Annotated in this window: 79 protein-coding genes and 2 pseudogenes (1 of these 81 cut by a window edge); 47 read left to right on the forward strand and 34 right to left on the reverse strand. The window is 66.5% G+C overall.

Annotated features, from left to right (window positions below; all coding sequences use genetic code 11):
• On the forward strand, positions 1–232 hold the 3' end of the coding sequence (locus TX79_RS12875) for an SDR family oxidoreductase (RefSeq protein WP_049927842.1). Its footprint begins 554 nt before the window's first position; the window shows 232 of its 786 coding nt (coding positions 555–786); its start codon lies off the left edge, out of view; the stop codon is at positions 230–232.
• A gap of 409 nt (positions 233–641) precedes the next feature.
• On the opposite strand, the gene ubaA is transcribed toward TX79_RS12875, so the two are convergent.
• Positions 642–1,499 carry an SAMP-activating enzyme E1 gene (ubaA, locus tag TX79_RS12880; protein WP_049927843.1) on the reverse strand — a complete coding sequence of 286 codons (858 nt, stop codon included), beginning with the start codon at positions 1,497–1,499 and terminating at the stop codon, positions 642–644.
• Between the two features lie 157 nt (positions 1,500–1,656).
• Between ubaA and TX79_RS12885 the strand changes: the two genes are divergently transcribed.
• Positions 1,657–3,279: a hypothetical protein gene (locus TX79_RS12885; protein WP_049928393.1), complete on the forward strand. Its 1,623-nt coding sequence runs from the start codon at positions 1,657–1,659 to the stop codon at positions 3,277–3,279.
• A 6-nt stretch (positions 3,280–3,285) separates the two neighbouring features.
• The gene (locus tag TX79_RS12890; protein ID WP_081655565.1) at positions 3,286–4,137 is read left to right on the forward strand and encodes an ABC transporter ATP-binding protein; all 852 of its coding nucleotides are present in this window, start codon (positions 3,286–3,288) and stop codon (positions 4,135–4,137) included.
• A gap of 12 nt (positions 4,138–4,149) precedes the next feature.
• On the opposite strand, the gene TX79_RS12895 is transcribed toward TX79_RS12890, so the two are convergent.
• The 5 genes from TX79_RS12895 to TX79_RS12915 all read right to left on the reverse strand — a co-directional run bounded on the left by TX79_RS12895 (position 4,150) and on the right by TX79_RS12915 (position 8,766).
• Positions 4,150–4,620, reverse strand: a complete 471-nt coding sequence (locus tag TX79_RS12895) for a hypothetical protein (protein WP_049927844.1) — start codon at positions 4,618–4,620, stop codon at positions 4,150–4,152.
• Between the two features lie 314 nt (positions 4,621–4,934).
• Positions 4,935–5,597, reverse strand: a complete 663-nt coding sequence (gene hisH / locus TX79_RS12900; RefSeq protein ID WP_049927845.1) for an imidazole glycerol phosphate synthase subunit HisH — start codon at positions 5,595–5,597, stop codon at positions 4,935–4,937.
• Positions 5,598–5,733: 136 nt separating this feature from the next.
• Entirely contained in the window at positions 5,734–6,543 is an 810-nt protein-coding gene (locus TX79_RS12905; RefSeq protein ID WP_049927846.1) for a class I SAM-dependent methyltransferase, read from the reverse strand.
• Between the two features lie 472 nt (positions 6,544–7,015).
• Positions 7,016–8,020, reverse strand: a complete 1,005-nt coding sequence (locus tag TX79_RS12910) for a TIGR04024 family LLM class F420-dependent oxidoreductase (protein ID WP_049928396.1) — start codon at positions 8,018–8,020, stop codon at positions 7,016–7,018.
• A 107-nt stretch (positions 8,021–8,127) separates the two neighbouring features.
• Positions 8,128–8,766, reverse strand: coding sequence for an NAD(P)-dependent oxidoreductase (locus tag TX79_RS12915; protein WP_049927847.1), 639 nt, complete (start codon positions 8,764–8,766; stop codon positions 8,128–8,130).
• Between the two features lie 165 nt (positions 8,767–8,931).
• Here TX79_RS12915 and TX79_RS12920 point away from each other — a divergent pair, with 165 nt between their 5' ends.
• Complete coding sequence (locus TX79_RS12920) at positions 8,932–9,273, forward strand: winged helix-turn-helix transcriptional regulator (protein ID WP_049927848.1); 342 nt, start codon at positions 8,932–8,934, stop codon at positions 9,271–9,273.
• Positions 9,274–9,297: 24 nt separating this feature from the next.
• Here TX79_RS12920 and TX79_RS12925 read toward each other — a convergent pair whose 3' ends face one another.
• On the reverse strand, positions 9,298–10,074 hold the full coding sequence (locus TX79_RS12925) for an SDR family NAD(P)-dependent oxidoreductase (protein WP_049927849.1): 777 nt from the start codon (positions 10,072–10,074) through the stop codon (positions 9,298–9,300).
• Between the two features lie 195 nt (positions 10,075–10,269).
• Between TX79_RS12925 and TX79_RS12930 the strand changes: the two genes are divergently transcribed.
• From TX79_RS12930 to TX79_RS12950, 5 genes and pseudogenes are all read left to right on the forward strand, one after another.
• Positions 10,270–11,412 (forward strand): acyl-CoA dehydrogenase, encoded by a 1,143-nt coding sequence (locus TX79_RS12930; protein WP_049927850.1) that lies wholly within the window; start codon positions 10,270–10,272, stop codon positions 11,410–11,412.
• A gap of 101 nt (positions 11,413–11,513) precedes the next feature.
• Positions 11,514–12,288: pseudogene (locus TX79_RS12935) on the forward strand (enoyl-CoA hydratase/isomerase family protein).
• Positions 12,289–12,483: 195 nt separating this feature from the next.
• Positions 12,484–13,224, forward strand: a complete 741-nt coding sequence (locus TX79_RS12940; RefSeq protein ID WP_049927851.1) for an HAD family hydrolase — start codon at positions 12,484–12,486, stop codon at positions 13,222–13,224.
• 57 nt (positions 13,225–13,281) lie between these two features.
• A complete protein-coding gene (locus TX79_RS12945) occupies positions 13,282–13,908 on the forward strand; it encodes a TetR/AcrR family transcriptional regulator (RefSeq protein WP_049927852.1) in 627 nt (208 codons plus the stop codon).
• Positions 13,909–14,172: 264 nt separating this feature from the next.
• A complete protein-coding gene (locus TX79_RS12950; RefSeq protein ID WP_049927854.1) occupies positions 14,173–15,234 on the forward strand; it encodes a phosphotransferase family protein in 1,062 nt (353 codons plus the stop codon).
• Between the two features lie 93 nt (positions 15,235–15,327).
• Here TX79_RS12950 and TX79_RS12955 read toward each other — a convergent pair whose 3' ends face one another.
• Together TX79_RS12955 and mntA are read right to left on the reverse strand one after the other, a co-directional pair.
• Entirely contained in the window at positions 15,328–15,603 is a 276-nt protein-coding gene (locus tag TX79_RS12955; RefSeq protein WP_049927855.1) for a HepT-like ribonuclease domain-containing protein, read from the reverse strand.
• 1 nt (position 15,604) lies between these two features.
• On the reverse strand, positions 15,605–16,036 hold the full coding sequence (mntA, locus tag TX79_RS12960; RefSeq protein WP_049927856.1) for a type VII toxin-antitoxin system MntA family adenylyltransferase antitoxin: 432 nt from the start codon (positions 16,034–16,036) through the stop codon (positions 15,605–15,607).
• Between the two features lie 188 nt (positions 16,037–16,224).
• On the opposite strand from mntA, the gene TX79_RS12965 reads away from it, so the two are divergent.
• Together TX79_RS12965 and TX79_RS12970 are read left to right on the forward strand one after the other, a co-directional pair.
• Positions 16,225–18,183 (forward strand): 3-hydroxyacyl-CoA dehydrogenase/enoyl-CoA hydratase family protein, encoded by a 1,959-nt coding sequence (locus tag TX79_RS12965; protein ID WP_049927857.1) that lies wholly within the window; start codon positions 16,225–16,227, stop codon positions 18,181–18,183.
• A gap of 1 nt (position 18,184) precedes the next feature.
• Entirely contained in the window at positions 18,185–18,622 is a 438-nt protein-coding gene (locus tag TX79_RS12970) for a PaaI family thioesterase (RefSeq protein ID WP_049927858.1), read from the forward strand.
• Between the two features lie 10 nt (positions 18,623–18,632).
• Here the strand turns inward: TX79_RS12970 and TX79_RS12975 are convergent, their stop codons facing one another.
• Positions 18,633–19,151 (reverse strand): Lrp/AsnC family transcriptional regulator, encoded by a 519-nt coding sequence (locus TX79_RS12975; RefSeq protein WP_049927859.1) that lies wholly within the window; start codon positions 19,149–19,151, stop codon positions 18,633–18,635.
• Between the two features lie 323 nt (positions 19,152–19,474).
• Here TX79_RS12975 and TX79_RS12980 point away from each other — a divergent pair, with 323 nt between their 5' ends.
• From TX79_RS12980 to TX79_RS19880, 6 genes and pseudogenes are all read left to right on the forward strand, one after another.
• Positions 19,475–20,713: an ABC transporter substrate-binding protein gene (locus TX79_RS12980; RefSeq protein WP_230198576.1), complete on the forward strand. Its 1,239-nt coding sequence runs from the start codon at positions 19,475–19,477 to the stop codon at positions 20,711–20,713.
• A gap of 3 nt (positions 20,714–20,716) precedes the next feature.
• Entirely contained in the window at positions 20,717–21,667 is a 951-nt protein-coding gene (locus TX79_RS12985) for a branched-chain amino acid ABC transporter permease (protein ID WP_049927861.1), read from the forward strand.
• Positions 21,660–22,805 carry a branched-chain amino acid ABC transporter permease gene (locus tag TX79_RS12990; RefSeq protein WP_049927862.1) on the forward strand — a complete coding sequence of 382 codons (1,146 nt, stop codon included), beginning with the start codon at positions 21,660–21,662 and terminating at the stop codon, positions 22,803–22,805. Before TX79_RS12985 ends, TX79_RS12990 begins: the two co-directional genes overlap by 8 nt.
• A complete protein-coding gene (locus TX79_RS12995; protein WP_049927863.1) occupies positions 22,802–23,530 on the forward strand; it encodes an ABC transporter ATP-binding protein in 729 nt (242 codons plus the stop codon). The genes TX79_RS12990 and TX79_RS12995 overlap by 4 nt, the downstream gene beginning before the upstream one ends.
• The gene (locus TX79_RS13000; protein WP_049927864.1) at positions 23,531–24,250 is read left to right on the forward strand and encodes an ABC transporter ATP-binding protein; all 720 of its coding nucleotides are present in this window, start codon (positions 23,531–23,533) and stop codon (positions 24,248–24,250) included.
• Between the two features lie 233 nt (positions 24,251–24,483).
• Positions 24,484–24,633: pseudogene (locus tag TX79_RS19880) on the forward strand (IS6 family transposase); the annotation flags it as partial.
• 699 nt (positions 24,634–25,332) lie between these two features.
• Here TX79_RS19880 and TX79_RS13005 read toward each other — a convergent pair.
• From TX79_RS13005 to TX79_RS13020, 4 genes are all read right to left on the reverse strand, one after another.
• Positions 25,333–25,791, reverse strand: a complete 459-nt coding sequence (locus TX79_RS13005; protein WP_049927865.1) for a MaoC family dehydratase — start codon at positions 25,789–25,791, stop codon at positions 25,333–25,335.
• A gap of 146 nt (positions 25,792–25,937) precedes the next feature.
• A complete protein-coding gene (gene paaK, locus TX79_RS13010) occupies positions 25,938–27,224 on the reverse strand; it encodes a phenylacetate--CoA ligase PaaK (RefSeq protein WP_049927866.1) in 1,287 nt (428 codons plus the stop codon).
• Between the two features lie 228 nt (positions 27,225–27,452).
• On the reverse strand, positions 27,453–28,043 hold the full coding sequence (locus tag TX79_RS13015; RefSeq protein ID WP_049927867.1) for a GNAT family N-acetyltransferase: 591 nt from the start codon (positions 28,041–28,043) through the stop codon (positions 27,453–27,455).
• Positions 28,044–28,136: 93 nt separating this feature from the next.
• Positions 28,137–28,532 carry a universal stress protein gene (locus tag TX79_RS13020; RefSeq protein WP_049927868.1) on the reverse strand — a complete coding sequence of 132 codons (396 nt, stop codon included), beginning with the start codon at positions 28,530–28,532 and terminating at the stop codon, positions 28,137–28,139.
• A 295-nt stretch (positions 28,533–28,827) separates the two neighbouring features.
• Here TX79_RS13020 and TX79_RS13025 point away from each other — a divergent pair, with 295 nt between their 5' ends.
• From TX79_RS13025 to TX79_RS13040, 4 genes are read left to right on the forward strand one after another with little or no spacing between them, the layout of a single operon-like run.
• On the forward strand, positions 28,828–30,090 hold the full coding sequence (locus TX79_RS13025; RefSeq protein ID WP_049927870.1) for an ABC transporter substrate-binding protein: 1,263 nt from the start codon (positions 28,828–28,830) through the stop codon (positions 30,088–30,090).
• A 20-nt stretch (positions 30,091–30,110) separates the two neighbouring features.
• Positions 30,111–32,075, forward strand: coding sequence for an ABC transporter permease (locus TX79_RS13030; protein WP_049928397.1), 1,965 nt, complete (start codon positions 30,111–30,113; stop codon positions 32,073–32,075).
• Positions 32,075–32,875: an ABC transporter ATP-binding protein gene (locus TX79_RS13035; protein ID WP_049927871.1), complete on the forward strand. Its 801-nt coding sequence runs from the start codon at positions 32,075–32,077 to the stop codon at positions 32,873–32,875. Before TX79_RS13030 ends, TX79_RS13035 begins: the two co-directional genes overlap by 1 nt.
• The gene (locus TX79_RS13040) at positions 32,872–33,594 is read left to right on the forward strand and encodes an ABC transporter ATP-binding protein (protein ID WP_049927872.1); all 723 of its coding nucleotides are present in this window, start codon (positions 32,872–32,874) and stop codon (positions 33,592–33,594) included. The genes TX79_RS13035 and TX79_RS13040 overlap by 4 nt, the downstream gene beginning before the upstream one ends.
• A gap of 56 nt (positions 33,595–33,650) precedes the next feature.
• Here TX79_RS13040 and paaI read toward each other — a convergent pair whose 3' ends face one another.
• Both paaI and TX79_RS13050 read right to left on the reverse strand, forming a co-directional pair.
• The gene (paaI, locus tag TX79_RS13045) at positions 33,651–34,043 is read right to left on the reverse strand and encodes a hydroxyphenylacetyl-CoA thioesterase PaaI (protein WP_049927873.1); all 393 of its coding nucleotides are present in this window, start codon (positions 34,041–34,043) and stop codon (positions 33,651–33,653) included.
• Between the two features lie 52 nt (positions 34,044–34,095).
• Positions 34,096–34,734: a helix-turn-helix domain-containing protein gene (locus tag TX79_RS13050; RefSeq protein WP_049927874.1), complete on the reverse strand. Its 639-nt coding sequence runs from the start codon at positions 34,732–34,734 to the stop codon at positions 34,096–34,098.
• A 90-nt stretch (positions 34,735–34,824) separates the two neighbouring features.
• On the opposite strand from TX79_RS13050, the gene paaA reads away from it, so the two are divergent.
• From paaA to TX79_RS13080, 7 genes are all read left to right on the forward strand, one after another.
• Positions 34,825–35,766, forward strand: coding sequence for a 1,2-phenylacetyl-CoA epoxidase subunit PaaA (gene paaA, locus TX79_RS13055; RefSeq protein ID WP_049927875.1), 942 nt, complete (start codon positions 34,825–34,827; stop codon positions 35,764–35,766).
• A gap of 2 nt (positions 35,767–35,768) precedes the next feature.
• Positions 35,769–36,086, forward strand: a complete 318-nt coding sequence (paaB, locus tag TX79_RS13060; RefSeq protein WP_049927876.1) for a 1,2-phenylacetyl-CoA epoxidase subunit PaaB — start codon at positions 35,769–35,771, stop codon at positions 36,084–36,086.
• Positions 36,086–36,985 (forward strand): 1,2-phenylacetyl-CoA epoxidase subunit PaaC, encoded by a 900-nt coding sequence (gene paaC, locus TX79_RS13065; protein ID WP_195892499.1) that lies wholly within the window; start codon positions 36,086–36,088, stop codon positions 36,983–36,985. The genes paaB and paaC overlap by 1 nt, the downstream gene beginning before the upstream one ends.
• A complete protein-coding gene (paaD, locus tag TX79_RS13070) occupies positions 36,982–37,395 on the forward strand; it encodes a 1,2-phenylacetyl-CoA epoxidase subunit PaaD (RefSeq protein ID WP_049927878.1) in 414 nt (137 codons plus the stop codon). The genes paaC and paaD overlap by 4 nt, the downstream gene beginning before the upstream one ends.
• Complete coding sequence (gene paaE / locus TX79_RS19705; protein ID WP_195892500.1) at positions 37,392–37,562, forward strand: 1,2-phenylacetyl-CoA epoxidase subunit PaaE; 171 nt, start codon at positions 37,392–37,394, stop codon at positions 37,560–37,562. The genes paaD and paaE overlap by 4 nt, the downstream gene beginning before the upstream one ends.
• A gap of 68 nt (positions 37,563–37,630) precedes the next feature.
• Positions 37,631–38,914 carry a phenylacetate--CoA ligase PaaK gene (gene paaK / locus TX79_RS13075; protein WP_049927879.1) on the forward strand — a complete coding sequence of 428 codons (1,284 nt, stop codon included), beginning with the start codon at positions 37,631–37,633 and terminating at the stop codon, positions 38,912–38,914.
• 125 nt (positions 38,915–39,039) lie between these two features.
• A complete protein-coding gene (locus TX79_RS13080) occupies positions 39,040–39,426 on the forward strand; it encodes a PaaI family thioesterase (RefSeq protein WP_049927880.1) in 387 nt (128 codons plus the stop codon).
• A gap of 54 nt (positions 39,427–39,480) precedes the next feature.
• Here TX79_RS13080 and TX79_RS13085 read toward each other — a convergent pair whose 3' ends face one another.
• The 3 genes from TX79_RS13085 to TX79_RS13095 form a co-directional block, all read right to left on the reverse strand.
• Positions 39,481–42,090 carry a penicillin acylase family protein gene (locus tag TX79_RS13085; RefSeq protein WP_049927881.1) on the reverse strand — a complete coding sequence of 870 codons (2,610 nt, stop codon included), beginning with the start codon at positions 42,088–42,090 and terminating at the stop codon, positions 39,481–39,483.
• An 80-nt stretch (positions 42,091–42,170) separates the two neighbouring features.
• Positions 42,171–43,178, reverse strand: a complete 1,008-nt coding sequence (locus TX79_RS13090) for an LLM class flavin-dependent oxidoreductase (RefSeq protein ID WP_049927882.1) — start codon at positions 43,176–43,178, stop codon at positions 42,171–42,173.
• A gap of 3 nt (positions 43,179–43,181) precedes the next feature.
• The gene (locus TX79_RS13095; protein WP_049927884.1) at positions 43,182–44,456 is read right to left on the reverse strand and encodes a M24 family metallopeptidase; all 1,275 of its coding nucleotides are present in this window, start codon (positions 44,454–44,456) and stop codon (positions 43,182–43,184) included.
• 102 nt (positions 44,457–44,558) lie between these two features.
• Here TX79_RS13095 and TX79_RS13100 point away from each other — a divergent pair, with 102 nt between their 5' ends.
• Positions 44,559–44,762, forward strand: coding sequence for a hypothetical protein (locus tag TX79_RS13100; protein WP_049927885.1), 204 nt, complete (start codon positions 44,559–44,561; stop codon positions 44,760–44,762).
• Positions 44,763–44,832: 70 nt separating this feature from the next.
• Here the strand turns inward: TX79_RS13100 and TX79_RS13105 are convergent, their stop codons facing one another.
• From TX79_RS13105 to TX79_RS13115, 3 genes are all read right to left on the reverse strand, one after another.
• Positions 44,833–45,801 carry an NAD-dependent epimerase/dehydratase family protein gene (locus TX79_RS13105; RefSeq protein WP_049927886.1) on the reverse strand — a complete coding sequence of 323 codons (969 nt, stop codon included), beginning with the start codon at positions 45,799–45,801 and terminating at the stop codon, positions 44,833–44,835.
• Between the two features lie 64 nt (positions 45,802–45,865).
• Positions 45,866–47,560: a thiamine pyrophosphate-binding protein gene (locus tag TX79_RS13110; RefSeq protein WP_049927887.1), complete on the reverse strand. Its 1,695-nt coding sequence runs from the start codon at positions 47,558–47,560 to the stop codon at positions 45,866–45,868.
• Entirely contained in the window at positions 47,557–47,880 is a 324-nt protein-coding gene (locus tag TX79_RS13115) for an EthD family reductase (protein WP_049927888.1), read from the reverse strand. Before TX79_RS13115 ends, TX79_RS13110 begins: the two co-directional genes overlap by 4 nt.
• Positions 47,881–48,065: 185 nt before the next feature.
• Here TX79_RS13115 and TX79_RS13120 point away from each other — a divergent pair, with 185 nt between their 5' ends.
• From TX79_RS13120 to TX79_RS13135, 4 genes are all read left to right on the forward strand, one after another.
• Positions 48,066–48,542 (forward strand): VOC family protein, encoded by a 477-nt coding sequence (locus TX79_RS13120; protein ID WP_049927889.1) that lies wholly within the window; start codon positions 48,066–48,068, stop codon positions 48,540–48,542.
• Between the two features lie 103 nt (positions 48,543–48,645).
• A complete protein-coding gene (locus TX79_RS13125) occupies positions 48,646–49,362 on the forward strand; it encodes an EthD domain-containing protein (protein ID WP_049927890.1) in 717 nt (238 codons plus the stop codon).
• A 5-nt stretch (positions 49,363–49,367) separates the two neighbouring features.
• Entirely contained in the window at positions 49,368–49,973 is a 606-nt protein-coding gene (locus TX79_RS13130; RefSeq protein ID WP_049927891.1) for an HD domain-containing protein, read from the forward strand.
• A gap of 226 nt (positions 49,974–50,199) precedes the next feature.
• Positions 50,200–50,967, forward strand: a complete 768-nt coding sequence (locus TX79_RS13135) for an IclR family transcriptional regulator (RefSeq protein ID WP_049927892.1) — start codon at positions 50,200–50,202, stop codon at positions 50,965–50,967.
• A 326-nt stretch (positions 50,968–51,293) separates the two neighbouring features.
• Here TX79_RS13135 and TX79_RS13140 read toward each other — a convergent pair whose 3' ends face one another.
• Together TX79_RS13140 and TX79_RS13145 are read right to left on the reverse strand one after the other, a co-directional pair.
• Positions 51,294–52,163 (reverse strand): amidohydrolase family protein, encoded by an 870-nt coding sequence (locus TX79_RS13140; RefSeq protein WP_049927893.1) that lies wholly within the window; start codon positions 52,161–52,163, stop codon positions 51,294–51,296.
• 563 nt (positions 52,164–52,726) lie between these two features.
• Positions 52,727–57,190 (reverse strand): ATP-dependent helicase, encoded by a 4,464-nt coding sequence (locus tag TX79_RS13145; protein WP_049927894.1) that lies wholly within the window; start codon positions 57,188–57,190, stop codon positions 52,727–52,729.
• A 148-nt stretch (positions 57,191–57,338) separates the two neighbouring features.
• Between TX79_RS13145 and TX79_RS13150 the strand changes: the two genes are divergently transcribed.
• The gene (locus TX79_RS13150; RefSeq protein WP_049927895.1) at positions 57,339–58,013 is read left to right on the forward strand and encodes a CPBP family intramembrane glutamic endopeptidase; all 675 of its coding nucleotides are present in this window, start codon (positions 57,339–57,341) and stop codon (positions 58,011–58,013) included.
• Positions 58,014–58,049: 36 nt separating this feature from the next.
• Here the strand turns inward: TX79_RS13150 and TX79_RS13155 are convergent, their stop codons facing one another.
• Genes TX79_RS13155 through TX79_RS13165 form a run of 3 tightly spaced genes read right to left on the reverse strand, consistent with a single transcriptional unit; the run spans position 58,050 to position 61,006 of the window.
• Complete coding sequence (locus tag TX79_RS13155) at positions 58,050–59,123, reverse strand: zinc-dependent alcohol dehydrogenase family protein (protein ID WP_049927896.1); 1,074 nt, start codon at positions 59,121–59,123, stop codon at positions 58,050–58,052.
• A 25-nt stretch (positions 59,124–59,148) separates the two neighbouring features.
• Positions 59,149–60,225 (reverse strand): Brp/Blh family beta-carotene 15,15'-dioxygenase, encoded by a 1,077-nt coding sequence (locus TX79_RS13160; RefSeq protein ID WP_049927897.1) that lies wholly within the window; start codon positions 60,223–60,225, stop codon positions 59,149–59,151.
• Positions 60,215–61,006, reverse strand: a complete 792-nt coding sequence (locus TX79_RS13165) for a lycopene cyclase domain-containing protein (RefSeq protein WP_049928398.1) — start codon at positions 61,004–61,006, stop codon at positions 60,215–60,217. The genes TX79_RS13160 and TX79_RS13165 overlap by 11 nt, the downstream gene beginning before the upstream one ends.
• Positions 61,007–61,163: 157 nt before the next feature.
• Here TX79_RS13165 and TX79_RS13170 point away from each other — a divergent pair, with 157 nt between their 5' ends.
• The 5 genes from TX79_RS13170 (at position 61,164) to TX79_RS13190 (ending at position 68,782) form a co-directional block, all read left to right on the forward strand.
• Positions 61,164–62,831: a methyl-accepting chemotaxis protein gene (locus TX79_RS13170; protein ID WP_049927898.1), complete on the forward strand. Its 1,668-nt coding sequence runs from the start codon at positions 61,164–61,166 to the stop codon at positions 62,829–62,831.
• A complete protein-coding gene (locus tag TX79_RS13175; protein WP_049927899.1) occupies positions 62,828–63,544 on the forward strand; it encodes a bacteriorhodopsin in 717 nt (238 codons plus the stop codon). The genes TX79_RS13170 and TX79_RS13175 overlap by 4 nt, the downstream gene beginning before the upstream one ends.
• Positions 63,545–63,637: 93 nt before the next feature.
• Complete coding sequence (locus tag TX79_RS13180; protein ID WP_049927900.1) at positions 63,638–64,372, forward strand: MBL fold metallo-hydrolase; 735 nt, start codon at positions 63,638–63,640, stop codon at positions 64,370–64,372.
• Positions 64,373–64,568: 196 nt separating this feature from the next.
• Positions 64,569–68,015, forward strand: coding sequence for an MMPL family transporter (locus TX79_RS13185; protein WP_049927901.1), 3,447 nt, complete (start codon positions 64,569–64,571; stop codon positions 68,013–68,015).
• Positions 68,012–68,782: a TrmB family transcriptional regulator gene (locus tag TX79_RS13190; protein WP_049927902.1), complete on the forward strand. Its 771-nt coding sequence runs from the start codon at positions 68,012–68,014 to the stop codon at positions 68,780–68,782. The genes TX79_RS13185 and TX79_RS13190 overlap by 4 nt, the downstream gene beginning before the upstream one ends.
• Positions 68,783–68,818: 36 nt before the next feature.
• Here the strand turns inward: TX79_RS13190 and TX79_RS13195 are convergent, their stop codons facing one another.
• On the reverse strand, positions 68,819–70,276 hold the full coding sequence (locus TX79_RS13195) for a M28 family peptidase (protein WP_049927903.1): 1,458 nt from the start codon (positions 70,274–70,276) through the stop codon (positions 68,819–68,821).
• A gap of 131 nt (positions 70,277–70,407) precedes the next feature.
• On the opposite strand from TX79_RS13195, the gene TX79_RS13200 reads away from it, so the two are divergent.
• From TX79_RS13200 to TX79_RS13230, 7 genes are all read left to right on the forward strand, one after another.
• The gene (locus TX79_RS13200) at positions 70,408–71,256 is read left to right on the forward strand and encodes a hypothetical protein (RefSeq protein ID WP_049927904.1); all 849 of its coding nucleotides are present in this window, start codon (positions 70,408–70,410) and stop codon (positions 71,254–71,256) included.
• Positions 71,257–71,332: 76 nt separating this feature from the next.
• Positions 71,333–73,177 carry an oligoendopeptidase F gene (pepF, locus tag TX79_RS13205; RefSeq protein WP_049927905.1) on the forward strand — a complete coding sequence of 615 codons (1,845 nt, stop codon included), beginning with the start codon at positions 71,333–71,335 and terminating at the stop codon, positions 73,175–73,177.
• A gap of 407 nt (positions 73,178–73,584) precedes the next feature.
• A complete protein-coding gene (locus TX79_RS13210; RefSeq protein ID WP_049927906.1) occupies positions 73,585–74,826 on the forward strand; it encodes a M14 family zinc carboxypeptidase in 1,242 nt (413 codons plus the stop codon).
• Positions 74,827–74,946: 120 nt separating this feature from the next.
• Entirely contained in the window at positions 74,947–76,179 is a 1,233-nt protein-coding gene (gene pan2, locus TX79_RS13215; RefSeq protein ID WP_049927907.1) for a proteasome-activating nucleotidase Pan2, read from the forward strand.
• A gap of 411 nt (positions 76,180–76,590) precedes the next feature.
• The gene (locus TX79_RS13220) at positions 76,591–77,070 is read left to right on the forward strand and encodes a pyruvoyl-dependent arginine decarboxylase (RefSeq protein ID WP_049928399.1); all 480 of its coding nucleotides are present in this window, start codon (positions 76,591–76,593) and stop codon (positions 77,068–77,070) included.
• A 154-nt stretch (positions 77,071–77,224) separates the two neighbouring features.
• Complete coding sequence (locus TX79_RS13225) at positions 77,225–77,617, forward strand: DUF5811 family protein (RefSeq protein WP_049927908.1); 393 nt, start codon at positions 77,225–77,227, stop codon at positions 77,615–77,617.
• 138 nt (positions 77,618–77,755) lie between these two features.
• A complete protein-coding gene (locus tag TX79_RS13230; protein WP_049927909.1) occupies positions 77,756–78,475 on the forward strand; it encodes a hypothetical protein in 720 nt (239 codons plus the stop codon).
• 42 nt (positions 78,476–78,517) lie between these two features.
• Here TX79_RS13230 and TX79_RS13235 read toward each other — a convergent pair whose 3' ends face one another.
• A complete protein-coding gene (locus TX79_RS13235; RefSeq protein ID WP_049927910.1) occupies positions 78,518–78,916 on the reverse strand; it encodes a DUF6276 family protein in 399 nt (132 codons plus the stop codon).
• A 22-nt stretch (positions 78,917–78,938) separates the two neighbouring features.
• On the reverse strand, positions 78,939–79,688 hold the full coding sequence (locus TX79_RS13240) for a V-type ATP synthase subunit D (RefSeq protein ID WP_049927911.1): 750 nt from the start codon (positions 79,686–79,688) through the stop codon (positions 78,939–78,941).
• Positions 79,689–79,831: 143 nt separating this feature from the next.
• Between TX79_RS13240 and TX79_RS13245 the strand changes: the two genes are divergently transcribed.
• Positions 79,832–80,047: a hypothetical protein gene (locus TX79_RS13245; protein ID WP_049927912.1), complete on the forward strand. Its 216-nt coding sequence runs from the start codon at positions 79,832–79,834 to the stop codon at positions 80,045–80,047.
• 37 nt (positions 80,048–80,084) lie between these two features.
• Here TX79_RS13245 and TX79_RS13250 read toward each other — a convergent pair whose 3' ends face one another.
• The 4 genes from TX79_RS13250 to TX79_RS19885 all read right to left on the reverse strand — a co-directional run.
• Positions 80,085–81,098 carry an ABC transporter ATP-binding protein gene (locus TX79_RS13250; protein WP_049927913.1) on the reverse strand — a complete coding sequence of 338 codons (1,014 nt, stop codon included), beginning with the start codon at positions 81,096–81,098 and terminating at the stop codon, positions 80,085–80,087.
• Positions 81,099–81,219: 121 nt separating this feature from the next.
• A complete protein-coding gene (locus TX79_RS13255) occupies positions 81,220–82,173 on the reverse strand; it encodes an ABC transporter permease (protein WP_049927914.1) in 954 nt (317 codons plus the stop codon).
• A 1-nt stretch (position 82,174) separates the two neighbouring features.
• A complete protein-coding gene (locus tag TX79_RS13260) occupies positions 82,175–83,098 on the reverse strand; it encodes an ABC transporter permease (protein ID WP_049927915.1) in 924 nt (307 codons plus the stop codon).
• Between the two features lie 6 nt (positions 83,099–83,104).
• Positions 83,105–83,524 (reverse strand): extracellular solute-binding protein (locus TX79_RS19885; RefSeq protein WP_230198577.1); only part of this gene is annotated, 420 nt, incomplete at its 5' end.

Genomic DNA, 83,524 nt, shown 5'->3' on the forward strand with positions numbered 1-83,524 from the left:
CCCGGGAACGATCGAGACGGGCCGCATCGAGGACCTCGTCGACGCGCGACTCGAGGAGGGGCGCTACGAGAGCCGGGAGGCGGCGCTCGCGGCGCTGACGAGCGAGATTCCGATGAACCGGCTCGGTCACCCCGAGGAGCTGGGGGACGTCGTGGCGGTTCTCGCCAGCGAGCGCGCGAGTTACGTCACCGGCGCGTCGATCCCGGTCGACGGCGGGCAGTTGCGGAGTTGACGGCTGAGAGAGACACCGTGGAATCAGACGCGGGATGTAGAGCGTGGGTTGGAAGATACGTATCGTCCTGCTATCGTGGACTCGAGGAGTGACCACGCTGCTCACGGCTCACTCGCTCACGGCTCACTTCGTTCCCCGATCGCTTACCGAGGGATTCGCTCCGCTCATCCCTCGCGGTCGCCGTTCGCGTTTCCGAGGCACTCACTTCGATCGCGCCTCGCCCTCCCCAACCGATTGCGGTCCTCGCTCCCTCGCGGCGCTCTGCGCCGCAGCGGTCGCTGTGGTCCTCATCCCTCGCGCGGCTTCGTCGGGCAGCCTCGTGGCACTCGGCTACCCGACAGCACGCGCCAGTATTAAAGTGAAGCACGTACGCATCGATACCGGCTCAGTCGCTACTCAGCAGTAGCCCCTAATCGGCCGAGATTTCGCAGGTCCCCTCGTAGGCGACGTCCTCGACGGACTCGATCTCGGGATCGTCGCCGCAGACGGGACAGGCCGGGTTCGGACGCACGTCGACCGTCTCGAAGCTCATCTCCATCGCGTCGTACATCAGGAGTCGCCCCTCGAGCAGGTCGCCGTTCTCGAGCAGGTACTTGACGACCTCGGTGGCCTGGAGACAGCCGACGGTGCCGGGGAGGACGCCGAGCACGCCGGTGGTCGCGCAGTCGGGAACGGTGCCGGGTTCGGGGGCCTCGGGAAAGATACAGCGGTAGCAGGGCGCGTCTCCGTCGTCTGCCACGGTCGCGTCGTCCGAATTTCGGTCGTTCGTGAACGTCGTCACCTGCCCCTCGAAGCGGTAGATCGCGCCGTGGGAGAGCGGCGTCCCCGAGAGCACGCAGTGGTCGTTCAGGAGGTACCGGGTCGCGAAGTTGTCGCTGGCGTCGAGGACGACGTCGTAGCCGTCGACGAGGTCGGCCACGTTCTCCGCGGTGAGCCGGATCTCGTGGGTCTCGACGTCGACGTCCGGGTTGAGCGCGGCCACGTAGTCGGCCGCGCTCTCGACCTTGGGGCGGCCGACGTCGCCGTCCGCGTGGACAATCTGGCGCTGCAGATTCGACCGTTCGACGGCGTCGTCGTCGACGATGCCCAGTCGCCCGACGCCCGCCGCCGCCAGGTACTGGATCGCCGGCGAGCCCAGTCCACCCGCGCCGACGACCAGCACCGACCCCTCGAGCAGCCGCTTTTGCCCCTCGGGACCGATCTCGTCCATGATGACGTGTCTCGAGTAGCGATCGAGCTGGGTCGCGTCGAGGCGCAGGTCGCTCATATCACCTCGTTGGGCCGATACCGAGAAAAGTCCGCGGTTCGGGGCCGTACCCGTTCCGCGACGATACGACAGCCGAACGACAAGATTGTTACCGGCCGCCGACGAACGCGCAGTCGACGAACCGGAATCCGATCGCACCCCTGACGACCGGAACCCAATGGACGGTACGACGATTCGTGACGGCGTCCGGATCGCACGCGTCGAGTGGCGACGCCACCGACGCGAGCGCGGCGGTCGCTGGAGCGACCGCCTGTTCACGATCGCTCTCCTGACTGTCGCCGTCGCGCTCGGGGCCGGCGCGTTCGCGGGCGGCCGCGCCGTCGCCTCGAGGCCGGCGCTGGCGGACGACGTCGGCCTGCTCGCGACCCTCCTCTTCGTCGCGGTGGCGTGGCGCAGCGCGAACGTAACCCACGAGCGATTCGAACGGTTGAACCCGGAGTTCCTGTTGACCACGGTGCCGGCGAGGGCCGCGGCGCTCGGGCTGGCGCTGTTCGTCTTCGCCCGCGTCGCGGTGATGCTGGCGCTCCCGACGCTCGGCGCTGCGATCGGGGCCGGGCTCGGCCTTCGATCGGCCGGCGTGGCGGTGACGGCGCTGCTGGCGATCGCGGGCGTTGCGAGCCTCGCGGTGACCGTCGGCACCCTGGGCCGCCTCGTCGCCCGCCTCGTGGGGATGCGACTCTCTCGCGGACGGGTCCTCCGAGACCTGCTCATCGTGTTCGGGTGGCTCCCGCTGGTCGTCGGCTGGTTTCTCGTCCAGTATGTCGCCCGGGAGACGTCGCTCTCGTTCGCCGGCCTCCTCGCCTTGATCGGCGTCCAGCCCGTGGCCTGGTTCGGCGACCTCGCGCTCGTCGGCGGATCGATCGGTGCTCCCACCAGGGGTGTGGCCGCACTCGCCACGCTGCTCGCGATTCCCGTCCTGGTCGGGGCGACGAGTGCCGTCGTCCGCCGGATCTGGGAGACCGAGCCCGCGAGCTCGAGTCGCCCGTCCGTCTCGCGATCGGTCGTCGGCGACGGCCCGCTGGAGCGCGTCTTCGGCGGTCGGCTCCCCCGCCCCGTCCTCACCGTCGTCCGCGAACGGCTGCTGCTCGAGCGGCGGGTCCCGCGGGGACTGCTGATGACGGGCTACGTGGTGTTGATCCTCGGCGTGGTCCTCATGCCGACGTTCCTGCTGGGCGGCGGTGCGGTCTTCCTGCTCGTCGCGATCGTCCTCGGGATGGCCGCGGGCATCGCGTTCGCTACCGACCCGCTCGCGGTCGAGTACCGGACGCTGCCGATGCTCGTGACGACCGTCGACGGGCGGCAGTTCGTCGGCGGGCTGGTGCTGGCCGCGCTGATCGCCGGCGTTCCGCTGGTCGCGATCGTGATCGTCCCACTGGGGCTGTACGGCTCCGTGGGCATCGCAGCGACGATCGGGGTCGCCCTGGTCGGGATCGCCGTCTGTGCGTGTACCGCCGCCGTGACGGCGGCGATCGACACGAACGTCGATCGCGACGACCTCGTTCCGATGCCGTTTTTCTTCACGAGCATTCCCACCTACGGCGAACCTGGACTGGCGTCGTTCCTGCGGCTGGCCAAGACCTTCGCGATCGTCACGCTCGTCTGTCTCCCCGCGATGGCCGGGAACAGTCCGCTCGTCTACGACCACCCGGCGACGAGCGCCGTCCCGACGGGCGTCGTCCGACTCGGCTCCCTGCTGGCGACGATCCTGCTGGCGACCGCCGTCGCCGCGATCGCGTTCCGGATCGCCGTCGGACGGTTTCGCGCGATAACACTGGACTGACCACCGATGACCGACCGATCACCCACCGAGACGACCGCCGACCGAACCGAGAGCCGATCGACCGGGACCGAATCGACGGACGCCGACTCCCTCGAGAGGGACGCCGACAACCCCCCGGCCGCGAACGATCCCGCGATCGTCGCGCGCGGGCTAACGAAACGGTACGGCTCGACGACGGCCGTCGACGGCCTGGACCTCGAGATCGACGCCGGGACCATCTACGGGTTCCTCGGGCCGAACGGCGCGGGGAAGACGACCACGATCCGGATGCTGGCGTCCCTGACCCCGCCGACCGAGGGAGCGGGTCGCGTCGCCGGCGTCCCGATCACCGACCGCGAGCGCCTCGTCGACCACATCGGCTACCTCCCCGAGTCGCCGCCGATCCACGAGGAACTCACCGCCCGCGAGCAACTCGAGTACCACGGCGGCCTCCGCGGGATGGACCCCGCAGCGATCGACGACCGGATCGACGCCCTGCTCGAGCGGTTCGACCTCGCCGACGACGCCGACGACCGGATCGTCACCTACTCGAAGGGGATGCGTCAGAAGACGGGGCTGATCCAGGCGATCATGCACGACCCCGACGTGGTCTTCCTCGACGAACCGACCGGCGGCCTCGACCCGCGAGCCACGCGGACGGTCCGCGAAGTGCTGACCGAGCTGGCCGACGAGGGCACGACCGTCTTCCTCTCGACGCACGTCCTTCCGGTCGTCGAGCAGGTTGCGACCGAGGTCGGCATCCTCTACGACGGGACGCTCGTCGAATCCGGTCCGCCAGACGAGTTGATCGAGCGACTCGAGCACGGCGCGGACTCGACGCTCGAGGACGTCTTCCTCGAAGTGACGACCGACGAGTGAGCCACGAGAGGGTCAGGCAGGGAACCACAGCATCGCGATCGTCACGAGGAGGACCACGACCATCGTGCCGACGACCGTCACGGCCACCTCCCGCATCGACGGCTCTCGATCGGTCGTCTGCGGGCCGGACCGGAGTCTGAAGCCCCCGGTCGCCGCGAAGGCGAGGCCGGCGACGACGTTCAGCGCGTCCAGCCTTGACACCGAGCCGTCGGCGACGCCGGAGGCCGCCATGTAGACGCCCAAGGCGACGAAGCCCACGGCGTGGAACTGCCACCACTCGAGCGTCCGGCCGGCGACGACGACCCGCTCTCGCAGGCCGGCTAGCAGGAACGCGACCGCGCCGGTCGCGATCGCCGCCGCGCCGACACCTTCCGCCAACGAGAGCGCGGCCGGGTCGACGTCCCCGAGCACGGCCATCGCTACGAGCAACCCGAAAAGCACCACCCCCAGCGCGAGGCTGATCCGCCGTTCGTACTCGGACATACCCCGCACTACGTGTCGGACGGGTAATAAGTGTGGACATACGTAGTCGATCGCGAGGATTCCGCGTAAATCGATCCCTGGCGCGACGAGTCGCGGAATCTCGAGTGGGCGTCGGTATCTGTCGGTGCAGCAGGTGGCGTCGGGCGTCCGCGCAGAGCTACTGTTCCGCGCAGATCTCGACGACGTTCCGCAGACTGCGCAGCCCCGTCTCACGCGCCCACCTTTTTGCCGCTCGGGTCGGCAACGCCGACCGCTCGCGGCAAAAACCCGGACCAAAAAGCACCGCTCACTCCCACTGGTCGTTCGCGGTCCAACTACTGTTCACTACAGATCTCGACGAAGTTCCGCAGAATGCGCAGCCCCGTCTCGCCGCTCTTCTCGGGGTGGAACTGCGTGCCGAAGACGTTGCCGGCGTCGTTGGCGACGATCGACGGGAACTCACGGCCGTAGTCGGTGCTCGCGACCGTCGCGAAGCCGTCGTCGGGAACCGCGTAGTAGGAGTGGACGAAGTAGGCGTACTCCCCGTCGATACCCTCCACGAGCGGGTGGTCGCGCTCGACCTCGAGTTCGTTCCAGCCCATGTGGGGGACCTTCTGGCCCTCGGCGAAGCGGACGTTCGTGCCCGGGATGAGGTCCAGTCCCTCGACGGCCGACTCGCCGTCGGTCGTTCCCTCCTCGCTGTCGGTCAGTAACATCTGCATGCCGAGGCAGATACCGAACAGCGGCTGGTCGCGTTCGGCGACCGCGAGCAGGTCCTCGCGGATGGGGGCGGCGTTCTCGACGCCCTCACGGAACGCGCCGACGCCCGGCAGGACGACGCCGTCGGCCGCGGCGAAGGCGTCCGGATCGTCGGTGATCTCGACGGCCGCGCCGGCCCGCTCGAGCCCGCGGGTGACGCTGCGCAAGTTGCCCAGGCCGTAGTCGACGACGACCACGGACGCCAGCGCCTCCTCGGGCGGTTCAGTGGCGATGCTCATACCGGAACTGGGGAGCCAGCGGGTAAGTGCGTTGCCCTTCGTGCAATCGGCAGCCCGACGGTTCAGTCCCGACGGCGGGCGCTCGAGCGCCGCGCCGACAGCGACGAACGGCGCAGCCGACGGCGCGAAACGGACGTCAGCGCGTCGACTCCGGAAGCCGACCGACGGTGACGAAAAACGGGACCGTCTCGGACCGCCTGTACGCGCGCTCTTCCATCTGATCGACCACGTCACGGCCCATCTCGCGCCACGCGCCCCGGAGGTCGTCGTACTCCGCGGGGTCCATCGACCCGGCGAGCATCGTCTCCCGGTCGTCGGCCAGCCCGGAGCCGACGGCTTTGCGCCGCGCGGCCAGCAGCGCGGCCTCGCTGTAGGGCGGTTCGACCGTCCGCACGTGATCGTACCGTCGCGTCTCGAGCACCTCGAGTCCCGCCGCGTCGAACGCGTCGGCCGCGTCGGCTCCGAGGGCGACGTCCGTGTCGACGCCCTCGAGGTAGGCCTCCCGGGCGCGGCGCTCGAGGCGATCCTCGCTCTCGACGCTCGAGTCGACCTCGACGGCGGCGTTGTTCGGTTCGACCGCGGCCACGAGGTCCCGCGAGACGCGGGCGAACTCAGCGACGGCCTCGCCCGGGTCGGGCAGGTTGATCAACAGCGCCTGACAGACCACCAGATCGAACGCGTCGTCGGCGAACGGCAACGACAGCGCGTCGCCAGCGACGACGGGGACGTGCTCGCGAGCAGCCGCGAGCAGTTCCGGGTCAGCGTCGCAGCCGAGCACCTCGCCCGGCGACTCGGCGTCCAAGACGCGGCTCAACTCGCCGGTCCCACAGCCGACGTCGAGGATTCGCTCGCGATCCCCGAGCGACAGCGGCTCGAGGGCCTCCCGGGAGTCGTCCCACATCCCTTCGCGGGTTCGCTCGAGGTACGATTCGGAGAACGTCCGCACGGCCGACCCTTCGATGGATTCGAGTAAAAACGGGTCGGTTTGGATCGATCCGAACCAGCTACTACCGAATTCCTGCTCAGTGGCAGTGGCGTGCGCTGTCGATCGGCCGAGAGATTGCGAGGCCGATCGACGAAACCGCGCGAGGTCTTCACGAACGGAGTGAGTGAAGTCGTTCGAGACGGCTTCGCCGTCTCGTGATGCGGAAAATCTCCGATTTTTCAGCAGGTTGGAAGACGCTTGCGTCTTCCAGTGGACGAGTGAGGGAGCGGAGCGACCGAACGAGTCGGCTGGGGAGTGCGAGGGATGAGCGGAGCGAATCCCTCGGCTAGCGAACGGTGAACGGAGTGAGACGTGAGCACCGTGGTCACTCCTCGAGTCCACGATAGCAGGACGGTCCCTCAGTTGGTGGGTATCTACTAGTCGCTGGGTTCGAATGGAAGCCGCCCGGCCGACGCTCGACTGTGTTTCGGGGCTACTCGTCGTCGGGTGCCAGCGCGGTCATCGTCTCGCGGATCTGCTCCTCGTTGGCTCCGCGCGGGAAACTGACCCAGACCGCGTCGATGCCGTCGACGGCCTCGTAGCGCTCCATGCTCTCGCGAGCCGTCTCGAGGTCGCCGGCCGCACAGAGCTGATCGAGCAGGTCGTCGCCGATCAACTCGAGGGCGCGTTCCCGGTCGCCCTCCTGCCAGGCCTCGTGGACGTCGACGGCCTCGTCGTAGCCCTGTCGCTCGAGGGCGTCCCGGTAGAAGGTGCCCATGCCGCCGATGTAGAAGGCAGTGTGCTGGCGGGCGAGTTCGCGGGCGCGCTCGGCGTCCTCGAGGACGCAGGCCGTGACGCCGACACGGACCGAGACGTCCTCCGGATCGCGGTCGCCCAGTTCGGCACCGCGTTCGATGTCCTCGAGACGGTCGCGGGCACCGTCGGGAGTGAGCATGATGCCGTGCCAGCCGTCCGCGAACCGGCCGGCGAGTTCGACCGCCTTGGGACCCATGCCGGTGACTTCGATCGGCGGCATCGGTTCCGGCGGCTCACAGCGGAGCCGGAAGCCCGACAGCGAGAAGTTCTCGCCGTCGTACTCGACCTCCTCGCCCGAGAGGACCTGCCGAACGATATCGACGGTCTCGCGGGTTCGCCGGAGAGGATTGCCGTACTCCCGGCCGTGCCAGTTCTCGATCACGATGGGACCGCTCGGGCCGATTCCGAGCCGGAACCGGCCGTCGGAGACCTCCTGGAGGGTGGCGGCGGTCTGACCCAGCAGCGCCGGCGAGCGCGAGTAGGTGTTGACGATGCTCGGCCCGAGGTCGATCGAGTCGGTGTGCTCGGCGATCGAGGTCAGGACGGTCACCGCGTCCCGACCCCAGGTCTCGGGGAGCCAGGCGCAGTCGTAGCCCAGTTCTTCGGCGGTCTGGGCGTAGTCGACCAGCGCGTCGACCGTCGGCTGTGCGGCGACCGGAAGGTGAACCTCTCTGTCAGTCATCACCTCGCAGAAAATACGCCAATCCATTTGGGTGTATGGGAACCGATCGCTCGATCACTCCCGTTTACGCACGCCGCCGTCAGAAAACGGAACGCATCGCCGGATCGTCAGTAGCCGACGCCGAGTCGCGAGTGGATCGCCTCGCCGTCCTCGAGTTCGTCGACGAACGCGATGGCGAAGTCCTCCATCGAGACGTAGCTCTCGCCGTCCTCGTCGACGACGAGTTCGCCCTCGGCGGTCCGGTACTCGCCGGTCCGCTCGCCGGGTTCGATCATGGCGGCCGGCGCGACGTAGCTCCACCGGACGTCCTCCGCCTCGCGGAAGGCCTCGAGCGCGTCGAGGGCCGCGCTGGCGACCGGTTCGAACGCCTCGGGGAAGTCGTCGGTCTCGATGAGCAGCGTGTCCTCGTCGACGTGCAGGCCGCCAGCGCCGCCCGTCCAGACGAGGCGGTCGACGCCGGCCTCCCGCAGGCCCTCGACGACCGCCTCGGCCATCTCCGGGAGGACGTCGGGATCCTCGTCCTTGGAGGGACCCAGCGCCGAGGCGACCGCGTCGTGGCCCGCGGCTAGGTCGGCGACCCCGTCTGCGTCCGTTGCGTCGCCGGCGACCGCCTCGAAGTCGGGGTCGTCGATTCCGTCGACCTCTCCGCTGCGGGAGACGCCGGTCACCGCGTGTCCGCGCTCGAGCAGTTCCGTCGCGATTCGTCGGCCGATTCGTCCGCTCGCACCGAGTAGGAGTACCTTCATGGTGAGATCTATCGTCAGTCGGTCGGCTTCGATACTGGCTTCGACGACCCGTTCGTCAAGGCGGCCGCGCTCTCGCGCACCCGCCCCGAACGACGGTGGTTACATCGTCATACCTGGTGTTGAATCGTGACCGTCATATAGTTCAGCGAACGTCGGCATGACCACGTGACGTCGACGTCATCAGGATCGGATCTGGAGGCGAAGTACGAGGACTGCCCGGTGATCGAGACGCTCGAGGAGGTCGGTTCCCGGTGGCGGCTGACGGTCATCCACGTCCTCCGGGAGGGCGAGTTGCGGTTCAACGAACTCAAGCGCGCGACCGGTGCGAACGCCCAGACCCTCTCGCGCGTCCTCGAGGACCTCGAGGAACACGGCTACGTCGACCGGCGGGTCGAGGAGGAGAGCCCGGTCGCGGTCTACTACTCGCTGACCCGGAAGGGGGAGGAACTGCTCACGGCGTTCGACGAAATCGCCGTATGGGGCGAGAAGTGGATCGACGAGGACTGATCGGAACCGATGCGGCGCGATCGCTTAGACGTCGTGTTCCTCGCTGATCTGGGGGACGCCCTGGACCGTGATGGTCTCGCCGACGAGGTACGAGGCGGCGGGGCTGGCGAGGAACTGGGTGACGTCGGCGATCTCCTCGACGGTCCCGATGCGGCGGGCGACCTCCTCCCGGTCGATGTTGTCCGCGGAGACGCCCATCTGGCTCTCGACGCCCGGCGTGGCGACGAACCCCGGCGCGATGCAGTTGACGCGGACGTCGTCCTCTGCCCACTCGTAGGACAGCGTCGTCGTGAAGTTGATGACCGCGGCCTTGGCCGCGCCGTAGTGGCTCATCAGCGGCGACCCGCGCTGGCCGGCGACGCTGGCGAAGTTGATCACCGAGCCGCCGCCGTCCTTGAGGTGGTCGGCGGCCGCCTGCACGCAGTTGTAGGTACCGTGGAGGTTGATGTCGACGATGGTCTTCCAGCCGTTCTCGGAGATGTCGTCGAACTCGGCCATGAACGACGCGCCGGCGTTGTTGACCAGCACGTCGACGCCACCGAACTGCTCGACGGTCGCCTCGACGAGCGCGTCGACGGCCTCGCGGTCGGTGACGTCACACTCGACCGCCAGCGCCTCGCCGTCGGCGTCGCTGTCGTTGATCTCATCCGCGACGGGGTCGACGTTGTCCTGTTCGCGCGAACAGACCACGACGTCGACGCCGTCCTCGGCGAACCGTTCCGCGATACCGCGTCCGATGCCGCTCGAGGAACCGGTGACGATGGCGACGTCGCCATCGACGCTGAACTGCTCGGTGCTCATACGTCCTCACTCGAGGAGTCGAAGTCGGAAGTTACCATTGTTATGCTACACAGACGTGTTCGAAGCAATTGTTAATAAATATGTGTGGCGACGCGCCGTCGCGAGAAACGCCAGTCAACCGACGAGGAGTGGAAAACTGGCCGACTGCGGGAGGATGGAGGAACACCTATATGCGAAATCGTCCAAGCTAGTCCCATGGATTTCCGTCTCACGGACGAGCAGCGACAGATCACCGAGACCGTCGCGGAGTTCGTCGACGAGGAGGTCGTCCCCGTCGCCGACGAAATCGACGAGACGGACGAGTTCCCACACGACCTGGTCGACGAACTCGCCGAGTTGGGACTGATGGGGATGCCGTTCCCCGAGGAGTACGGTGGGGCCGGCCTCGACTACCACGCGTATCCGGCCGCCTTAGAGGAGATCGCTCGCGGGTCGGGCGGCCTGGGGACGATCGTCGCGGCCCACATCTCACTGGCGGGTAACATGCTCTACGAGTTCGGCGACGAGCGACAGAAGGAACGGTTCCTGACGCCGCTGGCCGAGGGTGAGGACATCGGCGCGTTCGCCCTCTCGGAGGCCGGTGCCGGCAGCGACGTGCCCTCGATGGAGACGACCGCTTCTCGGGACGGCGACGGCTACCGGGTAAACGGCGGCAAACTGTGGATCTCCAACGGGTCGGTCGCGGACACCGTCACCCTGTTCGCGAAGACGGACCCGGACGCCGGGCGGGACGGCATCTCCTCGTTCGTCGTCCGCCCCGAGGAGGACGACGGCTTCATCGTCGAGGGGACGGAGGACAAACTCGGCGACAAGGGCTGTCCGACCGCCGAACTCCGCTTCGACGACCTCTGGCTCCCCGAGGACCGCCTGCTCGGCGAGGAGGGCGACGGCTTCATCCAGGCGCTGAAGACCCTGAACGGCGGTCGCATTACGATCGCCGCCCGATCGATCGGCATCGCGCAGGCCGCCCTCGACGAGGCGCTCCAGTACAGCAAGGACCGCGAGCAGTTCGACCAGCCCATCGCCGAGTTCCAGTCGATCCAGCACAAACTGGCCGACATGGACACGAAGATCCGCGCCGCGCGCCTGCTGATGCACGACGCCGCCGACAGGAAGATGCGCGGCGAGAACTTCGTCAAGGAGGCCGCCCAGGCGAAACTCTACGCCAGCGAGATCTCCCGCGAGGTCGCCAACGAGGGAATCCAGATCCACGGCGGCTACGGCTACACGAAGGACTTCGCCGCCGAGCGCTTCTACCGCGACGCCAAACTCAACGAGATCTACGAGGGCACCAGCGAAGTGCTCCGGAACACCATCGCACAGCAACTGCTGGCCTGATCGCGGACCCGTCTTCTCCGGCGAACAGCCGATCGGCTATCCCTCGTTCTCGAGTTCTCGCCTGACCCAACACCTTTGGTCTCGACGTGGAAGAAGGCCCCATGCCAGGTGATACCGTCTCGCTCGAGTTCGATGGCGACGTCGCGACGCTGACCGTGGATCGACCGGACGCACTGAACGCGTTGAACGTGGAGACGCTCGAGGCGATGGCCGACGCGCTCGGGGAGGCCGAAGCCGAGGACGCCCGCGCGTTGATCCATCACGGGTGCCGGCGACGACGCGTTCATCGCGGGCGCGGACATCGCGTACATGCAGGACCTCTCGGTCGCGGAGGCCCAGGAGTGGGGCACGCTCGGTCACGCGGTCGCCGACGCCCTCGAGTCGTTCCCCGCGCCGACGATCGCGGCGGTCAACGGCTACGCCTTCGGCGGCGGCTGTGAGATGGCGCTGGCCTGCGACCTGCGGATCGCGAGCGAGTCGGCGGTGATCGGCAACACGGAGATCGACCTCGGGATCATTCCGGGCTGGGGCGCGACCCAGCGGCTTCCGCGCCTCGTCGGCGACGAGACGGCCCGGCGGATGATCTACCTCGGCGAGCGACTGGACGCCGAGAGCGCCGCCGAAGCGGGACTCGTCGGCGAGGTGGTCGCCGATGACGACCTCGAGGCCGTCGCATTCGACCTCGCCGAGCGCCTCGCGGCCCAGCCCGCCTTCGCGCTCCGGGCGGCGAAAGCGGCGATCAACCAGGGGCTCGAGGGATCGCAGGCGGCCGCGCTGGAGTACGAGCAACGGGCGTTCGCGGGCTGTTTCGGGACGCCGGACCAGCGCGAGGGAATGACCGCGTTCCTCGAGGATCGCGACCCCGAGTTCGAGTGAGCGTCCGCCGCCGGCCCCGCGGAACGGACCTTTCAAGTAACCTCCACGAGAGATGGGCACCGAGTACGCCGGCCGGACGCCGGACGACGAGACAGCCATGACTGCTCGAGGCACACGGGAGGCGACGGGAGGAATCGCCAGCGATCGACCACAGCGCGTCGCGAAGAGTCGTCGATACGAGCGGGTGAGTCGCCGATGAACGCCGACCGCAGCGACGGAGCCGACGAAGCGGACGCGGACTCGAGCCCGTGGGAGGCCGTCTTCTGGGACATCGGCGGCGTCATCCTCGATCTGGAGTCCGTCCAGTCGGCCCACGCGGCGTTCGTCGCGGACCTCGTCGCCGAGTACGACCTCGAGGTGGACGTCGACGAGGCCGTCGAGACGTGGCGGACCGCGGTCGGGGACTACTTCCGCGAGCGCGACGGCACGGAGTTCCGATCGGCCCGCGAGGGCTACGCGAGGGGCGTCGAAGCCATCGTCGGCGAATCTCTCCCGGAAGAGGCGTGGAAACCGACGTTCGACGAGCACGTCCAGTCGTCGATCCGGCCGATCCCGGGGGCCGTCGAGGCGATCGAGGAACTCGCCGAGCGGGACCTCCACGTCGGCGTGATCAGCGACGTCGACGACGACGCCGGCAGGGAGATGCTCGAGGCCTTCGACGTCCGCGAGGCGTTCGACTCGATCACGACCTCCGAGGAAGTCGGCCGGACGAAACCCGATCCCGCGATCTTCGAGACCGCCCTCGAGAAAGCGGGCGTCGATCCCGGTCGCTCGCTGATGATCGGCGATCGCTACGATCACGACGTGAAGGGGGCCGACGAGATGGGAATGCACGGCGTCGCCTTCGGGGCCGAGGACGGCCCCGCCGTCGGCTACCGGATCGACTCGCCCGAGGAGATCCTTGCCGTCGTCGACGACGAGCGACCGAGTCAGTAAGCGACGACGGCCGCTATCCAAACCCTTTTCCCGCGGTTTTCCGACGGACGAACTAGCATGGGGCTACACGGCGACGGGGAGCCCGCGGACACCGAGGAAGCGATCATGCAGGCGACCTACCGGGCGCTGTGCAACCACGGCTACACGAACCTGACGATGCAGGCGATCGCCGACGAGTTCGACAAGACGAAAGGCGTCCTGCACTACCACTACGACACCAAGGAGGGGCTGCTGGTCGCGTTCCTCGAGTACCTGCTCGACGCGTTCGAGCGGAGCATCGTCGTCGACGAGACGGTCCCGCCGGACGAGCGCCTCGAGGCACTGATCGATCGACTGCTGTTCGGTCCCCCGGAACGGACCGAGGTCGACCAGTGGGAACTCACGACGGCGATGCTCGAGATCCGATCGGAAGCGCCGCACAACGCCGAGTTCCGGCGACAGTGGGAGCGAAACTACGAGACCGTCGAGGCGACGGTGATCGCCATCGTCGAGGACGGCATCGAACAGGGCCTGTTCCGCGACGTCGATCCCGAACACGTCGCGACGCTCGTGTTGACGGCCATCAACGGCGCGCGGATCTACCAGGTAACCCTCCAGCGGGACGACGTGGCCGAGACTGCTCGTGCGAGTCTCGACTCGATCGTCCGCGACTGGCTGGAAGCGCCGGAACGCGACGAGGAGTGAACCGACCGGACGGCACACGCGACGGCATTCGGGGTGAAAGCGGCAGTTCCGACTGCCCAGACCAGTCACCGTCCGACACCGTCGCGACGAGGTCCCGTTTTCCCGGCTCCTGCGGCGCTTTACTCCAACATTGTAAAGATACTGCCAGTTCGAAAATACTTTCGTTAAGCAGCAGCTAGCGATAGCGTACGTGATCATGGCTGCTGTGAACCGGCGTCGAGACGACGATTCGACAGACTCCGTCCGAGCCAACGGGGAACACGCATGAGCGACGACTACTACGACCGTCTCGTCGACGAGGACGCGCTGGCCGCGTACCTCGAGGACGAACTCGGCGAGGCCGACGACTACGACGTGCGCCGTCACGAGGAAGGGCACTCGAACGAGACGCTGTTCGTCACGTGGGGCGACCGCGAACTGGTCGTCCGTCGGCCGCCGCCGGGCGAGACCGCCGACACGGCCCACGACGTCATTCGGGAGTACACCGTGATGAACGCGGTCGCGGACACCGACGTGCCCGTCCCCGACCCCGTTCTCGCGTGTGAGGACCACGACGTCATCGGCAGCGACTTCTACGTGATGGGTCGGCTCGAGGGCGACGTGCTCCGGGAGGCGGAACCCGACCGGTTCGCCGACCCCGCCCACCGCGAACGCATCGGCGAACAACTGGTCGACACGCTCGCGAAGATCCACCGCCTCGACTACGAGGAGATCGGTCTCGGCGAGTTCGGTCGCCCCGAGGGGTACACGCAGCGCCAGGTCGACCGCTGGGGCAAACAGCTGTCGTGGGCCTTCGAGGTCACCGAGGACGAACGGGAGGTGCCGGACCTCCACGAGGTCGGCGACTGGCTCCGGGAGAACGTCCCAGAGGACCACCCGCACACGCTCGTCCACGGCGACTACAAACTCGACAACGTCATGTTCGCGCCCGGGACGCCGCCGGAACTGAACGCCGTCTTCGACTGGGAGATGGCCACGCTCGGCGATCCCCGGGCCGATCTGGGCTGGATGCTCTCCTACTGGCGCGACGCCAAGGACCCCGACCCCGAACTGCCGGAACTCGTGACCCAGTTCATGGAACGCGAGGGGTATCCCACCCGCGTCGAACTCGTCTCCCGCTGGGAGGAGTTGACCGGCCTCGAGTTCGAACGCGAGCGGTTCTACCGCACGCTCGCGGTCTACAAGCTGGCGGGGCTGGGCGAGATGTTCTTCCGCCGGCACCTCGAGGGCAACGCCGACAACCCGCTGTACCCGAAGATGCGGGATCGGGTGCCGGCGTTGGCCGCGCGGGCGAAACGGATCATCGAGGGCGACGAACCGCTGTAGGAGCCGACATCCGGTTCAGGACGACACAGTTCCTTCCGGTTGCGTCACAGTACTCCTTCGCTCTCGAGAAAGTTGTATACGTCGACCAGAAAGTCACGGTAGCGCGAAAGGTCTTGCAGCGCCTCGAAGACGATTTCGTCGTTCCGACTCGGGAACCGAGTACTCGAGGTCGACGAGCAGTATCCGGGCGATATCGAGACACGCCTGCGTCATCGTTTCGAACCGGCGTTCGACGACATCTCGAAGTTCCCGATCGGCGACGTACGCGTCGAAATCGACCGCTTGCTTCGACGACAGAACCGCGAGATACTCCTCGATGTACTCCGCGATATCGACGATCCGGTCGACGCGGATCGACCGATCGGTCATGCTATCCCTCGAGATGGGCGTCGATCCGTTCGAGAACGGCGTCGAACCGATCTCCCGGGGACGCATCGTTTCGTTCGCCGAGTTCGCGCTCGAATCGATCGCGGTGATCCAGCAGGCGATCCGACGAGCCGACGAGGATGATCCCGTTGGTCGTCGCGTCGTACCCGACTCGAGGATCGAGATCGGAAAGAACGGAGAGGTCGATATCGTTTCGCTCGAGCGTCGTCGAGAGGGCGGTGGCCAGGGTGAGTCGAGCCTCGCCGACCTCGTCGACCGATCGGTCGAATTCGACAGCGATGTCGATATCACTGTGTGGATGCGTGTGGCCATCTACGGCGGACCCGAAAAGCACCGCGAGGCGGACGGGCTGGTCCCGAAGAACGCGCTCGACCGCGTCGCGATCGATAGCAGTGGCGTCGGTTCGGCCACTCATAACGACACATTCCCGTTGCGACCGCAAACCTGTTTCGGTGATCCAGGTACCAGCGTACACGGACCGACCATTACCGGCGCTTTCTCACAGCCCGAAACGCCGTACGACCTGAACAACCGAACACAACTCACTTAACATTGCTAATTCGTGTCGGTGGTATTAAGACCATCCTGGTTGTTCACCCGGGTATGTCACTCGACAGCATCGACCGCGTCGCGGTTCTGGGCGCGGGCAACATGGGACACGGGATCACCGAAGTCACCGCCATGGGCGGCTACGAGGTCACGATGCGGGACATCGAGGAGGACCTCGTCGCGGACGGCTACCAGGACATCGAGTGGAGCCTCCGGAAACTCGAGGAGAAAGAGCTAATCGAGGAGTCCGCCGACGACGTCCTCGATCGTATCGAGACGACCACCGACCTCGAGGAGGCCGTCAGGGACGCCGACCTCGTCATCGAGGCCGCGCCCGAGGACCTCGAACTGAAACACGACATCTTCAGCGACCTCGAGGAGTACACGACCGGCGACACGCTGCTGGCGACCAACACCTCGAGTCTGCCGATCACGGACATCGCGGAGGCCGTCGACACGCCCGAGCGCGTGCTCGGCCTGCACTTTTTCAATCCGCCGGTGAAGATGGACCTGGTCGAGGTCATCTACGGCGAGGAAACGGGCGACGAGGCGGCCGAAGCGGGCTACGAGTGGGTCGAATCCGTCGGCAAGACGCCCATCTACGTCCGCAAGGACGTCCGCGGCTTCGTCGTCAACACCATCGTCGGGCCGTTCAACGACGAACCGGCCTGGATGGTCTCGAACGACGAGACGACGATCCGAGAGGCCGACGCGACGATGGTCCACGAGCGGGGGTATCCGATGGGACCGTTCGAACTCTCGGACCTCACCGGCATCGACGTCGGCTACCACGTCCGGAAGGAAGGCGGCCGACCGATCCCGCCGATCACCGAGGAGAAAGTCGAGAACGAGGAGCTCGGCCAGAAGACCGGCAAGGGCTTCTACGACTACGAGGACGGCGACGGTGCCGACTACGGCCCCGACGACGTGGACGACTTCGACTGGCTCCGCGTCGAGGCCCGGATGATCAACCGCGCCGCGTTCCTCGTCGGCGAGGACGTCGCCACGCCCGAGGAGGTCGACACCGGCGTCCAACTGGGGCTGGGCTTCCCCGAGGGGATCTGCCGCCGCGCAGACAAGATCGGCCTCGACGAGGTGCTCGAGAAACTCGAGACCCTCCACGCGGGGACCGGATCCGACCGGTTCGAACCCCACCCGTACCTCGAGCGACTCGTCGAGGAGGGCAAGACCGGCGAGGACGCCGGCGAAGGGTTCTACGAGTACGACGGGGACGACGGCGACCTCGACGCCTACCACAACCTGAACGTCACGCTCGAGGACGAGGTCCTGCAGGTCGAACTCGACCGTCCCTCGCGGATGAACGCCCTCAACGGGGAACTGCTCGAGGAACTCGACGACCTCTTCTCGTCGGTCGACGTCGACGAGGTCCGCTGTGCGACCATCGAAGGGGCCGGCGACCGCGCGTTCTGTGCCGGTGCCGACGTCACCGACTTCTCGAGCGCCGAGCCGACCGACCTGATGGACGTGACGCCGACGTTCGAGACGATCAACGACTTCGATCGACCCGTCGTCGCGAAGATCGACGGCTTCTGTCTCGGCGGCGGTCTCGAACTCGCGCTGGCCTGTGATCTGCGGCTCGCGACCGAGCGCTCGGAGTTCGGCTCCCCGGAGATCAACCTCGGCCTCATCCCCGGTGGCGGCGGGACCCAGCGTCTCGTCCGCGTCCTCGGCGAGACCCGTGCGAAGGAACTGGTCTTCCGCGGCGAGCACATCGACGCCGAGCGCGCCGAGGAGTGGGGCCTGATCAACCGCGCCGTCTCCCGCGAGGAGTTCGACGACCTCGTCGAAGAGTGGGTCGACGACCTCGCCGGCGGCCCGCCGATCGGCCTCAAAGTCGCCAAGAAGGTCATGAACGAGGGCCAGGACGCCAGCATGGAGGCGGCCCTCGCGATGGAGAGCCAGGGCTTCGGCCTGCTCTCGAGCACCGAGGACGTGATGGAGGGCGCGATGGCCTTCGCCGAGGACCGCGAGCCCGAGTTCGAAGGCAAGTGAGATGACCGAAGACGAGGGGTGGCCCGGCTGGCAGTCGTTCGTCCAGCGCCACGGGTATCTCTCGTGGCTCGGAGTAGAGGTCGACCACCTCGAGGACGGACGGGCCGTCCTCGTCGTCGAACGCGATGCGGACTTCGAGAACCCCGTCGGATCGGACGGCTACGATCCGATCCACGGCGGGATCGTCGCGTCGCTGGTGGACACGGCCAGCGCGTTCGCGCTGCGAAGTACGTTCGCACAGCCGGAGGCCGTCGGGCTGACGACGACCGACCTCAACGTCTCGTATCTCCGCCCGGCGACGGGCGACCTCCGGGCCGAAGCCGAGGTGCTGCGGGTCGGCGGTTCGACGGGCGTGACCGACGTCAGCGTCGTCGGTGCGGACGGCGAGGCGGCCGTCGGGCGTACGACCTACCGACTGTTCCGCCCCGAGGGGAGCTAACGCGGCACCATCACTCGTCGGCTTCCTCGCGCAGGTCCTCGTAGATCCGCGGATCGGTGCGGAACTTGAGGACGTTGTGGATCGCGGAGTTGCGCAGGTTCGCGATCACGTCGCCGTGTTCCTTGTAGCAGTCGTGGATCCACCGCGAGACCTGCTGGCGATTGCGAAACATCATAATCGACTTCCACTGGTACTCGCCGTCCGAGAGGAAGAAAAACAGGGTGTGTTTGTCCTGTTCGATGTACTCCATGGCGTCCTGCCAGTTCTCGGCGAAATTCTCCGGGTTGAACTTGAACTCGAACAACGCGAAGATGTAGTAGTCCTCGTTCGGGATGATCGCCTCCCGGAAGACGCCCTCGTCGCGCATCCGGCGGATCGACTCGCTGACCGTCACGTGCGAGACGTCGATTCCGTACTGCGCCTCGAGGACGTCCGTCAGCTCCCGCGAGGAGAGCTGTGGGTCCTTGGACAGTTCACACAGGATCGCGATGTCGCGATCCTTGAAGTCCCAGTTCGGCGGTTCGTCCATACCCGAACATCCAGCCGGTATTACGTGTTCGTTTCGGTCACTCTTCGAGCGCCGAACCGACCCTCCTCGAGACCGAACCCCGTCCCGAGACGGACACCTACCGTCGGTCGAGGACACCCATCGACGTCACGGTCCGCTTGCCCTATCAGCAGCAATGGGGATGACGGACAGATTTAATATGTGTGAAAAATAACCGAGATGTTGAGGCGCGTTAACCAGGAGGATAAATGATGGACAACGATACTAACAGAAGTGGGGATAACTCGATCGAATCGAAGGGTGTCGACCGACGTCGCTTCCTTGCAGTCGCGGGAACGGGAGCGATGGCAACTACCGTCGCGGGCTGTCTCGACCTGAGCGGCGAGGGGGATGACGACGGCGAGATCACCATCGGCGTCCTGGCTCCGCTCGGTCAGGACCAGGGCCTCGGTGCCGAGAACTCCGCCGAGTTGGCCGTCGACGAGGTCAACGAGGACGGCGGCATCGACGGCAGAGACGTGACTCTCGAGGTCGTCGACACGCAGAGCGACCCCGGGACGACACAGAACGAAACCGAGCGCCTGATCGAGGAGAACAACGCGGATCTGCTCGTCGGGACGTTCTCCAGCGAGGCGACCCAGGGTGCGCTCGAGTCGATCGGCGACTACGGCATTCCGTTCATCATTACGGGTTCGGCGTCACCGACACTGACGCGTGACTACGCCGGTGACGATTACGAGCGGTACAAGAGCGTCTTCCGGAACGGCCCGATCAACTCGGACTACCAGGCCGAGGCGATGGGCGACTACGCGGAGTACCTGAACGAACGCCACGGCTGGGAGGAGTTCGCGTTCCTCGCGGACAACGCCTCCTGGACCGAGCCGTTCGCCCAGCAACTACCCGGCATTCTCGAGGACCGCGGCTTCGAGGTCGTCCTCGAGGACCGGCTCCAGCCCGGACTCGACGACTGGAGTTCGGTGATCGGCGAACTACAAAGCACCGATCCCGACGCTCTCTTCCGGTTTTTCGCGCACAACGTCGCGACCGAGCTGCTGGGTGCCTGGCACCAGGAAGAGCTCGATTTCGGCATCGAGGGGATCCACGTCGCCTCGATGACGCCGGACTTCTTCGACGCCATGCAAGGAGCCGCGAGCTTCGAGACGACGTCCCAGTCGGGTGCCGCCGGCGCTGCCCCCATCACCGAGAAGACCCAGGACTTCGTCGAGCGCTACCAGGAGGAGTTCGACAGCCCGGAACTCCCGATGTACATGGGGTTCAACACGTACGACGCGGTCTACGTCTACAAGAACGCCGTCGAGCGCGCCGGCACGACCGACTACGAGAACGATCTCGACGAGATCGTCGACGCGATGCTCGAGACGGACTTCACCGGGACGGCCGGCCAGATCGAGTTCTACGGCGAGGACCACGAGTACCCCCACGACGTCATGGAAGCCCGCGACGAGGACGACCGGATCTCGAACTTCCCGATCACCCAGTGGACCCCCGAGGGCGACATCGAGTGCGTCTATCCCGAGCAGCACCGTACAGCCGATCACCAGGCACCGCCGTGGATGGGATAAGGAATGCTGGATGCACTCCTCACAGTACTGGTCACCGGGGCGATCATCAGCGCCCTGTACGCGCTGATCGCCATCGGATTCACGATGATCTTCGGCGTCGGCGGGGTGTTGAACCTCGCGCACGGTGCCCTGATCATGGCCGGCAGCTACATGTTCTGGTACGTTCAACGCGGGCTCCTCGAGGACGTCCCGCTGAACTCGGTGATCGCCTTCCCGGTGACGATACTCGGTATCGCCGTCGCCTCGTACCTGCTGTACGTGCTGCTCGTCAGGTTCATCGAGGACGACGTCGTGATCACCTTCCTGGCGACGGTCGTCGTGGCGACGGCCTTCACCGAGGCCATGATCTGGGCGGTCGGTCAGAACCCCCAGCGGTTCACGATCATCGCGGAGGATCCGGGATTCGGGCCGCTCACACTGCCCGGAAGCGGCGTTTCGGTGCTCGGAACCTACGTCTCCTACACCGAGATGGCGGCGTTCGCCGCCTCGTGGATCGCGATCGGCCTGCTGTGGTACTACGTGAACAAGACCGACAGCGGCCGATCGATCCTCGCGACGTCGATGAGCGAACGCGGTGCCCGACTCACGGGCGTCGACGTCCGCGCCGTTCAGGCGCGTACGTGGTTCATCGCCGGCGCGCTCGCGGCGGTCGCTGGGGTCTTCCTCATCGGCACCGATACGTACGCGCTGACGCCGTTGATGTGGCTGAATCCGCTGGCGCTGGCGTTCATCATCGTCGTCATCGGCGGCATCGGGTCGATCAAGGGATCGATCCTCGCGGCGTACCTGATCGGCTACCTCGAGACCGTGGTCGTCTACGGGCCCGAGATCGGGCTCCCCGTACTCGACATGCTGGGCTCGAGTTTCCGCGGGATCTTCTCGTTGATCGTGCTCGTGATCGTCCTGCTCGTCCTGCCGGAAGGCATCTACGGGAGGGAGTTCGTCCATGATTGATACGACACGACAGATCGGCGGAACGGCACAACAGGTCATCCGGCGCGCCGGCGGAACCGTACACCGGTCGATCGTCGGCCCGATCGGACGCGGACTCGCTCGCGGACTCACACCGGTCGACCGGGCGTTCGACCCGCTGGCGGGCGCGTTCAATCGACGGTTCGGACCGTACGTGGGCACGTTGACCGGACTTCAGTTGTTCGCGTTGCTCGCGTCGCTGGTCGTCCTGCTCGCCGCGCCCGTGTGGACGCCGTTCCTGATCGGCAACTACATGCGAACGCTCGCGCTGGCGTCCATCTGGGCCATCTTCGCGATGGGCTGGGACATCCAGAGCGGCTACACCGGCTACATCAGCTTCGGTCACTCGGTGCTGTCCGGCGGCGCAGCCTACGCGACCGCACTGTTGATAACCCACGTCGACGCGGGACTGAGCCTGTGGGTGACGATTCCGCTGTCGGTTCTGGCTGCGGTCGTCATCGGCATCGTGATCGGCCTGCCGTCGTTGCGGCTCCACGGACCGTACTTCTCGCTGATCACGTTCGTCGCCGTGTTGCTGTTCTACCGGCTGACCTACGCGTTCCCGAGCCTGCTCGGGGGCGAAACCGGGTTCAGTCGCGGTATCGAGACGTGGTACACGGGTGCCGAGCCGATAGCCCGCTACTACGTGATGCTGTTCCCGATGCTGGGAATCGCGCTCCTGCTAACGATCATCGCGCGGTCGAACGTCGGGATGATCCTCGTGGCGATCCGCGAGAACGAGGCCGCCGTCTCGGCCGCCGGGCTCAACCCAACCAAGTTCAAGCTCTGGGCGTTCGCCATCAGTTCCTTCGTGATGGGGATCGGCGGCGTGATGCTGGCTCACTTCTACGGCAACGTCGACCCGACGACGTTCATCGTGGTCGACAACAGCATCGAGATGATCGCGATGGCAGTGATCGGCGGCATGAGTTCGATCATCGGCGCGCTGGGCGGTGCGTTCCTCTTCATCGTCTTGCGAGACGAGGTCCTCCACGGCCTCGGCCACGCTCGCTGGCTGGTGTTGTGGCTGCTCGTCCTCGCCGTGCTCGTGATCGCTCGAGACGGCCTGTTCCGACTTCTCTGGCACGCGCTGGGACGTATCGGAGGTGACGAGGAATGAGTCTGCTCGAGATCGACGGCCTGACCAAGCGGTTCGGCGGCCTCACCGCCGTCGACGACGTCTCGTTCGGCGTCGATCGCGGCGAGATCGTGGGCCTGATCGGCCCCAACGGCTCGGGCAAGTCCACCGTCTTCAACTGCATCATGAGCGTCTACGACGTCACCGACGGCGCGATCCGGTTCGACGGCGAGGAGATCACCGACGTGTCGACCCACGAGGTCGTCAACCGCGGGGTCGCCCGCGTCTCCCAGGAGTCGAACCCGATCGAGCGCTACTCCGTCGCCGGCAACATCAAGCTGTTCACCCTGCCGAACACCGTGCGGTCGTTCTACGGCGGGGCTGACGAACAGGAGATCTACGGCTACGCCGACCGCGTCGGCCTCGGGGACAAACTCGAGGAACAGCCCGACGAACTCCCACACGCCGACGTTCGACGGCTCGAGATCGCGAAGGCGCTGGCGACCGAACCCGAGGTGCTGTTGCTCGACGAGCCCTTCGCCGGGATGAACCAGGCCGAGATCTCGACCCTCGCCGAGCAGATCGAAGCCATGCGCGAGGAGGGAATGACCATGGTCGTCGTCGATCACAACATGAGCGGACTGATGTCACTGGTCGATCGAACCGTCGTCCTGCACAACGGCTCCAAACTGGCCGCCGGCCTGCCGGAGGAGATCGTCGAAGACGAGTCCGTCCAGGAAGCCTACCTGGCCGGGGAGGGGATCTAGATGAGCGGCGATCCACTCCTCGAGATCGAGGACGTCCACGTCTACTACGGGAAGTCCCACGCGTTGAGGGGCGTCTCCGAGACGATCCACGAGGGCGAGATCGTCGGCATCATCGGCCCCAACGGCGCAGGGAAGACGACGCTGTTGAACGCCATCGCCGGCTTCGTCGACTACGAGGGGACGATCCGGTTCAAGGGTCGGGACCTCAGAACGATGACCGAGCGGGAGGCCGTCGAGAACGGCCTCATCTACACCACCGAGGATCGGGATCTGTTCCCCTTCTTCTCCGTCCACGAGAACCTGCTGATGGGCGCGCAGTTCCGCGACGACCGCGAGGCCGTCGAGCGGGACCTCGAGATGGTCTACGACCTGTTCCCCCGACTGGACGAACGCCGCGACCAGGAAGCCGAGACGATGAGCGGCGGCGAACAGCAGATGCTCGCCATCGGCCGCGCGCTGATGGGCGACCCCGACCTGCTGATGCTCGACGAACCGACCATCGGCCTCGCGCCGGTGATCATCGAGGACATCGAGCGGGCGATCGAACGCCTCCACGACGAAGGGCTGACGATCTTCCTCGCGGAACAGAACTCTACGTTCGCGCTCAACCACGCCCAGCGGCTCTCCCTGCTCGAGACCGGTGAGGTGGAACTCTCCGGCAGCGTCGAGGAGTTCCGCGACGACGACTACATCCGCGAGGCCTACATCGGGGTCCACTGATTCGGAACCCCGTTCCGATTTTCTGGGGTAACGGAAACGGAGTGAGTGGATCGTGCCGAAACCGACGCTACAGGTGTGAGAGAGCATCAGCTAGGCGTCGATACTAGTGGCGAAAATCATCAGTTTCAGCACCAACTAAGCGGTGGTGTTAAGTTAGGAACGAGGCGGTCGAAGCTTCGGATGTCTACGGCCTTCTCGGTGGACTTCGTCAAGAAGGCTTCAGCTACCGCGTCCAATTACACGGCGATAGAAACCACGTTGAACGTATCGTTAGAGAAGTCCAACGACGAACCTCTTCGTTTTCAAACTGCGTTAGCCACGTCGATCCAGCCACCGCAGAAACCTGGCTCCAAGCCCACGCCGTCTGGTGGAATCATGCTTAAGTTAACACGACCAACTAAGCTAACCATCTTCGGTAGGTTTTGATCGATCTCGAGGTTCGTCTATCGTGTGTAATACTCACAATTTCACTAACCAGTTCTCCTGTTCGTCTCCAATACGTCGTAGAGAGACTCGATCGACTCGTGGAGAGGCCGAATCCACGCGATAGAGTGGGCAGAGTGATCGTCGAGTTCGCCACGCACTAATAGAGCGATCATCTCCCGCCGTCTGAACGATAAGCGTGAAACGGGCTAATACCGCGTAATTACCTCGGTACTGGTGGTGATTCGGCGTCGTCGATCGGTGAAGCCGCGAACTCGCAGTCCGACGCAAAAGCAACCAGCTATATTGTTTTAATAGAACAATATAACCGGCCGTTCCTCCTCCCTGGCCCGTCGGTCGGCCTCGAGACGGAAACGGTATTGTCGATCACATATCTATGCCTGGCATGCGATATACCCGGCACACATCCCATCCAACGAAGTAGGTCACGTGCGTCAGCGAACGCCGGTCGCTCGTGGAGCGAACGCAACGTCTGCGAAGGCGGAGGTATCGTCGGTGGCGTCGGTCGCCCGGCGATGGTCGGCCGAGGTGAACCGACGGCACGAACTCGTCTCGAGTGGTCGTCCCGTCGCGAATGGGACGCTGATGGCTCTATCGGAGACGCGACCGCCGTCGTCGGCGGCCCGAACCCCGCAGCGTTACGCCTTGCGTTTGATGAGGAACTTCATGTCGCCCTGGAAGACGACGGTGTCGTCCTGGTTCGTCATCTCGGTGTCGAGGACGACGATGCCCGCGTCGTCGTGGTCGACGTCCTTCGTCTCGGTGACCTCCATCTCGAGCGAGATGGTGTCGCCGATGTAGACGGGGTTGGGCAGGTCCATGTAGTTCATCCCGAGGAAGGCGTAGGCCGTGCGCTCGACGATTCCCGACCGGTAGACGAACCCCGTCGCGTGGACGAACGTCATCGGACCGTGTGCGATGCGACCGTCGAAAGGGCCGTCTTCCGCGTACTCCTCGTTGGTGTGCAGTTCCGTCCAGTCGCCCGACAGCGCCGAGTGCATCACGAAGTCGGCCTCGGTGACGGTCCGGCCGACGCTCTGGAACTCCTGGCCCTCCTCGAAGTCCTCGAAGTGGTGTGGCTCGTAACTGTATGCCATACGTGGACATCCCAATCGCGGCACAAATAAGTTACCTCGCTTCCGCCGTTCGGCGACGGAGCGGAGGATTGATAGGCGCGATACAGACCGGGACGCGTCGCTCCCCGGACCCGATCGCGGTCCGGCGTGGGGGTCGCTCGAGACGGTTAGCGGTGGTCGTAGACGCGCTTGACCTTCCCGACCTCCGTGCGTTCGATGCTCCCTGGTTCGACGAGGTCGAGTTCGTCCGGGGTGAACGAGAGCACGTTCTCCAGACGGGTGAGCACGCGATCGCGGAGTTCGGGACGGTCACCGTCGGCCCCGTCGTCCAGTTCGAGGGTCAACTCCAGCCTGTCGAGGGTGTCCTCGCGGTAGAGGTCGATCCGGTAGTGAGGGGCGATCTGGTCGAACTCGAGGACGACGTCCTCGATCTCGCTCGGGTAGAGGTTGACGCCGCGAACGATGATCAGGTCGTCCGCGCGGCCGGTGACGTTGTCCATCCGGACCATCGTGCGGCCACACTCGCACTCCTCGGAGGTGAGCGTGGTGAGGTCGCCGGTCCGGTACCGCAACACGGGCAACGCCTCCTTCGTGAGCGTCGTCAGGACGAGTTCCCCCTCCTCGCCTTCGGGCAGGGGTTCCCCGGTCTGGGGGTCGACCACCTCCGGATAGAAGTGGTCTTCCCAGATGTGGAGCCCCTCTTGAGCCTCGTGACACTCGTTGGAGACGCCGGGACCGATGATCTCCGAGAGGCCGTAGATGTCGATCCCGGTGACGTCCAGGCGCTCCTCGATCTCCTCGCGCATCGGATCGGTACACGGTTCGGCCCCGAAGATCACCGTCGAGACCGGTAGCTCCGAGACGTCGACGCCCATCTCCTCGGCCGTCTCCGCCAGGTACAGCGAGTACGACGGCGTACAGGAGAGCACGTCGCTCTCCAGGTCCTCGAGCAGTTCGACCTGGCGCTGGGTCTGTCCGCCGCCGATCGGGATGACCGTCGCACCTAGTTCCTCGATCCCGTAGTGGAGGCCGAGCCCGCCCGTGAACAGCCCGTAGCCGTACCCGTTCTGGACCGTATCGCCCGGCTCGACCCCGGAGGCGACGAGACACCGGGCGACGACCTCGCTCCAGACCTCGAGGTCGGATTCGGTATAGGAGACGATCTTCGGTTTCCCGGTGGTCCCCGACGACGCGTGGATGCGGCGGATCTCCTCGTCGTCGACGGCGAAGAGGCCGTCGGGGTACTCGTCGCGGAAGTCCTCCTTGGTCGTAAACGGCAGCTTCTGGATGTCGTCGACCGACTGGACGTCCGCCGGCGCGACGCCGGCCTCGTCGAGCGCCTCCCGGTAGAACGGGACGTTCTCGTAGGCGTGCTGGACCGTTTCGCGGAGCCGTTCGTTCTGCAGCTCCCGGATCTCGTCCCGCGGAGCTGTCTCTATCTGCTTATAACTCATCCTCACTCAACAATCCGTAATACCCCGATAAAAATCATGGGGTACGTGTACAGTGCACTGAGTACCACGGGAACCGAAACGAATCGGGGTGTCGGTCGAACGACCAGCGACGTCGGGACGCCGCTCGGTCAGTCCCCGTCGTTCCGGCCTGGGGCGTCCGTACCAGGTCGACAGAAGCCGGCGGAGACGACCGCGAGATACTCGAGTCGCCGGCGGTCGCTCGAGGCTTTAGGCCGGCCGCTGGGCCGGCGGGAGTCGAACCGTCTCGACGATCGGTTCGTCGAACGGGAGTCGCATTCGAAGGTCGTTACCGGCGCGTTCGATCGTCTCGAAGCCCATCCGGCGGTAGACGTGGATGGCACGCTCGTTGGCCGCGTCGACGTCGAGCACGAGCGCGTCACGGCCGTCGTCGGCGGCGTAGGCGATCACGTGCCGACAGAGTTCGGTCCCGATTCCGCGGTCGTGGTACGCGGGATCGACGAAGACGACGAACTGGGGTTCGAGACTCGAGCGTGGCGTGTAGGCCGCGTGGCCGACGACGGTTCCGTCGTGGCGGGCGACGACGTTGAAGCCGCGGTCGTGCAGGCGCTCGAGCCACGAGACGATGCGATCGCGAGTCGTCGGCGGGACTCCCATCGACCGATGTGGCTCGGGATACTCGTCGTACATCGAGACGAGGTCGTCGAACCGGTCCGATTCGAACGGTTCGATCAGGATCGGCGTGCCGCGTTTGTCGATGAAGCGGGGACACCGCGGGGGACAGTTCGTCGTCCCCTCACACCCCGCCGGATCCCAGGCCGGGCAGGTTGCGGACGTCATCTGTACGTGCAGGTTCGTCCCGCGATACGATGATTCCAGGCCCGCGTATCTACGGGCTTTATACGATCGGCGAGACGGTCCGCGCTGGCGGGGTCACTCCTCTGGACTGACGGTGACGACCGGCAACTCGCTGCTGAGGATGACCGACTGCGTGACGCTGCCGAAGATGACCTTGCCCGTCGGCGTCCGCCGACGACCCGACAGACAGATCATGTCCGCCCCGGTCTCGTCGGCGGCGCGGATCAGTTCGGGGGCCGGGTCCCCGCTCGTTTCGTAGTACTCGTAGTCGACGCCGTGGTCCTCGAGCGACGCCGCGACGCGTCGAACGGTCTCGAGTTGCTGGACCGGTTTCCCCTCCGGGTTCTCCTGGAACACGTGTGCGAGAATCGCCGTAATTTCGTCGCTCGCCGCCGGCAGCGACGTTATCGTCGACGCCTGTGCCCTCGCCCGATCCGTACTGGTGTCCAGACCGACAAGGATCCGATACATGGTCGATCAGTCGCCGTGCGAACGCATAACGCTCGACCGCTACGTATCCGGGTTTTAAGTAGGTGAGACGTGCCGAAGAACGGCGCATAGACCGGCCGAAAACCGGACATCGAGGCGAGACTGGACAAGTTCCCGGTTGGTTCTCGGTACGGAGTGGAACGGCCTCTCCCGCCCCAGGAATCCGATGGGAACGCCCGGCTATCCGAGTAGGTATCGGACGTTCTTGCCGGACACACATATAAAACCGCCATAAGACGGGGTCGATTTTTATAAGACGCTGTACGCTACTGAAGGTATGTCGCGAGATGGCATGCCACAGGGGAGTAGACGGTACGTTCTCAGAGCCGTGACTGCAGGTGGCGTCGCCGGCCTCTCGGGGGTCGCCGGCTGCGTCGGTCAACCGGAAGAGACGGACGGAGAGGACGGGGATCTCGACACGGTTCAGTTCGGCGTTCTGGAGCCGTTCACCGGTGAGTACAGCGATCTCGCCGAGGAACGACACCAGGGAACCGAACTCGCGATCAAACAGATCAACGAGAGCGACGAGTACGAGTTCACGATCGAGTACACCGACTACGACACCCAGCTCGATCCGGCGACGGCGACCCAGCGCGCCGAAGAGGCGGTCCAGTCAGACGGCGCGCAGTTTCTCACCGGATGCATCTCGAGTTCGTCGGCCCTCGCGATCAACGACTTCGCGCTCGAGAACGAGGTCGTCTACACGCCGGGTGCCGCGGACATCTCGATCACCGGCGAGGAGTGCAACGAGTACGTGTTCCGGTTCGAGACGAGTACTGCCCAGATCGCGGAGGTAATGGCCCAGTGGACCGCCGACGAACTCGGCGATCGAATCCTCTATCACATCGCGGACTACGCCTACGGGGAGTCGGTGCTCACCGAGGTCGAAACGCGCATGGAGTCGATCAGCGACGGCTACGAACGGGTCGACGTCACCCGATCGGACCAGGGATCGACCAACTTCGAGGCATTCATCAGTCAGCTCTCCGACGCGAGCGACGACGCCGACGCCCTCGTCGTCGGGATGACCGGGGCCGACCTCGCCATCTTCCTCTCGCAGGCGGCCGCACGCGGATTACAGGACGAGATCCCCATCGTCACCACGACGGGATCGTTCCAGGCCGTTCGGGCCGGCGCGGGCGACGGTGCGTACGACGTCTACAGCGGCGTTCGGTACGTTCCGGACCTCGAGACGGGCGACAACGAGGCGTTCGTCGACGCCTACGAGGCGGAGTACGGAGCGCTCCCGGACAACTTCTCGCGGGTGGGATACGAATCGATTCGGATGGTCGCGAACGGGATCAGGGAGGCCGGGTCCGGCGATCCGACGACGGTTCGAGAGACCCTCTCGGGGATGGAACACGAGACCATCTTCGGCCCGAACCGGTTCAGGGAGTGTGACCAGCAGGCACTGAACCCGGTCTGGATGGGCGAATGCGTCGAACCGGAGTCGGGCGAACTCGCCGACGTGGAACTGCTCACCGAACTCTCCGGCGAAGAGGCCGCCCCGGACTGTGCGGAGACCGGGTGTGAGCTGTAACTCATGTCCGTGAAACGATGATCGTCGGTTCGCTCCTCCAATCGCTGGTCGACGGGCTGACCGTCGGCGTCGTATACGTCCTGCTGGCCGCCGGACTCTCGGTCATCTTCGGGGTCATGAACGTGATCAACTTCGCCCACGGCGAACTGTTCGCGCTGGGGGCGTACTTCGCGCTGGCGCTCGTCGGTCCGCTCGGCGGCAACGGCTTCTTCGTCGCCTTGCTCGTCGCGCCGCTGGCTGTCGGCGTCGTCGGCGTCGCCATCGAGCGCTACACGGTGCAACCGCTGTACGGACGGAATCCGCTCTATCACATCCTGCTGACGTTCGGACTGGTGCTGGTGATTAACGACCTCATCTACCTCCTCTGGGGACCGGGATACGTCAGCCTCGTCGTGCCGACCGTTCTGACCGGAACCGTCGACGCGTTCGGACTCAGTGCGAGCGTCTACAACGTGTTCATCGTCGTCTTCGGCGCTGCAACGGCGCTCGCCGTCTGGGCGATGCTCGAATATACGAAGTACGGCCTGATCGTCCGCGCCGGCTCGCAGGATCGACAGATGGTCCGCACCCTCGGGATCGACATCGATCGGTACTACTCGCTGGTCTTCGGCGTCGGCGCGGCCCTGGCCGCGGTGGCGGGGATCATCCTCGGCGGCTACCAGACCGTCAGTCCGGAGATGGGGATGGGAGTCATCATCCCGGCGTTCGTCATCGTCGTGCTCGGCGGGCTCGGCAGCTTCAAGGGTGCCGTCGTCGGCGGGCTACTCGTCGGGATCATCCAGACGCTCGTGCGGACGTACGTCCCGTTCCTCGAGGGGTTGGTGATCGTCCTGTTGATGATCGCCGTGCTCCTGGTGCGACCCCACGGGCTGTTCGGGACCGAAGCACCGGAGAGCGAGGACGACGGCGACCTCCTCGCCGGCACCGAGGGCGGCATCCTCGATCCGACGACGCGAACGTACCTCGGGATCGGGATGGTCGGGCTGGCGGCGCTCGTGCCGCTCGGTGCCGGCACGCTGTACTCGACGTACGTCGTCACGCTCGTGATCGAGGTCCTCATCTGGGGGCTGTTCGCCCTCAGCCTGGATTTCGTCATGGGATACACCGGGCTGGTCTCGCTGGGTCACGCGCTGTTCTACGCGCTCGGTGCGTACGCCGTCGCGCTCGTGTTGTTACACGTGACCCAGTCCGCGGTCGTCGCGATCGCCCTCGCGATCCTCGTCAGCGCGGCGATCGCGTGGGTCGTCGGCTACCTCTCGATCCGCGTCTCCGGCGTCTACTTCGCGATGATCACGCTCGCGTTCGCCGAGTTGTTCTACACCATGCTCCGCCGGCTCGAGATCACCGGCGGCTCCGAGGGGCTGTTCGGCCTCTCGACGTACTACGGGATCGCCGGCCTGGGGATCTCCCTCGACGACGTCGCGATCTTCGTCGGTCCCGTCGAGCTCACCGGCCAGGCGCTGTTCTACTACGTCGCGCTCGCGGCGCTGGTCGCGGCGTTCCTGCTCACCCGGCGGATGCTCGAGTCGCCGTTCGGCGCGGTGCTGAAGTCGATCCGCGAGAACGAGCAGCGGGCCACGTTCATCGGCTACGAGACGACCCGCTACAAGCGACGGGCGTTCGTCGTCAGCGGCGCGCTGGCGGGCCTCGCCGGCGGCCTGTTCACGCTCAACGCCGGCTACGCGACGCCGTCGTTCGGCTACTGGCTCCACTCCGGCGAGGTGATCGTCATGGTCATTCTCGGCGGCATGGGGACGCTGTACGGGCCGATCATCGGCTCGGGGGTGTTCTTCGGGCTCGAGGAGCTCCTCACCGGGTTCACCGAGCGCTGGCGGCTCGTCCTCGGGACGATCTTCGTCCTGTTCGTCATCTTCCTGCCGCGTGGCCTGGTCTCGCTGCCGGCCCAACTCGCACCGTACGTGGGCGGCTCCGGACCGGGTCCGGAGCCTGCGCCCGACGAATCGCACGTTCGAGGTGACGATTGATGGCTATGGAATCCCCAGCACGAGCACAGCAGGCGACCGGCGAAACGATCCTCCGAACCGAGGGGCTGGTCAAGAAGTTCGGCCAGTTCATCGCGACGGACCACGTCGAGATCGCGGTCGACCGCGGCGAGTTCCGGAGCATCATCGGTCCGAACGGCGCGGGGAAGACTACGCTGTTCAACCTGATCACCGGTGCGTTACCGGTCACGGAAGGAGCGATCTACTTCGACGGCGAGGAGATCACCTCGCTGTCGCCCGCCGAACGGGTCCGTCGTGGGATCGGCCGTTCGTTCCAGATCTCCAATATCTTCGGCGGACTCACCGTTCGCGAAAACGTCCGTCTGGCCGCGCAGTCGATGGATCGGGACCGGTACAGCTTCGCCGAGTCGTTGTTCAAGCCGACCGATCGATACGACCGGATGAACGAGCGGACCGACGACGTGCTCTCGCGGATCGGCCTCCGGGACGTCGCCGACGAACGGGCCGACGCGCTCGCGTACGGCGACAAGCGACGTCTCGAGATCGGCGTCGTACTGGCGACCGATCCCGACCTGGTGCTGTTCGACGAACCCACCGCCGGGATGAGTGCCGAGGAAACGCACGCGACGATCGACCTGATCGAGGGGGTGCTCGTCGATCAGACGCTGTTGCTCATCGAACACGACATCGAACTCGTGATGGAACTCTCGGACCGTATCACGGTGTTGAACCGCGGCGAGGTCCTCGCCGAGGGGACGCCCGAGGAGATCGCCGCGGACCAGGACGTCCAGGACGCCTACCTCGGGGGGATGACCGAATGAGCGCCGAACCGCTGCTGTCGGTCGAGTCGGTCGACGCCGGATACGGCGAGACGCAGGTGCTGCACGACCTCTCGCTGTCGGTCGGCGAGGGCGAAATCGTCTCGCTCGTCGGGCGCAACGGGGCGGGGAAGACGACCACGTTGCGGACCATCATGGGCATCATCCAGCCCCGGAGCGGCCGCGTGACATACCGCGGCGAGGACGTCGGTGGGCTGGACGCGACGAAGACGGCCCAGCGCGGGATCGCGCTCGTTCCGGAAGAGCGGCGGATCTTCCCCGAACTCACGGTCACGGAGAACCTCGAGATCGCAGCGCACGGCGGCGCGCCGGAGGCCGACTCGCTGTCGGTCGGCGAGGCGCTGGCGATGTTCGAGAACCTGCAGGACCGCGCCGGAAACGCCGGGTCGTCGCTGTCGGGGGGCGAACAGCAGATGCTCGCGATCGCCCGTGCGCTGGTCGGCGGGGCCGACCTCGTGCTCCTGGACGAACCGACCGAGGGGTTGGCACCCTATATCGTCCAGGACGTCATGGAGATCGTCGCGGAACTCAACGAGCAGGGAATCACCGTGTTGCTCGTCGAGCAGAACGTCCACGTCTGTCTGGAACTCGCCGACCGTAACTACGTCATCAACCAGGGAGAGATCGTCTACGAAGGGACGTCGGCGGAGCTGGAGGCCGACGAGGAGATCCTCGACGAGTACCTCGGCGTCACGGCCTGAGTCGGGCTGTATCGGTTCCAGCCGATCTGGGTATTCGACCGTTCGGCCGATCGAGATCAGGGCTTGTAGACCCGCCCGCGAAAGGTCGCGACTCGCCGGTCCGTCTCGTCGGTGACCCGTACCTCGTACTCCGCGGTGCGGCCGGCGTCGTGGCTCTCCTCGGCCGTCGCGGTGAGGACGGTCCCGACCTCGACGGCCTCCAGGTACGAGATGTTCGTCTCGAGCGCGACCGCCGTCTCCCCGCGGGAGTTCGACGCGGCGGCGAAGGCCGCGTCGGCCAGCGAGTAGATCGCGCCGCCGTGGGGCGTCCCGTGGAAGTTCGTCAACGCCTCGGTGATCTCGAGGCGGGTCGTCGCGGCTCCCGGATCGAGCGCGACGAGTTCGATTCCGAGCGTCTCGCAGTAGGTGTCGCTCTCGATCCGTTCCCTGACGGCCCTCGTATCTGTCATGTGCTAGCTCACCGATAGCGGGCGTAAAGTATCTAGCGGAACCGGAACCCGCTTAGCCGAAGATCTGCTGAAACAGCGCGTGTTCGCCCCGGCGCAGGCGCTCGAGGAACGCGGACTTGCTGATGTCGAGTTCGGCGGCCACCTCGTCGGTCGACACCGCGCGTGGAATCTCGAAGTAGCCCATCTCGAGGGCCGTCCGGAGACACTCCTCCTGGGCGGGCGTCAGGTCCCACCGCTGACTCGGCACCTCCTGGGCCTCCGACTGGAGGGGATAGATCCGCTCGAGTTGGACGCCGACGGTGTCGCCGGCGGCTTCCATGACCCCCTTGAGGACGTCACGACCGACGACGGCCCCGAAAATTTTCGCGACGCCGTCCCGATAGCGGAGCGTCTCGATGATGAGTCCGTCGTCGATCAGTCGGTGGACGACGCAGGGGTGTTTCGAGAGACAGCGGTACCGGTAGCGCCCGTCACTCTTCGAGACGTGCAGGTACGAGATGCGATCGTCCTCGTCGAGGACCGTCGTGAGCCGCTCACTCCGGGCCGAACTGAACTGTAGGAGGTCGTACCCGTCGCTACGTCGCTGGGGCGGCTGGGCGTCGACCTCTACGTCGACCGCGCCGGTGGCCTCCGCGAGCGGGCAATCGTCGTTCTGCACGCGAAATTCCACCGCGAGACACTCCTCGATCATACGAGGGCGGTACGTCGGTCACGTATAAAAAACCGCGTTATATGGCGGTGAACTGCTAAGGCCGTTACCACCGATTATTCATGTGAAACCATGGATCTGGAGACCGTCGAAGAACGGGCGGGGCCGCGGGAGTTCAGTCCCGCCGACGACCTTCCCGAGGAGTATCGGAAGGCGGCGACGCGAATGATCGAGTTCCACGCCAACAGCGAGATCATGGGCGCGTACCTGGAGCGCCCGTTCATCCGCCAGGCACCGAGCATCGATCGGAAGCTGGCCTTCTCCGCGAAGGTGCAGGACGAGATCGGTCACGGACAGTTGCTGTATCGGGCCGCGGAGTCGCTGGGGATCAAGACCCGCGAGGAGATGCTCGACGACCTCGCGAACGGCGACGGGAAGTTCCTCAACTGCTTCCACTACCCGATGGAGAGCTGGGTCGAGACGCCGATGATCGCGTTCTTCGTCGACGGCGCAGCGATGCGCCGCCAGGCGACGCTCCGCCGAACGAGCTGGGAACCGTACGCCCACGCGATGGACAAGGTGTGCTTCGAGGAGGGATTCCACGTCAAACACGGCGAGGACATCCTCCGCGAGCTGATGACCGGCTCCCGGAAGGAACAGCGGCTGACCCAGGAAGCCTTCGAGACGTGGTGGCCCCGCATCATCCAGTTCTTCGGGCCGACCGACGACCAGAGCACGCACCACGACTTCGCGGCCTCGGTCGGGCTGAAACAGAAGTCCAACGACGAGCTTCGGAACGCCTTCCTCGATCAGTACATCCCGAAAGCGCGGAAGTACGGCCTCGAGATTCCTGACGAGCCCCGCATTCGGGAACGGGACGACGGCACCTACGAGGTCGAAGAGGACGATCTGGACTGGGACGAGTTCTTCGCCATCGCGAAGAACGACTACGAGCCGGGCGTCGGGCAGATCGAGGGCCGGAAGGCCGCACAGGAGGCAGTCGAATGGGTCCGCGAGACGATCGAGAGCGATTCGCCAACCGCCGGCGGCCACGCGCCGACGGCGGCCGACTGACCATGATCTGGGAAGTGTTCCGACAGGCGGAATCGGGCGAGTATCACACCCACTGCGGCAACGTCCACGCGCCGGACCGCGAGATGGCGAAACAGTTCGCGGCGATCCAGCACGGCCGGCGCAAGCCGACGAACAGCCTCTGGGTCGTCCCCAAGGAAGAGATCGGCGAGATCGACGCCGAGGACGTCACGTTCGGCGGGACGACCGACAAGAGCTACCGCTGGGCGACGACCTACCGGACGACCGGCCAGGACGCCCGCGAGGTCGTCGAGTCCGAGGACGAACAGGCGACCGCCGAGAAACAGCGGGGTGATGCCTGATGACGGCAAGCTTCGACGACCCCGAGAATCTGGGCGAGCGCGAGCGGATCGCCCTCGAGACGCTGTGCAAGCGACTCGGTGACGACGAGTTCGTCCTGGCCGAGCGCTACACGGAGTGGCAGGTCCGCGCGCCGACGCTCGAGTCCGACCTGGCGCTGGCCAACAACGCCCAGGACGAACTCGGTCACGCGCGGCTGTGGTACGACGTGCTCGCGGACGTCGGACTCGACGAGCGGGACCTCGTCTACGAGCGCGACCCGGCCGACTTCCGCCACAGCACGCTCGTCGAACGCCCCTTCGACGAGGGCGCGTGGGACGACGCCGTCCTCCGGTCGTACCTGTACGACGTCGCCGAGGACGTCCGTCTCGAGGCGCTGGAGGACTCGGCACACCCGAAGATCGTCGACCGCGTCGGCAAGATCCGCAGCGAAGAGGAGTACCACCTCGAGCACGCCCAGAACTGGCTGGAGCGGCTCGCCGACGACGAGGAGGGCCGCGATCGCCTCCAGGAGACGCTCGACGAGCTGTTCCCGCACGCGTTGACGCTGTTCGAGCCGTGCGCGCCGCCTGGCGGCGCGAACGCGAGCGGCGACGAGCCGCGAGCGGCCGACGTCGAGGACGACATCGTCGAGTTCGGCCTGCGTCACGCGACCCTCGAGGAGCTGGGCGAGGAGTGGCTGTCGATCGTCGTCCCGTTCCTCGAGTCGCTGGACCTGGTCGTTCCCGTCGACGCGGACGACGACCTCGAGGTCGCGGTCACCGAGGACCTGCTCCCCGACGAGCGGGGCCGCGACGGGACCCACACCGACGCGTGGGCCGACCTCTACGACGAGTTCACGCACACGTACCGCGAACTCGAGCGGAGCGAACCGACCACGATCATGGACAAACCCCAATGAGCAGTAACGTCCCGGACCGCGACGCGACGCCCTGTGCGTACACCGACTACAGCGAGGGCGACGCCGTCGACGACCTCCCGGCGACCGGCGAGGACGCCAGCGGCGTCGAAGCCGACGTATGGGACGTCCTCTACGAGATCGAAGACCCCGAGATGCCGATCAGCATCGTCGACCTCGGGCTGATCTACGGGGTCGCCGTCGCGGACGGCGTCGCGACCGTCGACATGACCCTGACCTACTCGGGCTGTCCCGCCAGGGACATGCTCACCGACGAGGTCCGGGAGCGGGTCGCCGCCGTCGATGGCGTCGAGGAGGTCGACCTGCGCCTGGTCTGGAGTCCGGAGTGGACCGTCGAGCTGGTGACCGAACGAGGCAAGGAAGACCTGCGGGAGTTCGGGCTGAGCATATGAGACGGAGTCGCGATCCGAGCGTGACGACCGGCGGGGAAGACGTCGGCGCAGAGTGCCCGTACTGCGAGTCGACGAACACCGTCCGCGAACACCCGAAGGGACCGTCGCTCTGTCGGTCGATACACTACTGCAACGACTGCGAGCAACCCTTCGAGCGCTTCGAGTGAACGCGGGGATAGCCGACGGCTGCACCGCGGACGAAGAGTTTTGGTGCATGCTATCATTGCACAGGAATATGGCAGCGTCCATCCAGCGGACCGCACGCGAGGAGCTGCGAGCACTCCAATCGGAGCGACTTCGGGAGACGGTCCGGCACGCCTACGAGAACGTCCCGTTCTACCGGGAGCGGCTCGAGGAGGCCGGCATCGGCCCCGACGACGTCGACGGGATCGACGATATTCAGAACCTGCCGTTTACGACCAAGGAGGATTTCCGCGACGAGTATCCCGACGGCCTCTTCGCCGTCGACGACGACGAACTTCTCCGGATTCACGCCTCCTCGGGGACGACGGGGAAGCCCAAGATCGTCGCCTACACCGAGAGCGATCTCGAGCTGTGGGACGAGGTGATGGCCAGGTCGCTGGCGGCGGCGGGCATCGAGCCGGGCGAGACGTTCCAGAACGCTTACGGCTACGGCCTGTTCACGGGCGGGCTCGGGTTCCACGGCGGCGCGGAGGAACGCGGCCTCACCGTCGTCCCCACGGGCAGCGGTAACACCCAGCGGCAGGTCGAACTGGCGCGGGACCTCGAGAGCGACGCCATCGGCTGTACGCCCTCCTACGCGCTGTACTTCGCCGAGACCGCCGCGGGGATGGGCGTCGATCCCCGCGAGCTACCGCTCTCGACGGTGCTGTACGGCGCGGAACCGTGCACCGAGCCGATGCGCGAGGAGATCGAAAACCGTCTCGGGGCGACCGGCATCGAGAACTACGGCCTCTCGGAGCTGATCGGGCCGGGCGTCGCCGTCGAGTGTCACGAGGCCCAGGACGGGATGCACGTCTGGGAGGATCACTTCTATCCGGAGGTAGTCGATCCCCGGACCGGCGAACCCCTCCCCGAGGGCGAGGAGGGCGAACTCGTCCTGACGTCGCTGTCGAAGGAGGCCCTGCCCGTGTTGCGGTACCGGACCGGCGACCTCACGACGCTCACCGCCGAGAAGTGCGACTGCGGCCGCACGATGGTCCGCATGGACAGCGTTACGGGCCGCGCGGACGACCTGCTCATCGTCCGTGGGGTCAACCTCTATCCCAGCCAGATCGAGGACGTCGTCCTCGAGTTCGACGAGATCGCCCCGCACTACCGGATCGACCTCTACCGCGAGAACGCCCTCGACCGCATGGAACTCACCGTCGAACTCGTCGAGGGGTTCGACGGCGATCGCGAGGCGCTCCGTGAGGCGATCGGGGAGCGGTTGCACAACGCGCTGTCGTTCACGCCGGACGAACTCGAGTTGGTCGAACACGGGGCGATCGAGCGCACGGAGGTGGGGAAAGTCAAGCGCGTCTACGATCACCGGTGAGGTCGAGCCGCGAACCGATTGCGGGGAACGGGGCCGGAATCACATCGATACCCGGGAGCCGCGACGTGACGATCGTTCGGTCTCAGTGGTACTTTTATTGTGATCCGCGAGAAATCGTGGCGTGCATGGACATCGAAGCCTTCTTCGAGGGGATGCCCTTCGCGTCCCTGCTCGGAATCGAGGTCACCGAGTGCGCCGACGGGCACGCCGAGGGGCGGCTCGAGATGACCGAGGAACTGTCCTGGAACGAGGACGAGCTGATGGCCCACGGCGGCGTCACCTTCACGCTCGCGGACACCGTCGGCGGCGCGGCGCTGGTCTCGCTGGTCGACCAGCCCGTCCCGACGGTCGACATGCGGATCGACTACCTCGACGCGGGGACGGGCGACCTCTACGCGGAGGCGGACGTGGTCCGTTGCGGCGGGGACGTGGGCGTCGTCGACGTCGACGTCTACGCCGACGCAGACGACACGCTCATCGCCGACGCCCGGGGCGTCTACAAGACCGGCTAACCCAACTGCCACCCGACGGCGAAATCCGGGGGTGCCCTCGAGCGCGACCGGCGATCAGTCGTCGTCGGCGGGCGACTCGCCCGAACCCCCCGATCGATCGGAGCTGTCGTGCCCCGACGCGCCGTCGGGTCGGAGCACCGTCCGCTCGACCGTCGCGGCGGCGACCTCGCCGTCCTCGAATCGCAGGTCTTTGTACTCGAAGTCGCGGAACAGCGCGAGCTGATCGTCGTAGTGGCGATCGGGTTCCCCGTCGGGCGCGAGGTAGCCGGAGTTGCCGGGCGGCAACACGTTCTCGGCGCGTGCGACGCCGCCCTCGTCGCCGATCCGGACGAAGTGGTTCTCCGTGCCGCGGTTAACGAACGGCATCTCGCCGGCGTCGCCGACGCCGACGGGCATCCCGAACAGCACGACGTTGCCGAGGTCGTCGGTCTCGACGTCGGCGCGCCAGGCGGCGACGTCCGGGCCGTACTCGTCCTCGAGGGCGGCAACGGCCTCGCGGAACGCGGCGCGGAAGACGGCGTCGCGGTCCCCGTCGAAGTACTCGACGGCGGTGTCCAGCGCCGTCTCCTCGGGGTAGAGCGCGCGCATGAGCGTGGGACGGCCGTACCGGAAGTTCAGGAACGTCAGCGCCGTCTCGAACTCCTCGCCGAACGTCGGCGCGAACGTCCGCTCCAGCAGCCGCGGGAAGAACGCGTCGAAGACCGTGTACCCGACCGGGTATCGGCCCGCGTAGCCCGGGCCGTCCGCCTGGCGGTAATCGTCCCACCGCTCGAGCGCTGCTTTCGCCTCGGCTTCGGTCGCCGAGAGGTCGGCGTCCTCGAGCGCCTCGAGCAGGAACCGCTTGTATCGGATCGCTCGTAGGTCGACGAACGAGGTGTCGTAAACCAGCTCCTTCAGGTTCTCGTAGCTCACCGTCCCGCTCGTCTCGAGTTCGCGCTCGACCCGGTTGATCAGCCGCTGGACGCGGTGGTCGACGCCCCACGAGTAGCTCCGATCGCCGTTGTCCCAGTCGGGCGCGGGCTTGTTGTTCCACTGCGCAGAGTAGCCGGCGGGCGGATCGATGCTGTATGGGACCTCGCCGTCGGCCGCTCGCAGGAAGTCGTCGTCGGTCAGTTCGTGCTCGGTCCCGTCGGCCGGCAGCCGGGTGTCCCAGGGGACCGCCTCGGCGTCGGGATACCGACCGACGTGGAAGTAGCCGATGCCGCCCGCGCCGGCCCACACGAAGTTGAGCGAGTAGTCGCACTGTCGGGCCGCCTCGCCGTACGATTCGACGTCGTCGGCGAACTGCGCGTCGTAGAACGCCCGGAACGAGCGCATGTCTCGCCCGTCGTAGGCCCGCGTCTGGGCGATCGCCTCGCCGTTCTCGGGATCGTAGTCGGTGACGACGCCGTGGCGCGTCCGGCGGACGGTCTGGGTGACGTTCTGACCGTCGGCCACCTCGATGACCTGCTCGTCGGTCTCGATCGGATACCACTGGTCACGGAACTCGTACTCGTCCGGGCCGTCTTCGGTCGTGCGAATCGACTCGACGAACGTCTGGATGCTCTTGTCGACCCCCGCCGTCGAGGTGAATGCGCCGTCCCCGTTGTGCCCGAACATGACCGCCGGGTAGCCCGCGACGGTGATCCCGGCGATATCGAAGTCCGGGCCGTGGAGACCGACCTCGTACATCACCGAGGGCGTGGAGAACTCCATCTGCGGCCCGCCCATCAGCAGGTGGTCGCCGCTCTCCGTGATATCGCCGTGGACGGCCAGGGCCTTCGAGCCGACCGTCGTCGGGATACCCAGATCGCGAGCGCCCGTCACGAGCGTCTCGAGGCGCTCCTGCTGTCGCTCGAACGCGGCCCCGGGATCGCTCGAGAGCCGAGACTCGCCGCCGGTGATGCGGTTGCTGGTGCCCCCGCGTTCGCCGTTCGAGAGTCGGTCCTCGTAGATGCCGGCCTCGGCGGTCGGCGGCCGGAAGCCGGGATTGGGGACGTCGCCCGAGGTCGGCGCGTCCGGATCGTCGCCCCACTGCAGGTCCTCGAACAGGTCCCAGGCGGTCTCCTCGTCGTAGCGCTCCTCGAGCCCGGCCAGGACGGCCGCGTTCAGCGACTCGAGGTTCACGCCCGAGAAGAAGGCCATCGTCGCGACGAAGACGCCGGCGACGTCGACGGCGTCCCAGGGGTCGGGTTCGAAGCCGTGTTCGACGAACCCCCGGTGAAAGCCCGCGCGGTCGCTCTCGCCGGAGCGTACCGCCTCGATGTGGCGGTTGATCCCGTCGGCGTAGGCCCGCAGCACCGTCCGGTGTTCGGCGTCCAGTTGCGTCGCTATCTGATCCTCGAGAGGCACGCCACTGTCGTGGGTGAGTCGCGCCTCGCGGTCGAAGTCGACCCACTCCGCGCCCAGCACCGCGGCGACGGTGCCGTGGTAGTAGCGGCGGTACAGCTCGAGCTGGTAGAGCCGGTCCCGGGCCGTCGCGTACCCGTAGCCGTAGAAGACGGGTGCCGGACCGTCCGCACCGCGGGCGTAGACGTGGGGAACGCCGTACTCGTCGCGTCTGATCCGCACGGCCGTCTCGCGACCGTCGTCGCCGTACGCGAGCGTCGTCGTGCTGACGAAACTCCCCGCGGTAGCCGCCGCGCCGCCCCGCAAGAGGGCGCGCCTACTGATAGGTGCTACCATACCCCGTGCATCACGTTCCCGGTGAAAGGGCTACCGGTGGCGGAAGCCGTTACCGGCGGCCGTCCGGCGGCAGCGGTAGGCTACCGAACCCGGGGCGCTACCTCGTCGCCGAGGCGATGCACACAGTCGACCATCGCTTCGGTGCCGACGCCAGGGTGGTAGGTCCGGAGAATGAAGTGAACGTCGTCGCCCAGCGCCTGGCGGTACGTCTCGAGTTCGTCGACGACCTGGTCGGGCGTGCCGAAGATCGCCTGCTCCTTCAGTTCGCGCTTGCGCTCGTCGTCGAGTTCGGCGACGGACTCGCCGGAGAAGATCTCCTCGTACCGTCGCTGGACGTAGAAGTAGCCGTCGCGCATCGTCTCCCAGGCGTCCGCCCGGGAGTCGCCGACCCAGCCGTGCTGGAGGACGTAGAGCTCGAACTCGCCGTCGATGCCCTCCTCGGCTCGAACGTGGCGGATATCCTCGACGCGTTTGCGGACCCCCTCGACCGAGAGCGCGGAGGGCGCACACCAGGCGTCGGCGGTCCGGGCGGCCCGCCGAACCGCCGGCTTGGCCGCGCCGCCGAGCATGATCGGGACGTCGCCACCCGGCGGCTTGGGCGTGATCGAGACGTCCGCCGGCACGTCGCGGAAGTCCGACTCGTACTCGAGAGGACCCTTGCTCCAGGCGTTCCGGAGGAACGCCACGAGGTCCGCGAGCCGGTCGGCCCGCTCCTCGCGCGGGACGCCGAAGGCGTCGAACTCCCGCGGGTTCGAACCGATCGCCAGCCCGAGCGTGAGCCGGTCGTCCGCGAGCAGGTCGACGGTGGCAGCGTCCTCCGCCAGACGGATCGGGTCGTACAGCGGCCCGAGCGCGACGCAGCTGCCGATCTCGAGGGCGTCGGTCTCGGCGGCCATCGCGCCGAGGGTCGGCATCGTGGCGGAGAGGTAGCCGTCGTCGGCGAAGTGGTGTTCGGAGACCCACGCGCTGTCGAGGCCGGCGGCCTCGATCTCGCGGGTCAGCGTCAGGAGGTCGTCGTACACCTCGCTGGGCTCGCGGTCGTCGTCGGGGCGTTGCTGCGCCGTGAACAGTCCGGTTCCGAGTTTCATGGGTCAGTAGTCGATGACGGTGATCTCCTCGACGGGCCACTGGCTCAGGATCTCGACGCCGTTCTCGCGGACGACGACCATCTCCTCGACGCGGACGCCCTGGCGACCGGCCGGCTCCTGGGTCTCGACGGCCATCGTCATCCCCTCCTCGATCTCGATGGGGTGGTCCGGCGAGAGGCCGCGCCAGATCAGCGGCACCTCGTACAGCTGGAGGCCGAGCCCGTGCGCCCAGTGGTTCGTGGTCAGCTGCCAGTGCTCGTCGGCCCCGTAGTAGTCGGCGTGTTCGCCCGCCATGTCCGGGAACCCCTCGGCGATCTCGTCGGTCGTCGCGCCGGGTTCGATCCGCTCCAGGACGTCGTAGAGGGTGTCCCGCGCGGTCTCGTACGCATCCCGTTGTTCCCGCGTCGGTTCGCCCAGCGAGAAGGTGCGGTAGTAACACGACCGGTAGCCGAGGTAGCCGACGTTGTAGAAGTCGGCGTAGACGAGGTCGCCGGGTCGGAGCGCGCGATCGGTCGTGTTCGCCTGGTGCTTGGGCCAGGTGTTCGGGCCGGACGTGAGGTAGCCGCCGCCGACGAACGCGCCGTGTCGCCACAGTTCCCGCACCGCTTCGCCCCACACCTCGTTCTCGCGGGCTCCCGGCTCGGCGGCGTTCGTGATCCGCTGGAAGCCCGCTTCACAGATCGCCGCGACCATCCGCAGACACTCGATCTCGTCCTCGGTCTTGGTCGTGCGCGCCTCGAGCATCGCCTCCCGGGCGGTCCCGGTCTCGACTGCGAGCCCCTGGGCTTCGAGCGCCTCGACGAGGCCGGCGTTCCCGACGTCGATGCCGAGTTTCTCGTCGGCGACGCCGTACTCTTCGGCGGCCTCGGCGACGGTCTCGGCCATCGTCGAGAGCAAAAACCGCCGCGCCGAAGCGCTCCCCGACGCGCGCGGGACGTTCCCGAGTCCGGGGCAGGCGTACCGGACGTCCTCGAGCCAGGGGCAGTTCGCCCGCTGGTTGCTCGCGTGGTCGGCCGTGTCCCAGTGGACGACGTCGCCGTCCTCGGTCAGCAGCGTGTAGTGGTCCGCGCCGCTGCCGCCGGTCATCGCGAGCCCGGTCACGTAGCGGATGTTCGGATCCGAGAGCAGCAACATCGCGCCCAGATCGGTCTCCCGCAGCCGCTCGAGGGCCTTCTGCTTGCGTTCCTCGCGGAGGCGCTGGGTATCGATCCGTTGCTCCCAGTCGACGGCCTGGGTCCCGAGCGTGCCTTCCATGTACTCCCGTTCGTAGAACGGCATGGGTCGACGTATCACGGGAGCGTACTAAATCGTACTGCTCCCGGTGACCGTCCGTGTCGGACGAGCGACACCGATAAGGCGATCGGAGATGTGTGTTATCGCATGCCAATCCCCGGATACGATCCCGACGACATCGACGACAAGCTCGAAGGGTCGCTCACCGACGACCAGCTCGAGTCGCACCTCTCCGACGCGGAACTCGAGGCCTACCGCGACGGCGACGAGAGCCTGATCGACCTCCTCGAGGAGGACGAGGTCCGGCGGATCGTCGACGACGAGGACCCGCCGCTCGACGCGTCCGACTGAGTCGCGTCCGCGGCCGCTCACCCGGCGAGAGCGGCGTCGAAACCGGCACCTAACGCGTCGAACGGACCGATTAGACCGGCTCGAGACCGGCCTCCTCGCGCAGCACGTTGACGTACTTGCGGAAGCCGCGCTCGAGGTCGTACCGGACCTCGTAACCCAGATCCTCCTGTGCCTTCGTCATGTCCAGGTTCTGGGTCCAGGGGAGTTCTCCGTCGTCGGAGACGTCGACGTCGGCGTCGGGCACGATCGACTCGACGGTCTCGGCCGCCTCCCGGACCGTCGCGAGCACGCCGCGGACGTTGTAGACGCGCTGGGTGAGGTCCGCTTCGGGCGTGAACGCCGCCTTCCGAAACGCCTGGGCGATGTCCTCGACGTGCTGCCAGTCGACGTACTGGTCACCGTAGTCGACGCTGTAGGACTCGCCGAGCGCCGGCTTCTCGACGATGTTCGCGAGGAATGCGGAACCCCCGGTCTCCCGGTAGGGGCCGTAGGCGACCGTCGGGCGAAGCGCCACGTGGTCGAGCCCGTAGTCCTCGTAGTAGACCCGCGCCTGGTGCTCGTTGTACTCCTTGGTCGCGCCGTAGAGGGTGTCGGGATAGACGAGTTCGCCCTCGTCGACCCACTCGGCGTCGTAGTTCTCCGGCGGCGCGTAGACGGCCGCCGAGGACGCCCAGGCGACGCGCTCGACCTGATCGTCGAGCGTGCGGGCCGCCTCGAAGACGTTGTTCGTCCCCATGACGTTCACGTCGGCCGCCGCACGCGGGTTCTCGCGTGCGGTCGTCGTCAACAAGGCAGCCAGGTGGACGACGTGGGTCGCGCCCGTCTCCTTGATCGCCCGGATCACGTCGGTCGGCTCGGAGACGTCGCCGCGTCTGACCGTCACGTCGTCGGCGACGCCGAGGTTCTCGAGGATCTCCGTGTCCGTCGAGAGGTCGTAGGCGACCACGTCGTGGCCGTGTTCGAGCAGGTCCTGTACCACGTAGGAACCGATGAACCCGGTTCCGCCCGTCACCAGTACCGTTGCGTCGGTGTCGTTCATGCGTTATGGTTTCTCGATCGCGTACGTATATCTTGGTGGTCGTTCGCACGATTCGTGTCCGTCGTCACTCGTGGAGCCCTCCGATCGATTCGTAGAACGAGGAGGCAAGGGTGTCGGCCATGTCTTCCTCGCGGTCGATGCGGACGTCGAGGACGTAGGGGATGTCCGCGGCCGTCGCTTCCTCGAGCGCCGGAACGAGGTCAGCGGGATCGATCACGCGCCGGCCGACGGCACCGAACGCCTCGGCGACCGTCACGAAGTCGGTGTCGTGGAACTCGACGCCGGCGATCTCGCCCTCGTCCTGCATCTGGCGGACCATGCCGAGGCTGGTGTCGTTCAGGACGACGAACGTCGGCGCGACGCCGTACTCGACGGCGGTTTCGACGCTGTTCATCGTCATCGCGAAGCCCCCGTCGCCGGCGACCGAGATCACGTCGTCGTCGGTCGTCAGCGCCGCGGCCACCGCGGCCGGCTGTGCCCACCCCATTCCGCCGACGCCGCCGCTGCCGAAGTAGGTCCGGACCGCCGGCGTCTGGAGGTAGTACAGCAGCCAGAACCGGTTGTTCCCCGAGTCGGCGGTGACGATCGTCTCCGCGTCGACGACCGACTCGATCGCGTCGACCGCGCGCTGGGGCTTGATCGGCGTCGAGTCGGCGTCGCACTCGGGCGCGTCGAACCACTCGCGGGCCGCGGCGGCCCGCTCGAGCGCCCAGTCGTTCGCGGCCCCGCCGGCGTCGGAAAGCGCCGCGAGGCTCTCGGCTGCGTCGCCGATCAGGCCGACGTCCGCCGGGTAGACCCACCCGGCGTTGCGCGTATCGACGTCCGCGTGGACGATCGTCTGCTCGTCGGGCCGGATGAACGACGGGGCCTGCCAGTTGGTGTCCATCGGGTTCAGCCGACAGCCGACTACGAGCAGCGTATCGGCCTCGCTGACGACCCGGTTCGCTCCCTCGTGACCGAACGAGCCGATGACGCCGGCGGCACGCTCGTCGGTCTCCGGGAACGTCGACTTCCCGAGGTAGGAGGTAACGACGGCGCAGTCGTAGGCCTCGGCGACCGCCGCGAGTTCGTCGTACGCCCCCGCGGCGTGGACGCCGTTGCCCGCGATGATCACCGGTCGATCGGCCGCCTCGAGCGCGTCAGCGGCCGCGGCGACGTCCTCGTCGGTCGGCGCGGCGTCCCACGTCCGCGTCTGGGCGCGGGCGTCCCAGGCGGGTGGGGTCGGGTCCTCGGGGACGTCGGCCGTGATCGCGTTGCCGTCCAGGATCACCGCGGTGGGTCCGGGCCGGCCGGCAACGGCGTGCTTGAACGCCAACTGCGTCGACCGCACCGTCTCGACGGGCGTGCGCGGGAACCACCACTCCTTCGCGACGCCGTCGAGGATGTCGGGCAGGCTGAGCCCGCCGTAGTCCCCGCGGGACTGCTGGTAGGGGGCCAGCGTCGAGTACTCGCCGCGCTCCGAGGCCTCGGTGAGCACGACCATCGGCGACGAGGACAGTCGCGCCTCCATCTGGCCGATCGAGCCCAGGCTACCGATCCACGGCCCCTGGCCGGTGAGCACGCCCGGCCGACCCGTCAGCCGACCGTACGTCTCGGCCATGACGCTGGCCTCGCGCTCGTCGCGCGGCCTGACGACGTCGACCTCGGAGTCGGGGAGGTGCTCGAACAGTTCGATGACCCGACCGCCCGGGTAGCCGAAGACGTACTCGACGCCCAACTGCTCGAGCGTCTCGACGAGCGCGGACGCGGTCGTCGTCATTCGTCCGCGTCGACGTGAACCGTTTCTTCGACGATCAGGCGCGGCCCCGCGCCCACGTCGACGAACTCCGCGGCGTCGGTCTGGACCTCCTGCCCGACGTCGGAGGCGAACGCTTCCTGCAGCGCCTCGGGACTCTCGAAGGTGAGTTCGAGGACGCCGTCGTACTCGGTCTCCTCGGGGGAGACGGGGACGGAAGTGCTGTACCGCGTTAGTCCAGGGAGTTCGCGGGCGATCTCCGCGTGCTCGCCCTGCCAGCGTTCGACGAACTCGTCGTGACTGTACTCGTCGCTCCGGACGAGGAACTCGACCAGTTTTGTCATGCACGTACACTGTTGCGTGCCGGCGACTTTGTTCTAACGGTGCGGTGTGTCCACGTTCCGCACGGCACGCATCGCGGCCGCCGGGCACGCGTCCCCGAACCGCTCGTCGCCGTCGCGTCGCCGGGCGCGCTCGAAACCCGGACCGTCCGGAACACCTATGTAGGTTGCTATGATCCCACACGGGCATGGAGGAGAACCGCGAGCTGCCAGCGACGCGCGTCGACCACGTCGGGATCGCCGTCGAGTCTATCGAATCCGCCGAAGCGCTGCTGTTCGCGCTCGGCTGCGAGAAGATCCACGAGGAAGCCAGCGAGTACGGATCGTTCACCTGGGCGACGTACGTGCTCGGCGGTGCTTCCCGGCTCGAACTGATCGCCCCCGAAGACGGGTCCGAGTCGTTCCTGACCGAGTACCTCGAGCGCGAGGGGCCGGGCCTCCACCACGTCACGCTGGAAGTGAGCGACCTCGAGCGCGCCGTCGAGGTGCTCGAGGCCGACGACGTCCCCGTCGCGGAGCGTGCCGAGTTCGATCACTGGGGTGAGGCGTTCGTCCCCCCGTCGAACCCGACCGGGGCGCTGTTCCAGCTGATGGAGTACTACGACGGGTACGCGGAGCATCGCGAGGCCGGTCGGCGGCTGTTCGTCGACGGAGAGCGGCTCTGAGGTCGAGCTACGTCGGTTATCGATGGGGAGCGGCGGGAGCAACTCCGTGCGAACTGCTCGCAGACCTCATCATTTATTGTACCGTGCGGAAAACGAACGGGTGATGTACAAGCACGTCGCCCTCCTGGTCCGACAGGACGGCATGTCCCACGCGGAGTTCGTCGACTACTGGCAGACCGAGCACACCCCCATCGCCCGCGATATCGAGGGGGTCGTCCGCTACCAGCAGGTCCTGCCGACCGACCCGGACCACGCGGAGTTCGACGGCCTGGCGGAGCTGTACTTCGAGGATCTCGAGGCCCTCCACGACGCGCTGGGCAGCCCCGGCTCCCGGGACTACGACCCGACGAAGGAGGTCGCGGCCGAGGCCCGCGAGGACGTCGACAACTTCCTGGCGATCGAGGAGCGACCGCGCTTTATCGGCGAGGAGGTAGTCCAGAAGGACGAGGTCGACGGCGACACGAACGGCCTGTACAAGCACTCGGCGTTTCTCGTCCGCCAGGAGGGGATGTCCCACGAGGAGTTCGTCGACTACTGGCAGACCAACCACACCCCGATCGCCAGGGAGATCGAGGGCGTCGTGAAGTACAACACGATCCTGCCGACCGATCCCGAGAACGCGGAGTTCGACGGCGTCGCCGAACTCTACTTCGAGGACGTAGAGAAGCTGTACGACGCGCTGGGCAGCGAGGGATCGCGGGACTACGCCCCCGACAAGGGGAAGGCCAGGGAGGCCCGCGAGGACGTCGACAACTTCCTGGCGATCGACGAGCGGCCCCGATTCATCGGCCGCGAACGGGTCGTCACGAACGAGCGCTGATCGCCATGTCCGACACCGACTCCGACGTCGACTTCGAGCGCCAGGTCCGCGACGCCTTCCCCGAACTCGAACGGATCGAGGACGACGACCTGCGCGAGCGCGTCGTCGAGGCCTGGGTACTGGGCCTGGAGCGAGGAGGATGGCGGGACGTCGAGGACGTCCCCTACGCCTGGAACATCCACGAGGTGACGAACGTCGAGCACGTCCGCGGCGTCACCCGCATCGCCGTCGAGTCAGCCCGCGAACAGCGGGAGTTCCACGGGGCCGATCCGGACGTCGACGCGATCGTCGCGGCCTGTCTCCTCCACGACGTCGGGAAGTGCTACGAGTATCCGGAGTTCGTGGACGACGAACTGCTCGCCGATCCCGACCCGCGGTACGTCAGCGAGGAGATTCCCCACTCCATCTCGGGGTACGCGCTGGCCCACGAGGTCGGCTGTCCGCTTGCCGTCCAGCGTGCGATCCCACACTTCCTGGGCGAAGTGCCGACGCGAACGCTGGAAGCCGAACTCGTCAAGAGCGCCAACTCGGCGTCGTCGAACGCCATCACGCAAGCGACGATGGGGATCACGCTCCAGGAGTGGGTCGAGGAGTACTCCCAGACGTCGTAGGACGAGGAACCATCCTCCGGATCAACGCCGAACTACCGCGGACGGTCGACCACATTCCAGTCCCGCAGGAGCCACGAAAAGGAGCGAACGCAGTCCGTTTCGGGACGGTGAAACGGCGGCGACGACTCGAGTGACGGTTCACGTCGTTCGAGTCATGGAAACGAATCGCGAAACCGTTCGAATAGCGGAAACAAGTTTTTTGTCAATGCACAATGAGCAGTTGCACATGGCAACCGACGCGCGTCACCGGCCCGTCGAAACCGTCGAGACGGCATTCGACATCGTCGACGTCGTCAAACGCTCCGAGGGAGTCGGTATCACTGCGATCGCCGACGAACTCGACCTCGCGAAGAGTACGGTCCACCGGCACGTGAAGACGCTCGAGTCCCGTGGGCTCCTCGTACAGGAGGGGGACGGCTACAGACTCAGCGCGTGGTTTCTCGACTACGGCGGTCACGTCCGCAAGCAGCATCGCCTGTACGACGTCGCCAAGCCGAAAGTCGAGGAACTCGCCGCCGAGACCGACGAGAAAGTCTGGTGCGTGATCGAGGAACACGGCGTCGGCGTTCACGTCTACGGTGCCGAAGGTCGACACTCCGTCAAGACGCACGCTCGAGTCGGGCAGCGCACCCACCTCCACCAGTTCGCCGCCGGGAAAGCGATCCTCGCCCACCTCCCCGACGAGCGGATCGAACGGATCCTCGAGGAGTACGGCCTGTCCGCCCAGACGGACAAGACGATCACCGATCGAACGGCCCTCCGGGAGGAACTCGAGACGATCCGCGAGCGCGGCTACGCGTTCAACCGCGAGGAGTCGGTGATCGGCGTTCACGCCGTCGGGGCCCCGGTCAGGGACGAGTCGGGCACCGCCATCGGCGCGATCAGCGTCGCCGGTCCCGCCAACCGCCTTCACGGCGAGTTGATGACCGACGAACTGCCGGCCCTCCTCCTCGGGGCCACCAACGAAGTGGAGATCAACCTCGCCCACTCGTAGCCCGGACGTCTCGAAGCGTCTCGGACGGTCCGCGACGCGACTGCGGTACCTGCTGTTCGTATTACTCGAACGCCATCTGTGGTTCGGCCACGAGTTGATTACAATAGTACGGCTGTAAATAACACAGCAGTACGCCGCTCGTTACATCCATACGGGTGTAATGTACAGCGGTGACCCCCCGGCCATGCGTCGTAGGCGTCGGCTATCGGACAGAGCGTTTCCATAACTCGAACGCGATCGCAGGTCGCTGATCCGCAAAGGTGCCGTGGAGCCGTTTGTTCGGCTGAGAGGCAGTTGGACGGGACCACAACCGACGAGACGACGCGTTAGAGCTCCAGGAAGGACTCGGCGTTCTCCCAGAGGATCTTCCGCTGGATCTCCTCGTCGAAGTCGAGTTCGGCGAACTGCTCGAGCCACGGTCCCGGCTCGAGCATCGGGTAATCGGTGCCGAACATGACCTTGTCCGAGAGCAGCGTTTTCGCGTAGTGGAGTACCTGCTCGTCGATGTATCGGGGCATCCAGCCGGAGAGGTCCATGTAGACGTTGCCCTTCTGCTGGCAGATCGCGAGCTGTTCTTTCTCCCAGGGGTAAGCGGGGTGGGCGATGAGGATCTGGAGGTCGGGATGGGCGGCGGCGACGTCGTCGATCAGCATCGGATTCCCGTACTTGATCTGTAGCCCGCGACCGCCCGGTGAGCAGGCACCCAGGGTGGAGTTCCCGCCGTGGAAGACGACCGGCACGCCGAGGTCTTCGATCGTGTCCCAGAGCTGCTCGTGCTCGGGATCGGACGGATCGAACCCCTGGGCGATCTGCTGGAACTTGAACCCGGAGAGATCGAGGTCCTCGACGCAGCGGATCGCCTCCTCGACGCAGTCGTCTTTGAGCGGATCGACGGAACCGAATCCGACGAAGAAGTCGGCGTACTCGTCGCGAACCTCGGCCACGTAGTCGTTCGGAACGGGCGGGTTCCCGGTGTTCGTCTCCGCGTCCCAGCCGAGCAGGACGGCGCGACCGACGCCCGCCTCGCGATACTCGGCGATCATGTTCTCGTACGTGTCCGTCTCGAGGTCGGCACCGAACCGGTCGGCGGCGTCTCGCATCATCTGGCCGCCGGCGTCGTGGAGGAACTCGCTGGTCGGCTGGTGGGCGTGCGTATCGATCGCTCGCGGCTCGTCGAGTACCGTAGGCGAACCCATACGACGGTCAACGTGGTACCGCTACATGTATTTTTGTCCGGCTAGTGACTCGTCTCGTTCGTTCCGGGACGACGGTTCCGGCCACCCGACCAACGACCAATACAATTCCATACATATCTTCACAAGAACCAGATTAAATATCATTCCGTTCGCGGAGATAGACTCCGACACAGGATCGGTCGATTACTATTTCGAACAGCCATATTCCAGAATTCGTAATTTCGTCGTCTGCATTTCGATAGAATCCAACCGCCGTGATTTGACCCGATGTGCTTCGTTCGCGCCGCCATAATCGCGTTTTCGTCTCTCCCCCGTCGACATCCACGATTAGTAACTCAGCATAAGTAAGTATCCGCTCATGATCCCCGGTGGATACCACGGTGTTCTCCGATCCGAAATCGAGAAGATAATGATCAAATATACCTCATTGACTGTATACTGATATTACTCGCCATGTCGTCGGCTCGAGAGTCCCCTCGACGACCGCAACCGACGGAGAACGCTACCGCTCGAACAGGGGTTCCACGGGAAGTTCCGACCAGTAGCTAGTCCCTCCGCCTCCGTCAGTCCACGGGTTCAGACGAGAGGCCGCGCAGCGACTCCTCGCCGATCTCCTCTAAGACGTGGTCGTGGAACGATTGCAACGCGGCGCTCTCGTCCTCGGCGAGGACGACGTCGCTGGCCGACAGCGTCGCGAGGCCGAACGCTCGCGGCGTCGGCGAGTCCAGCAGGTGGCGCTCGACGTCGATCTCACCCTCGGAGATGGCCTCGACGGCGGCCTCGATCTCGGCGACGTTGAGTTTGTCCTCTAATATCTCGCGGTAGGTCTCCTCGATCACCGCGAAGTCCTCGAGATCCTCGGCGAAGCCCAGCAGCATCTCGCTCGAGACTTGCTGCTCGCTGGCCGACTTCTCGTAGCCCTTGTAGCGTTTGAGGATCATCAGCGACCGGGTGGCGTTGATCCGGAAGTACCGCTGGAGCAGGTCGGTGCCCGAGAGCGCCGCACGGAGGTCCTCGCGCACCTCGTCCGGGTCGAGGTCGTCGATGATCCCCTCGATGTCGACCTTCCGGTTCAGGGGCATCGTGAGCACGACGCCGTTGTCCGCGACCGCGACGCGGACGTTGGCGGTCGCCTCCCGGGCGCACCGGTACGCCAGGAGCCGGGAGAAGCCGTCGTTGAACTTCCGGCCGTAGGTGGAGTGGACGTAGTAGTGGCGTTCGTACTCCTCGCGGTCGCGGACGACCTCGATCGAGAGGCGGTCGTCGGTGCTGACGCTCTCGGCTCCCGCGTACCGGAGCTGATAGTCGAACAGCCGAGCGATCGCCCGCACGCTGTCGTCGTCGAGGGGGAACTCGCGGAGCCAGGCCCGTACCCGCGGCGGGCCACCCTCGTCGTAATGCTCGAGCAACTCGCCCTGGAACGCGAGGATCTCGCGGCCGAGATCGTAGGAGAGCGGCAGGCGTTCGGAGTACCAGGAGGGGACGGTCGGTCGGGCGCTCGTGCGATCGACGTAGACCTTCGAGCCCCGGCGATAGCGGTACTCGAAGTGGTCGCCCCCGAGGACGAAGACGTCGCCTTTCTCGAGGGTGTCGAGGTAGTCCTCGTCGAGTTGGCCGACCCACTCGTCGCCCGCACGGGTGTAGACGTCGCAGGTGAACGAATCCGGAATCGTGCCGATGTTGGTCATGTAGATAACCCGGGCGAGGCGGCCCCGCTTGCCGATCAGCGACTCGCCCACGGGGTACTCCTCGTAGTGGTGCTGGCCGCTGGGCGGGTCGTTCTCGTCGCGCCAGATCTTCGCGTAGACGTTGCGGTCCTCCAGGCCGGCGTAGTCGGCGGTGAGGTAGCGACAGAGCGACGCCCACTCCTCGTCGCCGTAGTCGCGGTAGGGGTAGGCCCGCCGGAGGGTGGCGAGGACGTCTTCTTCGGGCCGGACCTCCGCGATCGCCATCCCGTAGACGTGCTGGGCGGCGACGTCCTGGGCGTTCTCCGGGATCGAGACGGAGTCGACGAACCCCTCCTCGGCCTTCTTCAGCATGACGGCGCACTCGAGCAGTTCGTCACGGTCGAGCGCGATCACCCGGCCGGTGACGGTCTGGCCGACGCGGTGGCCCGCGCGACCGATCCGCTGGAGCAGGGCGGCGACAGACTTGGGCGAACCGACCTGCACCACGAGGTCGACGTGTGGCATGTCGATGCCCAGCTCGAGGCTGGTCGAGGAGGTGACCACGTCGAGGCTTCCCTCCTTGAGCCGCTCTTCGATGTCGTGGCGGACGTCCTTCGAGAGGCTGCCGTGGTGACAGCCCGAGTTTGTCTCGTCGTAGGCGTCGAACCGCTCGCGGAGGTTGTGCAGGACGCGTTCGGCACCCGACCGGGTGTTGGTGAACACGAGCGTGTTCGTGTGCTCCTGGACGTGCTCGTGGAGCATCCGGTAGAACCGCTCCTGAACGATCTCGCGGGGCGTGTTGATCAGGTCGTCGGTCGGACACTCGAGTTCCATGTCGAACTCGCGGGCGAAGCGGGCGTCCACGATGTCATACTCTCTCGACTCTCCCCCGGGTTCCTCCTGGCCGACCAGAAACTCGGCCACCTGCGACAGCGGCTCGATCGTCGCCGAACAGCCGATCCGCGTAACGTCGTGATCGACCATCGACTCGAGGCGCTCTAAGCTCACCGACAGGTGAGTTCCGCGCTTGCCCGACGCCAGCGAGTGGATCTCGTCGACGATGACGTACTCGACGGTCCGCAGTTTCTCGCGGAACTTCGGCGAATTGAGGAGGATCGCGAGCGTCTCTGGCGTCGTGTTGAGGATGTGGGGCGTCTCCTCGAGCATCTTCTGCCGGTCGCTCGAGGAGGTGTCGCCGTGGCGGATCGCGTGGCGGATCTCGCCCATCTCCTGGTCGTCGCGCTCCTCCACGATGGATTCGATCCCCTCGAGGGGGACCTCGAGGTTCCGGTGGATGTCGTTCGCGAGCGACTTCAGCGGCGAGACGTACAGGCAGTAGACGGAGTTCTCGAGGCCGCCAGCGCGCTCGCGGTCACGTCTGTAGAGTTCGTCGATGATAGACGTGAAAGATGCGAGCGTGTTGTGAAGGTACAATCCGCCGCGACCGCCGACGAAGTTGTGCGTATCCGGAACGCTGAGATCGACAATCTGACCGCTGTAGTGGGACGGCTCGTTCGATTCGACAGTTACCCAAGCGATGTTTCGGCTGCGGATATCGTCGATCTTCGCGGCGAGTTCTCGCGTCGTCTCGTCGGACGGCAGCGACTGGAGTTTCGTAGATAGCTTGTCCAGCGCCCGTTCCGTGAGATATCCGCTTCGTCTGGCCACTTCGTAGATGTTGCCCAGTTCAGCATTGAATTCTCGATCGTTCTCGAAGTACGCCGATAGCGCACGAACGTCCCGATAGTCGAACGCGTGCCGTCCGATGTGGTTTCCGTTACTCTGTCCAGAAGCGTGCGCCTTCAATTCGTCGACGTTTGGATGGACGATCGAGCACTCCGACAGAAGTTTCGATAGGTTCTCGATTCCTCGAATGGTGAGTGAATGATACGCTCGCCGGGTCTGTTCGTCCGTATTCGTCGCGTACTTCTCCCGACGGTTGCGAGCGGGGAGAATCCCGAACGAGAGCAAGAGATACGTCAACTGCTCTATTTTCAACTCGTTGGCCTGAACGAGACGGACTTCGTTGGACCGAATCTCGCCCTCCAACGATAAAAACGTCGAGAGGAACGACCGTTTGATCGGTTTTGTCGCATTCAGCACCCAGTTTGGGAGCGGTACCTCACGGCCCGGACCCGATCCGATATCTAGCAGTTCCGTAAAGAAGACGGAAAACGCTGCGTTGGAAATAACGTAATCGATCTCCGACTTCCGCTCGAATTCGATTCCGAACTGCTCTCGCATCGTCTCCATCGCGCGTTCGAGAAGTTCGCTCCGATTCTTCTGGGAGATCATCACGAATCTGGTCCGTTCGTACTCACCGACAAGCCCCTCCGCGAGGACGAACGCAGCCAGTTCTGCGAGTTCGGAATCTACCGTCGTCGGATAGCGAAAGCGGGTAACGCGACCATTGTCCGTTTTAACGAGTACCTCACCGGGCTCGAGCGGCGTATACGCTTCTCGAAGGATCGAGAGAAATTCTTCGGAGCGGTACTCGCTCGTCCCGTTTACGAGCTTCGAGACGGATGCGAGGCTAATCGACAATCGATCCGCCACGTCCGAGAAGGTGAGATCTGCGAGTGCGAGTGCGAGCCATCGTTCGTACTCGTCGAATGCTGAGATGGGGTCCCCTTCTTCGAGACGAGCGACGACTCGATCGGACTCCGCCTCGGTCGCAACCAGCGGGAATTCCGATCGCAGCCGATCGAGTGCCGAACCCACGTCGAGTTCGATGTCGCGCTCGGGAAGATCGATGCGCGTCGGAATTCCTATCCGGTCGCCGTCTTGGATCTCGCTTGCCGACCGCCACTCGGGTCCGGACGCCGTCTCGACGAGGAGGGGATGATCCGGCGTAACCTCGACTTCCCTCCCGTACGACGTTTGAATTCGATGGATCGGTCCGTCGTAAGATTCCGAGTACACCATCGACTGACGGAGCGAGACCTCACCTTCGTCGAGCGAGTATGCCTCGACCGAACTCGTGTACAGTTCTCCGTCTTCGTCGACGTCCGTGACTTTCCGATTTCGCCGTTCGAGAAGGTCTTTCGCCCGAAGAACCGCTGCCTCCCCGTCGTCTCGAACGATCATCGGCGTATCCGGTTTGACGCACTTTCCGCTTCCAGTCGGCGCACAGATCAGCGTGTTCTGCCCCTCGTGGATCTTCGGAATCGCGCCGCGCTGTGGCGGCGTGAAGAAGCCCTCGTTCTCGGGGACGAACTCGCCGAACTCCTCGAGCCACCACTCCTGGACCGCGGGCTCGAGCGACGCGAAGACGTCCCCGTCCTCGATCGTGGTTCGGTCCGGATCGAACGGCAGGGAGTCGTCGGCGACGGGCAACTCGAGGCCCTCGGGACCGCTCATTGGCGTCGTCTCGGGGACGGGTATGTAAGAGGGTTTGGCCAGCGGAGCGAAAGTGAAACCCGATCCCGTCCTCCGCTCGCCCTCGCCGGATGGGAACGAATGTGACACCTCCGGAAGGTATTTTCTCCGTCGGAGAGATCCACGGAGCATGACACGAACGGCGGAGGAGACGAGTCCGCGAACGGGACTCGCGGAGATGCCCGTCGTAACGGCACTAACGCTCGTCGTCGCGCTCGGCGCGCTGCCGGCACTCTCGTACGCGAGCGAGGCGCTTGAGTTCTCGCAACCGCTGGCGATGGCGCTCCAGTGGCTCGTCCTCGCCGCGGTCCTCGCGGTCGCGCTGGGCGTCGAAGGCCTGTCGCCGCCGTCGATCGGGTTTCGCCGTCCGGCGTGGATCGACCTCGGCTATCTGCTCGGGACGGCGGCCGTCGCGTTGCTGATCTACGTCGCGACGGATCCGCTCGTACGAGCGCTCGGCCTGCCCCTCGAGGCGGGAACGAGCGGTCTCGAGGAACTGCCGAGTCCGCTGGTGGGGCTAGCGGCGGCGATCACGACCGGCGTCGTCGAAGAACTGCTGTACAGGGGGTACGCGATCGAACGGCTCCTCGCGTTCACCGACAGCCCCCTCACTGCCGGCGGGCTGACGTGGATCGCCTTCACCCTCGTCCACGCCGTCGTCTGGCCGCTCGGCAACCTGGTCCAGACCGCAGCGGTCGCCGCGCTATTCGTCGTCGTCTACCTGCGACGCCGTACGCTGGTGCCCGTCGTCGGTGCGCACGTGCTGATCTGGCTTCTTCCGGTTCTCGCACTGTTCGCCGAGTAACAGTCGTCGGATCCCCTTCAGGACCGGACGACCGTTCTACCGACCGTCGAACCGCGTCACGACCTCGAGTCCCGTCGTCCCGTACTCGGTCATCGCGGCGAGGCGATCGGAGACGTTCTCGAGCGCCACCTCCCGCGTCACCAGCACGGACGGCTCGAGGCGGCCGGCGTCGATCAGCCGCAGGAGTTCGTCGTACCGGGAGGGCGGCATCCCGCGGGAGCCGACGACGGTGACGTCCCAGCGGGTGATCTCGTCGATCGGCAGCGACACCTCGCCGCGCTCGGCGTCGGTCGTCAGCCCCACCTGAACGTGCGTGCCGCGCGTCCGGAGGGAATCGAGGCTGTTTCGGCAGGTTTCCGCGCGGCCGAGCGCGTCGACGGAGACGTGGGTGCCGCCGTCGGTGATCGCCTCGATTTCCGCGGGAACGTCGCCCTCGAGCGCGCTCGCGTCGACGGTCGCCTCGGCACCCAGGTCGGTCGCTAGCTCGAGCGGCTCCTCGCGGACGTCGACGGCGACGACCCGGCCGCCGAGTGCAGTCGCGATCTGGACGGCCGCGAGTCCGAGCCCGCCGCAGCCGTAGATGGCGACCCAGTCGCCCCCGGCGACGTCGGCCCGGTGGGCCAGGGCGTGAAAGGCCGTCACGTACCGACAGCCCAGCGCGGCGGCCGCAATCGCGGAGACGCCGTCCGGAAGCCGCGCGAGGTTGAACTCCGCGTGGGGAACGTGGACCCGTTCGGCGAACGCGCCGGGAACGTCGGCCTCGAAGCCGAGCGCGTAACCGTCCTCGCACACGTTCCCGTGGCCGTTCCGACACTGGTGACACGAGCCGTCGCCGAGGTTGAACGGGACCGCCACCCGGTCTCCCGGCTCGAGCGCCGCCACTCGCTCGCCGACGCGAGCGACGCGGCCCGCGGGCTCGTGGCCGAGGATCTGTCCGAGCGGGACCCGGTCGTCCGCCCACTCGCCGTGGCCCTGCCAGGCGTGCCAGTCGCTGCGACAGATGCCACAGGCCTCGACGTCGACCACGACGCCGTGGGGCGCGGGGTCGGGGTCGTCGACGGACTCGATCGACAGGGGCTCGCCGTAGGACTCGAGGACTGCAGCGCGCATACCGTCCGTCTCGGGGAGCGACGAGTTAAACGTGGGCGGTCCACACCCCCTGCCGACGGTCGAGGAGGGAGACGACGACCGCGTGTGGCAGGGTCAACACGGCGAGACAGACGAGGTAGACCCCCAGCAGCGACGGGAGCGTCGCCGGCGTCCGCGGGACGACGAGCGCCAGCCCGGCCAGCACGACGAGTCCGCCCGCCGTAAAGGGCGCGGCGTCGCGGGCGAACCGCCGGACGGCCGCCGAAACGTCGCCCTCCTCGAGCGCGGCGGCCGCGGGGGCGTCGACCAGCAGCGTCCGCAGGACGTGTCGCACGGAGTGCCAGAGCGCGAAGTAGAGCCCGACCGCGAGGATCGGCGGGACGACGGCGAAGAACGCGGCGAGTCCAAGCGTTTCGCCCGCGTCGAGCAACCACCCCCTGGAGGCCCCGCTCCGGACGAGTCCCCAGCAAAGCGAGAGGGTCACGAGCGCGGCGAATCCGACGCCGACCAAGCGCCGTACGACCGGATCGAACGCGGGATCGAGCGCCGCCGCGGCCGCTGGATCGAACAACCCGACGGTCGCGCCGGCGACGGCCGCGTACTGATCGGGTGCGGCGACCAGCGGGACGAGCATCGGCAGTCCGCCGCGAACGACGCCCGCGAGCAGCCGCTGGCCCCGCGTCTCGAGGTGGTCGACCCCCAGCAGGGCGACGAGCGCGTAGACGTCGCCCTGTCCCCAGTGGGCGATCGTTAGCAGGACGAATCCGGCGAAGGCCACGGCCGGCGCGAAGAACCAGACCGCGGCGTAGGCCGCCGCGAGGGCGAGATAGCCCCCACAGGTGACGGCGACGGAGCGGTTCGTGACGGGATCACCCCGCGAACGCGGGAGGACGAGGTGATCGACCGCACCGTGGGGAAGTCCGAGGACCACGACGCTCGCCGCGAGCGGAATCAACTGGACGGAAAGCGGCGGCGACTCGAGGGCGACCGAGAGCGCGACGCCGGTCAGGAGCGCGAGTGTGCCACAGCCGAGGCTGATCCGCCCGGCGGTCGCGACGGCCGTCGAACGCCGTTCCGAGGGATCCCGGGCGCGTGGCGTCGCGGGAGTCGGTTCACCGGACATGACGCGTCACCGCTCGAGTTCGTGTGCGGACTCGCTCGAGCGAGAGGGTGGGAAGTTCGTCTCGTCGCTCGAGCAGCCACAGGTAGAGGACGAGACACTGGACGACGAAGCCGTTCGTCGCGAGGAAGAAAACCGCCTCCTCGAGCGGGAGGCCGAGCAGGGCGTAACCGGTCGTGTGAGTCTCGGAGACGTGCCAGATGCCGAGGCCGAGCGCAATGCGGTCTGCGAGCCAGAGATAGAGCGTCGGGACGGCGACGCCGACCGCGACGGTGCGGCGGGCGTCCCAGAGGGCAGTGCAGCCGAACCCCCACTGGATCGCCAGGATCGGGCCGGCCCAGAGGAGGATCGCGCCGAGGTAGTACGTCGACGACGTTCCCAGCAGCAGCCAGCCGACGCCGGCGACGGCGAGTCCTCCGACGATACCGCCGAGTCGATGCCGGTGTGGGATCGCCAGCGAGCGTTCGGGCACGTGCGGCCACTGAAAGAGCCAGCAGGCGGTCAGGATCGGCTGGAGTAGGAAGAACAGGTACTCCTCGAGCGGGGCGTGCCAGATCGTCGCGACGACGGCTCCCTCGGCGTACCCCCAGACCCCTTCGGCGATCAGCAGGTTGTCCCAGGGAGTCGTGTAGACGACCGCCAGCACGACGACGACGGCGAGACCCGAGAGGGGGCCGGGACCCCACCACGCCCCCTCGCGGCGGGCGGCGAGCCATCCTAGCCCGAGGATCGGTACCAGGAGGAACAGCGCGTGAAACTCGAGGTACGTGAGCGGAACGGTCATCGTGAGCAGCGGCGGCGTCGCCACATCGTCTCCCCTTTCGCCACCCGGCTCATGAACGATGTGGCCAACGCGAAATTCGGCCGCGAGCGTGTTCGTGCGGTGCCACGTTGCACTGTTGGCCACCACCCCTAAAGTGGGCCGTTTCAAACCCCGGGCCATGAACGTCGCGAGATCGCTGCTTCCGGGTCGCGTTCGCCGGAGTTATACGGGGAAGCTCGGTGCCATATTCACGCTCGTCACCGCCGTGACGGTGGCGTTCGGCGGGGCGATGATCCTCGAGATACGGGCCGCGCTCGAGACCGGCGAGGTCGCGGTCGTCGGCGAGAGCGCGACCGCCGCGATCCTCGGGCTGATCGTCCTGACGGTGATCAACGTCGGGCTCGTGGCGGCGACGGTCGGGGGCAACACCGCCGCGTCGCTGTCGACCCTCTCGGCGAAGGCCCGGCGCATGGGAGACGGCGACCTCGAGGTCGACCTCGACACCCGCCGAGAGGACGAGATCGCCGAACTCTACGCGTCCTTCGACGAGATGCGGACCTCCCTCCGGGAATCCCTGTCGGAGACCGAGGCCGCCCGACGGGAGGCCGAGGAAGCTCGCGAACGGGCCGAGGAGGCACGCGAAGAAGCGGAACAGGCCCGCGAGGAAGCCGAACGGGAACGCGAACGGGTGACCGCGGTCAACGAGGAACTTGAGGCCGAGGCCGAACGGTTCGGCGAGGTGATGGCCCGCTGTGCCGACGGCGACCTGACGGCGCGGCTGGACGCCGACACGGACAACGAGGCGATGGCCTCGATCGCGGACTCGTTCGACGAGATGATGGACGGGATCGAGTCGCTCGTGGCCCGCATCCAGGGGTTCGCCGAGGACGTCTCGACGGCCAGCCACGACGTGCGGGCGAACGCCGAGGACGTCCGGGAACGGAGCGAGGCGGTCAGCGAGACGATCGAGGAGATCGCCGACGGCGCAGACGAACAGACCGAGATGATCCGAGAGATCGCGGCGGAGATGGACGACATCTCGGCGACGACCGAACAGATGGCCGCGAGCGCCGCGGAGGTCGCCCAGACCTCCCACGAGGCCGCTCGGGCCAGCGAGAACGGCCTCGAGACAGCCGAGGCGGCCATCGCGGAGATGAACGAGGTCGAGGAACAGACCGACGCCGCCGTCGCGGCGATCGAGGAACTCAACGCGGAGGTCCAGGAGATCGGCGAGGTGACCGAGATCATCGCCGACATCGCCGAGCAGACGAACCTGCTCGCGCTGAACGCGTCGATCGAGGCGGCCCACGCGAGCGACGACGGGGACGGCTTCGCCGTCGTCGCGAGCGAAGTCAAATCGCTCGCCGAGGAGACCAAGGCGGCGACCGACGAGATCGCGTCGTCGATCGAGCGGATCCAGGGACGGACCCAGTCGACGGTCGAGGACATCCGCGAGACCAGCGACCGGATCTCGCGGGGCGTCGACACCGTCGAGGAGACCGTCGACTCGCTCGAGCGGATCGTCGAAGCCGTCGAGGAGGCCAACACGGGCATCCAGGAGATCAACACGTCGACGGACCGCCAGGCCGAGTCCGCCTCGGAGATCGCGAGCACGATCGACGACGTGGCCGACATCGCCGAGACGACCGCGACGGAAGCGGGCGACGTCACCGACGACGCGGCGGCCCAGTCGGCGGCCGCGAGGGACGTCTTCGATCGCGTCGAAACCCTCTCCGACGGCGCGACGACGCTGCTCGAGGTGCTCGAGGAGACGCAGGTGTCCGCCGATCGCCGCGAGGCGCGGGCGTCGCCGAACGCGATGGCCGACGGGGGGAGTCGCCGATGATCGACCCGACGTCCGTGTTCTGGCTGGGCGCTCTGGGCATGGCCGCCGGCACCCTCGCGTTCGTCTGGGGCGGCGTGACGGGCGACGACGCCTACCGCAAGTACTACGGCCTCCTCGCGGCGACCAGTTCGATCGCGACCGTCGCCTACGCGACGATGGCCCTCGGGATCGGCTGGATCCCCGTCGGCGACGAACTCGTCTTCGCGCCGCGATACGTCGACTGGATCCTCACGACGCCGTTGCTGTTGCTGTTTCTCGGACTGCTCGCCGGAAGCGACCGGCGTGAACTCGGACTGGTCGTCGGGATCAACACCGCCGTGATGGGGCTGGGGTTCGCCGCCGCGCTCCTCGAGGGGGCCGTCGGCTACGGGCTGTTCGCCCTCGGCGGGATCGCCTACGTCGGCCTGCTGTACGTGTTGCTGGGACCGATGAGCGTTCGAGCGGGCGACCGGCGTCCCGGCACCACCTCGTTGTTTACCAGCCTGCGGAACCTCACCGTGATCCTCTGGTCGGTGTACCCCGCCATCTGGCTGCTCGGTCCGCCGGGACTCGGACTGCTGACCCCCGTAGTCGACGTCGCGCTGATCACATACCTCGACCTGCTGACCAAGGTCGGCTTCGGGCTGATCGCGCTCAACGCCAGCGCCGTCATCGAGGCCGAGCGCGGCGAATCGCTCGCCGCGGACTCGAGCGCCGCGCCGGCGGACGACTGAGACGAACCGTAACTGGCTGGGCGCGCGTTCGAGCGCTCGCCGGACTCGAGGACCAACACAACCCTTTTGCCCGGCCCGGGCACAGCCTCTCGCATGCGGATCACCTTTCTGGGTACCGGGAGCGCGATGCCGACGGGCGAACGCTTCCAGACGGGGATCGTCGTGGCGGAGGACGACCGACGGCTGTTGATCGACTGTGGCTCCGGGGTGTTACACCGACTCCAGCAGTCCGGCGTCGGCTACGAGAACGTCTCGACGGTGTTGCTGACCCACCACCACCTCGATCACGTCGCCGACCTCCTGCCGCTCATGAAGGCGCGGTGGCTCGCCGGCGAGGACCACCTCGAGATCGTCGGCCCGCAGGGAACGAAATCCCTCGTCGACGACCTGCTGTCGGTCCACGACTACATGGAGGGACGGCTGGACCTGCAACTCCGGGAGGTCGTCGCCGGCGAGTTCTCCGTCGCGGGATTCGACGTCGCCGCCTACGAGACGCGCCACTCCCTGCCGTGTCTGGCATACCGCTTCGGCGACCTGTTTACCTTCAGCGGCGACAGCGAGGCGTTCCCCGGCCTGGCGAACTTCGCCGACGAGTCGGCGATCCTCGCCCACGACTGTTCGTTCCCCGACGACGTCGACGTCTCGAACCACCCCACGCCGGAGACCCTCGGGACGGCCCTCGCCGGGACGGACATCGGCCGGGTCTACCTCACCCACCTCTACCCGCACACGGACGGCCGGCGCGAGGAGATGCTCGCCTCGATCGGGGACCACTACGACGGTGACGTTCGCTTCGCCGAAGATCTGAAGACGGTCACCATCGACTAGCAGCGTCGACCCGGTTCGCGGAACCGGCCACTAGTTTCAGGTATTCGAGTAGATCGATAACGCAACCGATCCGGTAGCCGTACGTATCACGTTCGAAGACGTTCACACTTATGTAAGTATCCTAACAAGTATAAGCGGCCGTTTTGTAGGATCATCACAACAGCATGGTTCCCCGACGAGCAACGGAGGCGATCGAATGAGTCTGGCGGATCGGATCGCCGACGTCGTAACGTCCCACTCGAAAATCGTTCTCGTTGCACTGCTGCTGACGACCGCACTCGTGGGTGCGGGAATGCCGATGGTCGACGACGACTCCTCGCTCGACCAGTTCGAGAGCGAGTCGCCGGAAGCACAAGCCGCCGAGGAGATCGACGACCGGTTCGGCAGCGAGGCACGCGAGAACACGACGTCGATACAGTTGATCCACCGCGGCGACGCGGCAGAGGTCAACGTGCTCGACCGAGAGGGGTTGATCGACTCCCTCGAGTTCCAGCAGACGCTGCGGAACAACGAGTCGATCGACGAGACGCTGGTCGAGGAGGACCCGATCACGGGCGTCGAGAACATCGTCGCGATGACCGCCCACACCCAGCAGCGAGTCGCCGAACTCGAGAACCGCAGCGAGGAACTCGCCGAGGAAGGTGAGGAACTCCAGGCTCTCGGGGAGGAACTGGCCGAACGCGGCGAGGAACTCGAGGAACGCGGCCAGGAACTCGCCGAGCGCGAGGCCGAACTCGAGGCCCGTAGCGACGCGCTCGAGGCCGGGATCGACGAGGCCCGGGACATCCAGCGCGAGTACGAGGAGTTGAACGCGACGACCGACGAGGACGACCCCGAGTACGAACAGCGGGCCGCCGAACTCGAGGCCGCGTTCGACGACCTGATCGAAGAGACGACCGAAACGGCCGACCTCGACGAGGAGCAGGCCGCCGCGTACGAGGAGCGGGTCCAGCAGGCCCGCGCGATCGAGGCGGGGCTGTTCGAGATCGAGCAGGCGACCGACGACCCCGAATCGGTCCCCGAGTACCAGGAACTGAACGAGGACCTCGAGGGCGTCTACACCGCCGCGACGATGGGCGTCCTCCAGGAGGAGTACGAACAACTCGAGTCGGACTTCGAGGCGTTCGAGGAGGACCAGCAGACCCTCGAGGAGGAGCGAGCGGAACTCGAGGAGCGGCAGGAAGAACTCGAGGACGCGCAAGCGGAACTCGAAGACGACTGGGCGGCACTCGAGGCGGACGACGAGGACGACGAAGGACTGTCGCTCGAGGAACAGATCGAGACGCTCGAGGAGATAGACGACGAGGCGTTCGAGGACGCGCTCGAGGCGTCGCTCTCCGAAGGCGACGACGAGGGCGAGGACGGGGCCGCTCTCGCGTTCATGCCCTCGGACTTCGAACCGGGATCGACCGAGGCCGACGCGCGGATGACCGTGATCAGCCAGGAGATCGCGGGCGACGCCGCCACGGAGATGGGGGCGACCGACGACGAAGGCGTCCTCGAGACGCAACTCGACGTCCGCGACCTCGCCGTCGAGCACGACCACGAGTACGTCGTCTTCGGCGTCGGCATCATCTCCGACGAGATCGACCGCTCGATGGGCGATAGCCTCGCGATCGTCGGCCCGCTGGCGCTGGCGTTCGTCGTCGCCGCGTTGCTGATCGCCTACCGCGATCCGCTGGACATCGTCCTGGGCGTGGTCGGCATCCTCGTCGTGTTGATCTGGACGTTCGGCTTCATGGGCTGGACGGGGATCGCGTTCAACCAGATGATGGTGGCCGTCCCCGTGTTGCTGATCGGGCTCTCGATCGACTACGCGATACACGTCTTCATGCGCCATCGCGAACAACGCGAGGTGCTACGCACCTCGGAAAAGCAAACGGGGAGCGAGGTGACCCGTGAGCAGCGCGACCCCGATGAGACGACGGACACCGTCCGCGGCTCGATGACCGTCGCCCTGGCCGGCGTCGGGGTTGCGCTGGTCTGGGTCACCGCGACGACCGCCATCGGCTTCCTGGCGAACCTCGTCAGCCCCATCGCCCCGATCCGGGAGTTCGCGATCGTCAGCTCCGTCGGCATCGTCACGGCTCTGATCGTCTTCGGGGCATTGATCCCCGCCGCCAAGGTCGAACTCGACGCCCTGCTCGAGCGCTGGGGGTTCGACCGGCACAAGCGGGCGTTCGGGACCGGCGGCGGCCGGTTCAGCGACGTGCTCTCGGTCGGCTCCGTCGCGGCCAGGAGAATCCCGCTCGTGTTGCTGGTTGCCGTCCTCCTGCTGACCGCGGGCGGCGTTTACGGTGCCAGCCAGGTCGACACCAGCTTCGAGGAGGAGGACTTCCTCGCCGAGAGCCCGCCCGAGTGGACCGAACACCTCCCCGGCGGGATGAGTCCCGGCGAGTACCAGGCCGCCGACGACCTCGAGTACGTCAACGAACACTTCCAGCGCGACGACCTCCAGGCCGAGATCCTCGTCGAGGGCGACGTCGCCGACGGGGACGTCCTCGATCGACTCGCCGACGCCCAGGGGGAGGCCGCCGACAGCCCGGTCGCCTACACGACGGCGACCGGCGACGCGGACGTCGAGGGGCCACTCGCCGTCATGAACGAGACCGCGGCCCGCAACGACTCGTTCGACGAGCGCCTGCGCGCCGCCGACACGACCGGCGACGGGATCCCCGACGAGAACGTCTCCGCCCTGTACGACGAACTGTTCGAGGTCAACGAGGAGGGCGCGAGCGAGGTGCTCAACCGAACGGACGACGGGACGTACGAGGCTGCACGCCTGCTGATCGGCGTCGACGGTGACGCTACGTTCGGGAACGTGACGGCGGAGATGCGCGACGTCGCGGCGACGATCGACGACGACGATGTCGGCGACGAGAGAGCCGACTGGGCGAACGGCCAGGACGACGGGACGGCGGACGATGACGACGGCGCGGCGGCCGCCGGCGGCGTCAGCGCCATCGCGACCGGCGACCCGATCGTCAACTACATCGTCGAGCAAGATCTGTTCGATACGGTCATTCAAAGCCTCGCCGTCACGCTCGTGGCCGCGTTCGTCTTCCTGACGGTGGCCTACTGGATGACCGGCAACGGGGCCGCGCTCGGGGCCGTCACTCTGCTGCCCGTCGCCTTCGCCGTCAGCTGGATCCTGGGCACGATGTACCTGCTCGGGATGCCCTTCAACGTGCTGACGGGGATGATCACCAGCCTCACCATCGGGCTGGGCGTCGCCTACAGCATCCACGTCAGCGCCAGGTACACGCTCGAGCTCGAGCGCCAGGGCAACGCCTGGGCGGCGATGCACACCACGGTCACCGGAACCGGCGGCGCGCTGCTCGGGAGCGCGGCGACGACGATCGGCGGCTTCGGGACGCTCGCGTTCGCCATCCTCCCGGCACTCCGGCAGTTCGGCATCATCACCGCACTGACGATCGCCTACGCGTTCGTCGCGAGCGTCGTCGTGTTGCCGACCCTGCTCGTGCTCTGGACGCGGTACTTCGGGCCGGACGTGTCGTTCGACGTCGGGACGGACCGACCGGCTACCCCGGCCAGCGACGGCGGGGTACCCGCTGATCCCCCGGCGGAGTCGGAGCGAACGCCGGACGACGCGGACGATGTCCAGGGAGGTGACCGCGAGTGACCGACGACGCGACCGACCCGACGGAGGTCGAAGCCGTCGAGGCCTTCGAACGCCTCGGGCTGACCAGCTACGAGGCGAAGGTCTTCATCGCGCTCCACCGGCTCGGCTCGGGCACCGCACGGGACGTCTCCCGGGTCGTCGACGTTCCCCGCTCGCAGGTCTACAGCGTCGCCGAGAGGCTCGCCGAGCGCGGTTTGCTCGAGATCCAGCAGTCGAGCCCGATCCGCTACCGGCCCGTTCCCATCGAGGAGGCGCGGGCGACCATCGAGGAGCGGTTCGAACGCGAGCGCGAACGCGCCTTCGAGTACGTCGACGCGGTCCGTACGGACCCGACCGGCGAGGAGGAACGCGAGGACATCTGGACGGTCCGCGGGACCGACCGCGTCACGGACCGAGTGGTCGACCTCTGCTCGCAGGCGGAGGAGCGGATCGTCTTCGGAACCCGCCTGCCGGAACTCGTGACCGACGCGATCGAGCGCACCCTCGAGCGCCAGGCCGCGGCCGGTCGCACCGTGGTCGCCGTCTCGCGCGACCAGGCGGTTCGCGAGCGAGTGAGCGCGCTCGAGGGAGTGGTCGTCGAGTCGTCGCCGGCCCACCGCGAGGGCGACGACCGATCGGGCCGGATTCTCCTGGTCGATGACGACGCCGTTCTGCTGAGCGTCGTCGACGACGACGGGAGCGAGACGGCCATCTGGAGCGCCGGCTCGCTGTTCGCCAGCGTCCTGATCCAGCTCATCGAGGCGAACCAGCAGGTTCGCGAGTCCTGATCGCGCTCGATCACCGACTAGCCAGGTGCCGACGCCTCAGGAGTCGCCCCACGCGTCGGGCCACAGTTCGGCCGCACGCATGCCCGACTCGAAGTCCTGTTCCTGCAGTCGCTCACGGAGGCGGTTCGCCTCGAGTCGCTCCACGCTCGTATAGGTCAGTTCGGCGACCAGCGTGGCCGTCAGCACGGCGTGTTCCCGGAGGTTCCGGGGGTCGACCTTGTCGCGGGTATCCGCGGTGGTGTGACCCCAGCCACGCCCGCGCTCGCGACCCTCGGGGGGTTCGCTGTGGAGTTGCAGCGCGGGCACCCCGTTCCGGAGGAACGGCCAGTGGTCGCTGAACGGATGCGGGTCCGGATCGACGGCCAGCGGCTGTCCGAGCACGTCGGTGACGCGTTCGGCGAGGGCCTCGAGATCGTCCGAGGCGTGGGTCAGCGCCCGCAGGTTCCGGTACCGACCCGCGCCGTCGACGTTGACGACCGCGCGGACCGCCTCGAGATCGAGTTCGTCGGCCAGCGCCTCCGCGCCGAGCAGGCCGATCTCTTCGCAGCCGACGCCGACGATCCGGACCCGACAGTCGAGGGCGTCCTCGATGGCGGTCAGGACGTTCACCGCGCCGACGACGGTCGCGATTCCACAGCCGTTGTCCAGTGCACCCTCGGTGATGTCGTGGGCGTCGTAGTGGGCCACGACGACGACCTCCTCTTCGGTGTCGGCATCTCGCGGGCGCTGCCCGCTCGAAGACTCCGAGGCGCGCGACGCCTCGCTACCAACGGTCCCGTGGACGTTCTGGCTCGTCCCCGGCTGGGTCCGCGCGTCGACGCGGATGCGGGCGCGGGCGTCCCGGTCGGCGTACTCCCGGAGCCAGTCGCCGGTCTCGCTGCTGACGCCGATCCCCGGAATCGCGGCTTCGGTGTCGAACTTCAGCGCGCCCGTCGGCGGCAACTGCCCGTCGACGTGGTTGGCGAAGACGAACCCGGTCGCGCCGGCCGCGATGGCGTGGCCGAACTTCTCCATCCGGTGGACGAACCGCTGGCCCGGCGGCGTCGTCGTGCTCGCGATGGCGACGGCACCTTGCAGGTCGGCGTTCTCGATCTCCTCGGGCGTCCCGTAACCGACGTCGACGAGCGGCCCCTCGACGTCGCCCGCCGGCGAGTACGGCAGCGCGATCGCCTCGAAGGACCGATCGACGTCGCGGCCGTCGTCCGCCTTCGCGTCGCCCTCGAGCACGGCGAACTCCGTCGACCCCCGCTCCCAGTACTGCATCTCGAACTCCCGAATCTCGCGGTTCTCGAGGCCGGCGTCGGCGAACGCCTCGCGAACGATCTCGGCGGCCCGTCGCTCGCCGGGCGAGCCGCCCATCCGGTGGGGGAGTTCGGTCAACCGGGTCAGCAGTCGCCAGGGACGGTCGTCGGTCCACGCGCGGCCGATCGCCGACTCGAGGTGTCCGTCGGTCGTCACGGCGATGCTCCGTTCGGTCGACCCGCCTTCGTCCATACGCGTACGTAGCCCTCGCGGCCGGATAGGCTATGGGGTGTCACGCGGCAGGGACCGTCCCCGCCGTCGCGTGAACGCGTCGTCGAAAACGGATATCCTTATGACAGTTCGCTGACCTCGTTCGTGCAGAGATGGGGCGACTCCGAATCGCGATCGGAACGCTCTCGGTGCTGCTCCGCGCGCCGTGGACGCTCCTGTATCCACTCGCCGTGCTGGCGTTCACCGTCGGGCTGCTGTGTGGGGTGGTCGGGGCCGTCGGCTGGACGTTCGTTCGGCTGCTCTCCGGGGAGCTGTCGACCGGCGGGAACGTCCTGCTCTCGACGGCCGTGGTCCTCGGCACCGTCGCCTACTTCGTTCTCGTTCCGATCGTCCTGGTCTTCCTGTTGAGTGCGTTCAGTTACGAGGTGTCGTCGGTCTACGAGCGAGGATTCGCGGTCCCGGGTTCGGGCCTCGTGGTCGCGGCACGACGCGTCCGGCTCGTGATCGCTGCCGCCGTGTTGACCGGCACGAGGATGGGTGAATCCCACCTGCCGGCGCTGGGCCGACTCGCGGAACTGGTCGATCGGCCGGCAGGAGGACCGACGTTCGTCGCCGCCTTCGTCTTCGCGGTCATCGCCGGTGCGACGGATACCTCGTCGCTCGCCGCCGCCTTCGACGAGTTTCGGGCGGGGCTCGAGGCACGACTCGAGCGGACGACGGTCGAACCGATCCGGGTCGACGCCGTCGTGGGGGCGATCGGAACGGTCACGATGATACTGGCCGGGGGCCTGCTCGCGCTCGAGTGGTTCGACCTCGGCTCGGTCAGCGTGGGTCCGCTCGGGACCGTCGGTCTCGCCATCGTCACCGTCGCCGCGGGAATCCTGGCGATGTTCGTCGTCGCGATGATCGGGTACGTCGTGCTCACGACGGCGATCTACCGGGCTGCAATGGGGGACGAGACGCCGCTCGTTTCCGATCCCAGCCGGCTCCTTCGGTCCTGACCGGGGGGTCGATCGAGCACCCTGTGTGGGTTCGTCGTTCGACACGCTTTACCACTCCGAATTCGAACGACCCCCCATGAGTTCCGTTCCCGAACGCTCCGAGATCGACGACGAGTACACGTGGGATCTCGAGAGCATCTACGCGACGGACGACGAGTGGGAGGACGCCTACGAGCGCGTCGCCGACCGGATCGAGGACCTGGCGGCGTACGAGGGTCGGGTTACCGACGACGGCGAGACGCTGCTCGAGGTCTTCGAACTGTACGAGGAGATCATGCGGGAGGTCTCGACCGTCGCGGCCTACGCCCGGATGCGCCGCGACGAGGACACGACCGACCAGCACTACCAGGCGCTGACCGCCCGCGCCCAGTCGCTGGCTGCGGACGCCCAGTCGGCGGCGTCGTTCATCGAACCCGAACTCCAGGAACTCACCCGCGAGGAGTTCGACGCGATGGTCGAGGCGGTGCCGGAACTCGAGACGTACGATCACTACGTCGACGACGTGTTGCGGATGAAACCCCACACGCGCTCGGCGGAGGTCGAGGAACTGCTGGCGGATCTGAGCGAGGTGACGGGGGCGGCCGGCGACGTCTACACCATGCTCTCGAACGCGGACATGGAGTTTCCCGCCGTGGAGGATAGCGAGGCGCAAAGCGCCTCGGACGAGTCGAGCGGCGACGAGCCGCGAGACAGCGGGGGCGAACCGGTCCGGATCACCCAGAGCAACTTCACCAACCTGCTCAAGCGGCCCGACCGCGACTTCCGAAAACGGGTCTACGAGGCCTACTTCGACGAGTGGGAGTCGATGCGCAACACGGTCGCGACGGCCTACAAGAACAGCGTCAAGGCCGACGTGAAACTCGCCCAGGCACGGGACTACGATACCGCCCGCGAAGCCGCGCTCGACGGGCCGAACGTCCCCGTCGAGGTCTACGACACTCTCGTCGACACCGTCCACGACGAACTCGACGAACTCCACCGCCACGCGGAACTCAAACGCGAGGCCCTCGGTGTCGACGAACTGCGGATGTGGGACCTCTACATGCCCCTGACCGGCGACGAGGGGCCGGACGTCGAGTACGACCGGGCGACCGAGTACGTCGTCGACGCGCTCGAACCGCTCGGCGAGGAGTACCAGTCCCGCGTCGCCGAGGGCCTCGAGTCGAACTGGGTCGACGTCTACGAGAACGAGGGCAAACAATCCGGCGCGTACTCCGGCGGCACGTACGACACCCAGCCGTTCATCCTGATGAACTACCAGGACGACATCGCCTCGATGTACACCCTCGCACACGAACTCGGCCACTCGATGCACTCCGAACTGACGAAGGAGGAACAACCCTACGTCTACTCGGACTACGAGATTTTCGTGGCCGAGGTCGCCAGCACGGTCAACGAGGCCCTCCTTACCCAGCACTTGCTCGAGACCGTCGACGACCCCGAGTTCCGCAAGCACGTCCTGAACGAGTTCCTCGAACGGGTCCGCTCGACGCTGTACCGCCAGACGCTGTTCGCCGAGTTCGAACACGAGGCCCACCGCCTCGAGGAAGCGGGCGAACCGCTCACGGCGGACCGACTGGACGAGGTTTACCGCGACCTGAAGGCGACCTACTACGAACCCGCCGCCATCGACGACCGGATCGCCCGCGAGTGGATGCGCATCCCGCACTTCTACCGGGCGTTCTACGTCTACCAGTACGCGACCGGCATGTCCGCCGCGCTGGCGATCAGCGACCGCATCTTCGAGGAAGGCGAAACGGCGGCCGAGGATTACCTCGCGTTCCTCCGGCGCGGCTCGCGGGAGTACCCGCTCGAACTGTTGCGGATCGCCGGCGTCGACATGAGCAGTTCGGAGCCGATCGAACGCGCGCTCGGTACGTACGGCGACCGACTCGACGAGATGGCCGATCTGCTCGGCTGAGTCGACGCGGGCGCTGCGCGTTCGCACTCCTGAGGGGTTCCGCGCCGGTACCGCCGTGAACGGAGCGGACGATACCGACCGGCCAGCGGCACTCACCCGCTCCCGTCAGGCCAACCGCGACCGTTCGGTCTGGGCCACCCATACCGACTCACCCACCTGTAGGTGGTCCTCTCGGGCGTAGCGGTCGGAGGATCGGCGTCGCGGAAGTCTCGTCGTGGTTCGATTACCCGCGACTCGATACGCCGCTCGAACGTCGCGTGCCGGTTATCGGATACCCCGCTTTCGCAATCATCGGTCGGATCCGACGAGAGACCCTCGTTGCAATACCTTTCCGTTAGACATCTGTAACTACCATCCGTTCTTATAGAATAATTTACATTTGGTGGCGGAATCTGGTAGGGCGTATCATGGAACTGGACAAACGGGACTTCCTGAAAGCGATGGGTGGAATCGCGGCGTTGACGACGGCCGGATCGGCCGCGGCTCGATCCGACACGCAGCCTGGCGGCGAGTTCGAACTCGAGGAGTTCGCGAGAGCGTATCTCGAGAACGACGACGTCCTCGATAATCGGGAACTCGAAACGCTCCTCTATCAGTTGGAGAGCGAACACCCGGAACTCGTCACGGTCGACCAGTTCGGACGATCGAACCAGGGCCGACCGCTGTACGCTGTACACGTCGGAAAAAAGAAGCAAAAGAACCCGGGTGTCATGGGTATCGCCCAACAGCACGGCGACGAGTACTTCATGGCCGAGGGACTGCTCGCGGTCGCGCAGTTTCTCACCAGTGGTGATCCACGCGCCGAGCGCATCCTCGAGAACCGATCGGTCCACCTCGTGCCACGGGCGAATCCGGACGGTTTCGTCGTTCCACACCGGTACAACGTCGATCCGGAAGCACCCGAAGACGATCCGGAGAGCGGTATCTTCCAGGGCGGGTCGGGAATTTTCGCGGCCAGCGAGCCGGGTGTCGGCTGGGACGTCAACCGGTACAACCGACACGATTGGACCCAACACGAACTCTACCAGAACTTCCCCGACGAGTATCCCGAAAATCCGGTCCCCGAAGCCGTCGCCGTCCACGAGTTGATGGCCGACGTCGATCCGGAGTGGGTCATCGACTTCCACCGAATGGGGAGTTTCATGGTGGATTACGAGTCCGAGTGGCCGGGTCCCGAGTGGGCGCGCGACGATACAGACGACGATTCGGCGGACGAACCCGTCGGGTTCGTCCCGCCGGATCCGAACGACCCCGGCGACGGCTTCATCGGAACCGGCGCGATGCTGTGGCCGCTCCACGAGGACGTCGATCCGGAGATTCGTGAACTCTCCAAGCAACTGGTGGTAACGATGCGCGACGAACTGATCGACCTCGATACCGAGTTGCGACGCGTGGAATACGCGCGGTATCCCGGCGGTACCTACGGCGGGATCGCCAGGAACGGCCACGCGTTAGCCGGCTACGGCAGCGTTCTCGTCGAAGTCGCGGGTGGAACGCTCGGCGATCGCATCTTCCGGGCGCGACAACCGTTCGACGCGATGTTGGCAGCGGCGGAAGCGAGCGCCGACGGATCGCTGTACACCGTCGATGCTGACCGCGTCGACGAACTTCCCGAAACGGGCAACAGCGTCGGGATAGAAGACGACTGAGCAGAGAGACGGGGGGCTCTCCTCGCGGACCGGGACGCAGCGCCGACTGCCCGGCCGAGAGAAAACCGACCGGGACCCAAAGGCACATTTATCGTCGGGGACTTATCGGAGCACGTCAGGATGTCTCGAAGCCCGTCTCTCCCCGACCGACCTCATCGCGATATCGATCCCGACCTGCCGGACGACGAACGGCTCGAGGCGCTACGTGACCACTTCGCGGACCTCGTCGACGTCAGCCAGCAGCTGGAAGAACAGCTCGAGGAGGCCGAAGACCGTCGCCAGCGTCTTCGAGAGCGAGTCGACAAAGTAGAACGCGAGAACGAGACGCTCAAGAGTTCGTCGCTGTACATCGCGACCGTCGAGGACGTGATGGACGACGGCGAAGTCGTCGTCAAACAGCACGGCAACAACCAGGAAGTACTCACGGAGGTCTCGCCACGGATCGCCGACCGCGTCGACCCCGGCGACCGGGTCGCGGTCAACGACTCCTTCGCGATCCAGCAGGTACTCGACACCGAGACCGACGCCCGGGCCCAGTCGATGGAGATCACCGAACGGCCCGAGGTGTCCTACGCGGACATCGGCGGCATCGACGACCAGGTCCGCGAGGTCCGCGAGGCCGTCGAGCAACCGCTGTCGGAACCGGAGGTGTTCGAGGAGGTCGGTATCGAACCCCCGAGCGGCGTCCTGCTGTACGGCCCACCCGGGACGGGCAAGACGATGCTCGCGAAGGCCGTCGCCAACGAGACCGACGCCACCTTCATCAAGATGGCCGGCTCCGAACTGGTTCGCAAGTTCATCGGCGAAGGGTCCCGCCTCGTCCGGGACCTCTTCGAGATGGCCCGCGAGCGCGAACCCGCCATCATCTTCATCGACGAGATCGACGCCATCGCCACCACTCGCACCGAGTCCAAGACCTCCGGCGACGCCGAGGTCCAGCGCACCATGATGCAGCTCCTGTCGGAGATGGACGGCTTCGAAGCCCGCGGCGAGATCCGCATCATCGCCGCGACCAACCGCTTCGACATGCTCGACCGCGCCATCCTCCGACCCGGTCGGTTCGACCGCCTCATCGAGGTGCCCGAACCCGACGAGGAAGGCCGCGAGCAGATCCTCGAGATCCACACCCGCGACATGAACGTCGCCGACGGCGTCGACTTCGCGGCGCTGGCCGCCGAGACCGAGGGCTACTCCGGGGCCGACATCGAGAGTCTCGCGACGGAGGCGGGCATGTACGCCATTCGCAACGACCGCGACGAGGTCCACCACGAGGACTTCGTCGACGCCTTCGAGAAGATCGAAGCCGACGACTCGAGCGACGTCATCTCCTCGGCGGGCTACTTCTACCAGTAGTTAGCAATAGGACTTCGGTATTCGGATCGCTTCGTGAAGATCGCGTTCAGTAAAGGGTGTGTAGGTGTCGTTTCGTTCATTACCTCCCAGTCTGCGGTGGCGCGTGCTGTCGAGCGGCCGACCGAGAGGGAGGCCGCTCGATGAAACCGCGCGAGGTCTTCGTGAGCAGAGCGAACGAAGGCTTGTCAGAGCTCGCTCTGACAGTGGATGAGCGACCAACGGGAGCGAATCGGTTGGGGAGGGAGTGGCAACTCCCCGTGTCCACGATAGCAGAGCACTCCGTTTCGCCAAAATCCGCTACGAACCCGCCGATCAATACGCACGTATACTGAACGAACTACCCGCTTCAGTGTCCAGTAATCCGCATCGATGGATCGCAACGCCTTACGCCGTCCGGGCCCGAGCGCGAGTATGAGCACGATCCGAGTCGTCTGGGGGACCGCATCGGCCCCCACGGCGATGGCCTCCTACGACGCCGCACTCGCCGAGGCCGGCGTCGAGAACTACAACCTCGTGACCGTCTCCTCGGTGATTCCCGAGGGCGTCCCCGTCGAACCCGTCGGCACCGCGCCCCACCTCGGTCCCGTCGGCGGGCGACTGACCGTCGTCGAAGGCCGGGCGACGACCGCCGACCCCGGCCGCGCGAGCGCCGCACTCGCCTGGGCTCGAGCGCCCGAAGAAGGACCGGGACTGTTCTACGAAGCTGCCGGCGAGATGGACTGCGAAGCCGCGGAGCGTCGCGTTCGCGAGGGACTGGCCGCGGGGCAGGACCTCCGGGACTGGGAGTTCGGCGACGATCACACCGTGGTCGAGAGCAGCCGGGCAGAGTCGGGATCGTACACGACGGCGCTCGTCCTCGCCGTCTACGGGGACAGTGAACCGATCGTTTGATACGGCCTGTTGTACGTCAGTTCCGGTGCAACCGCCGTCCGGGTCGCAGTTGCGTCGGGAATCGTTATTCCGTATGACCCGTCCCTGTGAGAGAGTTGCACGGAAAGCGAACCCTTTTGACTCGCCGGCCCGTGCTATCCAGTACACACTTCTCATGAACGGAAATACGCCGTACGCAGGACTCCCCGGAGAGACGACGGCCGGTCAGCGAGCCGCGGCGGACGTTCCGACCCTCTCGAGTTCCCAGAAACGGCTGCTCAACCGCGACGTCTCCCGACTCGCCGCCCGTACCCGCGAGTTCCTCCCCGACGAGTACGTCGTCGACGCCGACGTCACGACCGGCATCTCCGGCCCGCAGGTTCGCGTCGCCGTGCGCCCGCCGGTCGGACACGCCGTTAGCGCCGGCTTCTCACCCGACGTGGACGCCGCCGACGACGAGGTCATCAGCGACGACGAACGCTCCGAAGTCGCCCGGGGTCTGGCCGCCAGCGCCGCCCTGCAGGTGAAACAGGCCGTCGGCGACGACGTAACGCCCACCGCGAAGTAACGGCCGGCTCGCGTTTTCACGCCGCCTCGACTGCGTGCAGCGCACCCGACTAGCCCGGCGTACGGATTCGGTCTCGGGCACGTTTCACGGACGTCGGTAGAGCACAAAACTCATGAGATTACCTCCGAACTCCGAACTATGTCCCTCCACCGCCCCCGGCTGGCGTGTTGGTTGCTCGTCGTCCTGGGCGTCGTCGGGCTGTGGGCAGCGGCCGGCGTCGCCGGCTCCGAGACGACCGCCCTGTACCAGTACACGGCATACGAGGTGAGCCACGACGGCGACGAACTCGTGCTGACCGACGACGGCGAGCGGCGACGCCACGTCACCGTCGACGTCGACGAGAACGTCGTCTGCCTGCCGTCAACGACCCGTGACTGCAATCTCACTCGACAGGAGTTCGACGGCGAGATTACTTCCACCGGCGTCGGCTCCACGTTCAGCCACGCGTACCTCGACGGCGAGTTCTACCGCCTCGAGGCCAACATGAGCGACGACCTCGAGTTCTGGTACGCCCACACGGAGCCCGAGACGGCGTTCGACCAGCTCGCGATAGCGGACGACCGGCTCGTCGACGCGGAACGGAAAATCCTCGCGGAGGGCGACGCGATCACCAGGGACCCGATCCCCCACGCGAACCGACTCCTCGAGTCCGACGGTGACTACTACACGATTCAGCGGAGCGGATTCAAGGAGTTCCACGACGGCGGCTCGTTCTGTAGCTCGAGCGCCGACGGCTTCTGTGCAGCGGCCGATACCGTCCGACGAATCGACCGGCTCACCCGATACGGCCTCGGCGGGCTCGGCCTCCTCGGCATCGGCGTCGGAGGGGTCGGTCTGGTCCGATCGTTTAGATCGTAGCGAGCCGACGATGGGGGCGCGGTCTCGAGCCCGTAGTCGCCCCTAGTACAGCAGTTGCTCGAGTTGATGCGCCCGCCGCTCGAGGTCGATCGCCGGCTCGACGGTCGGATCGGCGACCAGCCGGTCGATCACGAGCAACGGATCTGCCCCCGCGCGTTCGGTCGCCCGGAGTAACGACTCGATCGCCTCGCGATTGGTCGCCAGCGAAGACGCCAACCCGAGCGCCAGCGCGAGCGGGATCGCCCGGTCGGGCTTGGTGGGAAAGGCGTCGCTGACGCGCGAGAAGTCGGGAGCTGCGCTCCCCCCGGCGTCGTCGACCGCCTCGAGCGCGAGACAGTCGGGACAGAACGCGACGACGGCAGCCTCTCCGGGTGCGTACTCGCGATAGCTCTCGGGAACCGAAAGCAGAAGGGGATCGGAACCACACTCGGGACAGGCCATCGGCGAGACCGACGCGGGAGCGTTACTGGTTCGCGGCCGGGGACTGTGCGGCGGTATCCGGCTGGACGTCCTCGAGGTCGTCCTGTGCGGCCTCCGCCTCGGCGATTTCGGCTTCCTCCTCCGCCTTGCGCCGTTCTTCTTTCTCTTCTGCTTCCTTCTTCTCCTTGATCTTCTTCAGACGGAACGTCTCCTCGCGTTCCTGCTCCTCGAGTTTCTGCTCGATGTACTCCTGGCTCTCGTAGAGTTCCGGCAGGAGCTTGAACTCCAGGGCGTTGACGCGGCGTTTGGTGGTCTCGATCTCGCGGAGCATCTTCTTCATCGCCGTCTCGACCTCGGCGGCGAGGATGATGCTCTCGAGGAGGTCCTCGTAGGCCTCGGCGGCCTCGTCGATGCGGGCGGAAGTGCCCATGATCCCGTAGCCGCGCTCGTCTAAGCTCTTGGAGACCCGCGAGGACTCGATCTGCGGGACGACGACGCCCATGATGTTCTTGGACTCGGTCGTGATCTCGGGGTGTTCCTGCAAGGCGGCCGCGGCCCCGCGGACCGCGACGTCGCCCTCCATGGCGCGGGCCATGTTGATCTTCTTCTGGGCCTGTTCGTAGTCGTCGGCCAGATCACCGCGGACGTCCTGGGCCTTGTCCAGGATGTCCATGAACTCCATGATCAGCCCGTCCCGTTTCTTCTCGAGCGTGCCGTGCCCCCGCTCGGAGAGTTCGATCCGGTCCTCGATCTCCATTAGGTTCTTGCGGGTGGGCTTGACGTCCTTGGCCATCTTGGCCGGGTGTAACGCCCCCAGTCGGATAACTGTTTACAGTTTCTGTAGCGTCCCGGGGCGACCGGCCGCCAGTTCGTCGCTGGTCGATACTAGAGTCCCTATCGGAAAAAGCTATGAGCGTGACATGTGAATAGAGAGGTATGAACCGAGAGGACTACTTCGTCTTCGCCGTGCTCGCCGCGACGCTTTTGCTGTCAGCGATCGGGGTCGTAACGCTGTATCCCGTGACCAGTGTCGCCGACGCGGCGTTCGTCGTCGCGGTGTTCGGATTCTCCGGCCTGGCCGTCGGTCTGCTGTTCGTCAGCGCGGTCTGGCCCGAGCGGTTCTACCGCCTGCGGCGGGTCTTCGGGGGGTGAAGACGCCCCGACGGATCTCCTCGCGACAGTCGGGCGATCACTCGAGGACGTGAATCCGCTCTGCATCGATCGACAGCGACAGCCGCTCGCCCGTTCTGTAGTCGTCGATCCCGTCCACGCGCAGGGTGACCTCCGTCCCGCCGGCCAGCGCCGCGGTGAGCTGGGTTCGATCCCCGAGGTAGGTGACGCCGGTCACCTCGGCGTCGATCGGTCCCTCGCCGACGGTAAACGCCTCGGGGCGGGCCGCGACCGTCACGTCGCCCGACGCCGACGCGTCGAGGTCCAGTTCCGCGAAGCCGAGGTCGACCCGGCCGTTCGCGGCCGTCCCCTCGAGCAGCGTGGAACTGCCGACGAAGTTGGCGACGAACTCGTTTTTCGGCCGGCGGTAGATCTCCGCGGGCGTCCCGACCTGCTCGACGCGGCCGTCCGCGAGGACGGCGATCCGGTCACACATCGCCATCGCCTCCGCCTGGTCGTGGGTGACGTACAGCGTCGTCACCTCGAGGTCGGCCAGCAAGTCCCCGACCTCCTCGCGCAGGCGGGTCTTCAGCTTCGCGTCCAGGCCCGTCATCGGCTCGTCCAGCAGGAGGACGTTCGGCTCGATCGCCAGCGCCCGCGCCAGGCCGACGCGTTGTTGCTGGCCGCCCGAGAGCGTCGTCGGCCGGCGGTCGGCCAACTCCCCGATGTCGAGCAACTCGAGCAGTTCGTCGGCGCGTGCGTGGCGCTCTGCCTCGGGTACGTCGCGCATCTTCAGCCCGAAGGCGACGTTCTCGCGGACGCTCATCGTGTCGAAGAGGGCGTAGGACTGGAAGACCAGGCCGACGTTGCGCTCCTCGGGCGGGACGTGGGTGACGTCGGTCCCGTCGAACGTGACGCGACCGTCCGTCGGCGTCTCGAAACCCGCGATCGTTCGGAGGGTCGTCGTCTTTCCGCACCCGGAGGGACCGACGACGCCCAGTATCTCGCCGTCGCGGATCGTCAGGTCGACGCCGTCGACGGCGAGTTCGTCGCCGTAGCGTTTCGTGATCGACTCGAGGGCGACGTCGCTCACGGGCGATCACCCCGGGTCGACGGCCCGACGGGACGGGCCGGTGGATAGACGGTCTGCGTGCGGTACGCCTCGAGCGTCGTGGTTCGAGCGTCTCGGAACGAGCGCGTGTCGTGGTTCATCGTCATCGTCGTGCGGTGGTGAATCCCCTGTTGCCGATCAGTTGCAGCGCGACGATCGCAGCGACGACGATCAGGAAGTAGACCGAGACCGCCGCCGCCGACTGGAGGTAGGTCGCGTTCGAGATGTTCCGGTAGAGGAAGATCGCGAACGGGTCGGGGTTGCCGCTGGCGACCAGGTAGGTGAAGTTGAACTCCGCGGCCGCGAGCGTCCAGGTGATGATACAGCCGGCCATGATCCCCCGTTTCGCGTGGGGAAGAACGACCGTCAGTACGGCCCGCGGCCAAGAGGCCCCGAGCGACCGGGCGCTCTCCTCGAGGCGGACGAGATCCATCGACTGGAACGAACTCTGGACCGTCAACACCATGTACGGCGACTTCAGCAGGCAGTAGCCCGCGATCAGCCCGAGCGCGGAGCGGCCGTACTCGGGGTAGGTCTGGACGAACGCGATCGCGAGGATCAGTCCCGGCACGAGCGGCAGGATTGCGATCGTGTTGAGCCACTCCTTGGCGTAGAAGTCGTATCGCGCGAGCGCGTACGCGACGGGGACGCCGACGATCACGTTCAGGACCATGCCAGCCGTTGCGACGGCGATGCTGAACGTCAGCCCGGGAATCGCGTTGGCCTGGACGCCGTAGTCGCCGAAGCCGAGCACCCGCTGCCAGTGCTCGAGCGTGACGAACCCCCGCGGGAGGACCCCGGTCGCCGACTCGGCGAACGAGGAGACGAAGGTGACGACCACGGGGACGGTCAGGAACGCGACCACGAGCGCGACGACGGCGACGACGACGGGGCGACCGACGAGCGTCGAGAGCGCAGCCCCGGGGCGGGTCCACGCCCCTCGAGTGTGCTCCCGCGTCGGCGTCGCGGTGGTCGTCGAACCGCCGTCCGGTCGTGGCGCAGCCGACTGGTCGGCCGTCCGCTCCTGCGGGTCGCTGGGTGGGGTGTCGTCGCTCATCTCAGATCTCCACCGCGTCCGAATCGACGAAGCGCAGTCCGACGAACGTGAACGCCACGATGAACGCCACGTAGACGATGCCGATCGCCGCCGCAACGTCGGGCCGGTGGGAGCCGACGCTGATCTCCTGGTGGATCTGCAGCGTGACGACCCGGTGACTCTGGAGGATCAGTACCGTGCCGAAGATCGCCAGACCCGAGCGGAAGGTGAGGATCACCGCCGCGACGATTCCGGGTCTGATCTCCGGCAGCGTCACGTGGTAGAAGGTCTCCCAGCGGCTCGCCCCGAGCGCGCGGGCGGCCTCTTCGGCCCGTTCGTTGACCTCGGCGTAGGTCCCCCGGAGCACCATCGTCGCGCGCGGGACCAGCGAGTAGACGTAGCCGAGAAAGAGGCCGGTGATCGCCGTCGCGCTCGCCAGATCGATCGCGCTCTCCCCGGTCGCGACCGCGACGACGTTCGTCACCAAGCCCTGTCGACCCAGCAGGACGATCATCAGCGAGGCGACGACGATCCCCGGGAGCGCGATGGGGAAGGAGACGGCCGCGACGATCAGTCGCTGGAACGGCAGGTCGTACTTCTCGAGCGCGTGTGCGACGGCGACGGCGAGCGCGACGCTGACGAGCGTCGCCAGGCCGACGAACCACAGCGTGTTCCAGGCGACCCACAGGTAGGTCGAGTCCGCGACGAGCGTCCGCCAGGCGTCGAGCGACCATCCCTCCATCCAGACCGTATCCTCGGCGACGCTGATCCGGACCAGCGTCGACAGCGGGACGAACCCCGCGACGGTCGCCAGCACGAAGAAGGGGAGACAGGCGATGGCGATGCGGCGTCGTTCGCGTTCGCGTTCGGTCGTCGGCCGGACGGTCGTCGCCACCAGCGAGACCAGTCGTCTGACCGACCCACCGGTCGATTCGGGCGCGCCCATGCGTGGTCACTGAGCACCCTGCAGCGGCGTTCGCTCGACGAGTTCCTCCTGGATCGACTCCTGGGTGGCGACCAGTTGCTCCTGGTCGACGGTGAACCCGGCGTCGTCGTACTCCGACTGATCGGGGAACTCGTCGGGCTGGTCGAGTTCGTCCGCCCGGATCGGCCGGACGTAGGCGTCGAAGAACAGTTCCTGACAGTCCAGGCTCAGCACGTAGTCCATGAACAGCTTGGCCGCCTCGGGGTTCGGAGCGTCCCGCAGGAGGGCGTAGCCGTAGGGGACGGTCATCGCCCCCGGCTCGCCGTTCGGTCCCGTGAGAACCGTCACGTCGATCTGATCCTCGTCGAACTCGTCGTTGTTGTACTTCAAGTTCAGCCCCGTGTAGTCGTACTCGACGACGGTCGAGATCTCGCCGCTGGTCATCGG

The organism is Halopiger goleimassiliensis (genome assembly GCF_000455345.1).
GTDB classification, from domain to species: domain Archaea; phylum Halobacteriota; class Halobacteria; order Halobacteriales; family Natrialbaceae; genus Halopiger_A; species Halopiger_A goleimassiliensis.

Excerpts from the sequence above, each read along its gene's own strand:
- TX79_RS13115 (WP_049927888.1), bottom strand. The coding sequence starts at position 47,880 with ATGACAAAACTGGTCGAGTTCCTCGTCCGGAGCGACGAGTACAGTCAC.
- TX79_RS12945 (WP_049927852.1), top strand. The coding sequence starts at position 13,282 with ATGGGGCTACACGGCGACGGGGAGCCCGCGGACACCGAGGAAGCGATC.
- TX79_RS12925 (WP_049927849.1), bottom strand. The coding sequence starts at position 10,074 with ATGAGCACCGAGCAGTTCAGCGTCGATGGCGACGTCGCCATCGTCACC.
- TX79_RS13090 (WP_049927882.1), bottom strand. The coding sequence starts at position 43,178 with ATGAAACTCGGAACCGGACTGTTCACGGCGCAGCAACGCCCCGACGAC.
- TX79_RS13150 (WP_049927895.1), top strand. The coding sequence starts at position 57,339 with ATGACACGAACGGCGGAGGAGACGAGTCCGCGAACGGGACTCGCGGAG.
- TX79_RS13100 (WP_049927885.1), top strand. The coding sequence starts at position 44,559 with ATGCCAATCCCCGGATACGATCCCGACGACATCGACGACAAGCTCGAA.
- TX79_RS12970 (WP_049927858.1), top strand. The coding sequence starts at position 18,185 with ATGACCGAAGACGAGGGGTGGCCCGGCTGGCAGTCGTTCGTCCAGCGC.
- TX79_RS13185 (WP_049927901.1), top strand. The coding sequence starts at position 64,569 with ATGAGTCTGGCGGATCGGATCGCCGACGTCGTAACGTCCCACTCGAAA.
- TX79_RS12975 (WP_049927859.1), bottom strand. The coding sequence starts at position 19,151 with ATGGACGAACCGCCGAACTGGGACTTCAAGGATCGCGACATCGCGATC.
- TX79_RS13220 (WP_049928399.1), top strand. The coding sequence starts at position 76,591 with ATGAGCACGATCCGAGTCGTCTGGGGGACCGCATCGGCCCCCACGGCG.
- TX79_RS13245 (WP_049927912.1), top strand. The coding sequence starts at position 79,832 with ATGAACCGAGAGGACTACTTCGTCTTCGCCGTGCTCGCCGCGACGCTT.
- TX79_RS13020 (WP_049927868.1), bottom strand. The coding sequence starts at position 28,532 with ATGTATCGGATCCTTGTCGGTCTGGACACCAGTACGGATCGGGCGAGG.
- TX79_RS13140 (WP_049927893.1), bottom strand. The coding sequence starts at position 52,163 with ATGGGTTCGCCTACGGTACTCGACGAGCCGCGAGCGATCGATACGCAC.
- TX79_RS13125 (WP_049927890.1), top strand. The coding sequence starts at position 48,646 with ATGTACAAGCACGTCGCCCTCCTGGTCCGACAGGACGGCATGTCCCAC.
- paaD (WP_049927878.1), top strand. The coding sequence starts at position 36,982 with ATGAGCAGTAACGTCCCGGACCGCGACGCGACGCCCTGTGCGTACACC.
- TX79_RS13180 (WP_049927900.1), top strand. The coding sequence starts at position 63,638 with ATGCGGATCACCTTTCTGGGTACCGGGAGCGCGATGCCGACGGGCGAA.
- TX79_RS13145 (WP_049927894.1), bottom strand. The coding sequence starts at position 57,190 with ATGAGCGGTCCCGAGGGCCTCGAGTTGCCCGTCGCCGACGACTCCCTG.
- TX79_RS12955 (WP_049927855.1), bottom strand. The coding sequence starts at position 15,603 with ATGACCGATCGGTCGATCCGCGTCGACCGGATCGTCGATATCGCGGAG.
- TX79_RS13050 (WP_049927874.1), bottom strand. The coding sequence starts at position 34,734 with ATGATCGAGGAGTGTCTCGCGGTGGAATTTCGCGTGCAGAACGACGAT.
- TX79_RS13085 (WP_049927881.1), bottom strand. The coding sequence starts at position 42,090 with ATGGTAGCACCTATCAGTAGGCGCGCCCTCTTGCGGGGCGGCGCGGCG.
- TX79_RS12990 (WP_049927862.1), top strand. The coding sequence starts at position 21,660 with ATGATTGATACGACACGACAGATCGGCGGAACGGCACAACAGGTCATC.
- TX79_RS12980 (WP_230198576.1), top strand. The coding sequence starts at position 19,475 with ATGGCAACTACCGTCGCGGGCTGTCTCGACCTGAGCGGCGAGGGGGAT.
- hisH (WP_049927845.1), bottom strand. The coding sequence starts at position 5,597 with ATGAGCATCGCCACTGAACCGCCCGAGGAGGCGCTGGCGTCCGTGGTC.
- TX79_RS12890 (WP_081655565.1), top strand. The coding sequence starts at position 3,286 with ATGACCGACCGATCACCCACCGAGACGACCGCCGACCGAACCGAGAGC.
- TX79_RS12950 (WP_049927854.1), top strand. The coding sequence starts at position 14,173 with ATGAGCGACGACTACTACGACCGTCTCGTCGACGAGGACGCGCTGGCC.
- TX79_RS13110 (WP_049927887.1), bottom strand. The coding sequence starts at position 47,560 with ATGACGACGACCGCGTCCGCGCTCGTCGAGACGCTCGAGCAGTTGGGC.
- paaK (WP_049927866.1), bottom strand. The coding sequence starts at position 27,224 with ATGAGTTATAAGCAGATAGAGACAGCTCCGCGGGACGAGATCCGGGAG.
- TX79_RS13080 (WP_049927880.1), top strand. The coding sequence starts at position 39,040 with ATGGACATCGAAGCCTTCTTCGAGGGGATGCCCTTCGCGTCCCTGCTC.
- ubaA (WP_049927843.1), bottom strand. The coding sequence starts at position 1,499 with ATGAGCGACCTGCGCCTCGACGCGACCCAGCTCGATCGCTACTCGAGA.
- paaE (WP_195892500.1), top strand. The coding sequence starts at position 37,392 with ATGAGACGGAGTCGCGATCCGAGCGTGACGACCGGCGGGGAAGACGTC.
- TX79_RS13005 (WP_049927865.1), bottom strand. The coding sequence starts at position 25,791 with ATGGCATACAGTTACGAGCCACACCACTTCGAGGACTTCGAGGAGGGC.
- TX79_RS13155 (WP_049927896.1), bottom strand. The coding sequence starts at position 59,123 with ATGCGCGCTGCAGTCCTCGAGTCCTACGGCGAGCCCCTGTCGATCGAG.
- TX79_RS13225 (WP_049927908.1), top strand. The coding sequence starts at position 77,225 with ATGAACGGAAATACGCCGTACGCAGGACTCCCCGGAGAGACGACGGCC.
- TX79_RS13135 (WP_049927892.1), top strand. The coding sequence starts at position 50,200 with ATGGCAACCGACGCGCGTCACCGGCCCGTCGAAACCGTCGAGACGGCA.
- TX79_RS13260 (WP_049927915.1), bottom strand. The coding sequence starts at position 83,098 with ATGGGCGCGCCCGAATCGACCGGTGGGTCGGTCAGACGACTGGTCTCG.
- TX79_RS13035 (WP_049927871.1), top strand. The coding sequence starts at position 32,075 with ATGGCTATGGAATCCCCAGCACGAGCACAGCAGGCGACCGGCGAAACG.
- TX79_RS13230 (WP_049927909.1), top strand. The coding sequence starts at position 77,756 with ATGTCCCTCCACCGCCCCCGGCTGGCGTGTTGGTTGCTCGTCGTCCTG.
- TX79_RS13040 (WP_049927872.1), top strand. The coding sequence starts at position 32,872 with ATGAGCGCCGAACCGCTGCTGTCGGTCGAGTCGGTCGACGCCGGATAC.
- TX79_RS12910 (WP_049928396.1), bottom strand. The coding sequence starts at position 8,020 with ATGACTGACAGAGAGGTTCACCTTCCGGTCGCCGCACAGCCGACGGTC.
- TX79_RS12995 (WP_049927863.1), top strand. The coding sequence starts at position 22,802 with ATGAGTCTGCTCGAGATCGACGGCCTGACCAAGCGGTTCGGCGGCCTC.
- paaK (WP_049927879.1), top strand. The coding sequence starts at position 37,631 with ATGGCAGCGTCCATCCAGCGGACCGCACGCGAGGAGCTGCGAGCACTC.
- TX79_RS12930 (WP_049927850.1), top strand. The coding sequence starts at position 10,270 with ATGGATTTCCGTCTCACGGACGAGCAGCGACAGATCACCGAGACCGTC.
- TX79_RS12885 (WP_049928393.1), top strand. The coding sequence starts at position 1,657 with ATGGACGGTACGACGATTCGTGACGGCGTCCGGATCGCACGCGTCGAG.
- TX79_RS13170 (WP_049927898.1), top strand. The coding sequence starts at position 61,164 with ATGAACGTCGCGAGATCGCTGCTTCCGGGTCGCGTTCGCCGGAGTTAT.
- pepF (WP_049927905.1), top strand. The coding sequence starts at position 71,333 with ATGAGTTCCGTTCCCGAACGCTCCGAGATCGACGACGAGTACACGTGG.
- TX79_RS13130 (WP_049927891.1), top strand. The coding sequence starts at position 49,368 with ATGTCCGACACCGACTCCGACGTCGACTTCGAGCGCCAGGTCCGCGAC.
- TX79_RS13175 (WP_049927899.1), top strand. The coding sequence starts at position 62,828 with ATGATCGACCCGACGTCCGTGTTCTGGCTGGGCGCTCTGGGCATGGCC.
- TX79_RS12940 (WP_049927851.1), top strand. The coding sequence starts at position 12,484 with ATGAACGCCGACCGCAGCGACGGAGCCGACGAAGCGGACGCGGACTCG.
- TX79_RS13235 (WP_049927910.1), bottom strand. The coding sequence starts at position 78,916 with ATGGCCTGTCCCGAGTGTGGTTCCGATCCCCTTCTGCTTTCGGTTCCC.
- TX79_RS12985 (WP_049927861.1), top strand. The coding sequence starts at position 20,717 with ATGCTGGATGCACTCCTCACAGTACTGGTCACCGGGGCGATCATCAGC.
- TX79_RS13195 (WP_049927903.1), bottom strand. The coding sequence starts at position 70,276 with ATGGACGAAGGCGGGTCGACCGAACGGAGCATCGCCGTGACGACCGAC.
- mntA (WP_049927856.1), bottom strand. The coding sequence starts at position 16,036 with ATGAGTGGCCGAACCGACGCCACTGCTATCGATCGCGACGCGGTCGAG.
- TX79_RS13095 (WP_049927884.1), bottom strand. The coding sequence starts at position 44,456 with ATGCCGTTCTACGAACGGGAGTACATGGAAGGCACGCTCGGGACCCAG.
- TX79_RS13210 (WP_049927906.1), top strand. The coding sequence starts at position 73,585 with ATGGAACTGGACAAACGGGACTTCCTGAAAGCGATGGGTGGAATCGCG.
- TX79_RS13120 (WP_049927889.1), top strand. The coding sequence starts at position 48,066 with ATGGAGGAGAACCGCGAGCTGCCAGCGACGCGCGTCGACCACGTCGGG.
- pan2 (WP_049927907.1), top strand. The coding sequence starts at position 74,947 with ATGTCTCGAAGCCCGTCTCTCCCCGACCGACCTCATCGCGATATCGAT.
- TX79_RS12915 (WP_049927847.1), bottom strand. The coding sequence starts at position 8,766 with ATGAAGGTACTCCTACTCGGTGCGAGCGGACGAATCGGCCGACGAATC.
- TX79_RS13160 (WP_049927897.1), bottom strand. The coding sequence starts at position 60,225 with ATGTCCGGTGAACCGACTCCCGCGACGCCACGCGCCCGGGATCCCTCG.
- paaB (WP_049927876.1), top strand. The coding sequence starts at position 35,769 with ATGATCTGGGAAGTGTTCCGACAGGCGGAATCGGGCGAGTATCACACC.
- TX79_RS13105 (WP_049927886.1), bottom strand. The coding sequence starts at position 45,801 with ATGAACGACACCGACGCAACGGTACTGGTGACGGGCGGAACCGGGTTC.
- TX79_RS13165 (WP_049928398.1), bottom strand. The coding sequence starts at position 61,006 with ATGACCGTTCCGCTCACGTACCTCGAGTTTCACGCGCTGTTCCTCCTG.
- paaA (WP_049927875.1), top strand. The coding sequence starts at position 34,825 with ATGGATCTGGAGACCGTCGAAGAACGGGCGGGGCCGCGGGAGTTCAGT.
- TX79_RS13015 (WP_049927867.1), bottom strand. The coding sequence starts at position 28,043 with ATGACGTCCGCAACCTGCCCGGCCTGGGATCCGGCGGGGTGTGAGGGG.
- paaC (WP_195892499.1), top strand. The coding sequence starts at position 36,086 with ATGACGGCAAGCTTCGACGACCCCGAGAATCTGGGCGAGCGCGAGCGG.
- TX79_RS12895 (WP_049927844.1), bottom strand. The coding sequence starts at position 4,620 with ATGTCCGAGTACGAACGGCGGATCAGCCTCGCGCTGGGGGTGGTGCTT.
- TX79_RS13025 (WP_049927870.1), top strand. The coding sequence starts at position 28,828 with ATGTCGCGAGATGGCATGCCACAGGGGAGTAGACGGTACGTTCTCAGA.
- TX79_RS13000 (WP_049927864.1), top strand. The coding sequence starts at position 23,531 with ATGAGCGGCGATCCACTCCTCGAGATCGAGGACGTCCACGTCTACTAC.
- TX79_RS13240 (WP_049927911.1), bottom strand. The coding sequence starts at position 79,688 with ATGGCCAAGGACGTCAAGCCCACCCGCAAGAACCTAATGGAGATCGAG.
- TX79_RS12965 (WP_049927857.1), top strand. The coding sequence starts at position 16,225 with ATGTCACTCGACAGCATCGACCGCGTCGCGGTTCTGGGCGCGGGCAAC.
- TX79_RS13200 (WP_049927904.1), top strand. The coding sequence starts at position 70,408 with ATGGGGCGACTCCGAATCGCGATCGGAACGCTCTCGGTGCTGCTCCGC.
- TX79_RS13255 (WP_049927914.1), bottom strand. The coding sequence starts at position 82,173 with ATGAGCGACGACACCCCACCCAGCGACCCGCAGGAGCGGACGGCCGAC.
- paaI (WP_049927873.1), bottom strand. The coding sequence starts at position 34,043 with ATGACAGATACGAGGGCCGTCAGGGAACGGATCGAGAGCGACACCTAC.